The sequence below is a fragment of the Dehalobacter sp. DCM genome, assembly GCF_024972775.1.
GTDB lineage: Bacteria > Bacillota > Desulfitobacteriia > Desulfitobacteriales > Syntrophobotulaceae > Dehalobacter.
The window spans coordinates 3,335,148-3,450,490 of record NZ_CP092282.1; the positions used below are offsets into that span (position 1 = coordinate 3,335,148).

At 44.5% G+C, this 115,343-nt stretch carries 102 protein-coding genes, 2 tRNA genes, 1 pseudogene and 1 riboswitch (2 of these 106 cut by a window edge); of the genes and pseudogenes, 24 read left to right on the forward strand and 81 right to left on the reverse strand.

Translation table 11 applies throughout. From position 1 onward, the window contains the following. The 4 genes from LPY66_RS15500 to LPY66_RS15515 form a co-directional block, all read right to left on the reverse strand. Nucleotides 1-201 carry the start of a SufB/SufD family protein gene (locus LPY66_RS15500; RefSeq protein ID WP_337985157.1) on the reverse strand. Its footprint begins 717 nt before the window's first position, so only the first 201 of its 918 coding nucleotides appear in the window; its start codon is at nucleotides 199-201; its stop codon lies beyond the left edge, outside the window. Beyond that, nucleotides 182-937, reverse strand: a complete 756-nt coding sequence (locus LPY66_RS15505) for an ABC transporter ATP-binding protein (RefSeq protein ID WP_337985158.1) — start codon at nucleotides 935-937, stop codon at nucleotides 182-184. The genes LPY66_RS15500 and LPY66_RS15505 overlap by 20 nt, the downstream gene beginning before the upstream one ends. Nucleotides 938-1,124: 187 nt before the next feature. Continuing rightward, nucleotides 1,125-1,658 (reverse strand): DUF2284 domain-containing protein, encoded by a 534-nt coding sequence (locus tag LPY66_RS15510; protein ID WP_337985159.1) that lies wholly within the window; start codon nucleotides 1,656-1,658, stop codon nucleotides 1,125-1,127. A 43-nt stretch (nucleotides 1,659-1,701) separates the two neighbouring features. Continuing rightward, a complete protein-coding gene (locus LPY66_RS15515) occupies nucleotides 1,702-3,732 on the reverse strand; it encodes a heterodisulfide reductase-related iron-sulfur binding cluster (RefSeq protein ID WP_337985160.1) in 2,031 nt (676 codons plus the stop codon). Nucleotides 3,733-3,849: 117 nt separating this feature from the next. On the opposite strand from LPY66_RS15515, the gene LPY66_RS15520 reads away from it, so the two are divergent. The 4 genes from LPY66_RS15520 (at nucleotide 3,850) to LPY66_RS15535 (ending at nucleotide 7,842) form a co-directional block, all read left to right on the forward strand. Then, nucleotides 3,850-4,095: an MGMT family protein gene (locus LPY66_RS15520; protein WP_337985161.1), complete on the forward strand. Its 246-nt coding sequence runs from the start codon at nucleotides 3,850-3,852 to the stop codon at nucleotides 4,093-4,095. Between the two features lie 29 nt (nucleotides 4,096-4,124). Further along, complete coding sequence (locus tag LPY66_RS15525) at nucleotides 4,125-4,661, forward strand: ferritin-like domain-containing protein (RefSeq protein ID WP_337985162.1); 537 nt, start codon at nucleotides 4,125-4,127, stop codon at nucleotides 4,659-4,661. Nucleotides 4,662-4,969: 308 nt separating this feature from the next. Continuing rightward, nucleotides 4,970-6,124: an iron-containing alcohol dehydrogenase gene (locus tag LPY66_RS15530; RefSeq protein WP_337985163.1), complete on the forward strand. Its 1,155-nt coding sequence runs from the start codon at nucleotides 4,970-4,972 to the stop codon at nucleotides 6,122-6,124. Nucleotides 6,125-6,600: 476 nt separating this feature from the next. Then, nucleotides 6,601-7,842, forward strand: coding sequence for an MFS transporter (locus LPY66_RS15535; RefSeq protein WP_337985164.1), 1,242 nt, complete (start codon nucleotides 6,601-6,603; stop codon nucleotides 7,840-7,842). 148 nt (nucleotides 7,843-7,990) lie between these two features. Here the strand turns inward: LPY66_RS15535 and LPY66_RS15540 are convergent. The 3 genes from LPY66_RS15540 to LPY66_RS15550 form a co-directional block, all read right to left on the reverse strand. Next, nucleotides 7,991-8,067, reverse strand: a tRNA-Val gene (locus LPY66_RS15540). 56 nt (nucleotides 8,068-8,123) lie between these two features. Further along, nucleotides 8,124-8,951, reverse strand: coding sequence for a DegV family protein (locus LPY66_RS15545; RefSeq protein WP_337985165.1), 828 nt, complete (start codon nucleotides 8,949-8,951; stop codon nucleotides 8,124-8,126). 14 nt (nucleotides 8,952-8,965) lie between these two features. Then, nucleotides 8,966-9,595, reverse strand: a complete 630-nt coding sequence (locus LPY66_RS15550; protein WP_337985166.1) for a site-2 protease family protein — start codon at nucleotides 9,593-9,595, stop codon at nucleotides 8,966-8,968. Nucleotides 9,596-9,815: 220 nt separating this feature from the next. Between LPY66_RS15550 and LPY66_RS15555 the strand changes: the two genes are divergently transcribed. Next, nucleotides 9,816-10,157 (forward strand): cupin domain-containing protein, encoded by a 342-nt coding sequence (locus LPY66_RS15555; protein WP_337985167.1) that lies wholly within the window; start codon nucleotides 9,816-9,818, stop codon nucleotides 10,155-10,157. 180 nt (nucleotides 10,158-10,337) lie between these two features. Here the strand turns inward: LPY66_RS15555 and LPY66_RS15560 are convergent, their stop codons facing one another. The 8 genes from LPY66_RS15560 to LPY66_RS15595 all read right to left on the reverse strand — a co-directional run bounded on the left by LPY66_RS15560 (nucleotide 10,338) and on the right by LPY66_RS15595 (nucleotide 19,121). Next, a complete protein-coding gene (locus LPY66_RS15560; RefSeq protein WP_337985168.1) occupies nucleotides 10,338-12,215 on the reverse strand; it encodes a carbohydrate-binding domain-containing protein in 1,878 nt (625 codons plus the stop codon). Nucleotides 12,216-12,445: 230 nt separating this feature from the next. Next, complete coding sequence (locus tag LPY66_RS15565) at nucleotides 12,446-13,369, reverse strand: cation diffusion facilitator family transporter (RefSeq protein WP_337985169.1); 924 nt, start codon at nucleotides 13,367-13,369, stop codon at nucleotides 12,446-12,448. Nucleotides 13,370-13,522: 153 nt separating this feature from the next. Beyond that, a riboswitch (NiCo riboswitch) is annotated at nucleotides 13,523-13,615 on the reverse strand. A 116-nt stretch (nucleotides 13,616-13,731) separates the two neighbouring features. Beyond that, nucleotides 13,732-14,151 carry a hypothetical protein gene (locus tag LPY66_RS15570; protein ID WP_337985170.1) on the reverse strand — a complete coding sequence of 140 codons (420 nt, stop codon included), beginning with the start codon at nucleotides 14,149-14,151 and terminating at the stop codon, nucleotides 13,732-13,734. After that, nucleotides 14,132-15,100: a phosphodiester glycosidase family protein gene (locus tag LPY66_RS15575; RefSeq protein ID WP_337985171.1), complete on the reverse strand. Its 969-nt coding sequence runs from the start codon at nucleotides 15,098-15,100 to the stop codon at nucleotides 14,132-14,134. The genes LPY66_RS15570 and LPY66_RS15575 overlap by 20 nt, the downstream gene beginning before the upstream one ends. Nucleotides 15,101-15,568: 468 nt before the next feature. Next, a complete protein-coding gene (gene nrfD / locus LPY66_RS15580) occupies nucleotides 15,569-16,864 on the reverse strand; it encodes an NrfD/PsrC family molybdoenzyme membrane anchor subunit (protein ID WP_337985172.1) in 1,296 nt (431 codons plus the stop codon). A 19-nt stretch (nucleotides 16,865-16,883) separates the two neighbouring features. Next, nucleotides 16,884-17,543 carry a 4Fe-4S dicluster domain-containing protein gene (locus LPY66_RS15585; RefSeq protein ID WP_337985173.1) on the reverse strand — a complete coding sequence of 220 codons (660 nt, stop codon included), beginning with the start codon at nucleotides 17,541-17,543 and terminating at the stop codon, nucleotides 16,884-16,886. Nucleotides 17,544-17,675: 132 nt separating this feature from the next. Continuing rightward, on the reverse strand, nucleotides 17,676-18,065 hold the full coding sequence (locus tag LPY66_RS15590) for an FMN-binding protein (RefSeq protein WP_337985174.1): 390 nt from the start codon (nucleotides 18,063-18,065) through the stop codon (nucleotides 17,676-17,678). 243 nt (nucleotides 18,066-18,308) lie between these two features. After that, on the reverse strand, nucleotides 18,309-19,121 hold the full coding sequence (locus tag LPY66_RS15595) for a MerR family transcriptional regulator (RefSeq protein ID WP_337985175.1): 813 nt from the start codon (nucleotides 19,119-19,121) through the stop codon (nucleotides 18,309-18,311). 210 nt (nucleotides 19,122-19,331) lie between these two features. Between LPY66_RS15595 and LPY66_RS15600 the strand changes: the two genes are divergently transcribed. Continuing rightward, the gene (locus LPY66_RS15600) at nucleotides 19,332-20,936 is read left to right on the forward strand and encodes an FAD-dependent oxidoreductase (RefSeq protein ID WP_337985176.1); all 1,605 of its coding nucleotides are present in this window, start codon (nucleotides 19,332-19,334) and stop codon (nucleotides 20,934-20,936) included. Nucleotides 20,937-21,111: 175 nt separating this feature from the next. Here LPY66_RS15600 and LPY66_RS15605 read toward each other — a convergent pair whose 3' ends face one another. After that, on the reverse strand, nucleotides 21,112-22,662 hold the full coding sequence (locus LPY66_RS15605; protein ID WP_337985177.1) for a PucR family transcriptional regulator: 1,551 nt from the start codon (nucleotides 22,660-22,662) through the stop codon (nucleotides 21,112-21,114). A gap of 442 nt (nucleotides 22,663-23,104) precedes the next feature. On the opposite strand from LPY66_RS15605, the gene LPY66_RS15610 reads away from it, so the two are divergent. Then, complete coding sequence (locus LPY66_RS15610) at nucleotides 23,105-24,097, forward strand: uroporphyrinogen decarboxylase family protein (protein ID WP_337985178.1); 993 nt, start codon at nucleotides 23,105-23,107, stop codon at nucleotides 24,095-24,097. Between the two features lie 159 nt (nucleotides 24,098-24,256). Here the strand turns inward: LPY66_RS15610 and LPY66_RS15615 are convergent, their stop codons facing one another. The 3 genes from LPY66_RS15615 to LPY66_RS15625 all read right to left on the reverse strand — a co-directional run bounded on the left by LPY66_RS15615 (nucleotide 24,257) and on the right by LPY66_RS15625 (nucleotide 25,876). Further along, nucleotides 24,257-24,559 carry a DUF5661 family protein gene (locus LPY66_RS15615; protein ID WP_337985179.1) on the reverse strand — a complete coding sequence of 101 codons (303 nt, stop codon included), beginning with the start codon at nucleotides 24,557-24,559 and terminating at the stop codon, nucleotides 24,257-24,259. Between the two features lie 163 nt (nucleotides 24,560-24,722). Beyond that, nucleotides 24,723-25,319, reverse strand: coding sequence for a lactate utilization protein (locus LPY66_RS15620; RefSeq protein ID WP_337985180.1), 597 nt, complete (start codon nucleotides 25,317-25,319; stop codon nucleotides 24,723-24,725). Between the two features lie 41 nt (nucleotides 25,320-25,360). Beyond that, nucleotides 25,361-25,876, reverse strand: coding sequence for a DUF3795 domain-containing protein (locus LPY66_RS15625; RefSeq protein WP_337985181.1), 516 nt, complete (start codon nucleotides 25,874-25,876; stop codon nucleotides 25,361-25,363). A gap of 579 nt (nucleotides 25,877-26,455) precedes the next feature. Between LPY66_RS15625 and LPY66_RS15630 the strand changes: the two genes are divergently transcribed. Further along, on the forward strand, nucleotides 26,456-27,901 hold the full coding sequence (locus LPY66_RS15630; protein WP_337985182.1) for an MFS transporter: 1,446 nt from the start codon (nucleotides 26,456-26,458) through the stop codon (nucleotides 27,899-27,901). Between the two features lie 8 nt (nucleotides 27,902-27,909). On the opposite strand, the gene LPY66_RS15635 is transcribed toward LPY66_RS15630, so the two are convergent. Together LPY66_RS15635 and LPY66_RS15640 are read right to left on the reverse strand one after the other, a co-directional pair. Next, nucleotides 27,910-28,542 (reverse strand): flavodoxin family protein, encoded by a 633-nt coding sequence (locus LPY66_RS15635; RefSeq protein WP_337985183.1) that lies wholly within the window; start codon nucleotides 28,540-28,542, stop codon nucleotides 27,910-27,912. A 383-nt stretch (nucleotides 28,543-28,925) separates the two neighbouring features. Further along, complete coding sequence (locus tag LPY66_RS15640; RefSeq protein ID WP_337985184.1) at nucleotides 28,926-30,380, reverse strand: aldehyde dehydrogenase family protein; 1,455 nt, start codon at nucleotides 30,378-30,380, stop codon at nucleotides 28,926-28,928. Nucleotides 30,381-30,701: 321 nt separating this feature from the next. Between LPY66_RS15640 and LPY66_RS15645 the strand changes: the two genes are divergently transcribed. Together LPY66_RS15645 and LPY66_RS15650 are read left to right on the forward strand one after the other, a co-directional pair. Then, a complete protein-coding gene (locus LPY66_RS15645) occupies nucleotides 30,702-31,580 on the forward strand; it encodes a DUF3102 domain-containing protein (RefSeq protein WP_337985185.1) in 879 nt (292 codons plus the stop codon). A 124-nt stretch (nucleotides 31,581-31,704) separates the two neighbouring features. Then, nucleotides 31,705-31,917 (forward strand): hypothetical protein, encoded by a 213-nt coding sequence (locus tag LPY66_RS15650; RefSeq protein ID WP_337985186.1) that lies wholly within the window; start codon nucleotides 31,705-31,707, stop codon nucleotides 31,915-31,917. Nucleotides 31,918-31,953: 36 nt separating this feature from the next. Here LPY66_RS15650 and LPY66_RS15655 read toward each other — a convergent pair whose 3' ends face one another. The 7 genes from LPY66_RS15655 to LPY66_RS15685 form a co-directional block, all read right to left on the reverse strand. Beyond that, a complete protein-coding gene (locus LPY66_RS15655; RefSeq protein ID WP_337988113.1) occupies nucleotides 31,954-34,092 on the reverse strand; it encodes a transglycosylase domain-containing protein in 2,139 nt (712 codons plus the stop codon). Next, entirely contained in the window at nucleotides 34,064-34,429 is a 366-nt protein-coding gene (locus tag LPY66_RS15660) for a YopX family protein (RefSeq protein WP_337985187.1), read from the reverse strand. Before LPY66_RS15660 ends, LPY66_RS15655 begins: the two co-directional genes overlap by 29 nt. Nucleotides 34,430-34,751: 322 nt before the next feature. Continuing rightward, entirely contained in the window at nucleotides 34,752-36,323 is a 1,572-nt protein-coding gene (locus tag LPY66_RS15665) for a sensor histidine kinase (protein WP_337985188.1), read from the reverse strand. After that, entirely contained in the window at nucleotides 36,316-37,029 is a 714-nt protein-coding gene (locus LPY66_RS15670) for a response regulator transcription factor (protein ID WP_337985189.1), read from the reverse strand. The genes LPY66_RS15665 and LPY66_RS15670 overlap by 8 nt, the downstream gene beginning before the upstream one ends. Nucleotides 37,030-37,257: 228 nt before the next feature. Next, complete coding sequence (locus LPY66_RS15675) at nucleotides 37,258-37,530, reverse strand: hypothetical protein (RefSeq protein WP_337985190.1); 273 nt, start codon at nucleotides 37,528-37,530, stop codon at nucleotides 37,258-37,260. 168 nt (nucleotides 37,531-37,698) lie between these two features. Continuing rightward, nucleotides 37,699-39,039, reverse strand: a complete 1,341-nt coding sequence (locus LPY66_RS15680; protein ID WP_337985191.1) for a hypothetical protein — start codon at nucleotides 39,037-39,039, stop codon at nucleotides 37,699-37,701. 49 nt (nucleotides 39,040-39,088) lie between these two features. Next, complete coding sequence (locus tag LPY66_RS15685) at nucleotides 39,089-39,727, reverse strand: cobalamin B12-binding domain-containing protein (RefSeq protein WP_337985192.1); 639 nt, start codon at nucleotides 39,725-39,727, stop codon at nucleotides 39,089-39,091. Between the two features lie 256 nt (nucleotides 39,728-39,983). Between LPY66_RS15685 and LPY66_RS15690 the strand changes: the two genes are divergently transcribed. Further along, complete coding sequence (locus tag LPY66_RS15690) at nucleotides 39,984-40,640, forward strand: TetR/AcrR family transcriptional regulator (protein WP_337985193.1); 657 nt, start codon at nucleotides 39,984-39,986, stop codon at nucleotides 40,638-40,640. Between the two features lie 113 nt (nucleotides 40,641-40,753). On the opposite strand, the gene hypB is transcribed toward LPY66_RS15690, so the two are convergent. From hypB to LPY66_RS15705, 3 genes are all read right to left on the reverse strand, one after another. Beyond that, nucleotides 40,754-41,422 (reverse strand): hydrogenase nickel incorporation protein HypB, encoded by a 669-nt coding sequence (hypB, locus tag LPY66_RS15695; RefSeq protein WP_337985194.1) that lies wholly within the window; start codon nucleotides 41,420-41,422, stop codon nucleotides 40,754-40,756. A 159-nt stretch (nucleotides 41,423-41,581) separates the two neighbouring features. Continuing rightward, on the reverse strand, nucleotides 41,582-41,932 hold the full coding sequence (locus tag LPY66_RS15700; RefSeq protein WP_337985195.1) for a hydrogenase maturation nickel metallochaperone HypA: 351 nt from the start codon (nucleotides 41,930-41,932) through the stop codon (nucleotides 41,582-41,584). A 24-nt stretch (nucleotides 41,933-41,956) separates the two neighbouring features. Continuing rightward, the gene (locus LPY66_RS15705) at nucleotides 41,957-43,072 is read right to left on the reverse strand and encodes a 4Fe-4S binding protein (RefSeq protein ID WP_337985196.1); all 1,116 of its coding nucleotides are present in this window, start codon (nucleotides 43,070-43,072) and stop codon (nucleotides 41,957-41,959) included. A 249-nt stretch (nucleotides 43,073-43,321) separates the two neighbouring features. Between LPY66_RS15705 and LPY66_RS15710 the strand changes: the two genes are divergently transcribed. Beyond that, nucleotides 43,322-43,888, forward strand: coding sequence for a TetR/AcrR family transcriptional regulator C-terminal domain-containing protein (locus LPY66_RS15710; RefSeq protein ID WP_337985197.1), 567 nt, complete (start codon nucleotides 43,322-43,324; stop codon nucleotides 43,886-43,888). A gap of 73 nt (nucleotides 43,889-43,961) precedes the next feature. Here LPY66_RS15710 and LPY66_RS15715 read toward each other — a convergent pair whose 3' ends face one another. The 5 genes from LPY66_RS15715 to LPY66_RS15735 form a co-directional block, all read right to left on the reverse strand. After that, nucleotides 43,962-45,866: a diguanylate cyclase domain-containing protein gene (locus LPY66_RS15715; RefSeq protein ID WP_337985198.1), complete on the reverse strand. Its 1,905-nt coding sequence runs from the start codon at nucleotides 45,864-45,866 to the stop codon at nucleotides 43,962-43,964. Between the two features lie 119 nt (nucleotides 45,867-45,985). Next, on the reverse strand, nucleotides 45,986-47,587 hold the full coding sequence (locus LPY66_RS15720; RefSeq protein WP_337985199.1) for an extracellular solute-binding protein: 1,602 nt from the start codon (nucleotides 47,585-47,587) through the stop codon (nucleotides 45,986-45,988). Nucleotides 47,588-47,867: 280 nt separating this feature from the next. Beyond that, a complete protein-coding gene (locus LPY66_RS15725; protein ID WP_337985200.1) occupies nucleotides 47,868-48,845 on the reverse strand; it encodes a uroporphyrinogen decarboxylase family protein in 978 nt (325 codons plus the stop codon). Nucleotides 48,846-48,952: 107 nt separating this feature from the next. Next, the gene (locus tag LPY66_RS15730) at nucleotides 48,953-49,585 is read right to left on the reverse strand and encodes a corrinoid protein (protein WP_337985201.1); all 633 of its coding nucleotides are present in this window, start codon (nucleotides 49,583-49,585) and stop codon (nucleotides 48,953-48,955) included. Between the two features lie 64 nt (nucleotides 49,586-49,649). Then, a complete protein-coding gene (locus tag LPY66_RS15735; RefSeq protein WP_337985202.1) occupies nucleotides 49,650-50,453 on the reverse strand; it encodes a methyltetrahydrofolate cobalamin methyltransferase in 804 nt (267 codons plus the stop codon). A 231-nt stretch (nucleotides 50,454-50,684) separates the two neighbouring features. Between LPY66_RS15735 and LPY66_RS15740 the strand changes: the two genes are divergently transcribed. Beyond that, nucleotides 50,685-51,617: a LysR family transcriptional regulator gene (locus tag LPY66_RS15740; RefSeq protein ID WP_337985203.1), complete on the forward strand. Its 933-nt coding sequence runs from the start codon at nucleotides 50,685-50,687 to the stop codon at nucleotides 51,615-51,617. 426 nt (nucleotides 51,618-52,043) lie between these two features. Beyond that, the gene (locus LPY66_RS15745) at nucleotides 52,044-52,616 is read left to right on the forward strand and encodes a DUF2284 domain-containing protein (protein WP_337985204.1); all 573 of its coding nucleotides are present in this window, start codon (nucleotides 52,044-52,046) and stop codon (nucleotides 52,614-52,616) included. A 239-nt stretch (nucleotides 52,617-52,855) separates the two neighbouring features. Here LPY66_RS15745 and LPY66_RS15750 read toward each other — a convergent pair. Next, nucleotides 52,856-52,931 (reverse strand) — tRNA-Ala (locus tag LPY66_RS15750). Between the two features lie 203 nt (nucleotides 52,932-53,134). Between LPY66_RS15750 and LPY66_RS15755 the strand changes: the two genes are divergently transcribed. From LPY66_RS15755 to LPY66_RS15765, 3 genes are all read left to right on the forward strand, one after another. Beyond that, nucleotides 53,135-54,367, forward strand: coding sequence for an MFS transporter (locus LPY66_RS15755; protein ID WP_337985205.1), 1,233 nt, complete (start codon nucleotides 53,135-53,137; stop codon nucleotides 54,365-54,367). A gap of 196 nt (nucleotides 54,368-54,563) precedes the next feature. Beyond that, a complete protein-coding gene (glf, locus tag LPY66_RS15760) occupies nucleotides 54,564-55,736 on the forward strand; it encodes a UDP-galactopyranose mutase (protein ID WP_337985206.1) in 1,173 nt (390 codons plus the stop codon). Continuing rightward, nucleotides 55,733-56,767, forward strand: coding sequence for a glycosyltransferase family 2 protein (locus LPY66_RS15765; RefSeq protein WP_337985207.1), 1,035 nt, complete (start codon nucleotides 55,733-55,735; stop codon nucleotides 56,765-56,767). The genes glf and LPY66_RS15765 overlap by 4 nt, the downstream gene beginning before the upstream one ends. 109 nt (nucleotides 56,768-56,876) lie before the next feature. On the opposite strand, the gene LPY66_RS15770 is transcribed toward LPY66_RS15765, so the two are convergent. The 3 genes from LPY66_RS15770 to LPY66_RS15780 all read right to left on the reverse strand — a co-directional run bounded on the left by LPY66_RS15770 (nucleotide 56,877) and on the right by LPY66_RS15780 (nucleotide 61,459). Then, nucleotides 56,877-57,743, reverse strand: coding sequence for an aminotransferase class IV (locus LPY66_RS15770; protein ID WP_337985208.1), 867 nt, complete (start codon nucleotides 57,741-57,743; stop codon nucleotides 56,877-56,879). After that, nucleotides 57,744-60,020 carry an aminodeoxychorismate synthase component I gene (gene pabB, locus LPY66_RS15775; RefSeq protein ID WP_337985209.1) on the reverse strand — a complete coding sequence of 759 codons (2,277 nt, stop codon included), beginning with the start codon at nucleotides 60,018-60,020 and terminating at the stop codon, nucleotides 57,744-57,746. Between the two features lie 230 nt (nucleotides 60,021-60,250). Then, the gene (locus LPY66_RS15780; RefSeq protein WP_337985210.1) at nucleotides 60,251-61,459 is read right to left on the reverse strand and encodes an MFS transporter; all 1,209 of its coding nucleotides are present in this window, start codon (nucleotides 61,457-61,459) and stop codon (nucleotides 60,251-60,253) included. A gap of 214 nt (nucleotides 61,460-61,673) precedes the next feature. On the opposite strand from LPY66_RS15780, the gene LPY66_RS15785 reads away from it, so the two are divergent. Then, nucleotides 61,674-61,895: a hypothetical protein gene (locus LPY66_RS15785; protein WP_337985211.1), complete on the forward strand. Its 222-nt coding sequence runs from the start codon at nucleotides 61,674-61,676 to the stop codon at nucleotides 61,893-61,895. Here the strand turns inward: LPY66_RS15785 and tnpA are convergent. From tnpA to LPY66_RS15890, 21 genes and pseudogenes are all read right to left on the reverse strand, one after another. Further along, nucleotides 61,888-62,151: pseudogene (gene tnpA / locus LPY66_RS15790) on the reverse strand (IS200/IS605 family transposase); the annotation flags it as partial. The gene LPY66_RS15785 and the pseudogene tnpA overlap by 8 nt on opposite strands. Nucleotides 62,152-62,336: 185 nt before the next feature. Next, the gene (locus LPY66_RS15795; RefSeq protein WP_337988114.1) at nucleotides 62,337-63,767 is read right to left on the reverse strand and encodes an NADH-quinone oxidoreductase subunit N; all 1,431 of its coding nucleotides are present in this window, start codon (nucleotides 63,765-63,767) and stop codon (nucleotides 62,337-62,339) included. Between the two features lie 11 nt (nucleotides 63,768-63,778). Further along, complete coding sequence (locus tag LPY66_RS15800) at nucleotides 63,779-65,317, reverse strand: complex I subunit 4 family protein (protein ID WP_337985213.1); 1,539 nt, start codon at nucleotides 65,315-65,317, stop codon at nucleotides 63,779-63,781. Next, nucleotides 65,317-67,290 (reverse strand): NADH-quinone oxidoreductase subunit L, encoded by a 1,974-nt coding sequence (nuoL, locus tag LPY66_RS15805; RefSeq protein ID WP_337985214.1) that lies wholly within the window; start codon nucleotides 67,288-67,290, stop codon nucleotides 65,317-65,319. Before nuoL ends, LPY66_RS15800 begins: the two co-directional genes overlap by 1 nt. Nucleotides 67,291-67,326: 36 nt before the next feature. After that, nucleotides 67,327-67,662 (reverse strand): NADH-quinone oxidoreductase subunit NuoK, encoded by a 336-nt coding sequence (gene nuoK / locus LPY66_RS15810; protein ID WP_337985215.1) that lies wholly within the window; start codon nucleotides 67,660-67,662, stop codon nucleotides 67,327-67,329. After that, nucleotides 67,659-68,159: an NADH-quinone oxidoreductase subunit J family protein gene (locus LPY66_RS15815; RefSeq protein WP_337985216.1), complete on the reverse strand. Its 501-nt coding sequence runs from the start codon at nucleotides 68,157-68,159 to the stop codon at nucleotides 67,659-67,661. The genes nuoK and LPY66_RS15815 overlap by 4 nt, the downstream gene beginning before the upstream one ends. Continuing rightward, nucleotides 68,159-68,572, reverse strand: a complete 414-nt coding sequence (locus tag LPY66_RS15820) for a NuoI/complex I 23 kDa subunit family protein (RefSeq protein ID WP_337985217.1) — start codon at nucleotides 68,570-68,572, stop codon at nucleotides 68,159-68,161. The genes LPY66_RS15815 and LPY66_RS15820 overlap by 1 nt, the downstream gene beginning before the upstream one ends. 12 nt (nucleotides 68,573-68,584) lie before the next feature. Then, complete coding sequence (nuoH, locus tag LPY66_RS15825; RefSeq protein WP_337985218.1) at nucleotides 68,585-69,628, reverse strand: NADH-quinone oxidoreductase subunit NuoH; 1,044 nt, start codon at nucleotides 69,626-69,628, stop codon at nucleotides 68,585-68,587. A 40-nt stretch (nucleotides 69,629-69,668) separates the two neighbouring features. Then, the gene (locus tag LPY66_RS15830) at nucleotides 69,669-70,817 is read right to left on the reverse strand and encodes an NADH-quinone oxidoreductase subunit D (protein ID WP_337985219.1); all 1,149 of its coding nucleotides are present in this window, start codon (nucleotides 70,815-70,817) and stop codon (nucleotides 69,669-69,671) included. Between the two features lies 1 nt (nucleotide 70,818). Further along, nucleotides 70,819-71,271, reverse strand: coding sequence for an NADH-quinone oxidoreductase subunit C (locus LPY66_RS15835; RefSeq protein WP_337985220.1), 453 nt, complete (start codon nucleotides 71,269-71,271; stop codon nucleotides 70,819-70,821). 28 nt (nucleotides 71,272-71,299) lie between these two features. Further along, nucleotides 71,300-71,848 carry an NADH-quinone oxidoreductase subunit B gene (locus LPY66_RS15840; protein WP_337985221.1) on the reverse strand — a complete coding sequence of 183 codons (549 nt, stop codon included), beginning with the start codon at nucleotides 71,846-71,848 and terminating at the stop codon, nucleotides 71,300-71,302. Continuing rightward, the gene (locus tag LPY66_RS15845; RefSeq protein ID WP_337985222.1) at nucleotides 71,839-72,195 is read right to left on the reverse strand and encodes an NADH-quinone oxidoreductase subunit A; all 357 of its coding nucleotides are present in this window, start codon (nucleotides 72,193-72,195) and stop codon (nucleotides 71,839-71,841) included. Before LPY66_RS15845 ends, LPY66_RS15840 begins: the two co-directional genes overlap by 10 nt. Nucleotides 72,196-72,594: 399 nt before the next feature. Then, nucleotides 72,595-72,807, reverse strand: coding sequence for a MoaD/ThiS family protein (locus LPY66_RS15850; protein ID WP_337985223.1), 213 nt, complete (start codon nucleotides 72,805-72,807; stop codon nucleotides 72,595-72,597). A 360-nt stretch (nucleotides 72,808-73,167) separates the two neighbouring features. After that, entirely contained in the window at nucleotides 73,168-75,012 is a 1,845-nt protein-coding gene (locus LPY66_RS15855; RefSeq protein ID WP_337985224.1) for an aldehyde ferredoxin oxidoreductase family protein, read from the reverse strand. 534 nt (nucleotides 75,013-75,546) lie between these two features. Then, nucleotides 75,547-76,767, reverse strand: a complete 1,221-nt coding sequence (locus tag LPY66_RS15860; protein ID WP_337985225.1) for an MFS transporter — start codon at nucleotides 76,765-76,767, stop codon at nucleotides 75,547-75,549. Nucleotides 76,768-77,045: 278 nt separating this feature from the next. Next, on the reverse strand, nucleotides 77,046-78,992 hold the full coding sequence (locus tag LPY66_RS15865) for a sigma-54 interaction domain-containing protein (protein WP_337985226.1): 1,947 nt from the start codon (nucleotides 78,990-78,992) through the stop codon (nucleotides 77,046-77,048). 42 nt (nucleotides 78,993-79,034) lie between these two features. Further along, complete coding sequence (locus tag LPY66_RS15870; RefSeq protein WP_337985227.1) at nucleotides 79,035-81,092, reverse strand: sigma-54 interaction domain-containing protein; 2,058 nt, start codon at nucleotides 81,090-81,092, stop codon at nucleotides 79,035-79,037. A gap of 230 nt (nucleotides 81,093-81,322) precedes the next feature. After that, entirely contained in the window at nucleotides 81,323-81,703 is a 381-nt protein-coding gene (locus LPY66_RS15875) for a desulfoferrodoxin (RefSeq protein ID WP_337985228.1), read from the reverse strand. Continuing rightward, the gene (locus tag LPY66_RS15880) at nucleotides 81,700-82,863 is read right to left on the reverse strand and encodes an FprA family A-type flavoprotein (protein ID WP_443112437.1); all 1,164 of its coding nucleotides are present in this window, start codon (nucleotides 82,861-82,863) and stop codon (nucleotides 81,700-81,702) included. Before LPY66_RS15880 ends, LPY66_RS15875 begins: the two co-directional genes overlap by 4 nt. Nucleotides 82,864-82,920: 57 nt before the next feature. Beyond that, nucleotides 82,921-83,457, reverse strand: coding sequence for a rubrerythrin (gene rbr / locus LPY66_RS15885; RefSeq protein WP_337985230.1), 537 nt, complete (start codon nucleotides 83,455-83,457; stop codon nucleotides 82,921-82,923). Between the two features lie 166 nt (nucleotides 83,458-83,623). Further along, nucleotides 83,624-84,385, reverse strand: a complete 762-nt coding sequence (locus tag LPY66_RS15890) for a fumarylacetoacetate hydrolase family protein (protein ID WP_337985231.1) — start codon at nucleotides 84,383-84,385, stop codon at nucleotides 83,624-83,626. 183 nt (nucleotides 84,386-84,568) lie between these two features. Between LPY66_RS15890 and LPY66_RS15895 the strand changes: the two genes are divergently transcribed. Next, complete coding sequence (locus LPY66_RS15895; RefSeq protein ID WP_337985232.1) at nucleotides 84,569-85,519, forward strand: hypothetical protein; 951 nt, start codon at nucleotides 84,569-84,571, stop codon at nucleotides 85,517-85,519. Nucleotides 85,520-86,020: 501 nt separating this feature from the next. Here the strand turns inward: LPY66_RS15895 and LPY66_RS15900 are convergent. Genes LPY66_RS15900 through LPY66_RS15910 form a run of 3 tightly spaced genes read right to left on the reverse strand, consistent with a single transcriptional unit; the run spans nucleotide 86,021 to nucleotide 86,813 of the window. After that, the gene (locus LPY66_RS15900; RefSeq protein ID WP_337985233.1) at nucleotides 86,021-86,341 is read right to left on the reverse strand and encodes a spore coat protein; all 321 of its coding nucleotides are present in this window, start codon (nucleotides 86,339-86,341) and stop codon (nucleotides 86,021-86,023) included. Between the two features lie 60 nt (nucleotides 86,342-86,401). Further along, on the reverse strand, nucleotides 86,402-86,614 hold the full coding sequence (locus LPY66_RS15905) for a hypothetical protein (RefSeq protein ID WP_337985234.1): 213 nt from the start codon (nucleotides 86,612-86,614) through the stop codon (nucleotides 86,402-86,404). Between the two features lie 16 nt (nucleotides 86,615-86,630). Continuing rightward, entirely contained in the window at nucleotides 86,631-86,813 is a 183-nt protein-coding gene (locus LPY66_RS15910; RefSeq protein WP_337985235.1) for a small, acid-soluble spore protein, alpha/beta type, read from the reverse strand. 355 nt (nucleotides 86,814-87,168) lie between these two features. On the opposite strand from LPY66_RS15910, the gene LPY66_RS15915 reads away from it, so the two are divergent. Further along, entirely contained in the window at nucleotides 87,169-90,603 is a 3,435-nt protein-coding gene (locus LPY66_RS15915; protein ID WP_337985236.1) for a pyruvate carboxylase, read from the forward strand. Nucleotides 90,604-90,630: 27 nt separating this feature from the next. On the opposite strand, the gene LPY66_RS15920 is transcribed toward LPY66_RS15915, so the two are convergent. The 5 genes from LPY66_RS15920 to LPY66_RS15940 form a co-directional block, all read right to left on the reverse strand. Then, nucleotides 90,631-92,196: a PucR family transcriptional regulator gene (locus LPY66_RS15920; RefSeq protein WP_337985237.1), complete on the reverse strand. Its 1,566-nt coding sequence runs from the start codon at nucleotides 92,194-92,196 to the stop codon at nucleotides 90,631-90,633. Nucleotides 92,197-92,393: 197 nt separating this feature from the next. Next, nucleotides 92,394-94,397, reverse strand: a complete 2,004-nt coding sequence (locus LPY66_RS15925) for an oxidoreductase (protein ID WP_337985238.1) — start codon at nucleotides 94,395-94,397, stop codon at nucleotides 92,394-92,396. Between the two features lie 114 nt (nucleotides 94,398-94,511). Next, entirely contained in the window at nucleotides 94,512-95,288 is a 777-nt protein-coding gene (locus tag LPY66_RS15930; RefSeq protein ID WP_337985239.1) for an N-acyl homoserine lactonase family protein, read from the reverse strand. Nucleotides 95,289-95,859: 571 nt separating this feature from the next. Beyond that, nucleotides 95,860-96,246: a PPC domain-containing DNA-binding protein gene (locus tag LPY66_RS15935; protein WP_337985240.1), complete on the reverse strand. Its 387-nt coding sequence runs from the start codon at nucleotides 96,244-96,246 to the stop codon at nucleotides 95,860-95,862. 78 nt (nucleotides 96,247-96,324) lie between these two features. After that, a complete protein-coding gene (locus LPY66_RS15940) occupies nucleotides 96,325-97,146 on the reverse strand; it encodes a methyl-accepting chemotaxis protein (protein ID WP_337985241.1) in 822 nt (273 codons plus the stop codon). Between the two features lie 407 nt (nucleotides 97,147-97,553). Here LPY66_RS15940 and vanR point away from each other — a divergent pair, with 407 nt between their 5' ends. The 3 genes from vanR (at nucleotide 97,554) to LPY66_RS15955 (ending at nucleotide 101,080) form a co-directional block, all read left to right on the forward strand. Then, nucleotides 97,554-98,255 carry a VanR-ABDEGLN family response regulator transcription factor gene (gene vanR, locus LPY66_RS15945; RefSeq protein WP_337985242.1) on the forward strand — a complete coding sequence of 234 codons (702 nt, stop codon included), beginning with the start codon at nucleotides 97,554-97,556 and terminating at the stop codon, nucleotides 98,253-98,255. After that, complete coding sequence (locus tag LPY66_RS15950) at nucleotides 98,233-99,363, forward strand: sensor histidine kinase (protein WP_443112438.1); 1,131 nt, start codon at nucleotides 98,233-98,235, stop codon at nucleotides 99,361-99,363. Before vanR ends, LPY66_RS15950 begins: the two co-directional genes overlap by 23 nt. Nucleotides 99,364-99,496: 133 nt before the next feature. Further along, nucleotides 99,497-101,080, forward strand: a complete 1,584-nt coding sequence (locus tag LPY66_RS15955) for a VanZ family protein (protein ID WP_337985244.1) — start codon at nucleotides 99,497-99,499, stop codon at nucleotides 101,078-101,080. A 3-nt stretch (nucleotides 101,081-101,083) separates the two neighbouring features. Here the strand turns inward: LPY66_RS15955 and LPY66_RS15960 are convergent, their stop codons facing one another. The 5 genes from LPY66_RS15960 to LPY66_RS15980 form a co-directional block, all read right to left on the reverse strand. Further along, nucleotides 101,084-101,788 carry a M23 family metallopeptidase gene (locus LPY66_RS15960; protein ID WP_337985245.1) on the reverse strand — a complete coding sequence of 235 codons (705 nt, stop codon included), beginning with the start codon at nucleotides 101,786-101,788 and terminating at the stop codon, nucleotides 101,084-101,086. A gap of 212 nt (nucleotides 101,789-102,000) precedes the next feature. After that, nucleotides 102,001-103,095 carry a LiaI-LiaF-like domain-containing protein gene (locus tag LPY66_RS15965; RefSeq protein ID WP_337988115.1) on the reverse strand — a complete coding sequence of 365 codons (1,095 nt, stop codon included), beginning with the start codon at nucleotides 103,093-103,095 and terminating at the stop codon, nucleotides 102,001-102,003. Next, on the reverse strand, nucleotides 103,095-103,961 hold the full coding sequence (locus LPY66_RS15970; protein WP_337985246.1) for a hypothetical protein: 867 nt from the start codon (nucleotides 103,959-103,961) through the stop codon (nucleotides 103,095-103,097). Before LPY66_RS15970 ends, LPY66_RS15965 begins: the two co-directional genes overlap by 1 nt. A 6-nt stretch (nucleotides 103,962-103,967) precedes the next feature. Continuing rightward, entirely contained in the window at nucleotides 103,968-104,468 is a 501-nt protein-coding gene (locus LPY66_RS15975) for an anti-sigma factor family protein (RefSeq protein ID WP_337985247.1), read from the reverse strand. Next, nucleotides 104,465-105,061: an RNA polymerase sigma factor gene (locus tag LPY66_RS15980; protein WP_337988116.1), complete on the reverse strand. Its 597-nt coding sequence runs from the start codon at nucleotides 105,059-105,061 to the stop codon at nucleotides 104,465-104,467. The genes LPY66_RS15975 and LPY66_RS15980 overlap by 4 nt, the downstream gene beginning before the upstream one ends. A gap of 238 nt (nucleotides 105,062-105,299) precedes the next feature. On the opposite strand from LPY66_RS15980, the gene LPY66_RS15985 reads away from it, so the two are divergent. Beyond that, complete coding sequence (locus LPY66_RS15985) at nucleotides 105,300-105,614, forward strand: DUF6951 family protein (protein WP_337985248.1); 315 nt, start codon at nucleotides 105,300-105,302, stop codon at nucleotides 105,612-105,614. A 167-nt stretch (nucleotides 105,615-105,781) separates the two neighbouring features. Here LPY66_RS15985 and LPY66_RS15990 read toward each other — a convergent pair whose 3' ends face one another. The 7 genes from LPY66_RS15990 to LPY66_RS16020 form a co-directional block, all read right to left on the reverse strand. Then, nucleotides 105,782-106,171, reverse strand: coding sequence for a CoA-binding protein (locus LPY66_RS15990; RefSeq protein ID WP_337985249.1), 390 nt, complete (start codon nucleotides 106,169-106,171; stop codon nucleotides 105,782-105,784). Nucleotides 106,172-106,373: 202 nt separating this feature from the next. Then, entirely contained in the window at nucleotides 106,374-107,480 is a 1,107-nt protein-coding gene (locus LPY66_RS15995) for a saccharopine dehydrogenase NADP-binding domain-containing protein (RefSeq protein ID WP_337985250.1), read from the reverse strand. Nucleotides 107,481-107,888: 408 nt separating this feature from the next. Continuing rightward, complete coding sequence (locus LPY66_RS16000) at nucleotides 107,889-109,022, reverse strand: AI-2E family transporter (RefSeq protein WP_337985251.1); 1,134 nt, start codon at nucleotides 109,020-109,022, stop codon at nucleotides 107,889-107,891. A gap of 297 nt (nucleotides 109,023-109,319) precedes the next feature. After that, a complete protein-coding gene (locus LPY66_RS16005) occupies nucleotides 109,320-110,126 on the reverse strand; it encodes a hypothetical protein (protein WP_337985252.1) in 807 nt (268 codons plus the stop codon). Nucleotides 110,127-110,223: 97 nt separating this feature from the next. Further along, nucleotides 110,224-113,583 carry a BREX-1 system adenine-specific DNA-methyltransferase PglX gene (pglX, locus tag LPY66_RS16010; RefSeq protein ID WP_337985253.1) on the reverse strand — a complete coding sequence of 1,120 codons (3,360 nt, stop codon included), beginning with the start codon at nucleotides 113,581-113,583 and terminating at the stop codon, nucleotides 110,224-110,226. Between the two features lie 98 nt (nucleotides 113,584-113,681). Further along, on the reverse strand, nucleotides 113,682-114,362 hold the full coding sequence (locus LPY66_RS16015) for a PspA/IM30 family protein (RefSeq protein ID WP_337985254.1): 681 nt from the start codon (nucleotides 114,360-114,362) through the stop codon (nucleotides 113,682-113,684). 69 nt (nucleotides 114,363-114,431) lie between these two features. Continuing rightward, nucleotides 114,432-115,343: the 3' portion of a hypothetical protein gene (locus LPY66_RS16020; RefSeq protein WP_337985255.1), read on the reverse strand. The gene runs 243 nt beyond the window's last position; 912 of the gene's 1,155 nt are visible here — the last part of the coding sequence; the start codon falls outside the window, past its right edge; it ends in the stop codon at nucleotides 114,432-114,434.

Consider the following 115,343-nt stretch of genomic DNA (forward strand, 5'->3'; position numbering starts at 1 on the left):
AATATGCACACTTTCATTTTTGGTACCGGGCTTGATAATGACATCAATACCCGGCTTGTCCGTTTTAGTGACAATATCAATATTGGCTGTGGTATTCCGGGCAGCCTTCTCACCATTTTTTCGAATATTATAGGCGCCGTGAGGAATTTCATGTAAATCGGCGACTTCTGCTAACAGTGTTTTATCGATTGCAGTAAGCATCAACATTTCCTCCTACAATTGAACAGTTATTTCTGCATTCACAACCGGAATCAAGCATTTCTATTTCTCCAAGGATCTTCGCCTTGGTGGTTATCTCGCTGATCTTACCGTCGGATACCAGGACCACCTGATCCGCCAGACGGAGAATTCTCTCCTGGTGCGAAATGATGACGATGGTCATGTCATATTTCTTATTCAGGGTCTGGAACGTTTCCGTCAGCTTTTGGAAACTCCACAGGTCGATCCCCGCTTCGGGCTCATCAAAAACGGCTACCTTAAGATTCCTTGCTAAAATACTGGCAATTTCCACGCGCTTTAATTCACCGCCGGAAAAACTGGCATTGATTTCCCTCTCCAAGTAATCCTGAGCACACAGACCCACGTCATATAACAAATCGCATGGATTAATCTTCCGATCTCCTGAGGCCAGCTTCAACATATCTTTGACTTTCATCCCCTTGAATCGGGGCGGTGATTGAAAGGCATAGCCGATACCCAAACGGGCTCTTTCCGTAATCCCCATATCAGTGATATCCACACCATCCAAAAGAAGTTTTCCCGCTGACGCCCGGTAAATACCCATGATGACTTTAGCGATGGAGGATTTACCGCCGCCGTTCGGTCCAGTCATGACGTATATCTTTTTCTTTTCCAGAGCGAGACTGATATCTTTTAATATGTCGACTTCGCCCTGGTCTCCTTCTAAATTAAGAGCTACGTTTTTTAATTCCAGCATAACTCCTGCCCCCTTCTGGTCTCTTGATAGGATTTAGCCTAATAAATTTCTATAATTAAGAATTTCTACGTTATTATATCATTTCCTTATTACTAAGGGAAACCATAAGTGTTTTAATTTAATGCGATATGACGTAAAAGATTATCTTATGCCAAAGGAAAATCACTCTAAACCGTTCTCGAAAGATCTAGATGCTTGATAGAGCACCAAGGCGAAGAATCCGACTCTGCCATTTCCGGCATTGGTAAGTCATATTTAACTCTTTGGACATCGTCACCACGTCGATGCCGCTGCCTTCCATCGAATACTGGGTTTTTTCAGGAAAACGACAAGGTTCATCGGTTAATGCCGTGCATTTTTCACACACCAAACACGGGCCCGCACCCATGATCAAAACCTCATCCCGGGCAAATTCATCCCGCAGCTCTTTCGTGATTCGAGCCAGGATCATCTGCGAATCGTTCATTTCTTGCCGCGTTCTAATCGAAATAATTTTCGAAATAACGAACGCACTGTTGTACTTCAGTACACGGTTCTTTCTTTCCTCTTCCGTTCCGGCCTTCGGCGGGCAGCCGTGGTTTTTCCCAAACATGCCGCAGGTATTGCGCGCGCATTGATCAAAAACATATTGGGAAAAGATAATATCCTTTGGCAGTATCTCGCGGTACTCATCAAAACCCAAGCGCGTAAACGCCGCAATCAGTTTTTCCTTAAGCATCATTGATGATTTTATCCTCCATTCCCATTATGAATGAAACAGTTCTTTACAGACAGTTCTGAGCTAAAATCTCTGCGATATCCTTTACAACCACGTCTTCACCCTGTTGATGGATTCGTTCCGAAAAAATCGTCCGGCAGTAAGGACATGCCGTCACCGCCACGTCAGCCTCAGTGGCCAGAATATTCTTGACGCGGTTGGCTGAAATCGGATTATCCTTATCCCCGCGGGTCCAGAAGCGACCGCCGCCGGCACCGCAGCAAAACGATTCGGAATGATGATGTGTCATTTCGGTTAAGCTGACACCGGGAATGGCGCGAAGTATCTCTCGTGGTTCCTCAAATTGTGCGTTATAGCGGCCAAGATAACACGGATCATGATACGTGACATGGCTATGCAGCGGTTTCGTGATCACCAGTTTGCCCCGGGTGATGAGCTCTGCCAACAAAGCCACATGGGATACGACGTCATAATCTCCGCCAAATTCGGGGTATTCATTTTTGAGGGTATTGTAACAGTGAGGACACAAGGTAATGATTTTTTTGATGCCATACGCTGCCCAGTCGGCAATATTTTTGCGAACGGTCCGTTGGTAGAGCAACTCGTTACCCATTCGGCGGACAGTCTCACCGCAGCACCATTCCTTTTCACCCAAAATAGCCACATTCTCACCGGCATGCTGTAAAACTTTCGCTAAAGCAGCCGCTGTCTGATGCGTGGATTCATCCAGGCTCCCCTGGCAGCCAACAAAGAACACAAATTCCGCATCCGGTTTTTGATCCAACGTGGGTATCCCCAATTCCGCCGCCCATGGATAATCCTGAGCCATCTTCCGCGGTCTTCCGAACGGATTGCCCGTCTGCGCAAGGTGATCCATCACCGTTTTCATCGCCCCAGGAATATCCTTTTGTTCGGATACAATACTGCGCCGCATATCGATGATTTTTGATATGTGATCAATACTGACGGGGCAAGCATCATTACACCCGCCGCACGTCGTACAGCTCCAGATAAAATCGTAGCGAAAAAGCTCCCCCGCCACACGCAGCGGCGGTTTGGCTGCCGTTATCCCTTGTCGTCGCTTGAGGAGAGAAGCACCTTCCTCCTCCAGATACGAACGGATAAAGCCATTAAGTCGTTTGGGCTTCAAGGTTTCTTTACTGCGTTCAGCCGGACAATGTCGGTGACACCGTCCGCACAGTACACAACTGTACGTATCTAACAGTTGTTTTGAGGTAAAATCCTCAACAGTATGCGCTCCACAATTCTGGACTCCGCTGTCTGGACTCCCGAACTCCAGAGGTGTTTGCGCTTGCGTTGTCTGAGCCTGCAGTGTCTGCACTTGCGGTGACACGGTCACGAGGGCACCCTTTGTCCTCAGGGAACGCCGGTAAATGTTCAAAGGTGCAAAAATCAAATGCAGATGCTTCGAGTTCGGAATGACAAAAAAGAAGGAAAAGACCGACACATAATGAAGCCACCAGCAGATATCATCGAGAAGCTGCAAGACGACGGGACTGAATCCGGAAAAGACACCGACAAAGACCGCCACCAGCCAAGCCCCGGGCAGCACAATTCCCGTAAGGGCCGCCTGCGTCGTCAAATACACCAGCTCAGTCAGGACAATAAGAAAAATCAGCGCCAGAATGCTATAGGACTTTAACGAACTGTGCATCCAATCCTGTTTGGTCCTCTTAAGGTACAGACGCCGAACAGCAAACCCAACCACCCCGAGGACAACCAATAGGATAAAAAGGTCGCGCAGGAATAAGAACCAGGCTGTCTGTAGTATGAAGATGTCCATGAAAAAAAGACCCTTCACAGCCATATTGATACTGCTGATAATTAAAATGACAAATCCCCACATGATAAAAGCATGAAAAATCCCCGAAAGCGGATACTTCGCAATCGGTTTCTGTAAAAGGATCGTCTGCCAAAAGTATTTACGGCGCTCTCCGCGCTGATCCGACCGATCCTCCGTCCGGCCTAAACGGAGATAGGATATCCGCCGGTAGATTTGGTACAGGAAATAACAAAGTGAAATCAGAAGTAATGTGAAAAACAGGATAATGTTCATAATAACCTCGGTTGTATGCGATATGAAGCCAAAAAAAATGTTATTCTATAAGGAATAGTATACAAACTCTGAGCGTATTGCAAGTGCAAATCCTGGCGCGGACTGGAGCAATCCGATATGGGGATCGATTATAAAAAAATACAGCAGCTTGTGGCAGCGATTCCTCCCGGCAAAGTGGCGACGTACGGGCAAATCGCCCTTTGGGCAGGCTGCCCGCGTAATGCCCGTGTGGTAGTTTGGGCTATGCGGGCTGCTTCACCGCAAATTAAACTGCCTTGTCATCGCGTCGTCAATCGGACAGGCCGGTTAGCTAAAAATCTTTCTTTCCTATCATTTCTCTGCCCCCTGCGCAATAAAGTTTAGGTAAATAGACTTTGCAGGGGGTATTTATTGTGAGCGAAAACAATTTTAAGAAGCATAGAAGAGAGGGATATGCCGATCCTTCGCCTTATCCGGCAATCGCCGTTCAGCAGTCCAATATCTATTATGCCGAACTGCTTATTGATGATTATGCCGGCATGGTCAGTGAATTCACCGCCATCAGCCAATATCTTTATCATCATTATTTCTTCAGAGAAGTTGATGAAGCACTCGGAGAACTTCTCGATAACATCGCGATCACCGAGATGCTCCATATGGAGATCCTGGCCGAACTGATTCGAAAGCTCGGGGGAAATCCGGTAATTCGAGGCGGCAGCAGCACTGCCGGTACATTTTGGTCCGGCAGTTTTGTTTGCTATGGTCATCAACTGTGTGATCAGCTCCAAGCGGATATCCAATCCGAGCAAAAAGCCATTGCCGCGTACCGGGAACATATACGGATCATTGCAGATCCTAACATCAAAGCAATCCTTCAGCGCATCATCCTCGATGAAGAAGTGCATATCCGTCTTTTCAACAAGGCTCTGGCAAAATACTGTAAAGCCTAGTACACCGTTCCCTAAATAACTTGATATTCAATCCCCCATAGCTCGGTCTGCGTGCCACAGTTCCGGCAGCAAGCGGAGTAGGATTGCGGAGCGCGGCTCAGATTTGTATAACAAAACCGTAAAAAGCACTTTCCGCAAATGAAAAAGAATAAGATATTCGCAAAATTTTAACCAAACCTACGTAAGCCCTGCAGTCGTCAGATCCGCTGAAAAAAGGAGAATCTTCCGCTCTTTTGACCGGCTGGCATATTTGATGCATTACTGAATTGACGTAAAATTCAATAAATAGATAAAGGGAGGAATTTCACATGTCTTTCGAAATCAGTCATCTGACACCCGTGTTATTTGGAGAGGGGGTCTATCAGCAAACAGGAGAAAAATTAAAACAACTCGATATTGCCAAAGTGTTATGTGTCTATGATAAAGGCATTAAAGCCGCCGGTGTTGCCGACAAAGTCATTGCTACGATCAAAGCTGCTGGTATTGAGGTATTTGAATATGATGGTGTTGTTGCTGATCCCCCCGACACCACCGTGGACGAAGCGGCAGCCATTGGCAGAAAAGAAAATGTTGATGCCATCGTCGGTCTGGGCGGTGGAAGCTCTTTGGATACAGCAAAAGCCGTCAACGTTCTCATGGGCAATCCCGGTTCCCTAGCGGATTATTTTAACCCAATGGTTCCACAAAAACCCGGGAAACTCCTTATTCTGATTCCGACAACTGCAGGCACAGGCGCAGAAGTTACCAAGGTCGCTGTTATTTCCAACAGCAAAGCAGGTACGAAATCAGGTACGATGTCCAAAGCCACAACCGCCGATTTAGCCATTGTTGACCCCACGCTCACGCTGGGACTCCCTGCCGGTATCACCGCGCCAACCGGTATGGATACATTTTCTCATGCAGTCGAATCCTATACATCCGCAAACCAAAATGATATGTCCGATATTTTATCCATCGATGCCATGACCCTCGTTGTCAAATATTTGCCCATCGCTGTCGCCACGGGTTCCAATGTGGAAGCCCGGACTAAAATGAGCTTCGCGTGCGTTTGCGCCGGATATGCCTTCGGTGATACCGGTGTTCACTTCGGACACGCTCTGGCGCATACCATTGGCGCTAAGTACCATATTGCCCATGGCACGCTGTGCGCCGTGGCGCTCCCTATTGTTATGGAATACGTTTGTGATGTCAAACCGGATAGAGTTAGAAAAATCGGAGAAATTCTCGGCGTAGAGCTTGCTGCTGATTTGTCCAGTCAGGAAATTGGCGCTGCCGTAGCCGAAGCGATTCGTCAATTGAATAAACAAGTCGGTATCAAAACATTAAAGGAACTCGGCATACCGGAAAGCGGTTTGGTAGATATTTCCAACGATACCCTTAATGACGTCTGTGCTTTCTTTATGCCGAAAAAGCTGACGCCGGCTGACGTTTTGGTATACCTCCAAAAAGAGTATAACCGCTGATAATATTCGTGTTGATAGAGAGAAATCTTTTCAGAGAAAGCAATCCGCGTAGGTCAGTATCTTCACGGCTATAGCCGAGGGCTGATACTAAGGTATGGGCAGCGCAAGCGCTGCCCATATCCGTGTGTCCAAACCATGACACAATGGCAAAAGAGCAACACGAATTGCGAAATCGCAAAATATTTTTATCAAAAACGTGAATTCTCAAAATAGTGATAAACTGAATGTGTATTGAGATAGTATTTTATACGGTTTTAAACTCTTTGTATGTTGGCCCGTTTCTTGCATTAAGTATTACCGAATGAATTTCTTATATTTACTTTGAATTTAGGGGAAAGAAGGTGAATCATTTATCCGAATGCAGTCATTCTAACAGAAACGAAATTAAATTCTTCTGGTCCTTATCGATTTAATACCTGTTTCTGAAAAGAATGACGGACCCAAGAACGTATAAATAATAGGAGGATGGATTGTTTATGGAAACTACAGCAACAGGAGAAAAAAAGTATGGCTTCTGGCCAAAATTTGCAGTTATCAGTTTGATTTGTATTCAATTCACACAAGCATTTGCTGCTCCGGCACTCGCCAGCATTCAGGCCTCATTTCCCAATGTCGACCCCACCATCGTTCAGCAGATCATCGCTCTGCCAACCATGCTCATGGTCGTTTCCTCGATCTTTTGCGGTCGCTTGTGTGCAGCGATCGGATATCGTAAATCAGCGTATATTGCTATCGTTTTGGCTCTGCTCGGCGGTGTTATGCCTGCCATCATGCACAGCAGCATTGGTATCATTCTGTTCTGGCGTGCAGTCTTCGGCCTTGGCTATGGCTTAGTCTTCGCCCTGTGTATTTCTTCGATTAACGTCTTATGGTCGGGCAAAGAACAGAAAATGATGATTGGCTTAGAGACCTTTATCGGTGCAGCATGTGCCATGGGGTATTCCTATCTCAGCGGCGTTTTAGCCGGAATCAACTGGGTATATGTATTCTGGTCTTACTTAATCGTCGTTCCATTCGCTATTGTCATTATTGCCTTCTTACCTGAACCTCCGAAAGAAAAACTCGCCGTTCCTCTCGTCAAAGAGGATAAAGTCAAAGGCGGTTTCGGCAACTTCTACTGGATGTTCATCATTCTCGCTGCGATCAGTGTCATTTTCACTGCAGCCTTTATGAATAACGTCGCAATGGTTATTATGGGCAACGGTATCGGTCAACCCCATGACATCGGTTTTGCCATGACCTTCTTCTCCTTGTTGTTCTCCATCGGCGGTTTATTGTATGTTCCGTTGAGAAAGGTTATTGGCAGATTCATGATCCCAGTTTTACTTGTTATCTTCGGAATTGACACGATCATGATGACACGGACTCTCAATCTGAGCACCTTTGTTGCTCTAACCGCAATCTATGGTGCCTTATTCTCCTTGCTCAACTGTGAATACAACGTTTTATCCGGAACAACCGTAAAGAGCCGGGCGCGCATCGGGGACGGCGTTTCGCTCTATATTGCCGGACAGGGTGTCGGCCAGTTCGTTGGCCCATTCGTTTGCGCTGGTTTAGCCGGTCTCTTGGGCTTCACAGGCCCGAACTATCAGCTGCTTGTTTCCGGTCCGGTTATGCTCGCTGCCGGTATCGTTCTGTGCATTATCGTCGCCATCAAGAAGGGTGACCCCACAGTAGCAAAATATGTTGAAGATCAAAAATCAGCCGCTGCGAAATAAACAGCAAAAATAAAACGGCTTGGGTCCGGTATACACCTGGACTCAAGCCGTTTTTCATTTCTGCTTGTTAGGACCGCTTTCAAAAGCCATAACCTATTAAGGTAGTAAAAAGTCGAACTATTACGTTCGCCTGATAATTTCACTATATTGGTGGGCTTGATAGGGCTCGAACCTACGACCCCCGCGATGTGAACACGGTGCTCTAACCAACTGAGCTACAAGCCCGAAAACGATACATTAATTATACAGCGCCCGCCTGAAAATACCAAATGAAAAATTAATTAAAATGCAACAATAATACCGTCTTTTCCGGCATAGGTGGCAATGGTTGCACCCGTCTCGTTAATGATAATTTCTCGCGGCCGGTAGCGCTTCTCCAGTTCTGAAGCAACGGTTCGGGCATCGTTTAAATTATTAACGTGCGTGACACCGATGATTTTATCCGAAAAGTCCGTACATCTATCCCCGACAAGTTCAATAATTCGTTTCATGGATCGGCTTCTTCCCCGGATTCGTTCCAATATTTCTACTCTTCCTTCGATGACATGCAGGATCGCCTTAATATCCAGCACCTTCGCCAATGTCCCTTGAAAACGGCTGAGACGTCCTCCTTTCACGACATTTTCAAGTGTATCCAAGAGGATAAGGAACTTCATTTCCTCCCGCATCGTATTTAGTCGTGATAAGATCATATGGAAAGGCTGTTCTTGCTCAAATAATTCGACGGCTTTTAGTACCTGCAGACCATGTCCCAATGATCCTGCCAGTGTATCAAATACCGTTACATCGGGATTGCCGGACAGTTCTTTGCCCATGACAGCCGCGTTGAACGACCCGCTGAGTTTGGAGGAAATGGTAAAGCACAGAACCTTGCCTTTTCCCGTCAGTTCCTGAAACACCTTAGCAAACTGGGCCGGCGATGGTTGTGATGTTTTCGGGAGTTCGGGTGAAAGCGCCATTTCCTGATAGAACTCCTGGGGTGTAATATCCACCCCTTCCGCAAAATCTTTGCCGTTGACGTGAATCGATAACGGGATACTGTGAATCGTATGTTTTTCCAACAAATGACGCGGAATATCTGCCGAACTATCCGTGACAAAATGAATCATAGACTTGTCCCCTCTCAATAAAAAATACTCGAGAGCACGGAATAAATAAACATGATCGGCGGTCCAATAATAAAACTGATAATACCGGTAAAGATCAATACCAACAGAATAATCCAGCTCATTTGCTGGAGACGGTAATATATTTCGCGGTATCGCCAGCCAAGCAACCCGAATAAGATACTTGAGCCGTCGAGCGGCGGCACGGGAACAAGATTAAAAACCGCGAGAACTACGTTCATATAAGCCCCGTAGTCCAGAATGTCGGCAAGAATAGTGGCCGTGCCAGCCTCCAGGATAGTGCCGGGTATCAAGCCGACAACGCGAACCAGGATAAAAAAACAAATGGCGACAAGGATATTCATGACCGGGCCTGCCAACGATACCAGAATATCGTCCCGGGTTTTATTCTTAAAATTATTGGGGTTGACCTCGACCGGTTTAGCCCAGCCAAATCGGGCAAAGATAATCAGGATTAAACCGATAATGTCAATATGGACCCGGGGATTCAGCGACAATCTTCCTTGCAGCCGTGGGGTGTCGTCACCAAGCCATACGGCTACTTGGGCATGGGCAAATTCATGAAACGTAAAGCCGATGATGATTCCCGGCAAAATATACAGTGTTTGAATAAGATCAAAATTCATGCGTTACATTCTCTCCTAAACGTAGTTTTGTTTCTCCTGGCGGGCTATCACAGATTACATCCCTAGACCTCGTCGTCAATATTACTAACGTAATCCACATTTACATATCATCTGGCAGATGTGCTACTCCTATCATACATAATAATTGCCCATTTGACAAAATAATACTTCACAGACACTATAATAATAAAGATATTTTTTATAAAGGAGGTGAACTGCTTTGGAAAATCATTTTTTAAAAAATATTGATTTTGAAAAAGTCCTTGATATGGCTGCTCTGGTCGATTACCAACCCGGGCAGGTCGTCAGTCGGACGCTGGCGCAGAACAAAGCGCTAAGTCTGACTTTGTTTGCTTTTGACCAGGGTGAAGAGATCAGTTCTCACTCTTCGGGTGGCGACGCAATGGTTTATTTATTGGATGGATCCGCCCAAATAACCATCGGATCAGAAAATTATACTCTACAAAAGGGACAAACGATTGTTATGCCGGCAGGAATCCCGCATGCCGTTGCCGCCGCGGAGAAATTCAAAATGCTGCTGATCGTCGTCTTTGCGATTTAGCGTTATGCGTATTTACAGAAAAGTGGTGTCCACGTCATAAGGTCACCATTAATTCAAAAAAGTAACCTCCCAGGTGTGTGAAGTGGGAGGTTACTTTTTGCATCGGCTTCGTTTTTTTTACGTTCATTCTTTATAATTCTTTTTGCTCGCAAATCCGGTTAACACCGTTACTTGTTCTTTCTATCGCCTCATGCCTCCTTTCGGCCCTCTGTCCCCGCCCGCAGCAGGGCCCATCCTTGCGGACGATCCCACCCGGGTGATTACTTCAGAAATCGTTAAATCGGTATATTGATTACCCGCCGTATACGTACCGCCGCTGTATAGACCATCCTGCGACGTACCTGTCGAACTGCCGCCTACATAGACCGTATAGGTCTCGCCTTGCTTCAGTTTTGAAGAGCTCAGCACAATGTTCTGGTAGTTCTTGGTCGGGACAAAGGTCAATATATCCTCTCCCTGAGTATTGACAATGTGCACCATCGAACCAGCTTGTTGAATTTCGGAAAATGTCATGCTCAATGCGTACTGTTCCGACGATGTACTCGGCGCTTCGGCCATTCCCGCGCTGCCGGCTGCACAGAGGAACCCACCGGACAGAGTGAAGGTTCCGTTATAGTCGATCGATCCGTTACCGTTGTTGGTTGGGCCATTAACAAGCACCGTTCCGGCTGTCATAGTGATAGACCCATTGGAATCCAGTCCGTCGCCTCCCGAATCGACAGTAAGATAGCCCCCGTTAATGTTCAGGAAATTGACGCCGGTATCAGCAAATTGATTTTGCCCGGGCCTTCCGCTGACCGAGGACGCGTCATTCCCGCCTGCCACATTGATGCCATCGTCACTGGCGGTAACGTCAATTGTCCCATCATTGAGCGTGACGACCGTACTTTCGATCCCTTCATAGGATTTGCTTATGGTTATTTTGCCTTGATTAACCGTGATTGCCTCATCCGCATGGATGCCGTCGTCGCCGGATGTAATTTTTACAGTTCCGTTGTTTATCGTCACACTGCCATTGGAATGAATGGCATCGTCTGCTGAATCAATGGTGATCGTACCGCCGCTGACTTCTATGCCTGACGCAGCCTTAATTCCTTTCATACTGGTCTCAGTGCTGTCAGCTGTGGCGCTATTTTTAGATTTATTAATGCCGTTGGCGCTGCCGCCGCCGGATGTTACTGTCAACGTACCCTCTTTAACCAATATTTTGGTTTCAGCCTGAATTCCATCTTCTCCGGCTGCAAGTTTGAGCGTGCCTCCTTCGACCAAGATAAACCCTTTCGAGCTATCCTCATCATTTGTTGCTTTTATCGCGTCCCCCACCGCCTGAACATTAATCAATCCACCTTTAACCGCCAGGTAATCGCGTCCGATGATCCCGTTATTGACAGAATCGACAACGATAGTCCCGCTGATGATCTTCAGGGCATCCTTACTGGTGATGGCATTTTTGTAATTGGCATCGACACGGAGCAACCCGCTGCCGTTGATCGTCAGATCACTTTTACTGAAAATAGCCGCATTCGGTTCCTCTTCAGCTGAATCAGTAAGAGTATAATTATCGTTATCTGCGATCGTGTTCTCAGTACCTTCAGCCAGGGTAATGATTACCTTCTCCGCATTAAGCACATCGATCGGTGCACTGGTTGAACTGGATATGTCTACCCCATTCAAAATTAACCTCACCGGAATCTTTGTATCCGTATAAACACGAATTTGACCATCGGTGAGTGTTCCGCTCAACACATACGTGCCTGAGGACTGGATCATCACTTTATTCCCATCAACAACCGCTCCCGACCCAACGACGTTGATTTTATTGCTTTCGAAATTAATATGTGTCGCCGTGGCGTCATCCCACGAAGAAGTTAAATCGTCTGAGTCATAATCCACATGGTTATCACTGCTTGTCGTATCCGCTGCCTGACTGGAATTGCCAGTTTGTTCCGTGTTCTGTTTGGAACACGCGGTTGTCAGTACAATACAGAGTATCCCGGTGAGGAAGACTATCCCTACTTTTTTTATTTTGCTATGCCATTTGCCTGTCATCAGTTGCATCCTTTCTCAATTATCGCCCCGCATGCCATCGGTTTCTCCTCAAAAAGTCCATTAACTTTTCATCATGGTTGAATTGGGGAAATTATAACCCGCTTGTATGTCTATGCTGTGTTTTTAATGTGACAAATTGGTGAAAACGGTGGTGTTATATATTGGAAAATAAATTGACCGTTGTCCGTACATTTTTGAACACACGGACAACGGCCCCACATTTCTATTTATTTCCGTTTCTATTCAATTTCGTCATGTTTCTCGTCAATGATATCGATTATTTCCACACGCTCATCTTTTTCAAAGGGATCAATATGAATGATAACCCGCGTATTTTTTATTTGATCACTCATCGCTTTTTTTAGACTGCCGACTAGATCATGGGCTTCTTTCACTGTGATCTCACTATCCAGCGTAATATGAAAATCGATATGTTTGCAATTGCCCGATTTTCTTGTCTTTAATTTATGGTAATCCCTGAATTGATCACTGAATTGATTGATAATCCTTTCAATTTCAGCCTCTTCGACATCCGAAAGTTTGGAATCCAAAAGAAAATCAAATGCCTTTTTACATAAATGATATGCCTCTTTGATAATGAGCACCGCGACCATAATTGCTACGAGGGAATCGAGGATGACAAAATCGGTCAAGAGGATCAACAGGATACCAACCCCGACGCCCAGTGAGGTAAGGACATCCGTTTTTAGATGAAGTGCATCGGCTTCCAGGGCCATGGATTCTTCTTCCTTCGATACGCGCATCAATGTCCTGGAAACTGACAAATTGATCACGGCCGATATAACCATGACGGCAATCGCAATCGGTGCCTGTTCAATTTCACCCGGATCAACTATTTTTTCCACAGCTTCTTTAATAATTACTGCAGCGGCGACAAAAATTAACAGCCCTTCAGCCAATCCGGATATATTTTCAATTTTTCCATGACCGAACGGGTGCTCTTTATCCGCAGGTTTAGACGATTGTCTGACCGAAAAAAAAGTTATAATAGATGCTGCCAGATCCATACCGGAATGAATGGCTTCGGATATAATACTTACGGAACCGCTCAGGATGCCGGCGATGATTTTGAATAGAATCAGCATACTATTGGAGACAACGGATAATAACGCATATTTAACTTTTCTGTCTATATTCTGCATTTTTCCTCCCCTAATCGTCCTTCTTTTCTATCTGATTCGTGGGTTCATGATATTTATCTATGTTCATTAACAATGAACGATTCATAATATATGCATATTACTTGAAACAGAGAATGTGCCTAAATATAAAACCTGTAGAACTATGTTTTTCACAATAGTCCCACAGGTACTTATCCCTGCTGCCGGTGAGTCCGGCCCAGCCCCACACACTTGATAAAAGTGTATCGCCTGCTCTATTTGCGGTACCTAAACTATATTTTATAATAGTATATTTTGCGTAGCCCCATTTTGTCAAGATTATCCTTTACTTCCTGCAAGGTTGATTTTCGTAAATTTTCGTCTGGATTTTTGCTGCTTTTCGATTAGCTTTTTGGTCTGAACACAGTGGCAGCATAAAACAGAAATCCCAGCGCGGTACATCCCCATCCGATGACACTGTAAACAGTGAGATACCCGGACTCCGTTCCGGCAATTTCAAGTATGCCTTGCAGTAAGCTTCCCACCGTTAAAATAGCCAACCCGGAATTATACAGGTTGAAAAACAGGCGAAAACGCTGTGCTCGATATATCCCCGGCGTAAATGTATTTAACAGGAAATAGACCAGACTTCCTCCGATCAGAGGGTATAAGAACATCAGCGACATGTCTGCGGATCGTACGCCATGACCAAACAGAGCGTATATATTATCGATAACAATACAAAGACCAGCTAATACCAGGCAGACGATGGCCGTTTTTTTCAGTTGGTTATTCTTTGGCAGATTAGTATCCGATGTAAACAATGTCGCTAACCTCTCTTTCTTGCATACTACGCCCGTTGGTGGGGTTATTAACGACTTCACCGTTAAAAACCATGGTCGATGAACCGCCGCCGTCTAAATTATAAGCAACCGTACAGTCTCTTTCGGCAAATTCCTGGGCCATCTCCAGCAAGGAAAGACCTTCGCTTTCACTGGTACGGCCATCGGAAACAATGATGATATAATGCAGTCCGGATACCTGACCGATAGCAGTCCTCGGATTACTGCTCTTGGATTGCGATACCTCACTGCTCGCGGTGACGGCAATATTACCATCTTCGATTAGCGCTGGGCCGAAGGAAAATATCTGCCAGACCCCCTCGCTCAGGCTTTGCGCACTGACCTCATTTTCATTGACAATGGAAAAATCCCCGTCATCATCAATGACAAGATCCTCATTATCTGTACTGCCATCCGTTGTCTCCCGATAAAGCACCCCATTACGCAATACATAGCCGGTATTCCTGAAGCCGTAATAGTCGCCGTTAATCGCCAGGATCGCATTATGATCCGCTGCCATTTCAGATGTCGTTTCTTTGATATTCCTGCCGAAGGTATTTTCAGCCAATGCCGTCTTTAAGTATTCCGGATCTGTAACCTGAATATCAGCAACGTAGAATGTCGTATCGTATTCGCGTACGGTATCGATGGTTATCGTGATATTGTCATCGTGATATGTTGAATCGGTAATGATCGGATCGGATTGACCGGAAGCCTCATCCGGTGTCTGACCGGATGATTGATTCGAGGACTGATTCGCTGTTTGATCCCCAGCGGATGAATTTTTTCCTCCGGTTGAGCCTTCGGTTTGGATTTGGGTAACATCCTTCGGAATCACAAAGGTATCCAGCAGGACATAGACAGAAAAAACGGTTAATATCATCGATAGGACAATGGCCCAGCGATACGGTTTAGAGAAGAACACTTTCATTGGGAATGATACACTCCTGTCGCGCTTATATTTTGATATTACGGAATAGTGGTTATTATGTTTTAGCGTAACCTGATTATGTGACAGTTCGATGAACGCTGGATGAGCATTTGCTGAAAAAAGAAGGCGGCTGAACCTCTCTGCTCGTCTCTCTTTTTCTCAGGACACCGCTGCTCTGCAGTATATCCATAAATTCTTGTCCGGTGATGGTTTCCTTCTCGATGAGATATTTCGCCAGTTCATGTAGTTTGGGTTCATTTGACTCTGAGATTTCTATGGCTTTCTGATGACAGCGCTTGATGATATTAAGTAGGCAGAGTCATATTATTTGGGACAGGTATATCGGTCTTATAAATCTAAGATCCGTGAAATAGCGTCGTAAAAAAAGGCTGCTGCCAGCGAAGTTGAATCCCTCGTCAGACAACAGCCTTTTGGTTTGAAATGATTTACCTCGCGCCAGTACTTTTTTTATCGCAGTAGTCCGTTCCAAATCGGATATGCCGCAAAAACAACAAGGCAGCGCAGGGTTAGTCCGCCAATCAATACGGCACCGTCACATAAGAGGTCCATCACCTTACCTGCTGCCGATGATCCCGCACGGGGTTTTTTAATCAATTTTATGGTATAGATAATCCCAGGCAACACCAAACCGATGCCCACAAATAAAAGCCAGAAGTACAATGCCAGTGAACCGGAAACGATTTCATTGGCTGATAAGGACGCGGCTACCCCTTTTGTGCCGTTAAATGCAGGCATGATGAATGCTAAGAATAGAACAGCCTCTAAAACAACCAAGACAAGGTGGGTGATAGTCATTTTTTTCGGTTGAGGTTGTGTTTGTGGTTTTGTTTGTGGTTTTGTTTGTGGTTCCGGTTCCTGAAGCGTTCCTTCTGCCAGTATTGCAGCCTCAGCTACTAGTGCCGTTGCCGATTCCGTTACTGTCGCTGCCACCGGCATTGCATTTTTTACCGATTTTGATTTCGGTTTTGCTCTGCCCTTCCGCTTTTCCAGGATATGCGAAAGCAGCAGCGCTGCAGATAAACCCGTGGATAGCGCAGAGACAACAAACAGAATGGGCAGCAGCGGATTCACCCAGAACGGGATCGCTTTTGCTGCGTACAGTAAAAGCCCTGTATACGCCATGGTGCATACAGCCAATATCGCACCCAGCCAGGAAATAACTGAAGGCGATTTGATTTTACGCCAGGCCAGAAACGCCTTCATCAGACCGATGACAATGAATAATGACAGGATATAGATACCCCAAGTCATGACTGAACTCAGGTTAAGGAACATTCGCAGAATCAGCCATGGTTTGTGCAGCCCCTGTCCAAGATCAAATACTAAAAGCAACGCACCAATGGCTACAGCCGGTGCTCCAATATAGTAGCCGGCTTTCACCAGGGCACCGTTTTTTGCAAAAATACCTTTTTCGGCAAGAAAAGAAACCAGATAGGCCCCTGCTCCCATCCCGCCTAAAAATAGATAGATGCCAATGAGCCATCCCCACTTATCAGGTTTGATCGGCGTCTGATTAGCGGCAACAAGTGCCGGATCCGGTTCTGTGGATATCTCTTCCCCATTCTTATCAATGATCGTATTGGGAAATCCGGATTCAGTTTGAATTTGTTGGTTTATGCTATCTGTTGCTGCTGAGGTACTCTCTGCCAAGCAGGGGGATGCCGTAATAAGCATCAGGAGCAGCGTGATCACCATAACTGCCACGCGTATTTTTCTTAAATCATAAGTAACTAATGTTTTCATCTATCTACCTCCGTTGCCGCTATTCTTTTATGGGGAGAATGACAAACGACGGATTTGTCAGTTCCGGCGAAGGCATACCGGCTATTTGAGATACTAACCCCGGCTGCTTCTTTAATTCTGCAAGGTTCCCGTAAGCCAAGGCGCCTGTTGGACATACAGAAACACACGCCGGTTGTTCCCCTGCATCTTGTTTCGAAGCGCAAAAGCTGCACTTGGATACATACCCTTTCGTTTCGCTGTATTGTGGGACATTATATGGGCAGGCATACATACAATAGCCGCACCCCACACACCGATCCTCGTGGTGGACAACGATCCCATCTTTCTCCCGTTTGGTGTATGCCTTGACCGGGCAAACCGTCATACACGCCGGGTTTTCGCAATGATTACAGCTCATGGAAAGCCTCGTTTTGATATCATTCTTATTGAATATTACTTTGCGCCATTTTGCACCCTTTGGCCACCGCCAAGTGAGATTACACTTTGTGGCGCAGGTACCGCAGCCAATGCATTTCCCCTGATCATAAAAGAATCCGATCTGACTTGTTTCATTGGCGGTGCCCACCGTATCTGCAAGAACTTTTTTTGTCACGGGTAATCCGACAGTAAGTGCTGCTCCAGTTAAAATCCCTGCTTTCAGTACGGACCGTCTGCTTAGCTTTCGGTTTGAGTTAGCCATTCAGCATCACTTCCTTCCTCTTTTCCTAGATATTATTTAGGCATAGATAACGATACACCGCATCCGCAGTAAGGATAAAAAGGCGAATCCATTAAACGCCTTAATGAATTCGCCGATACACAGAGCACTGATTTATTTCTCCGATTTGAGAAGCTCCGGATCGCCGCCGGCTTGTTTTACACAGTCCTCAACTGCAGCGAGCACAGCGTTACTGGAGTACGTAGCACCCGTTACCGCATCAACTGCAAGGGATTGATTCGCTTTGATATCTTCCACAATCAACGGAAGTGCATCTGCGCCAAGCGACGGTGTTTCAGAATGCTCGAGAATTTCAATGGCCGTGATTTCCTTTTCACTAAAGGTAACTTGGACTTTGACCGGACCGTTCTTACCCTGGCCGGAAGCCGTATAGGAGCCCGGTTTATAGGTATTTGTCTTGGAACCGCAACCTGCTATAGCGAAAATCAACACAAAGCACATTGAGAAGATAACTATTTTCTTTATAATATTTCCTCTTTTCATTTTAAAACCTCCTTCATATTTATCACATAAGCTGCATAGGAAATAGATGGCCGAAGTCCTCATAGGATTAATCATATACATTGGTGTAAGACCAAGGTCAATAACCTTTCGCATTTTTATTCTAAAAAAATAAACAGAACCATCGTATGAAACCGAGTATGCTATTGGTGTTTAAGCAATCACATACGGAGGTTTCATCTATGGTTCTTAACAAAAAGACATTTCAAGGAAAAAAACTAATGTTTAACCTATCGGTACATAAGCCTCAATATAGGACAAGGTATGCTGATAGCTTTTTTGTGTCAACATTAATTTACCCATTATATCACCGATAACCGTATAATGATTATCCTTAATATAGGAAATAATAAACTCAGCTGCGTTTTTCATAAAATATTCCCCATTGGGTATTACGGGCAGGATAGAGCTTAGATACGTCTGAGGTTGAATGTATTCGATGTCCGATGTGATTTTCAAATCAAGATATGGCATCTCATCTTCAAAAATAGCAAGACCCCAGTTATACTCAACGTTATCGTCATTGGCGAAAAAGAATTCTTTATTGATCCTGAAACTTCGAAAACAGAAAGGTAAAACGTTCATCCAAGCGCTCACCGTTTCTTTATGCGATTGATATTTTAACAATTTATCTTTGTCTGTTTGTCTGATGCGATAGATTCCAGGAAGCTTCTTTTCTTGAAATCGATTCAGCATGTTAGGGATTTCCGCTGCTTCCTTTTTAATTTCAATCATTTTGTTTAAGAGCAGGGTGCTTTTCTTGATTTGATCTTCTAACTTTATTCTGGATTCGTCAATCTTTTCGATGATGTCCTCCAACTGGCCGTTATTGATCAATTCCGCAACATCTTCCAATGGAATCTGCAAACTCCGGTATAACCTGCTGGCAAGTAACACCCTGGAGTCTAAATCATCAAAATATCGGTAATTATTTTTGTCGTCTTTGATGGGATTAATGATGCCGCGTTTTTCATACAATCTCAGCGTATCCACGGTCACTCCGAGCATATCGGAAAACTCTCCTATGGTGTACTTCATTTATCTTCCCCCAGAATACAGCTCTTTGTACCTTGTTAACTCTAAAATTATAATATCCTTCATTGAATGAGTTAAACTCTATACTTAATTGTACTATAATCCAAATTATTTTTCATCTAATGATATTCTTATTATACTGCTTGACCTTGGTGTAACACCAATGTTTATTATTTTCTTATGGTTTATAAAATAAAAAGAATAGGGGGTAAAATGATGAAGAAGAAGTCCCGTATATCAAGAATACTCATGGTATCACTCGCTGCAATACTCATGCTGACGATGTCTTTTGGGTGTTCCAAGCAAGACGCTGGCTCCGCCAAAACGGAAAAATTGACAACCGATGTTGTTGTCGTTGGAGCAGGTGCGTCCGGTATATCAGCCGCTGTTGCAGCTGCTGACCAAGGAGCAAAGGTCATTATTATCGAAAAGACTGCCATGCTTGGCGGCGCCAGCAACCTTTCATGGGCAGGCAAATTTATCAATTCCAGTACTGCTTTGAAAAATGGTGTGAAAGTTGATGAAGAAAAAATCATCAACGATTGGATTGTTTTAAACCACTGGAGAGTCAATGCTGCTCAGCTCAGACAATATATCACCACTTCCGGTGATACCTACGACTGGCTGGCTAACCACGGCTACCCGACAACCTTCCTCAATTTCTTCGGTGAGCAAATGCATATGCTTCCGGACTATGCCATCCGTCAGGATCTGTTTAAAAAGATGCTGGCTAATTCCGTAGAAAAGAATGGCGGTCAGGTACTGACCGAGACAACCGGGAAAAGCCTGTTGACGAACGATAAAGGCGAAGTCGTCGGCGTTTCCTCCACCAAGAAAGACGGAACCACACTGGAAATCACCGCTAAAGCTGTCATCATCGCCACTGGCGGTTATGCCGGCAATGATGCCATGGTGAAAGAAGCTTCCGGATTTGATAATATCCAGGGCGGCCTTTCGCAGAACATCGGTGAAGGCTTAGAGATGGCTTGGGCTGTCGGCGCTGAAAAACCGGTCAACTTCGGCATTCAAATGTTCCACCAGACTTTAACCCCGGGAACGGCTACACTGAAAACCCAATACAGCAACGATAAAGCCAGCTATCCTCTCATGCTGACCTATCTTCCGACTTTCATGAACGTCAGCCAGTCCGGTGACAGATTCAGAGATGAAACTTCCGTATATACACCGGATGCTGCTGCCAATACCAGTATTTATCAAGGTCCCGTTCATTATGTTATCGTCTCCCAATCACAGATCGATGCCATGACCAAAGAAGGAATGCAGGGCGTCAAAGTAGATCGCTTACCGGCGATGCCGCCTGAATTCTATCTTGACTGGGCAGATAAGTTCAAATTGGATAATCCGTGGGTCGATCTCCAAAAAGTTCTTGATTCCTTGGTTGAGAACAAAAACGGCTTCAAAGGCGCTACGCTCGATGAATTAGCCACCAACGCAGGCTTTGATGCAGCGACCTTGAAAGCAACCTTTGCCAGTTATGACAATGCAAGCAAAACCGGCGTTGATGCTGACTTTGGCAAAGCCGCAAAATATCTTGTTGCTTATGGTGAAGGACCGTATTATGCGATTCCGGCTCAAATCAATAACTTAGCTTCCTGCGGCGGATTAAACGTTAACAAGAGCTTCCAGGTTTTAAGCACCAAGAAGATCCCCATCAAGGGCCTCTATGCTGTCGGACTTGAAGCTGAAGGTGTACTGTTCAGTGATGCTTACGTCGGCAACGGCGACGGCATCGGCTATGCCTTCACCTCCGGACGCCTTGGCGGTGATTATGCAGCGAAGGATGTCTTAGGAAAATAATACGTCATCGTAATCGTTGAAACTAGTGTATAATAAACGTAAAGACGGTATTGACAGCGACGACACGTCGGCGGTCAATACCGTCTTTCTTTACCCCTATGTCTAAGCACGTCAGCTCACTGTGAGCACGACAGTCCCTCCCAACACGCCTTTGTCTCCGTTCCGGTGTGGATTGTTACATATTCTCCAGTAAATGAAACGAAAGCAACAGGTAAAACACTTCCTCATCGGAGTCAAGATCGATTCCCGTTAGCTCAATAATGCGGTCCATCCTGCTCAAAAAAGAACTTCGGTGAATATAGAGCGTCTTTGCTGCTGCCATCGCGTTCATCCTGCACTTAAAATACGCGCGTAATGTTTCATAATACGCTGTTCTCTTCTCCGTATCATGACGTTTCAAGGCCAATAATTTTCCGCTGCAGAGTTGCTCTCCGCTAAATTCGCCGGTACATTGATTCAACATATAGTTCAGTACATAATCATCAAATTTATAGTACCATAAGGTCGGTTCTTTCTTTAGTCCGAAGTCAAGTGCGGTCTCGGTTTGGTTATAGGCAAAACGAAGCTGATTCCTATCGGTGAATATACGGCTGAGTCCCGCAATAAGCAAACTCTCTCGTAAGAAATAGGCAAAGGCTTGATAAAAACCCTTTTCTGATCGGGGTTCGGCGTCCTGATTTACCAGCATCAGCAGCCTGTCATCATATTCAAAACAAGCGCACCCCGGCCATTTTCGCTCAATTTCCGCACTTAAGAATTCCGCATAGATGTTTTTGGTATAATGCCGTTTTTGCCGGAATTGGATTAACTGCAGCCTGTCAGTAGTTGTCCAGCCGTTTTCTTCAAGGGCTTTTTGCCATTGTTCCTTCGAAACTTCCCTATTGTTTAAGCTATCCAGAAGCAAACTGCGCAGACTGCTGAGTACAATTTCTTTCATATCGAATGACCGGTATGTCTGATAAAGCTTGTTGATGTAGAAATAAAGATGCTGCAAAATCGCCGTCGTGTACCTTTTAGCATCATCACCGGGGTCTTCCAGCCCCACAATCAACCTGCCGGCATACGCATTATCCTGAAATATATTTTTGCAGATCATGTGCACAGCACCGAAGGTTGGATCATCCGCTGAATAATCAAAAACCCCCTGCATCTCATACAATACCTGAAATTCAGAATCAGCTATAAAATCATTCACTGCATCTAGTGTCATATTGTCGTTTTCGTCCATGTAGGTGTTCAATCCGTTTCGGCGAGACTTCTCTTTGGAATAAGCAACATAGTGAAACATTTTATCCACCAGGAATACGGAGCCCGTAACGAGAGGATCCGTGCAATCGATCAGATCGCCAAAACTGCCGCCTTCATAAAGTGCTGTTCTCAAGGTCTCATCCCACTGGTCGAATCGATCATAGATTTCCTGAATCGCGTTGAATAGCGCAGCCGGAGCAACTTCGGTCTCAAGGGTGATAACAGAACCGGAGACGGACTTGACGGACTTCAGCGGCTTACCCAGACATATATATAATGCGTTTGACTCGGAATTCGGCCTATCTGCCAGCGTTTTCATCTCTTCCGCCAGGATGATTATCGTACGATCAGCACAATCTTCGCCCTCGTTATAGATCATAGGACGTTTTAGGATCATCTCTGTATCACTTCTTTTAAGAAACTGCACCGGATATTTTCGGGATAGACTGTAGTAAATAATATCTTGGGTAAGATTCATACTCTGTCTCCTCACTGTGGTCTTAGTCGATCCATATAAGGAACAATTGTCTTGATCGGGGACTCAATACGCGTTTTGCACCATTTAACAATAACAGCATGGTTTCATACACATCGTAGGAAGTAAATCGCAGGAACTAAATCTTATGAAATGACAACACAACGTTCAACAATAATATCATATCAGTATGATGTATTGGATTAATTATATTAACCTGCCGAATAAATAACAAGCTCTTTTCGATCGGCCAATTATAAGCCTCAAAGTTCCAATACATCCTCCCTACACTATGTCGTGTTTAATGACTAAATTTCCGCTGTTTTACTGTATTCATTAACGATGGTTCTGCCGTTATAATGAAAGTACATCCGATTGGATAAGAGCTCAAAGACGATATCAAAATTGCGTGAGGCCATACAATATGTAAATAGGAGGGACTATCATGCTGACACCAAAAGAAAATTTCCTTCTGGCAGCGGTAGAACACAGGATTCCGGAATGGATTCCCAATGAAATGACCGATATCATTCTGGTCGGCGGAGCATTTGAGACCTACGAAAACGGGCCGTTTGGCGGCGGGCTTGACGGGTTTGGCGTTCAGTGGCATGCGACACAGTCTGCCAGCGGACAGCCGGTCCCGGGTGGTAAACCCGTGCTTGCCGATATTACCCAGTGGGAAGATATCGTTAAATTCCCGGATCTCGACGCCTTTGACTGGGAAGGCAGCGCCGGGATGCAGTTTGCCGCTCCGGGTGCGAACCGTAACCTCAAACTCGTCGAATACGGAGCCTGGAATGCGCAATTCCTCCGCTTAACTCATCTCATGGGCTTTGAAAATGCCCTCTGCGCCATGATTGAAGAACCAGAGGCCTGCGACGCTTTATTCGCAGCAATCACCGATTATAAAATTGGCATCGTTGAAAGAGCAGCAAAATACTTTAAACCGGATATTTTCACCAATTTTGATGATGTCGCTACCGAACGCGGACTGTTTATGTCACCGGCAACCTACCGCTCATTAATTAAGCCTCATCACAAACGGCTGAACGATGCCATCAAGGCGCACGGGATGATCCCATTTATGCATACCTGCGGTAAATGTGAATCGATCATTGCCGACTTTATCGATGAAGGTGCCCTCGCGTGGAGTTCAGCACAGCCCATGAACGATATTGTCGCCATCCAGGAAAAGTACGGCGACACGATATCGGTCATCGGCGGCTACGACACCAACGGCCGCGCAGGCTTGGAAAGTGCTACAAATGAAGAAATCGAAGCCGAAGTCAAACGTTGCATCACGACTTACGGCCCCCGGGGCAGTTACGTCTTCATGGGCTTCCGCCTCATGAACTCACCGGATCCGATGTCCTTTTTCGAAGGTATCGCTCCGATCAACGCCGCCTGGGAAAAATACAAAAACTTCTACAACAAGTAGGGAGACAAAAGGGACGTAGGACTTTGTCCCCTTTTAAGGGGACAAAGTCCTACGTCCCTTTTGTCTCCCGTGGCCCCTTTTGTCTCCGTCCCTTTTGTCTCCGTCCCTTTTGTCTCCCGTCACCGTCTCCTGGTTCTGGTTTTATACGATTTAAACGATTTAAACGATTTGTATTTTCTTCCCTTTATAATCGCCGTTTAATGCTTCCATCGCATGTTCCCAGGCTTCAATGCCGATGTCATCATTGTAATATCCTGGGATCTCATTGAGGTGAGCCAAAGCAATCTTACCTGTTACTAATGGATCATCATTCGTGACATTGGTATGGGGATCTACTGTTCCATGCTCCAGTTCGATATTCATCCCTTCGAGGTACTCTTCCGGTGTAAACCCCACAGTGTTAAAATCAATGCCCAAGGCTTCTGCTATGTTCAGAGCTTCTTCCAGAGTGAACTTTTTCATGACGATACCCCCTTGAAAATTGTATTTATTCATCTAGTATAACCCTTTTTTAGTTAAGCTACTTTTTTACCTGAATCCGTCGCACGCCATAGTCAACGTGCTAAATCCTCCTAAAGTGTTTTTTGCAACGTGTTCCTTCACAGAAAGTAGGGATTCTCACTGTTTAAAATCCGAGTTCTTCGCCGATGATAACGACCTCAACCTTTTCCATGCCCATCATTTTCCCCCAAAGAACGACCAATCCTTTGCAGATACGTTCCGGGCTATTGCAGTCATGACATTTCAAATCTCCTTTTGTACACGGGGTATTCGTGTTGAAGCGCCGCGCGTTCAGCGGTGCTGCGATATTCCTTGCCCGCCATAGCGCCTTATCGTAATCCTCGGCAATCTTATTGCTGCCGATGATAAAGTAAACCTTTTTCTTGCCAAACAACGTACCGGCTACCCGATTGCCGGCACCGTCAATGTTGATAATTTCGCCGGTTTCCGCTACCGCATTGGCACTGGTAATGTAGACATCCGCAGCCGTCGCTTTGCTTCTTACCTCCATCCCCTGCTTCCAGTGCCAAAAGACCGTATTTGCTTCGGCAAGGCGTTCGAACACGTCCAGTGCTTCTACCGTTTTGCTGCCGCCAAATCCGACCGTTTCACCATGAAGCTGCGACACAATGTAATCGGCAGCTTCTTTCGCGCTTGCAAAGTAAGTGGCATCAAACCCCCGGGAATTGAGATTCTTCATTGTTGTTTCCATATTTATCATAACGCTGTCTCCTCCTTATCAATAACCTCATCGCGAAAGCACTACTCCTCACCCCAGCGGTAGCTTCTATTTTGCCGCAAAATATCCAAAGAGCAACTCAGGCAAAGCCCGTTATGGCAGCAAATCCTATCACCACATTCGGCGCAGCGCCACTTTGCCTCTTCCTTATCAAGAAATTCAGCCATTCCCTTCTCCTGAATACACTTAAGATTATCGATCATACTGAGATGGTATTTTGTACGGTAGCGTTTATCCAGGGCTTTTAGTCGTTTGCATGGAAAACTGTCGCATTCATAACAAAACCGCACATGCCCATTTCCCAGTAAATCACACTGTTTCTTCATAAAAGCACAATTCTTTCCCCGGGGCAGGCAACCGGCACAATACGACTTACTGAATCCTTTTTTCTTTAAATCATGCTTCATGGCGAGATAACTGACACATAAACCGCAGTTCATACCGCAGGGGGCGATGAGGTTTTCTTCCATACTATTTTCGCCGCCTTCAACTCTTTTTACCGTTTTCTTGGCGAATATTATACCCGGCCGAATTCCCATAAAAAAGCAATAATTTTTTATCTCAATTATACCATCCAACTTCCATATAAAAAAAGTAGTCTCCAACTCAGAAGAAAATTTTAACTCCCCTGTACGAAAATAACGTGCAACAAGTAACTATTACATCATTCTTGAATTTTCTTTACACCTCAAAACAGATCCAAAACAGCATCTGTTTTTTTCATGGATATACTAATGCCGCGAGGTCACGTCTCACCCTTAGGTGCAATGGCTGCCTTATTCCCAAAGCATCAAAAGTACAGGAGATAGGCGCTGCAATGCAGGGCCAGCGCAAGCTGAATTTCCAATAAATGTCTTGCTAAATTATGTGGTATCTTTACAATGAAATAGGAAGACTCGCATCACCGCACGCAATATGGTAAAGACTAAACACGCACCAGTGTACTGTGTCGCTGGTAATTAGGTTTACTGCTTGCCTAAATTTCCATCTGCGTTGTTGTCGTCAGTCGCCGTAGCTACGGCTATGCCTCCCTCCTCCGCCTAGCAGGCTGAAAATTTATTCGGCGCAGTAATTCCAAATATCAACGAGAAAGTACACTTGGCGTGTCCCTAATAATAATGCCAAAGATAACGCATTCAGACAGGAGAGAATCCGACGTGGAAGAGACCGTGCCAAGATCAGAGGAGAATATAGATCTCTTAAGAATTACACTTGTCATCGTATTAACGACATCATTCCTGACCGCATTTACAGCCGGCTCGATCAATCTGGCAATCCCTTCGATGGGACTGGAATTCAGAGCGAGCCAATTTTGGCTGAATTGGGTCGTGACATCTTATTTGTTGACCATAGCAGCTTTCTTATTACCTTTCGGACAATTGGCGGATTTAATTGGCAGAAAGAAAGTATTTTCAGCTGGAATGAGTCTTTTTACAGTAACCTCGCTTTTATGTACCTTTGCGCATTCCATTGAACTTCTCGTCATTTTCAGAGTACTTCAAGGTATTGCCTCTTCAATGATCTTCGGTACTTCTAACGCGATTTTAATTTCCGTTGCTCCACCACAATCCAGGGGTAAAGTATTGGGACTAAGCGCAGCCGCTGTATATTTCGGCTTATCTTCCGGACCTGTCTTTGGCGGCGTTATTTGCCAGTTATTTAATTGGCGGGGTATTTTCTATATCTGTGTTCTTTTAAGTATCCCCGTATTAACACTAACGCTATGGAAATTAAAAGGTGAATGGAAAGGTCATAAAGAAAGATTTGACATTTTGGGAAGTGTCCTCTGTATCCTGGGTCAAATTTTACTGCTCATCGGATTAGGAGATTTAGCAAAAGGATCGCTGTACATCGGAATTTTCATTACCGGCATCGCCATACTCATTGTCTTTATCGTCTATGAGTTAAACATATCAAATCCTTTGCTGCCGCTGCGTATCGCCATTAACAACCGCGTCTTTGTTTTTTCCAATGTGGCTGCCCTGATCAGCTACACAACCACGTTTGGTTTAACCTATTTAATCTCATTATATCTTCAAAAAGTATTGCTATTAAGTACAGCAACGGCCGGCCTGGTATTGCTGGCTCAACCCCTTGTGATGGCCATACTCTCCCCTTTCACCGGCTCTTTATCCGACCGGATCGAACCCCGTCTGATTGGTACTATTGGTATTGGGATTTCCGCAGTGGGTCTTTTTATATGTATTTTCTTCAGCAAAGGAACGCCGATCGTCCTAGTGATACTCAATCTGTTATTTATTGGCATCGGCTTGGCTCTATTTTTAAGCCCGAATACAAACGCTATCATGGGCGCAGTCTATCGCCAATTCTATGGCGCTGCTTCGTCAACAGTCGCCAATGCACGCTTATTAGGACAAGCCTTGAGCATGTCTATCATTGCCTTAGTCACGGCGCATTTTATGAGAAATATGACCATAACCTCTCCGGATTATGCCGTTAAGTTTATGGCCAGCTTTAAAATTTCGATGATCATCTTTACGATTCTTTGTATTTTTGGCGTTTTAGCATCCCTGGTAAGAGGCAAAGCTGTTCGCGCCAAGTAAAATGGGTATTACCGGATAAAGTTCGTGAATACCTTTTGTTCAGACTGTGGAAACGGTATCCCCGCTTTAATGCCGGCCTCCTTGCATTTTAAAAACCAGGCCATATTCCTGGCCAGCACGCGCATGGTCTGGAGACCTTCCTCATCCTTTTTCACATCTTCCGGTGTCGCACCGTGAACCATATTCCAATAGCGGGAAGAAATGATTGGCATTTCCGATATAGCGAAGTATTTATTAAGTTGATCAAATGCGGCTGTTGTCCCGGCCCTTCTGGCTGAAACAATCGCTGCGGCCGGTTTCAAGTAAAAAGAGCGTCGCCCTGCCAGGGAGTCGGCAAAAAATGCACGATCCATAAATGATGTGATTGCACCGCTGGCAGCCGCATAATGCACGGGAGAACCGAAAATAAACCCGTCAGCATCTTTGGCGAGATCAAGAAAGTCGTTCACTGGATCTGAAAAAACACACTGCCCTTTTTTACTGCACGTGCGACAGGCAATACATCCAGCCAGCGGTTCAATCCCAACCTGGAAGATCTCTGCTTCGATTCCCTCGGTATTCAGGGTTTCAGCAATTCCCTCCAGCGCGGTATACGTGCAGCCTTTGGCATGGGGGCTTCCGTTAACTAATAGGACCTTCATAAATTCTTTATATCCTCCGTTTCGTTCAAACTACAATCGAATTTGAAAAAACGATTATTACTCAATAATAATCGTTTTCTAATACATATCATATCCGAAATGGATAAATTATCAACTGGTACATCGTACATACGTTAGTTATTATACGTATTTGGGGCTCGGATGCCTGCACAATACCACTTTCGGCTCTTGTGCCCTCCATAAATTTGCATTAGGAAGTTAAAATTCTTTTGCTCTCCTTGGCGAATTTTAACTTAGGTCCATCCATGGACCGTTGCGCTCCGCAATCCGTGCTCCGCTTGACGCTGGCATTGTGCAGGCATCCTTACTATGGAATAATTTGATCATTAAATGTCTATCTTCGATAGTCGCATTTAGGCTAATTATTTTAATAATCTTAGGGCATGCGTATCCGTATACGCTGACAGTGTTAATAACGGACTGCCTTCTCTGCCTATACCACTGTTTTTAATACCGCCAAAAGGCATACCGAAGACCGTGGATCCTAAGCCATGCGTATTGATAAACGTTAAACCGGCTTCCATTTCCCGGGCGATTGTCTTTGCCTTTTCACTGTCTGTGGACCAAATCGAGGCGGCTAATCCATAATCACTGTCGTTGGCTAAAGCGATGGCTTGGTCAACTGTAGTGAATGGGATGATCGGGATCACCGGTCCGAATTGTTCACACTGCACCAGATCAGTACAATGTTCTTTATCAATAACGACATGGGGAAGGATATAATACCCGTTCTCCCAATTTTTCGGGTCGAGCTTTATGCCTAATTCCCGGACTTCAGCTCCGCTTTGCCTTGCCTGTTCAATCAATGATTGCACAAACGTATATTGCCTTTCATTATTGACAGGTCCTATATTCGAGCGTTCATCCAAGCCATATCCCACGATATACTGATTAACCCGAGCACAGAAGTCATCGATAAAGGCATCAAACAGCGTATCCTGGACGTAGATCCTTTTGATGGCATAACAAACTTGCCCCGAACGGGTAAAAACCGCCCGTAAAATTTTAGGCATCATATCTTCTAAATTAGCATCCTCCAGGATAATCGCGGGATCATTTCCGCCTAATTCCAGAGTAACTGCTTTTAAGGACTGAGCCGAACGGATATTGACTTCTTTGCCGGTGGCACAACCACCTGTAAAGGCTACTTTTCTTACTAAAGGGTGACTGGTAAGCGCTTTCCCAACATCATCGCCGCCATGGACAACATTGATAAGCCCTGGGGGCAGTATAGCTGCCATCCTCTTCAGAAGGAGAGTCAAGGCCAGCGGGGCATTAGGCGAAGGCTTGACGACAATCGCATTCCCGGTCATCAGTGCGGGCACTAATTTCATCATGGTCAGAACAACGGGCATATTCCAAGGAACAATCGCCGCAACTACCCCTTTGGGGTTTTTTTCGATGGAGATCCAGCTCTCGACATCTTCTTTTTGCTCCGGTTTCAAGAATGCCGGAACAACTTGGGCGTAGTTAATGAAGTTGGAATAGCCCGCCATGAAGTCCATCTTTACTTCCCGCATAAGACCGCCATGCTCTCTCGCCATTAAATAGGTCAAATCCGTAACGGATTGTTTTAACAATTCTCCTGCTTCTAAGAGCCTTTCTATTCTCTCTTCGACACGGACTGTTCGCCAGGAAAAAAACGCGCGATGCGCAGCCTGAACCGCCAGGTCAACGTCTTCCTTATTACCCAAAGCCACAAACCCGACAATGTCACTTCGTTTGCCGGGATCGCGTATTTCGGTATATTCCTTGGCCGGAATTTCTTGATTATCTATGATTGCGTTGATTTTTATTTGATCCGACAGATTCATCATCTTTTTCTCCTCCTAAGCTGCAATAACTATGCTGTGTCGTACTCAGGATATAAACTAGTTCTTAATTCCATATGCAAGAACCGAGCCAAATGAAAGAATGGGCTGAGTGCCCATTCTTTCGTTGAAGCACATCATGTGCTTCAGTGATTATTTTTATTTTGGCATTTAAATTCTTAATATAAGATTTCCTATTCTATTTAACACAGGATTTTTCCTGGAATACCAGCAACTTAACGCACATCTTTAAATAAAGTACTTCTCTTGTCACGCTTATCAGGCTTATCCCATATTATATCAAAAAACCGGAAAGAGCGGATAAACATGAGCGATTTACCAACAGAACGCACCCCGCCTGTTATCGCGGCCGAAATCAATACAATTAAACATCAAACCAATAAAATTCTGCTGACCGGCGCCGTCGAAGTAGGAAAACGCCTGAAGGAAGCCAAAGCGCTGCTGGCGCATGGAGAATGGGGCAAATGGCTGGAGGAGTCGGTCAGCTACTCCCAGAGCACAGCCAATAAGATGATGCAGCTCTACGAAGAATATGGACAAAAACTGCTTGACTCTTCCGCTAAGGACGGCAGACAAAATTCGGAGCCGGTTCCGAATTTGAATTACACCCAGGCTATCCTCCTCTTAGGCCTGCCGGAAGAGGAGCGGGAGCAATTTATAGCGGACAATAACGTCGCGGACATGAGTAAACGGGAACTGCGGCAGGCCGTAAATGCGAGAAATCAGAAACTTGCCGAAAAAAAGGACCAGCAGAAAGTCCTTGCCGAGCAAAATGATAAAATCTCCAAATTAGCGGGTGAACGCGATCAGGCTAAAAAAGAAGCCGCCGCTAACCTGCAAGCCTTATGGGCCGAGCAGGGAAATGTTTTGAAACTGCAGCGGAAGCTTGACGTAATGGAAAATGAAAATGAAGCCGCCAAGCACATTGCTGAGGTAGAACAGGAAAACAAGCTCTTCAAACTCAACCTCTCCATGTCCCAGGCGGACGCCCGCTTTGAACTGATAGAGAAAGGATTCGATGATTTCTTTATTTCCATCAAAGAAATGGCTGAATCGGACCAGACTGCTTGCAAATTATATCTAACCCATGCCAATCAGTTACTATCTAAAATAATGAACAAGTTAAAGCGCTTTGAGAAAGCTTCCCTGGCAGCTCCGAAAACACCGGAAAATCAAGGAGAATAATGAAGATACCGGTGGATGAGCGGAATTGAGAAGTATCGGATGTAATTGAACACACCAAAGAGTGAGATTATTACTATTCCTGAACTTCAGCCCAAGATGAGAATTCTGATTAATAAACCATTGATTGGAGTTTTGGAGAATTGCGGGAATCGTAAAGGTCATCCGTTGTTGTGTGATAACCTTTATATCCCTTATCCATGTAAAGGAACCGTATGTCGTGAGCAATGCACTATTGGCAATCAACGTGTTCATCACATTCTACGCTTCAGTCAGCAGCATATCCGGCAGCGGTTGTGGAGCGGTTAGAGAAATCATCAAACTGTTACTAAAAATATGAAAGCAGGAGTTCATCCTGCTTGAAGCGACAAACCCGCTAGTCCTGCGGGTATATTGTTTCCTTCTTTCCCGACCCTTTTGTTGGCAAGCCTTCGAAGTAAATTCCCCAGTCCTCGAAGAAATCATCCTCTTTGTCGGGATGCTCGCTATTTTTCCCCTCGTCTTCGTCTTTGTCTTTATGTTCGTCTTTTTCTTTTTCTTTTTCGAATATAAATTGGTATCCCGCAGGAATTGCAAAGGGAATCACGGGATCATTCCGCAACGCCCTGGAGAGCACTTCCCGAAAAACAACAGCCGGCCCTGAGCCGCCGGAGATCGTCAGATAGTGGTCCTTGTCGGTTTTATCGTAGCCCATCCAGACAGCCGCTGTTAGCTCCGGGGTATATCCGACAAACCAAACGTCTTTAACCCCTTTCGTAATCCTGGCAAATTCCCCGGTATGCGGAAGCTCAACCGAACCGGTTTTGCCGGCAGTGGGACGGCCCGAATAAGCATTTTTCCCCGTCCCGTTGTCTACTGCGTTTTTCAACAGAAGGGTTAGGGTGTAGGCGGTGCCCGGATCGGTGACACGAACCGTTTCCGGTTCAGCCTGAGCGAGAAGTGTCCCATCGCCCGAGGTAATCTTTGTCACTGCAAACGCCTTATGCATGACGCCTGAATTGGCAAAACTGCTGTAGGCTTGGGCCATTTGCAGGGGCGATACCCCCTCGGTAAGCCCCCCCAAGGCCAGACTGAGGTAACGGTCTTCTTCCGTCAGGGGAATCCCCGCCCGCTGAGCAAAAGCAAAACCTAAGTCCAGGCCGATTTCATTCAGGAGCCATACAGCAGGGATATTCCATGAATTCTGGATAGCCTCTTGCATGGTCACATAGCCCCGGCTTTGATAGTCCCAGTCGACAGGTTGATAGCCATTCAAATCAAGGGGGCCGTCATAAAGAATGGAATAGGGGGTATAGCCCATTTCTAGAGCCGGGCCATAGACGGCCAGCGGTTTAAAGGAGGAACCCGGCTGGCGCTTCAACTGGGAAGCATGGTTGAATTGCCGGTAGGTGCTTTCACCCCGGTAGCCGACGAGTCCCCGGATGCCGCCCGAGTACTGATCGATGACCACGATCCCGCTTTGCACCGGCTGATCCGATTTACCGTCAGGAAAAAACCCATCGTCCTGATAGACTTCTTCCGCCGCCTGTTGAACGGTAGGGTCCATTTCGGTGTATATCTGCAGACCGCCCCCCAGGATTTGATCTTCGGTAAACCCATAGCGGGAAATAGCTTCTTCAATCACATAATCCACATAGGGCGAATACTTACCGCCAAGTTCCCCGTCCCGATCTCTTTGGATACGTATGGGTTGGGCCTTGGCTGTCATGAATTGGGACTCCGAAATATAGTTTTGCTCTTTCATTAAAGAAAGAACGATATCACGCCGTTCCAATGCCTTTTCCTTGTCTTGTAAAGGAGAATAAACGCTGGGGGCTTTGATCAGGCCTGCAAGCAGGGCTGCCTCTCCCAATCGGAGGTTCTGAACATCTTTCCCAAAGTATAAATGGGCAGCCTTCTGAATTCCCCAACACCCTTCACCAAAATAAATATGATTCAGATACGCGGTTAAGATTTGGTCTTTGCTTAAGGTTAATTCAATTTTCAGGGCAAACGCGGCTTCCTTTAATTTGCGTGCCAGTGTTTTATCGGAAGGCAAGAAGATGTTTTTTGCTAATTGCTGGGTGATGGTACTTCCCCCTTCAGAAAAATCCCCGGATTTAAGGTCATGCAGCAACGCCCTGAACAGGGATCGGATATCCACACCCCGATGCTGGTAAAACCGCCTGTCTTCGACAGCAATAATTGCTTCCCGCATGGCGGGAGGAATATCCGCCAGCGTAACCGGCAGGATTCTTGAGGAGGACAGCTGCGACACCGCATTGCCGTTTTTATCATAGATAACCGTTGGCTGAGCCAGGGGGCTCTCCAATGGGCTGATGTCCAGGGATTGAATCCATAAAGTGGTTCCGCCGGCAGTAAACAGAAGAACGATAAGAACAGCGAGTGCCAAACTTCGCCAAAACTTTGGTTTCCGCCAAAACCTTGATGTCTTAAGATTAGCATACCCTTTCTTCAGCCATTGACGCCCATAGTGTACGACTAATTTAACCTTGTCTGTCATGTGGCGTTTCATACTCATTTCCGATTACTTCTCCGAGTTCCACATCCGCAATTCGTTGGCTTAATAAGCTTTGGACATCGACTAGTTCAAACCCGGCCATGGTTTTGTTCCATATAATAATATAATGGGCTTCGGCAATTTTGATGACATCGCCTTCATAGACAGCGGTCCCATTTTTATCATAGAAGCCGGTCCATAAAAGTAATTCAAATTTCTCTGCCCTTTCCCAAGAGCGTCCCAGTATACTTACGGCAAACAAGTCTAAACTCTGGGTATGAAAGGTTAGCGCGTGGGGTTTTTCCATCTTGCGCTTGACCTTGTCCCAAACCCTGAACTTAAATTCTTTCAATTATTCCCGCCTCCTTATGTTTTACTGTTCCTATTTTATTTCACGAGTGTTAACCGGTCTTTGCTGAAATTGGAAAATTCGTTGCCAAACTATTACTAAATGTTACGGATGAAGTAATCCGCGTAAAAGATATAATAAAAAAGCACCGCCGGCTTCGGCGCCCCTAATCGCGCGTCAGCTTTTGGTACTTTTATTTTGATGTGTGGGATGTCCACGCCATTAGGTCATCCGTGACCGTGACCGCCACTGCCATGCTCCGCTTCTCCGCCGGAACTGTGGCACGCAGACCTGACTTTGGGAGTAAGAATGAAAGAATAACATCCTATTTTGGATTAAATAACGGAAACGTCATGCTGAAGGCCGTTCCCTTCCCCAGTTGGCTGGTTACGTCTATTTTACCGCCTTGCAGCTGGACCAGTTTTTTGACAATCACCAGTCCCAAACCGCTCCCTTTCTCTTGGCGGTCTTGACCATGCTGGTTCTTCACCCGGTAGAACCTGTCCCAAATGTGCGGCAGATCCTCGGGGGCAATCCCAATCCCATTATCCTCAATCGTTAATACCACTTCGCCCTCCGAGACCGCCACACTCACTCGGATCAAGCCATTTTCTGTCGCGACGACGGCATTCTTCAGCAAGTTTCGGATAATCTGTTCTAAACGATCAACGTCGCCGATGACGATGGCTTTTTCTGTTTTCTTCTCCACTCGGATCATCGTATTTCTGCTAGCGGCCATCGCCTCCATGGAAATAACCACCCCTTGGGCCAAGGCGACCAAATCCACCGGCAGTTTTTCCACCGTGATATTCCCGCTTTCCAGGCGGCTTAATACCAGAATATCATCCACCAGCCGGGTGATATGAATTGTTTGCGTATAGATCGTATCCATATACCGCAGCCGTAACGCTTCGTCTTGGACCATTCCGTCACGGATCGCTTCAACAAACCCCTGCACCGCCGTCAGCGGCGTCCGTATTTCGTGGGATATTTCAGCGAAAAGCCGGGCCCTGTCTTCATCCATCTTGACGCTTTCGGTCTGGACCTTCTGCAGTCTTTCCGTCAGCTTATTCAGCTGGCCGGCAAGGGCATTGATTTCGTCCAGGGGCTGGTCGTCGGTGTTCAAAACATAACTCCCTCTGCTGATTTCCGCCACATGAGTAGCCAAACGGGATATCGGTCTGGAAATGAACATGGCCAGATAAACGGAAACGATGATGATGAAAAACAGGATGCCCATTCCCCCGATAACCAGAAAAAATTGCATTTTGTTTATAGCAAGGTCCTGATTAGAGGGCTGCGTTTCCAGTAAAATACCGTATTCGATGGTGTTTTTATTGTTCCCCATGGGGACAACGACACGGAAGGCAAGCCGTCCCGTTTCGCGATCCATTGTCCGCGTCACGGCGGTTTCCCCGTTGGTGAATCTGGCGACATGGTTAGCCTCTACCTTACTGCCGGGTAAGACTTCCTGCTCTGCTGACGTATCCCAAATAGTGCCTGCCCGGTCAAAGATGGTAATCTTGGCATCAAAGAGATCCGACAGATAGATCAGATAATCCTGTTTACGTTTGGCCTGATCAGCGGTTTCCGCAGCCGGCGGCTTACCCCATACGGTGTTTGTTTGCTCGAGTAAGGCATAATTCACCCGTTTGGCCTTACGGAACAAATCCTGTTCTACCTGGTCATAGGTCAGCTGTTTCACGATAAAGCTGGAAAACAGGATCAGCATAATCAGGCCAATGGCAAACGTCGCCACATTGGTAAAAAGTATCCGCGTATATATATTCTTATTAAACTGTTCCCATAGCATCCGTTGGAAGTTGCGGCAAAACCCGCGTACGGAGCCGATTACCCACTGTATTTTTCCCCTGACCTGCTGGTGAAAATCATTCACAACGCGTCTCTCCTCCTTTGATCGGAGGTGTAAACTGGTATCCCACACCCCACACCGTCGTCAGGTATTCATGGGACAAGGGAGCCAGTTTTGACCTTAATCTCCGGATATGCACATCCACCGTCCGCTGATCACCGAAGTAGTCATATCCCCACACCGCCGCCAACAGTTCCTCTCGGGTGAAAACCCGCCGGGGATTCTGGGCCAAGTGATAGAGCAGGTCGAATTCCCTAGGCGTCACTACCGTCTGGACGGCATCGACCAAGACTCTTCGGATATCCGCCCGGATTTCCAGCCCCGGGTATTTTAATTGCCAATTGACCTCTGTGTCCATGGGCAGGGTTCGTCTCAAAACGGCTTTGATTCTGGCAACCAATTCTCTGGGGCTGAAAGGTTTGGAAACGTAGTCATCCGCGCCCATTTCCAGTCCCAGAACACGGTCTGCTTCCTCTCCTTTAGCTGTCAGCATGATAATCGGAATCATGCGAATCGACCGTAAATTACGGCACAGGTCAAGCCCATCCTTACCGGGAAGCATGATGTCCAGGATGACAACATCGGGATTCTCCCGATCAAAGGCAGCCAATACCGCATTGCCGTCACTGACACCGATGACCTCGAAGCCCTCCCGTTCACCGTAGAGCTTGACCAGTTCTAAGACATTCTGGTCGTCATCGACAACCAGGACTTTTCCCAAAAACGGCATATTTCCTCCTTAGTACAACCTTTATCCTATCATACCATAAGTGATAAATGACGGAGAAATCCAATAATCTCCATGCGGATTGTCCTTGCCTCCATTGCCGTCGCATAGTGCACCACGATCAAAAAGAGATGAGAAACAGATTCCCATCTCTTTTTTTCTTACTCTCTATCACTTATAAAAAAGTATGCTCAGTACCTTGCCGCGGTCACACGGATGGTGAAGAAGCGGTTAAACCTTTCGTTCACCAACAAGGGTATTAAGCCATTGAATATCGTCTCTATTCGTCAGTTCCCGTTCGATTTGTTCCAACTTGGCTTGGGCTTGTTCTAAACCTGTAATTTTCCTGGCTTTCTTCAGAAATTTTACAAATCCGCGCATATCGTTTTGCCACACATCGCGATACTCACTCACCAGCTTCGTATACTGAAAAAACACGTTATCAAAATGCTCTCTTGCCCCAATATACGCCACTTGCTTTTCGTTCAGTTCTGACTTGACCATATTCGAATCCTCCTTATAAATAAACTACAGCATTGAGGATCGTTTGACTTTCCATTCTGCAGTTATTATATAGGAAAGATTTTTCCGGTATTTTGCCGGAAGTTAAATATTTGTTTCGAAAATATTAATAATTGTTACACGTAAGGAAACTTCAAATTCATAAAAAGTTTAATAGATTAAATTGGTAATGAACTGATAGATACTGTTGTTTAACGCTTCATATTCGGATTTGGCCGCCTCGGAAATGTTTGGGTACATGGTTTTATAGTGATCCCATGTCGGCAAGTATTTATTTTCCAGCGCCCGATATTCTGGAATACTGTAATCCGACTTATCAAACGGCATTCCTGACTTTTCCCCTGCATTTGGATAGACTGCATAGTCTCTCACAAATTCAGTCAATGCATTCAGTTTGTCCATTGCGATATCACTGGCAGAAACAGGGATTTTATCGAAACCGAATATATACTTTCCACCTGGTGCCAGGATATCGATATATTCTTTAGCAAGATCGATGCATTCCTGTTTGCTTTTTGATTTCAAAGCGGTAAGCGGATATAAACCGGTCAAAATGAATTTATCCCCTAATTTATCCTTGATCAATTTGGGATCACCATATTCGAACCATATAACAGTATTTGTCGGAAGTTCCTGCAAATAATCAAGGTATCTGCTCCAGTCCTGCTCACAGAAAATACGGCTGTGTATTCCTTGGGCAGCATAATGGTTAACCAATTTTTTGAATGTAGGCCACCAAAGATCTGCGAAATCCTGTTCTCTCATAAAAGGCGGCATATGCAGCGGGAAAAATACATGTCCATAATCAGATACATTCCCCGGCAAGCCTCTTCGATAAGCGATATCGTATAATGCTTCACAAGCCGCTGGGATTTGATTCCGCCGCCGTCTGACATCCTTGCTGATCCCAGAAAAACTTCTCAACTGATCGGCGAGATAATCAAAAGGCGCTTCAGTGGCTCTTGAGGAATTAGGAGGAGCCGAAAAATATCCATATTTTTTAATATATTGCCCCAGAACATTTATCGAGGCTCCCATATCTTTTTCATATTTCTTTATTCCTTGGGCAAAAGCAATAGCGGTCATCATGGGATTGTCATTTCCCAGGGCTTTAAATTGTCTTGGAATGATTTTTTCAATAATGCATGCATAGGGATCAGCAATCAATTCATCGTATTCATCATCCATCATCCCCACGACCTCCGGATGCTGCATAAAACCTTCCTTTGACATGATATATGATTGCGAATTTAAGAACTGATACATTCCCGGAAGCCGGATGGATGGGGAAACGGGACAGACATCGCTATACACGTTCTGGCAAATCATCTCAACGGAATCTGAGATTTTTTCCGGATTCCACTGAACTTCCTGCATATTCATGCCACCGATTTCAGCTACAATTTCAAAGCCAAGACTCACATTGACGGGTACACGATTGGGAATTTTTCCATCATAAATATCTTGAAATACTTTTACTCTGTCATCCATTGTGTATCTCCTTCTTTCTCACGACATGTTTCACCTCAAGATCCATACCTCACTTAACAAACATCTTACATATTTTTACACCTTCAGCCGCATTCGTTGTAAAGGCATCCGCTCCGATTTGTTCGCAACTCTCTTTCGTTACAGGATTTCCTCCAATGACAATCTTCACACGATCACGAAGACCTGCTTCTTTTAACCCGTCGACAGTTTCTTTCATCGCTTCCAATGCGAGAGTCAGCACGCCGCTCATACCAACGATATCTGGGTTAACTTCTTTAACCTTCTGGACGAAGGCATCCACTGACTGATCAATCCCTATGTCACAAACTTCAAATCCTGCTGCTTCCGCCATGCTTCGGAAGATATTTTTTCCGATATCATGGAGGTCTCCATGAACTGTGCCCAACACAATTTTACCTATTTTCTCGCTGTTTGTAGAACCGATTACCGGCTTGAGTATATTGATGGACTCAGATAACAATTCTCCTGCAAAAATTAGATCACCAACGAAATAGTCTCCTTTTTCGAACAGATCTCCGACCAAAGACATCCCTTCCTGACATGCGGTAACAACATCATGTGCTTCTTGCCCTGTTGGATTACTCTGAACAAATCTCTCCAACATTTCCATTACTTTTTCTTCCTCTAGATTCCCTACTGCTTGAGTCAAGGTGTTAATATCCAACATATAAACTCCTCCTATTTTTTATATGCTTCAACCAAGGTTAGAGAAATAGTAATAATTTGTAATTTAAAATATGTAATTTATAATTTTTTATAATAAATTATATATTCATATTACTATGCTCCACCAGGGCTCGTCAATTCATTTTATATTTTTTTTATTTTTATTATATTTTACAAGGATAATCGTATATACTTTTTCTAGAAGAAATAATTTAACCATTTCTTCTTTATGTTATAATCTCCATGAGGTGAATGATATGCCCAAGTATACCAAGGGATACGAAATGAAGCATAAAATTATTAATGCTGCCAAGCAATTATTCTACGAAAAAGGACTATCCTCTACGAAAATAATTGATATCTGCAGGCTTGCGGGATTAAAAGATAGTAACTTCAAATATTACTATGAAAGCAAATTTGATCTTGCAAATGAAATTTCAGCCAGCTTGTTGATTAAGACATACCGTTTTATCGACTCAAACATGGACCGATCCGTAATATTGGACAGTTACCAGAAAAATTTAACGTCTGGAATGATGTATTATTCCATCATTTTAAGCGATGAAAAAAATATTTCCTATTATCATGAGATTTTAAAACAGAAATCTGTTTATAGTATTATGCATAAAAATGTTCGAAGGATATATAAACGTTTTGCTGTTGACTTGAATTTGGATATCAGTATTGATGATTTGAAATACATTTCCGCTGCGGATCTTGGCATCCGAAGAGAGCTGCTGCTTGAATACATCGATAAAGAATATGACATTACGCCATACGAATTGACTTCGAAAATCTATACCTTAACTGGACGGTTATTCAAAATCGACGAGAACCTAACTGCCGAATACATTAATAACGCCCTCAAATTCGTACACGCACATAATTTCTCGCATATAAAATTGCTTATTTAGTTTTTATTCAATTACATAAAACAAAAGGCGGTGCCGCAGAACTATTTAATAGTTTTGCGGCACCGCCTTTGTCATGATTCGCTGTTATGGTCTTCACCTACAGGAACTTAACCTCATTGGTTCCACTCAGCCACATTTCGCCGCAGCCAATCCGCCCATACATCAAATCCTTCCCCGGTGATGGCCGATACTTCAAAGATATCAATCGCCGGGTTTAATTTCTTAGCCCTTTGATAAACGGCTTCCAGATTGAAGTTAAAGTAAGGAAGAACATCCATTTTATTGATAATCAGGACATCGGCCACCTCAAACATTAACGGATACTTTAATGGTTTATCATCGCCCTCCGGTACGCTTAAAATCATCGCATTCTTGGAAGCACCGGTATCAAATTCCGCCGGGCAGACTAAATTACCGACATTTTCCAGGACCACCAAGTCAAGGTCTTCCGTGCCTAATTCATCGATTCCCTGTGCGGTCATACCGGCATCCAGATGACACATGCCGCCGGTATGGAGCTGAATACATCTGACTCCCGTAGTGGCAATGGTTTCTGCATCCACAGCCGAATCGATATCCGCTTCCATGATGCCGATACGCATCTCATCTTTTAGTCTTTCAATGGTACGCATGAGTGTCGTGGTTTTTCCGGCTCCGGGTGAAGACATCAGGTTTAAGAGAAATGTTCTTTCCCCACGCAGACGCTCTCTCAGACGGTTCGCTTCTTGATCGTTGTTCTCAAAGATACTTTGTTTAATTTCGATTATCTTAACTTCGTCCATGATTATTTCCTTTCCCAATAAAATATGCACCATAATTCACTTTCTTGTGGTCAGAAATAAGCATCATTCCGCCTAACTACTTTCATACAAACGTCAGCTTTGTAAATTGCGAACACGCAATCTTTGGGGTAAAAAGAGAGCACGCTCAGCGTGCGATTTCTAAAGAATCTTAATATCTTCGATGAAAAATTCGTTTCCGCTTACCAGTTCAAGCTCGTGAGAACCGCAATGATGACACGTCATATTGGCATAATTGCTGATATATTCCCGATTCGCCTGTCCACACGCAGTGCAACGAACAACAAGAGGAACCTTTATGATTTCCAATTGAGCCTCATCGGCAATCGTCCCCCTGGCAATGTATCGGAAACACTTTTCCATCATATCGTGGATGATATCTCGGATTTCCCCGATTTTCAGTCTGACCTGCACGACTTTTTTGGCCCCGGCCACGTCGGCGTGCTTCAGCACAATCTCCACAACACTTTCAGTTATTGCCATTTCATGCATACGGCGGCACCTCACAGACACGTTTTATTTTTTGGAAAGGTTACCTTCGGACTTACGATATTCCTGCATTGAAATGTAGGTATCAAAAATCGAATCCGGTATTATTTCGACTGATTCTTTCTTGACCAGCACTTTGGCCTGCACCGGACAGACAGAAACGCATTGACCGCAACTGACACAGCTTGAGTCAGTGACAGGTTTGTTTTCAGCATCCATCGTTATGGCGTGCATCGGACACCGAACCACACACTTGCCGCAGCTTATGCAAGCGTCTCGATTCTGCTCCAGGGTGTAGTTGCTGATTTTTTTGGTAGCACTGCCGCCGAAAACTTTGGCTGCCTGAAGAATACCGCAGCCGTCAACATGACAGGAGCAAATTATCTCGCTGTTCTTGGAATAGACACACTGTATAACCATGCCTTTTTCAGTACTTCGCTTCAGAATAGCCAACACGTCGTCTACGGTAATTTCCCGTGCGATACCATTTTCGAGATAAAACTCCGCCATTTCACCACAGGTGATGCAGGTCTCCATATCAAATCCCATATCCGGCGCACCAACCGTCTTATTGAGATGGCGGCAGGTACAGTTAGAGACACCAAAAACGCTATACTGTTTGACTTGCTTCACAATATCATCGTAAGGATAGACCTCGCTGCCCTTGACCACGTCCATATTGATCGGAACGGAACGGTAGAACGGAATGTTGACATCGTATACCTGCTGAAGCATCCCCTGTCCAAAATGACCGGCAAGCCCCATCGTCCATTCTTTCTCGTCCAGGTGGTTAAGATTGAACTCATAGACACCGTGAGCTACCGGAACAACATAGTACTCCGCTCTTCCGCCTCGGCGCACTCTATAGAGCAGTCCCCGATGGGACATATCTTCCAGAACTGAAGACGCCTTCTCAAGAGGTAAACCGGTTATTTCTGCGTACCGCTGAGCGGTGAAGTACGTATCCGTCTCCATCTCCAGCCAGTAGGCAACGTCCTCCGGGGTGAAAAAGCGTTTAAGCAAAACAAATTCAATACCGGATTCCGTCGGACAATAGCCGAAGCTTAATGCGTTCATCCTGTCGCGCAGGGTCACATAGTTCTCTTCAATTTCCGTTGGCGTGAGGTTTTCAACTTTCAGCATGTCAATCTCTCCTTTAATGGTTTTAATAATGGTTTTAATAAAATGTGTTAAGAATAGACTATGAGGACACTTTCAATATAGTGTTGTTGCTGAAACAGGTCAACAGACACCCCAATTCCAAAGTCTATCTTGTTGACTTTTTACTGAAAGATTCTATTTTCTTTTTTAATGGTAATTGCTAAAATAAACTTGGGCAGTATTGACACTTTTCTATCTGGGATCATCGATAGTACCAGTGGAGGTAACTGTATGTCTGTGGGTAAAGCGACCAAAGACTTGTATAAAAACACATTGCTCTCTTTGGCAAAAGCACGTCCTCTCAGTAAAATTACGCTAAAAGACATACTTGACTGCTCGCAAACAGCAAAGCAGACGTTTTACAACCATTTTGCCGACAAGTACGCTCTGATCAACTATGTTATGTATGATTTTGTCGAGGCAATCGAAGCAACTCATGCGATGCGTTGCTATCAGGGTATTCTCTCCGTTCTCAGTTTCACCAAGGAAAATAGTTATTTTTTTACGGCAATAGTTAAAAATGACCACCCATCAAATTTTCCGGAATTTTTCTATCGTTGGTGCATCAATTATTATGTAGCCGCTTTGCATAAGGAGTATGGACTCAAGGTTATCTCTCCGGACATAAAAATCGCCATCGACTTTTACTGTCACGGCGCTGTCGGCATTTATATTGATTGGATACAAAGCGGTATGGGGGAAGCAAAGGAGTTAATCGCCAAGGCTATCGTAACCTGCCGTCCCAAAGCCCTGGATTTTTACTTTCCTATTGAAAACTCACGCGGCGGTTCTTGCTGACAATGGGTATCGCGTTCATTGTATTTTTATAAAATTAAAAAGCCCGGAAAACCGGACTTTTAGTGTTATTATTTTATAATTTAGCAGCCATCATCTCGATAAATTCATTTACAAGTTTAGGATCAAATTGAATGCCTTTATTCTTTCGTATTTCAGTCATTGCGGCTTCTTTAGAGAACGCCTTTCGATAAGGACGATCGCTTGTCATCGCATCAAATGCGTCCACAATAGAGAGTATTCTGCATTGAATGGGTATTTCTTCCCCCTTCAAATTAAGCGGATATCCGTTGCCGTTCCACCACTCATGATGCTTCAATATCCAATCCGAAATATGAATAAGGTCGGCAGAAGCGACAGTAATCCGATAGCCTATTTCAGTATGTCCTTTCATAACATTCATTTCTTCCGTGGTAAGTTGATCAGGCTTAAATAAGATTCTGTCAGGGATACCGATTTTGCCGATATCATGAAAATGAGCAAAAAGCCTCATATCTTTACTTTCGGCTTCTGAAATGCCTATTTTTCCTGCCAATTCACAACATAATTCCTTCATCCTCTCGCCATGCCCCTCAGTAATAAAATCTCTTTCTTCTAGCATCTTCGTGAGGATGTTTAGATTTTTACTCTTTTCACTTTGCTTGTGATGAAGTTTTTCATGATACATCATATTATCAGCAGTCCTGAATAGCTCTTTTATTTCTGTTTGTCCGCTCTGCCCCAGTGCGTACCCGCATGACATACTCATAGGGACAACCCGCTCATCCTGATTTGTTTTCTCCAATTTCTCTGCAATCTTCTGAATTTTGGATGCTATATCTTCTTTTGTCGCATTTTGTATTATAACCGCAAACTCATCGCCACCAATGCGTGCAATGATATCCTCTTCAGAAAAGCATTGTCTTAGGATCATCGCACATTCTTTTAGGTAGTCATCACCAGCTGAATGCCCGAGCATATCGTTTATTAACTTTAACCCATCAATATCGCATACGACAATCCCCACATCCCTATTTTCTTCGTTCTGGATTCTCGTTAATTCACTTTCAAAAAAGTTCCTGTTATACATCCCGGTAGGCATGTCAACGATGCTCATGCGATAGATGTTCTTTTCGCTTTCCTTATATTTTTCAAGCGTCTCCGACAATTCTCCAGTTTTTATTTTTACTGCTCTTTTCAGCAACACATTCCACACGATCAACAATAAAAGAACAACTGCCACTGCGGAGAACAACATGAAGAACTTAAAGAAAACATCTGAACTGACCGGAGTCTTTCCTAACCATTTTTTATCGATGGCATTATATTCATTTTTAGAGATGCTTAAAAAACCACTGTCTATTGTGTTTAACAATTCGTGATTCCCTTTTAATACAGCCCTGTGTAATTCACCATAATATAATGAAGGTGCTTCTTTAAACCTATCCTGCATATCATTTTTATAAAGGAAAAACATAGCAGAGGGTCTATCCATCACGAAGGTAGTTATCTTCTGTGCTTTTGCAGCCTCAATGATGTCACGGTAATTTGTATATTCGATTAGTGTGTCTACACCTTTATCTACGAGAAAATCAACCGCATTATCTCCGGCCTTCACCCCAACATTAAATCCTTTTAACGATTCAGCATCGACTATTCCTGATATATTATTTTGGAAGAATATTGAGACCTCAATTTTAGTATATTGTTTGGTAAACGCAAAATATTTTGTTCGTTCTTTATTATAAAAAATGGTGTCGATGACATCGAACTCACCCTTTTTCATCTTCCTGAGTGCGCTTTCCCAATCCATACCATACAATTCAACGTGAATTCCGGTTTTTTTCTGCCAAAGCATCCACTGATCCACCAGGATCCCTTGCAGCTTTCCATTACTATCCTTATAGGAATAAGGAGGATAATCATCGTCCATAATGACCTTAATTATATCTTGAGAATCACCGTCAGTAGCATATGCCGGTGTATTTAGATACATGGCCATAATGATTATAATAAGACAACAACACAGCCATATCCGATGTACATAGGCTTTTTTCATATATCAACCGCCATTCTGCTGCTAAGATAGAAATTAATTATTATTAAATAAGATGTATTAACTTACCGCGATTTTTTGTAGGCAGCTTTCTTCTGATCAATAATTTCTTGTCCGCCTTTTCTCAAATAATCATTCAGCAATTCATCATAAGTATAATCAAAATCTTCTGATTGACAAATAATAAGCTTTGCAAGTCCATACAAGTACAGCTGGTCAAGGGACTCACGATATTTACCGGCTGCCTCTATGATTATATCAAATGCCGGATTCGAGTTGTAATCCCTAAACCCGTCTTGAACAGCTATTTTCATTTCTGTGACATTCCGCTCGCCATATTTTGGGTCTGCCGCTTCAATCTGCTTGTATATCAAATTGCCATTGATGTTATAAAAGCCATTCCACATGAGGCAGTAATCCGGACTATTATAACGGTCAATATCATTTGCGGCTTTTTGTTCAATGTTTACCGTCGGTATCCCATCCTTAAGCGTGTAATGCCTTCCAGGTTCTCCCCATTTCAGCAATTTAAGCCCTTCATTTGAAGACTGCCAATCCAAGAAGTCAATAGCTGCTTGAACTTGTTCGGGAGAGGACGTCTTGGGGATCATGACAAACCACCCTTGATGCGTATAAATCGATTTTAAATACTCACCATCTGCATTCATGAAACACTCCACCGGTTCCAGATCAGCGCCGGGAACTTTATCCTGCAGAGTGGCTAATGCATTGCCATAATTTGGGCTGTATAATGCTTGCGTATCAATGGTAAAAAAGCCTACGTTGCCATTTTTAATATCCTCGTAGAAATTCTCCTCATTGGTATAGGATGTTAATTTCTGGTCAATTAACCCTTCATGATACAATTTATTCAAATACCTTACCCCATCCTTAAACCCTGGTAAGGCAAGATAGGGAAGAGTTTGAATTTCTTCGTCAGATGCTTTGACAAACGACCAAAGTAAATGTTGTGCGCCAAAATGATTGTCCACATAATTTGTCATTCTCAAGCCAAAAGGGATTGTATTATTTCCTGGACCTCCCAGGTTGTTGTCTTTGAATGCCTTCATCACAGCATGCCATTGATCGATAGTTGTTGGCTTTTGCATTCCTACCTTTTTCAACCAGTCTGTTCGGATATACGATATATGTCTGTCAACGAGCGGACGATATGCGCCCGTGGCAAAATACTTTCCATTAATTAATAGGTCATCTTTATTTTTTTCCGTTAATTTTTTTAAATGTTTCGCATTATTCAAATAGTCCGTGATGTCGGTAAGATGTCCTTCACTTGCAAACTTCAAGTAAATATCCTTCGAATAAACAAATACAATATTCGGTGCTGTCCCTGATGCCATCATTTCAATCAGCTTATCCTCTTCCTCGGCTCGCGGAACAGCGACATAGTTGATAGTGACATTATTCGGTGTGCCCCATTCTTCTTGTATCAGGTTCGTCATATAATTGTTATCTGCTGTAACTGAGCTATTCGGGGCATTGTCCCGATCAAACACTTCTATTTTCAGAGTTACAGGCGCCTTTCTTTGTACCTGTGCTTGCATTATCTGTTTATTTTCATTTTTAGATAATAATAGGGAACCGATGACAATGGTAATAATAATTGCTGCTAATAAAAAAACGATTAATGAACGCCATCTTTTTCTCATTTTGTCTCCATAATCCCACCACAATCTTGGATATTACTTACAGCTCCCGCCAATTCCGCAAATAACTAAACAACTGCTTCCAATTACATGTCTCCATTAAAATATCGTATATAATCTCTTTTCGCTTTAGCATATCCTATCAGGTAATTTGTGTAAATTTTTTTGCTAGTCTACACATACTATTCATCAACATAAAAAATCAGGGAACAGACGTTTTAGTCTGTCCCCTTTAATCGGCTTGCGGAAAGTAAACCTTATGATGATCTCCAAAATCAACGTGTTAGAATATTTCTTTGCTGATTTTGTCTACCTCTTTACTAACAGCATCATATACTCCCGGGAAAGAACTAAAATTCAAGCCCTGGGTTAAATTAGGAATAAAGTATAATTTGCCACATTCCTTGCAAACCTTCTCAACTTCTCTTGCAACCAGTTCAGGTGTCCAACCCGGGAAATCAATGGGACCACTGTCCAGTTGTCCCATAAAGGAAATCCTGCCGCCGTATTGTTTGATCAACTCCGGGGTATTGTTGGTGGTCATAACGCCCTGCCAAATATCGATACCCATATCGATCATAAACGGAACAAGGCTCGCCGCATAAGAGTCGCTGTGATGGACAATCAATTCAACGCCATTTGCTTTATAGTAGCCATAGATCTTCTTGTAAGCAGGCAGGAGGAACTCTTCGAACATCTCTGGGGATATAAAAGTACTCTTTTGGCTGCCCCAGTCGTCATGATGGAAAAGACAATCCGGATGGATTTTTTCGATCATGACTTTTGCCCACTCCAGCTCATATTGGGTAAGTGCGTCAATAAACTCCCGCATCGCTTCCGGTTCCTCATACAAAGCCATTAAGGCATTTTCCACACCCATCAGGTGATGCGTCATTTCAAATATGCCGGGTATCTTTAACCCCGTTACATATTCTTCTCTACGGTCAACTGAATTCGCATGGGCAATTGCCGGGCCCCAGGCCTCATCGGAAGTCGGGACCACAGGAATTGTAAGGTATTTCTTCCATTCAGTGATATCCTTTATGACCGTATGTTCCGCATCATGCACAGGGAACATCCCAAGCTGGCCTTCCGGCCAGTTCCAGGTAATGCCCCATTGATCCTTCCATATCTTACCATAGTTGAATTCAACACCCATGGGAACTTCCATGATTAAATTCATAAACTCATATTGATTGACAAACCGGTCAGGATTTCCGCCTCGAATAGTTTCCAATAAATTTTGTCTCTTAGTGAGCATAGACTCGTCCCCCCTAATTTCTTTAATCAAGATTAAAACATAGATATCAATTATATTTGAAAATTTCTTTCATTCGTAATGGTTTCTCGATCATCATGAATGACGTTTTAGTTTTTAACTAATTCAACCGCTTTAACAGCAGCACTTCCGGCATCTGGAGCAAATCCGTCCGCACCGATTTCTGTGGCGAATTCCTGGGTCACCGGCGCTCCGCCCACGATGACTTTGAATCCGGGAAGTCCGCTGCCTTTAATGGTCTGTACAGCTTCCTTCAACGCAGGCATGGTGGTGGTCAGAAGACCGGAGCAAGCGACTAAGGTGACGTTTTGATTTTCTTTGATGGCTTCGATCCATCTGTCTGCCGGGACATCAACTCCGAGGTCAACCATGGTGAAGCCGGCGCTTTCGATCATCATGGAAACGAGGTTTTTACCGATATCGTGCAGGTCGCCTGCGACAGTGCCGATAATGCAGGTGCCTAAAGAGTTGGAGCTGTCTCCAGCCATTAACGGTTTTAAGACGTCAACGCCTTTAGCCATGGCTTTAGCAGCCATCAGCATTTCCGGAACAAAGATTTCGCCGGTGGAGAATTTGTCGCCGACAACGCTCATGGAATCAACCATGCCCTGAAGAATGTCTTTGGCTGCACTGCCTTCGTCTAATGCTTCCTGTACCAGACCCGGTACCAGTTTCGTTTTCCCTGCTTCTACCATTGCTTTGACTTCATCGATTTTTGCCATTTTTAAAAGTCCCCCTTAAATATATTTATTTATTTTGAGTTGGAATGCCCATTTTCATACAACATTATTTCTTCTGCCCGAATTTGGATTCTCTGAAGGCACCGATGTATTCCATGCAGTATTCGTCCTGACCCATCAGCGCTTCTGTGGCAAAGATCATCCCTAAGAGGTCCTGATTGGTCGGGTCGATGATACCGCTGTCCATACCGGCATTCATGGCCAGTACGAGGAAAGCCTGATTGACGAGCTTCCGTGCGGGCAGATTGAAGGAGACGTTGCTGCAGCCGCCGGTAATATGAATGGCCGGGTATTGTCGTTTGATTTCTTTCATGACGTCGACGATCATATTGATGCCGTCTTCGGATGTGCAAAGCATTTCAACCAGCGGGTCGATGTGGAGACGCGAAGGGGCAATGCCGAATTCTTTCGCCCGTTTCATGATGTTGGTGAAGACTTCGAGACGTTTTTCCGCCGTCTTGGAGATGCCGCTGTCATCATTGAGCAGCGCGACGCATTCCCATTTGGTATCCGCGATGATCGGGAAAATAACGTCGATCTTGTTGCCTTCGCCGGATACGGAGTTAATCAGCCCCGGGCGTTTGCAGAACGGAATGGCAGCAACGATGGCCTGTTCATTGGGGCTATCGATGCAAATTGGGGTATCGGTCACTTCCTGAACCAGGTCGATGAGCCATTTCAGGGTCTCAACTTCGAGGCTGACATCGGTGGATGCGCAGACGTCGATGAAATTAGCTCCGGCATCGGTCTGGATTTTGGCCAGGTTGCGGATGAAATCTGCATTCTTTTCCGCGATGGCTTTGGCGACGGATGGAATCGCGCCGTTGATTTTTTCGCCAATGATGATCATGTACAAACTCCTTACTTTTTTTTATTTTACATATAGCACTCAAATTAAATAATATTCTTGAGCGATTATATTTTAAGCTTTCTATTTTCAATTATCTATTATCTTTGTTAATCGAATCATCAACCACAAGGTTGATAATTCATACTACAAACAAGATTGTAGGGTTTACTAATTGATAATTTAAACAATAGAAACTAAAATAATAAGATAACATATAATCGGAGGCATAATATGAATATTTTACAAATGAAGCAATTTAAAGTGATTGCTGAATATGAGAACATCACAAAAGCTGCTGAAATACTATTTATTTCTGCCTCTGCGCTTCATAAAGTTTTGCACTCCATTGAAGAAGAACTTGGCTGTGAACTGTTTGATAGAATAGGTAGAAATATTAAACTCAATGGTCATGGAAGGAAACTTTTATATTTTATCAATAATATTATTGATAATTACGAGCAAATTTATCAGTATTTTGATACATTTGAAAAGCCTCCCAAAACTTTAAAATGCATTATCAGCGCTACCTTTTTGAATATACTCATGTTTCGTTACTACCAGAAGTACCCGAATGCCCCTATTGCGGCAGAGATTTTATCATTTAAAAAAGCGCTTGAATTATTGCTTAATGCCAAAGCGGATATCATTTTTACCGATAATTTCAGTCTTGAAGAGGCAAACAGTAGTTTATTAAAAGAGGAAAACCAAAATATTTCGAAATTCTATTTACTAAAGAATGACCTGTATCTAATTGCGCCACCTGACAGTAAATATAAATATCTAAGTGAGATAAATCTTCAAGATTTAGAAAACGATAGATTTATTAGGGTTAATCCCTCTGATCTCAATGCGATTAATTTCAACCAATATATTGACTATATCTGCGCGCGAGAGAATGTGAGGCTAAACTATGTACATCAGTATGATTACGATCACTTTTCAAGAATTGTCAATAACACATCGTTTTTGTTCTTATCCGAATCGTTTCATGCCGCATACTACACAGAAACTCGGCTGGCCAGAAAAATCGTTAAGATTATAACAAAAAGCCAGCCGCAGGAAATATACTTGTGTTATAGAAATGACGATCCGCGTATTTTGCACTTTGTAGAATTTTTAAAGAAAGAATTTTTTTTACTATTTTACCATGCAACAAAAAAATAGTATCGACAGCGTGATGGCAGCAGGGACCCGAATAAAACTAACTCATAGAGCAGATATATGGGTCGGGCCTTGGTGACAAATGGCGTCGATTTCTATATAAGCGGGGAAATTTTTGTTTGCCCACGCATGAAATTCTTTATCTTCCGTCCATGGATAGGTAAAATGGTAATAGACTTGCGGTTAACCGTTTTCTGTATGATCATCATATAGGTATATAATCCAAGTTTTCTGATGTCAAAGGTTGTCCGGCCACAAACAAGGCATCATATACAGCGACAGCATCCTGTGCGCTTCCCGCAACTTCATAAGACAGAGACCCCCCCGCTTTTAAGGGCGGTATTGTCTGTTTGTCCAGAAGAAATATCAAAGCCCGGCTCTTTATCTCGCTTCTGCGTTAGCACAATATAACATATGGGAGAGAAAACTATGTTAGAAAAGTTATTGGAACGGGTTAAAGAAACCCGTATATTTCAATTCGGATTGACAAAACCATCCGAAATATCTTACCTGCAGGAAATAAGGGATATATGCCAGGGAAATTCATGCAGGCAATACGAGACAACATGGGCATGTCCTCCGGCCGTTGGAACGATAGAAGAGTGCAGGAATCGATGTATGCAGTATAATACCATGCTTGTATTTACGGGTAAATTCATGCTAAAAAATTCTTTTGATTATAAAGGTATGATACGTGGCATGATGGATTTCAAACAGATTGCCCGAGAATTGGAATCAGCAGTGAAGCCCTTCCTGAAAGACTATCTCATATTGTCAAATGAAGGCTGCGGCATATGTAAAACCTGTACCTACCCCCACGCATCTTGCCGTTTCCCGGAACAGTTGCATCACTCCATTGAAGGCTATGGGATTATCGTCAGTGACTTGGCAAAACAAACAGGCATTAACTACAACAACGGAGAAAACTCAGTCACCTATTTTGGTGCTCTTTTATTCAATGACACAGACATATTGGTCTGTGATGAAAATTTTCCGCTATGAAATGTGTAACTAAAAAAATGAAGACTAGTGCTCTTTCTTTACATTTATCAACTTTCAGAGCAAATTCATCAACTGTAAAATATTGAAAACCATAATCCTCCAATAATCAAGAATAATTGAAACGACACTGTTGCCTACAATTCAAATTAATTTTCTATATAAAAAGGAAGCAATTACTTTCCAATCGGAAATTAATTGCTTCCAGCCACCCGCATGAATAACGGGTTTCAGACGAATTATGGTGGAGATGAAGAGGATCGAACTCTCGACCTTACGGATGCGAACCGTACGCTCTCCCAGCTGAGCTACATCCCCACGGATAAAAATGATAAGCATTCTCATGCCACATCATTGATCTACACAACTATTATTATACTGAATTATTGTCTTTTGTGCTACAGTTAAATGATTAAATTTCCGGATTATTTACATGAAGCTAATCCACTATGTACAATAATAACAGAACGTGAACTCTAAATCACGATTCACGGATGCTATACAGAATGAAGTGATGATGCTTGCTTAAAAAGCTAAAAAAAGTCTACCCCGCCTTAACCCAGCGCAATTATCGGCTGTACTGGATAGGGCAATGCCTGTCTTTGATTGGAACCTGGATGCAGGTGACTGCCCAACAATGGCTGGTCTATACTTTAACCAAATCCGCCTTGCTGTTAGGACTGCTTGGCATTGCGCAATTTGGGCCAATTATGTGTTTTTCTTTATTTGCAGGGGTCATTATTGATCGGTATCCTAAGAAAAATCTGCTTATTTTTACGCAAATAGGGTTTATGCTCCAGTCCTTACTGCTTGCGCTCATTGTTTGGTCAGGCCATGCCTCCTATTGGCCTATTTTTATCCTTGCTCTTATATCAGGCTTTCTTAATACATTGGATCATCCCACGCGCCAATCGTTTGTCCCCGAATTAGTTGAATCTAATGATCTCCGCAGTGCCATTGGCTTAAATTCAGCAGTCTTTAATCTGGCTAGAATGATTGGTCCGGCTTTAGCCACGTTGTTCATGGTCCGTTATGGTGCCGGACTTGTGTTTTTCCTGAATGCCCTTAGTTTTATTCCAGTCATTGGCTGTCTCTATTTTATCCGGGTACAGCGACGTGACATAATACAAGCTTCGAATAAGATCCACCAAGAAGTCATCGAAGGGTTAAAGTACATCAAACAGTCACCGGTTATCTTTAGTTCGATATTATGCCTATTGGTTGTTGGGACGTTTATCATGAATTTTAATGTGACGATCCCCATCTACGCTGCGGAGGTTCTCAAGCAAGATGTCAGCGGCTATGGCTTACTGCTTACAGCCTTTGGTGGCGGTTCATTGGTTAGCGCCCTCGTTGTGGCATCCATAGCCAAGAGCAAACCGAAACAACGGCTTCTATTCGCCAGTGCGTTGATCGTCTCTCTATTTTTAATGCTTCTTCAGCCTCTGCAATTCTTTTCCTTAGCCGTCATCGTCATGGCCCTTCTTGGTTTTTTCACCATATTGTTTATGACAACGGTCAACACGACAGTTCAGCTCAATACGACGGATGCCTTACGGGGAAGAGTCGCCAGTGTTTATTCGTTTGCTTTTCTGGGTACCTCACCGATTGGGAATTTATTTGCTGGCAGTATCATGGAAAAACTCGGAGCCGGCATGGGAATATTCGTCTGCGGAGCCATATCGGCGTGCTTGATCTTACTTATTTTTATACGTATCGCGATCAAAAAGCACCAAAACACCGGCAATGGATAATACCATCCTGAGTGAATTTAAGCTATATGAGCGATACATTCTCTATGTTATAATAAATTTTTTTGAGTTATAATAAATTGGATTTGCCAAATCGGTACGCAATGATAAAATAGTAATGTTAAACGATTCATTAAACAAATTCATCGCTATGGATAAAATCATTTATTGAGAATAATAAAAATTGGAGCTAAAGAAAATGTTTGATAGTCTGATTGTCGGTTGTGGTATGGCCGGCGCTGTTGTTGCCCGAGAATTAGCAGAAAGAGCCAATAAAAAAGTCCTCGTCCTTGAAATGCGCAATCATATCGCCGGGAATGCCTTTGACCTCCTGGATAAAGACGGTATTTTCATTCATCAATATGGCCCGCACATTTTTCATACGAATCATCAGCGTGTTTTTGATTACCTTACCCGCTTTACCGCCTGGCGAGATTATCAACATGAGGTGGTCGCTGCTATTTATGGATCGCTGATGCCTGTTCCGTTTAATCTGAATTCACTTTATTTAGCCTACGATGGGGACAAGGCCGCTCGGGTCGAGCAAAAGCTGATTGCCGCCTTTGGCATGGGAACGAAGATTCCGATCTTGGAGCTTCGCCGCCAGACAGATCCTGAGCTTGAAGAACTGGCCGACTATATTTATCGCAATATCTTCTTATATTATACCCAGAAGCAGTGGGGACTCGCGCCGGAAGAGATCGACCCCTCGGTGACGGAACGTGTACCTGTCTTTATTTCGTATGATAACCGTTACTTTCAGGATACGCATCAGGGTATTCCAGCCGAAGGGTATACTGCCCTCTTCAGGAATATGCTCGATCACCCCAACATTGAATTACGCTTAGATACGGATGCACGTCAGGTGCTTCGTCTCGAATCAGGACAAGTCTTTTTCGAAGGAAGACCTTTTCAAGGTACGATCGTTTATTCAGGATCCATCGATGAACTCTATGACTGCCGCTTTGGACGGCTGCCTTACCGGACATTGGATTTCGTCTTTGAGACCCCTGCTTTAACCTGGTTCCAGCCGAAGGGCACCGTGAATTATACAGTTGACCAGGACTTCACCCGGATTACGGAGTTCAAGCATTTGACCGGCCAGGAAAAGGAAGGGATAACAACCATCGTCAAGGAATATCCCCGGTCCTATACAGGCACTGAATCGGAAACGCCTTACTACCCCATTGAAAACCCCGAAAATCGCGCGCTGTATAACCGCTACAAGTCATTGACGGAAGAAATTCCGCAATTATACTTATTGGGCCGACTTGCTGAATATCAGTATTACAACATGGACGTCATTGCTAAAAAAGCCCTTGAACTTGCTGATACGCTGGTAAGTCATGCGCAGAACGGGAGTCAAGAATGATGAAGCAACAGAAAAAACTAATCACCTTTGCTATCCCCTGTTACAATTCCGCTGCCTATATGGACCGCTGTATTGATGGCCTTGTTACACTCGGGAACGATGTCGAGGTCATTATCGTCAATGACGGCTCGTCTGACGATACCGCGAAAATTGCTGATCGCTATGCGGCGCAGTATCCGGATATCGTCCGGGCTGTCCATCAGGAAAACGGCGGTCACGGCGAATCCGTCAACAGCGGCCTAAAAAATGCAACTGGTACCTATTTTAAAGTGGTGGATTCCGATGATTGGATCGATAGCCAAGCCATTATTGATGTTCTGGATACGTTAAAAGATCTCATCAGTCAAAATGTTGCTCTGGATTTGATGATATGCAATTATATTTATGAAAAAGTTCATGAGGGCACACGTAATGTCATCAATTACAATAATATTTTCCCAAGCAATGAGATTTTCGGCTGGGACAATATGAAACGTTTTCCGCCATGGAAATTTTTACTCATGCACTCCCTGATATACCGTACGGAACTGTTGCGCGAGTGCGGTCTACAGCTGCCGAAACATACCTTTTATGTGGACAATATCTTCGCCTACCAGCCGCTGCCTTACGTACAGACGATCTATTATCTGGATGTGGATCTCTATCACTACTACATTGGCCGCCAGGATCAATCTGTCAATGAAAGCGTTATGATTAAACGGATTGACCAGCAACTCCGGGTTACGCGCATCATGTTGGAATGCCACACGCTGCCGGGCACGATTCCCAGCAGGAAACTTGCCAGCTATATGTACAGTTATTTAGCGATCATGCTGACGATCTGCACGGTATTCTTGCGGTTGTCAGGCACTAAAGAAGATTTAGCCAAAGAAAAAGCACTTTTTAAATACGTGTCAAACTGTAATAATAACCTATTCCGCCATCCATCGACGCGTTTCTTCCGACTCGTGGGAGCCCTTCCGCGTAGGTCCAGTAACAGAATAACAGTGAGCCTCTATAAAATCGCACGCAGAGTGTATAAATTCAACTAAGGTCAAAGGGGACCCGGGGAGACAAAAGGGACGTAGACTTTGTCCCCTGAAGGAGACAAAGTCTACGTCCCTTTTGTCTCCCCCCTCGTCACTCTGTCCCCTTGTGGACTTAGTCTACTGAGTTTACTGACCCGATGCGTTTACTGATGTATTCTTTCAATTGCGATACGATCTCGTTGTCGACACCAAAAGGGATATCTTCGATCAGGCGGACGGGCATGATCCCCATCAGGGCGTTTGTCAGAAATACCGCTCGAACCTGATAAATATCCTGCGGAGATATCTGATCTTCGATGAAGGGAATATGACGTACCATCGCCGCTTCTTTAATGAGCTGCCGCCGTGTACCAGCCAGACAGCCGCTTGCCAGAGTTGGTGTATATACGCCTCTGTCGCCGATAAAAAAGATATTACTGCGGGTTCCCTCCATAATATGGCCTTGACTGTTAAGCCAAATCCCTTCAAATGCCCCATTCTCCTGAACCTTTCTTAGTGCCGTTTCCGTGTCCAGGTAATCTCGTGACTTAATATCATTAAGTAATACCGGATCGGATCTTCTTTCAGAAATGTACACGACGTTGACACCCAGAGCGTAGTGTTCTTCGGTATACGGAATAGGCCGGGTACGCATGCTCCATATTACCGAATTTTTATTAACAACCCTGGCTTCAACCCGTAACGCAAAAGGTACTTCCTCCGGAACATCGGTTTCCTGAAGATATTTTTTTATTGTAGTGAGCCAGGCGGGGAAAGGAGGCATTTCTATGCCCAGAATATCTCCGCCCTTTTTCATTCGGATCCAGTGCAGATGCGGAACTTCTATCCCATTTTCACTTACCTTCATTGTCTCAAATACTCCGACACCCGCTGCTTGCTCTGTCACCGTATTTGGCTGCTGTTTATCTTTATTCAGTATGTCTGTTTTGCTTTCTTCGGTCAGTTCCGTCTCACGTGTATCATTAATGGTATCTAACATTTATCTTACTTCTTCCTCATCAAGCTTTACTCCCAAGACCTCCAACAACCGACCTGCTTTATGGATGGTCTCTTCATATTCCTTCACCGGCTTGGAATCCGCAACGATACCCCCGCCTGCGTGAATGGCTGCTGTCTGATCCTTAAGCAGCACTGTTCGAATTACGATATTCAGGTCCCACGCCCCATCAAATCCGATATAGCCGATGCTGCCGGTATAGACTCCGCGATGATAGGGTTCAAGTTCAGCAATGATCTCCATCGCGCGAATTTTTGGCGCGCCGGTAATCGATCCACCGGGGAATATTGCTTTTAACAGCTCTCCCGGCGTAAGCCTTTTTTTCAGTTTACCTTCTACTGTGGCGACTAAGTGCCAGACGGTAGGGTACTTCTCCAAAGCAAACAGCTCCGTTGTGATCACGGATCCAAACTCACAGATTCTTCCCAGGTCATTGCGTTCCAAGTCGATGATCATGGTTAGTTCTGCCCTGTCTTTATCACTATTGAAAAGTTTTGCCGCTAATCTTTCATCTTCTTCCGGTGTTTTGCCCCTCGGACGAGTTCCTTTGATCGGGCGCGTTTCGATGCGGCCATCCGGCGTTACCTGAATAAAACGTTCCGGTGAACAGGATAGGATCTGAAAATCCTTATACGGAAGAAATGCCGCAAAGGGCGCCGAATTATGATGATGGAGCAGCGTATACAGTTCCCAGGGATCACCCGCATACGGGACGTTAAATTGCTGCGTCAGATTGGCTTGATAAATATCCCCTGCATAGATGTAATCGATGACACCCTGGAGATCCTCATAATACTGCTCTCGGGTCACCGCTTTCTTCACGCCAGAAAAAGAAATTGTAGGAATTAAATCATTTGAGGCAGTTTCTGCTGAAGTAACTTCATGTACGGTTTTTTCAAACAAACCTTTCTCTTTGGATACACGCGTTTGGGGAATTTCCTCCCTTGCGATTCCATCGACATAGGCTCTGAGTTTTTCCTCCAGCTGATCCAGTCTTTTCTGGGCCAATGTCGGATCACATTCGCCGTCTGCATCAATACCGCAGGCAGTGAGATAATACCGGCCGGCGGCATGATCGAAGACAACGATGCCGTCATACCAGGCCAAACGCCATAGCGGTATCCCCGGGTCCTCTCGCTCGATTTTAGGAAGATTTTCAATCTCATCTTTTAAATCATAGCTAAAATAACCAACAGCACCGCCCGCAAAAGGAAATGGCGCAGGTGCCGCCAATTTGTATTTTAAAATGTAATCATCCAGTATGGAAAAGCAATCTTTTCCGGCAGGATAGGTCACGGTTGCTTCCATATTTCCGTCTATCGTCCGTTGATAGAAATCACCGTATGCACTGATTTTTAAAAATGGCGCTGCCCCAAAGAAAGAGTATTTCCCCAGCTCCATATACCCTTCGCCGCTGTCCAGAAAAAACGTATCCCGATCAGTTCTGAACGCCTGCAGAAGGTTAATCGGCGCTAGGCCTGTCTTACCAAAGACTGAATCGATACACTCAAAACTCCGAACTTTCCAGATATCTTCAGCCGATGCCTGTACGGTTCTCGGTATATCTTCAGTACTTTCTCCGAATCTTGCGACGGTATCGTTTCCGGAAAAATTTACAGACTGCATTTGGGAGCTGCTGTGATTTTCCTTATGCCTGCCCGCATATTCGGGACGGTTTACGCTCAGCCATTGACGGGCTGCATCAACTGCATTTTTCAGGAGCTGTAAGCCCCCTTCTGTCAGTATAGCCTCCGGATGAAACTGGACCCCTTCGATGGGCAGCTGTTTATGCCGAATACCCATCACCTGTCCGTCGCTGGTTTCAGCCGTAATCATCATGTCCGAGGGTATGCTGCTTTTCCTCAATGCAAGGGAATGGTATCGCGTCACCTTTAACGGATTAGGCAAACCCTGAAAAACCCCCTGACCATCATGGTCAATAGCGGATATCTTTCCATGAAGCGGTGTCTTGGCACGAACAACTTCCGCTCCAAAAACCTGGCCGATAGCCTGATGCCCCAAACAAATTCCCAAAATCGGAAGTTTTCCTTGAAAATAAGCGATCACTTCCAGAGACAGCGCTGCTTCATTCGGTGAGCAGGGTCCGGGCGAAATAACAATCAGCTCAGGCTGAAGTGCTTCGATCTGGTCAAGACTGCAGGCATCCGGACGCCGAACAATCACATCCTCCCCCAGTTCGCCAAAGTATTGATACAGATTATAGGTGAAGGAATCATAATTATCTAAAATAAATATCATAGCAAAATCTTACTGCTCTCCTTAGGGCATACAGCCAAAAATTCATTCCAATGACTATTTGCATAAAATTTTAATATATTTTCGTAGTAACATTAAACTATTATACAAAAATAACGCTGTTAGTAAAGATAATATAACATAGAATATGGTCGTATACAAAAGTATTTATAATAAGCAAGTGACGTACAGACCTACCCCATGAAATGTCTTTTCACTTAAAGAGCGTTATACTAGAGCCCAGAGTTTTTTTGCGGCTGCTTTATCATACGACCGTTTTGAAGAAGCTTTACTCTCTTATTTTTATACAGATATCCGATATACAGGACAATAAGCACGATGATAAACAAGGAAGAAAACAGGTACATGTTGAAGAAGCCATAATGGGAGGAAAAGATGCCGAGCATCGGCGCCCCGACAGCATACCCCAAATCCATTGACGATAGAAACGTTCCGTTTGCGCTTCCTTTACGAGACGGGTCCGGCGTTGAGACTGCCCAGGCCTGAAGCGAAGGATGAATGGCCCCATATCCAAATCCATAGAGAATCGAGGACACAACCAATGGCAGCGTCGTTCTGGCAAAAGCGAGATTGATGAACGCTGCGATCATACAGGCAGCACCCACCAAAATAATTTCTCTATGGCCTCTCTTATCATAGATCTTGCCCAGAAATGGGCGGGTAATCATACTGATCAGACTGAACCCGATAAAATAAATCCAGATATGCTCGTAATGAATCACCCGTGCATACAAGGCCATCATCGATACCATGCCGGCGGCTGGCAAAATCATCAAGAATTCGAGAAAGGATGGAAAAACGGCACTTCGTTCAATGATATGCGCTAATTTCAGCGTCCGATCATCGGAGCGTTGGGTTAAAGTTATTGCCGCCATAGGAAGTATAATCATCCCGCTGGCTGTCACCAGCGAAACCGACGTCATGATGACGGCTGAAAAGCCGTATATTTCCATCAATACCAGTGCAACAATCGGGCTGAAGGCGATAGAAATAATGGTTGTCAGCGAAAAATAGCCCATTCCGCGTCCAATATAGTTTTTTGGGATAATTTTGGACACAGCCGTTGTAATTGCTGCTGATGCCAGTCCCCAACCAATACCCTGCAGCATACGAAAGAGGATGATCCCCTTAGGAGGTAAAAACATAAAAAGGAATGTTGTCACAAACATCACCAAAAGTCCGGTAACGGCGATCGGTTTTTCTCCTAAAACATCACTGATGTTCCCCCCGAACATCCTAAAGATCAGTGACGTTACAGAAAAACACCCAATGGTCAGGCTAGCTTCCAAGCTGCTGCCACCAATTAACGTGGTATGGAGTTGAATAACGGGCGACAATAGATAGAATCCAAAATACAAAAATAAATTGGCCAGTAATAAGAGTATGTAACCTTTGGTCCATAATCTGTTTGATTCCGTCATTATCTGATATGCCTCCAATAGTTGCTCTCAGATCTATTATACTACAGCTGATCAGACCGCTCGTAAATAATTGCACGATGTTTACAACAAATATTGAATATATACATAATTTTACTTTTAATTGACATTCCGCTGCTCTCGTCCAATAATTAAATTGTACTACTGTCAAACGCTGTGAATTTCTGCAAGTAAATCGGACAGAAGGAGAAGCACCATGGATTGTGTTCAATTAGGGAAATGCCCGTTTTATAATGACAAAATACCAATGGACAATGGGATCGGAGCAGTATTCAAAAAGAAATATTGCAAGGGGAATCAAGGCCTTTGTGCGAGATATCAGGTATTGACTGCCGTCGGTCAGTCTTATGTTCCGGATAGCTTTTACCCTAATATGGTGGATATAGCCAAGAAAATCATTGAGGACGTTCGATCATAACTACTTTCTTTGCCAGGAGGAGTCCATGGATGTTTTTATTGCCAGACAGCCTAGGAATCGATACCAGCATGTGTATGTGGTCTGGACATGCATTTGCTTCGATTATTTCTACCTTCTTAAATTCACATAGCTTCCTGATGATCTTTCCTATGTCCGCTTTGATTTTCCCATAAATCAACTGTCGTCTGTACTTTGGTGCGAACACGATATGATATTTACAATTCCACTGCGTGTGTGATAAACTTTCCGTATCCATATGGATTACTACCTCCTATTTTTGTGCGGCTGCCAAACCTGCACTAACATATCAAAATTGGAGGTAGTCTTTCAACGCATAACTAAAGCTTTTTGGAACCACCTGCATAGCAGGTGGTTTTCGTTAGACAAAAACGGAGGTGCAGTATGATGTAACTGCACCTCCGCGTTATTTTTAGGATTAGCTTAGAACATGAACAGCGCCTGACCTGCCATATTGGCCAGGATCGACAACGGCTCGGCGTAAACACCAAGGACCACAGTCAGAATCAGGACCAACAGGAGGGCCACATTCGTTCCAAAGGGAACCTTGATTGGTGTATGGCACACAGGGTCATGCATATACATGGCCTTGACAACCAACAAATAGTAGTATGCAGAAACCATGCTCATGACCAGACCGATGATGACCAGCCAGAGAAACCCTTGGGTGACGATGGAAGAGAACAGATAGAATTTGCCCACAAAACCGGCAAGCGGCGGAATTCCTGCCATTGACAGCAGGCATATGGTGAGTACCGCGGCCATGAACGGCGAGCGTTGGGCTAAGCCGGCATAATCTTTAATTTCATCGCTATCCGTATTCTGAGAGAACGTGATAACGACAGCAAACGCACCTATGGTCGCAAACACATAGACCATGGAATAGAACGCAACCGCTTTAACACCGGCAGAACTGACCGCAATGATCCCGGTAATGATATACCCGGCTTGGGCGATACTGGAGTACGCCAGCATGCGTTTGATATTTTTCTGCGGTATCGCAGCGATGTTCCCGATGACCATGGTGACCGCTGCCAAGATAGCTAAGATAAATGTCCACTGCGCACTGTAGGCAGGTAGTGCTTCAATCAGAATACGCGCGACCACTGCGAAGGAAGCCGCCTTGGAACCGGTAGCCAGAAAAGCAGTGACCGGTGTCGGCGCACCTTCATAGACATCCGGCGCCCACATGTGAAATGGTACCAGGGAGATTTTAAAGCTGAGTCCGGATAAGAGGAAGATGATCCCCACAAGAATCGCCGGCGATAAACCATCCATCAGCATAATGTTTGCCGCAATGTCCCGGATGACAAAGGTTCCGGTCATGCCAAATACCAAGCTGATACCATAGAGCAGGATACCCGAAGAAACGGCTCCGAGCACCAGGTATTTGATTCCGGCTTCGGATGATTTCAGATCGGTTTTATATCCGGCCAGAATATAGAAGGAAATCGTCATGGTTTCCAGAGCGACATACAACGTCAGAAGATCACCGGCCGAAGCCATGACCATCATACCCAGAGCTGCGAAAAGGGTGATGATATAAAATTCATAGTTGCCGCACATTTTCCGGACATAGACAGTGGAAGTCAGGATAACCAGAATAGCGGCGATGAGGAACAGCTGTTTAAAGAATACCGCAAAGTCGTCGACAATAAACATGCCTTCGAGCAAGCTCGCGTTTATTCCGTAGGAGAAGAAGCTGTAAACCAGGATGCCGATCAGTCCCAGAGCGATAACATAACCAAGGACATGACGTTTGTCTTTTGCTATGAATAAACCAAGCGCCAAAACGATTAGCCCCAGGAGAGCGGTAGCAATTTCAATGGTAAATAAGGAGTAATCAATATTCATGACAGTATTCATTACAGGTTACCTCCTATCATGGAGCTAGCCTCGGCCAGTCTGTCCGCAATCGGTTGGATCCCCGAGTTGACCATATCCATCAATAACGATGGGAACAAACCAAAGAGGACCGCAGCGGCAACCAGGACGACCACAGGGATCATATAAGTCCCTTTAATATCCGACTTTCCGTCCCATACAGCCTTACGGGGTCCAAACAAGACATTGGCTGCCATGCGAAGAACGTAGACGGCACCGAGGATAATTCCCGTCAGCGCAAGGATCGCAGGAATCAGAATGGTGGGGTTGTTAAAGGCACCGATAAATACAGTAAATTCAGGAATAAAGGTGATCAAACCCGGAAGTCCGGCTGATGCCATGGTAGCCACCAGGAAGATACCGGCCAGGCGGGGCATCTGATGCGCAATACCGCCAAGATCCGGAATGTAGCGAGTCTTGGTCTCCCCGTAGATGTATCCGACGATGGAGAAGAAGAGGGCCGCCATGACACCATGCGCAAACATATTGGCAACCGCGCCGTTTAGACCGATCACGTTCAACGAGGCGATACCGATCAGCACAAAGCCCATATGGCTGACGCTGGAGTATCCGACAACATATTTCATATCTTTCTGCGCCAAGCTGATAAATGCGGCATAAAGTACGTTGCATACCGCAAGTACAGCGATCACCGGCGCCCAGAACTTAGCTCCCATCGGGAAAAGAAAGATACCGATCCGGACAAGACCGTAACCGCCGATTTTTTTCAGGACACCGGCATGGATCATAGAAACTGCAGTCGGCGCGCCGGCATAGCCGTCCGGCGACCAGGAGTGAAACGGAAACATCGATATCAACGATGTGAAACCAATGGCCATGAGACCAAACAAAGCAATTTGCAAATTGGGCGGGAAATTCAGCGTCGCCAGCTTCTCGATATCGAAGGTGTACGCGCCGAGCATATTGCCGGCCAGCATATACATCCAAATAAGTCCCGCAAGCAGGAATGCACTTCCGATCAGAAGATAGATCGTCAGTTTCATACCGGCATATTCTTTGGTGACGTTCTTGTCCTTACTGCCGCTTCCCCAAATAATCACCATGATGTAAATGGGGATGACCACGACTTCATAGAACAAGAAGAAAATAAACAAGTCTCTGGCAACAAAGGTTCCCATTACACCGGCGATCAGAATAAGCAGCAGAATATAGAATTCCTTTGCTCTCTTTTCCTCGCTCCAGGAACGGGAGAACACTGCCGAAAAACCAATCATATTGGTTAAAAGCATGAGCGGCAGGCTCAAACCGTCGACTCCGAGTGAGTAGACGACACCGAGATCGGTAATAAAAGGAATGTCTTCCTTGAAGGCAAACCCGCCAACAGCTAAGTTTTGCGTGTAGTAAACATAATACACGAAGACGGACAAAGCCAGGGAGATAAATGTCGTAATACCGGCAATGGCTTTGATTGTGCCCGACTTTTCCTTCGGGATAAAGACGCTGATCAGCGCACCAATGATCGGTGCCAGTAAAATCGTTGTCAAGATTGGAAAGTTCATTACTTGACACCTCCCAACAGTCCAATATTGAGTTGACTGAAATCAGTCGTTGTTAAGATCATGATCAAGACGATGACACCGACAAAGAAAACCATCGCATAGTGCTGCAGGTTTCCTGTGTTCAGGCGGCGGGCGGCGTCACCGGCACCCCGGGTCAGGCTAGCCAAACCATCAACAATGCCATCGACAATATACATATCAATCCACCAAAGAATTCGACCGAAGGCATCGATGATATGGCGGATGACCCACAGGTAGAATTCATCGATAAAATATTTGTTGTAGGAAAGCTTATAAAGGAACGGGATCTTTTTAGCCACAGTTTCAGCTGAAAATGCCTTTTTATGATAAAACATATAGGCTGTCCCCATACCGATCAGCGCCAGTACCGTCGAAAGAATGATCAGGAACCAATTCGCTTCGACCTCATGGAAGTGGCCCAGACGGACAAAATATCCGAACGCCTGCCCTTCGCCAAGTCCCGGCCAGCCAACCCAGCCGCCGATAAACGAAAGCACGGCAAGGATCAGAAGCGGGATGGTCATGGTCTTGGGCGCTTCATGGGGATGGGCGTCATGACTTCTCAGTTCGCCATGGAAGCAGATAAAGAACATCCTGAACATGTAGAAGGCGGTAAGCAGTGCCGTGAGGGCGGCGAAGATAAACAAGACGGCATAGACCGCTTGATAAGGTCCATGCGCATGTCCGGAAAAGCTGGATGCCGCATACGTTACCTCTAAGATCAGGTCCTTACTGAAGAACCCGGCAAATGGGAAAATCCCGGAAATCGCCAGGCAGCCAACGAGTGTTGTCCAATAAGTCACCGGCATGTACTTCTTCAAGCCGCCGTATTTGGCAATGTTGGCTTCATTGTGCATGGCATGCAAGACACAGCCGGCACACAGGAAGAGGAGCGCTTTAAAGAAGGCATGGGTAAACAGATGGAACATACTTGCGGTAAGACTTCCCGCTCCCAAAGCCAGCATCATATAACCCAGCTGGGAAACGGTGGAGTAAGCCAATATTTTCTTCATTTCGATCTGGGTCAGGGCGATGGACGCTGCAAAGATCGCGGTGAATCCACCGATAATCGCCACGAAGACCATTGCGGACGGCAGTGTGATAAACAACGTCAGCACGCGGCCTACCAGATAGACCCCGGCGACAACCATCGTCGCGGCATGGATCAATGCACTGACTGGCGTCGGACCTTCCATGGCATCCGGAAGCCACACATGGAACGGAAATTGGCCCGACTTCGCCATAGGACCCAGGAACAAAACGATCGCAATCGCGGTCAGTGCGCCGGCAGAAAGCGTGGTATACTGAGCAAAATTTGGAATCATTTCTGCGAGTTTGACGAGATCAACGGTTCCAAAATTAACTTGGAGCAGGATGATCCCCAGCAGTAAGCCAAAGTCCCCTACCCGGCAGGTAATAAAAGCCTTCTTCGCAGCCTGTCGGGCAGAATCTCTTTCATACCAGAAGCCGATCAAGAGATAGGAACACAAACCCACGAGTTCCCAGAACACAAACATTTGCAGGAGATTGGGAGATATGACCAACCCCAACATGGAAGCAGCAAAAAGGGAAAGATACGAATAGAATCGGGCAAATCCGGGATCGCCGTGCATATAGCCCAGCGAGTATATTTGGACCAATGACGTTACCAGCGTAACGACAAGCAGCATCATGGCAGATGTCGGATCGATCTGAGTACCGACATCAATCGATAATCCATGCATACTAAACCAGGTAACAACAACTCTTAAGGGATTTTCTATCCATGTTTCGCCCTGTTGAAGTACGCCTACTGCAATGGCAACGGACAAGACAAATGATGCCAGGATGCCAAAGAGTGAGACGAAAGCGCTTACTTTTTGCGATCGCTTCGTGACAAAGACGATCAGTGCAAAGGCCAACGCAGGTAAAAGCGGAATCAACCAGGCGTTATTCAAAGCAAAATCAATCATTATCGTTTTTTACACCTGCCTTTATACTAAATTTGATTACCATTTCATTTTATCGATTTCATCGGCTTCAACGGTTTTATGTTTGCGGTATACGGAAATAATCAGCGCTAAGCCAACCGAAACTTCCGCGGCCGCTAACGCAATAACGAAAAGTGCGAAAACATGACCGTTAAGCATCGGTGCAGCCGTATATTTGCTGAAGGCGATCAGGTTAATATTCACTGAGCTCAGCATGATTTCCATTCCCATTAAAATGGCAATCACATTCTTTTTGGCCAGGACGTTAAAAAGCCCGATAAAGAATAACGTTCCGCTGAGGATCAAAAAATGAGGCAGACCAACGTTCAGAAAGAAATGAATGAGTGTTGTCATGAGGGTTTTTTCACCTCTTTCACAATGACGATCGCACCAAGCATCGCGGCCAGTAATAAGACAGCAGTCACTTCAAAAGCCACAACATACTTGGTCAGCATCAGATTGGCAACTTCTCTGGCTGTTTCTTCCGGCGGTGTACCCGAGCTGAGCGGCCATTTGGTGGTCAGTGCCATCACCGCGTTAACTGCAATCAGGACCAACGAGAGCAGGGCGCCGGGAACCACATTTTTAGAGAAAAGATTTGTTTTTTTCATATCACCTTTGATGGTAAACATGATGGCAAAAACGATAAAAATCGTAATCGCTCCGGCATAGACCAAGATTTGAGTTACTCCCAGGAAGTCGGCATTCAGCAGGATGAAGACACCTGCAATTCCAAGAAATGCCACCATCATGAGCAGTGCACTGTGAAAGATATTCCTGCTGATCACCATCAGCAAGGCCGATCCAATGGTAACGGCAGCAACAATGTAAAACATGATCGTAAAGCCCATTATTCTTCACTCCCTCCAGCCTGAACCGCAGGCGGCTCGATTTGATAAAGGATTCGGTCCAGATCCTGTCGGAAAAAACATGCTTTTTCGAAATCCTGTGTATTGTACAGCGCGTCCTGAGGACAGGCTTCAACACAGAAACCGCAATAGATGCAGCTCTCCATCAGCATCCGGTACTTACTGAGCTTTCGCTTATTATTTTCATCCTTATAGCTTTCAATGGAAATGATTCTGTTCGGGCATGCATTCACACATAACCCGCACGCGGTGCATTTTTCCGGAGTGAGTTCAAACCAGCCCCGAAACCGTTTCGGGAGCACCGGTTTTTCCTCTGGGTACATCTGCGTCACTTTCTTACTGAAAAAGTGCTTGATCGATATGCTTAAACCTTTTAGCAGCCCTTGTCCGTACACGATTTCACCCCCCTATATCATCCGGAAGACGTAAATGCCCACGCCGGTTATAATAATGTTGAACAATGTTAAAGGAATCAGGAATTTCCACCCGATGTGCATCAGGTGTTCCACTTTGACTCGGACGAATGTCCAACGGACCCACATAAACAGGAAAATCATAAAGTAGATCTTGATGATCATCCAGACAATGCCGGGGATGAAAGTAAGACCAAACGGTGCGTTCCATCCTCCCAGGAAAACAATGGCGGAAATAGACGATACTGCAACAAGATGCGCATATTCCGCAACCATATACAGGGCATAACGGATACCGGAGTATTCAATAAAGTACCCGGCAACGAGTTCCTGCTCCCCTTCCGACAAGTCTAAGGGACCGCGGTTCGTTTCGGCGATCGACGACATAAAATAAGCCAGAAAAGCTAGGATCTGCGGAATAATAAACCATACTTTCTGCTGGGCGTTGACGATTTCCTGCAGATTCAGCGTTCCGGTGATCATCACAACACCCACCAGCGAAAACGCCAGCGGGATCTCATAGCTGATCATCTGTGCCGCTGTCCTCATTCCACCGAGCAGCGCGTATTTATTGTTGGATCCAAATCCAGCCATGATGAAGGCGATCGTTCCGGTCGAGCCGATCGCAATGAAATAGAACAAACCAATATTCAAATTTTCCAAAGCCATATCTTTTCCCAGCGGAATCACAGCCCAAGCAAGAATCGCACTTAAAAATGCGGTGATTGCGGCTGCCTTGTAGACAAATTTGTCAACTGCGCCAGGAATAATATCTTCTTTTCCCAGCATTTTGACTATGTCCACTGGGAACTGTAAAAATCCGCCAGGACCGATCCGATTAGGACCAACGCGATCGGCATAAAAAGCAGCAAATTTACGTTCCAGCCAAACGAGGACAATCAAATTGCAGAGTACAAAGACGATAACAACCAAAACCAGGACGGCCTTAATGAACAGTTCCACCGGCAATGCAGGCAAACCGAGGCCTACAGTACACCAGTTCCTGAACATATCGACCCAAATAAGAAATATATCCATAGTTTCCTCCCTCATCACAATGAGTTTTGTCAGCGTTAACTTATCGATCAATTTCCCCTAAAACGATATCCAGTGAAGCAAAGGCGACAACCGCATCCTGCAGATGGAGGCCGACGGCCATTTCTTCGAAAACCGCCACATTGACAAAACTAGGGGAATAGATGTGGGTGCGGTAGGGTTTGGGTGAACCATCACTCACAAGATAGAAGCCAAGGTGTCCTTTGGAATGCTCGATCCGGGAATAGGTCTCTCCGACCGGTGGTTTGATCAGCTTCGGTACTTTTGCTATGATCGGGCCTTCGGGAATATCCTTCATGGCTTGTTCAATTATTTTAACGCTCTCAACGATTTCTTCCATGCGGACGATATATCGGTCAAAGCTATCACCCGTTTGCCGGGTGGGTACATTAAATTTAAAACGGTCATAAATTCCATAGGGCTCATCTCTGCGCAGATCAAAATCAACGCCGCTGGCACGGGCATTTGGCCCGGTCAAGCCATAGTCCAGCACCTTCTCTGCGGAGAGCGGTGCCACCCGCTTCGTACGCGCCTGGAATATTTCATTGCCTGTTAATATCCCATGGTATTCATCGATACACTTCGGCATAATATCTAGCAGCTTGCGCAGCGCAGGCATAAATTCGTCGGGAAGATCTGCCGCAACACCGCCGATCCGCATATAGTTCGGCATCATTCGGTTGCCGGCTGTCATTTCGATGAGATCCAATATAGTGTCTCTTTCCCGAAATCCATAGGTCCACGGGGTAAACCCGGCCATATCCAACGCGATGGAGGCATAAAATACCAGATGACTCGCGATACGCTGGAGCTCACTCATAATTACCCGGATATATTCCGCACGTTCCGGGATTTGGTCCGTGATACCCATCAGTTTCTCAACGGCGCGTACATAAGATTCTTCACATAACATACCAGCCAGATAATCCAGCCGTCCATTATACGGTATAAATTGGGTATAAGTCCGGGACTCTGCCAGTTTTTCCATACCACGGTGCAGATACCCCAAATGATTGACGCACTTGGTGATATACTCTCCCTCTAAGGTCAATACCGCCCGGTAAACGCCGTGGGTACTCGGATGCTGCGGCCCGTAGTTAATATTCATTTCCTGCGTTCGGATGGTTCCTTTTTCTTCACATGTTTCCAGTACATTACACATATCCTGCATGTCATACACCTCCATCTTGGCTGGTGTTCTTATCCGGCTGCAATACAAAATCCTTACGCAGAGGGTGCCCAACAAAATCGTCCGCGAGCAGTATCCTGCGCAAATCAGGATGATCGTTAAAGATGATCCCCATGAGATCAAAGACTTCTCTTTCCAGAACTTGAGCTGCTTTCCACACAGCGGTCACGGAAGGGACCCAGCAGGGATTTTCTTTACTGATTTCGACCTTCACTGTCAGCTGATGTCGGTGTTGCATTGACATTAAGTGGTAAATGACCGTCAAGTTTTCCGGATAATCCACAGAAGTCAGATCCACGAGAAAATCCATCTTGTAATCGGGATGATTCCTGAGTTCCATCATGACATCGACGAGTCTAAGACGCGGCACCTTGATGGACAGTTCGGTATTATCTGCAAAGACTTCCGTTTGTGCACCAATTTTCACATTTAGCATGTCAACCAGTGCCTGCCGATCGATCTTTTTATTCATTCCGCATGATCCTCTCCTTGTTGATTTCCATGATCTTCTCTTTGTTTTCTTCAGCAAACTTTCTGGGACTGACGACTTTCTTGCGCAAAGTGAGAAGACCGTTAAAAAGTGCTTCCGGTCTGGGCGGACAACCCGGCACATAGACATCAACAGGTAAAAATGTATCCGCACCGGGAACAACGTTATACGAATCTTTAAACGGTCCGCCGCTGATCGCGCAGCTGCCCATCGCCAATACATATTTCGGTTCAGCCATTTGTTCATACAGACGGATAACCAGCGGTTCCATCTTCTTGGTCACAGTTCCGGCAACAATGAGTAAATCACATTGTCTTGGCGACGGTCGGAACACTTCGGAGCCAAAACGCGAGATATCATACCGGGCATCACCGGAGGCCATCATTTCAATAGCGCAGCAGGCTAAACCAAACGTAAGCGGCCAGAAAGAACGGCCCCGGCACCAGTTCAGCGCATCTTCAATCTTACAAAGAATGATATTGTTTGGGACTTCGATATTGGTGTCCGTTTTAATTACATCCATTCCAGTGCACCCTCCTTCCAGGCATAGGCAAACCCGAGAATGAGGATCGCCATAAAGATGACCATTTCCACGATACCGAATACGCCCATGTTTTTAAACTGCATGGCCCATGGGTATAGGAAAATCGTTTCAACATCAAAAATGACAAATATCAGGGCATACATAAAATAACTCAGTTTGAAACGAATCCATGTATCTCCTTGGGTATCCAGACCGCATTCGTAGGTCAGCAGTTTTGCCGGTGTGGGATTATTGGGGCTGAGCAATTTCTGCGCCCACAATAAAATGATCGGGAAAATGATTCCCCACAACAGCACGATGAAGACCCCTGTGTAATTGAGTAACATTGTCTACCTCCTCCTTCTATCTAATTTTGACTATATTAAAAATAAGAACACCAAAGAAACTTAAAATGCAAGATACGTGCCAATTGCCCTATTTTACCAAACCAATAAAAAAAGCCTGATCTGACGGCAATTCTCTTGTTTAATAAAGAACCAAAATGATACTTGGTTTATCGCGATTTGCCCTAAAAAACGCTCATCCTTTTCACAATGCGAAAGACTGAATATTCTGGCCAAATCACGCGTATCATCGGGTTTTGGACACGTTGTACCGTATATTATGATATCGGATTATATCGGATTTGACAATCAAAATCGCAAAGTGCTTTCATTTGTGAAAAAATCCACAATACACTTTATTTGACATCCTTGGAATATATTCCTGGAAGACTTGATTAAAATTTATCCTCCGGACAACACCGTAAATAGAGTGACATCGTCGCCTTCCTGAAAAACATAGTCGTGGGGCACGAAATAACCGTTGACCACTGCGTTTAGATTTTCTGAATTGAGCTTGTGCAGTAAATCACCCAAAGACCAGCCTTCCGGCACCTCATATCCCTGTTCTTTGGGCGGCAGCGTATCATCAAAATGGCTGTCTAAATATATTTTCATGACCTTCATACACCTCAAAAAGGAATTCCTTAAATACTTATTACTTATTACTTATTACTTATTACTTATTAGTTATTAGTTATTAGTTATTAGTTGATATTAATACTTTTAATTGTCTTTTTGTTTGTTATTTAGTTTTTTTGTTTAATATTTTTTTGTTAATGTCCAAATTCTTTTACAATATTATATATTACTATTAAAACATTAAATAATGTAAAACGCTATGGCCAAATATGACTAAAATGTGTAATTTTTAGACACTTTGGCTAGAAAAGACCACATGGATAGTCCACGTGGTCTTTTTAATCCATTTCTATCCGCGCGTTAGACTGTTTATACCCGTTCTGATGGTGACCGCCTTTACTCTTCGATCAGGAATTCTAAATCCAAAGCTTTCAGTGTTTCCGGAAGCGGCACTCCGGTATGGGGATCCCATCCCATCAGGGTAAAATAACGCTCACGCATTTGCATGAACACATCGCCGATACAAGCGACCGAAGCCGGGCCATCACCCGGACGATCCTGATACTTTTTGGACGGCTTTTCCAGATCTGCGGTGATGCCGGATTTGATATTATAGACCCGCATCAGGTTCATCGCTTTCCTGCCGATTTTGACAACCTCTTCCACGGTATAACTGTCACCGGTTGCACTATTGAGTGCTGCTACGCTATAGTTAATATCCTCACACATAAACCGGCAGACACCGAGACTGTCTTCAAATACACGGCGGCCGCTGACGCCGGCATTATACCTGGCAATCTGCTCCCAGTCAAACGGATTGGTTATCGGCGGCAGGCCATGCTGTGCGGCATTGATAAATCCCCCGACGACTTCAATCGTCCCGGTACTCGATACGCAGGTATCTAAGAGCTCTGTCCACATTGCCCGATGGTCGTGGCCGCGAATTGAGTTGCCTTTATACGTAAAGTTAGCGCAATCCATCGCTTCCCCGCCGGTTTTTGTAGCTACCCGCATGAGACCCTCAGCCAAGAAATCACCCACACCTTGACGGTAAGCGATTTTTTCAATCATCGCTTTGACACTCCGGAAATTATCCCAGGTCATTTCCAGCTCATCGGTGTCTTTTCCCGTAAAAAAGCCCCTTTCGTAGCATTCGATAACCCAGGCCAATGTCCAGCTTGTTTCATTTACATCAATACCCATACGATCCACATAATCACATATGACCATCGTCTCGGTCAGATTCGTGATACCTAAATTCGAACCCATTCCGCCCAGGGCTTCAAATTCCGGTTCCTCCGTTGTAAAGCCTTTAAACGGACCTTCTTTGACGGTAAGATCTCCGACATGATTCCAATTGCAGCCCCAACAGGGTCTTTTCTTATAGTCATTGCTTGTTCTGAGGACTTCCGGTACAAACCCGGCGATTTCCGGAAAACTATGGGTAGTTATATTTTTGATTGGCAACACGCCGCCTTTCTCGGCCCCGGCGATCGCCACGTTGGTTCCGTGGACGAATGTCCCTTTGCCAGCTATTCCTTCTTTCGAGCAGCGATTCATCTCCTGCGCATTTTCCTTTAACGCTTCGGCGTCAAAAACAGCCGGTTTATTCTTGCCTCGTTTAACTGCAATTGCCTTGATTTTTTTGGAGCCCAGCACCGCACCGACACCGTTATGGGCTGCAACATGACCAAAGTCGCTGACAATGCACGCATACCGTACCAGATTTTCACCGCCTGGCCCAATACAAGCCACGCTTAACTGGGTACGGGTCAAACCGTACTCTTCCAATAATCTGACTTGTGTCTCATACGTATCCAGCCCCACCAGATGAGCAGCGGATTTGATCTCAACCTTTTCATCATCAATATAGATGTAAACCCAGTCCTCCGATGCTCCCTGAAGGACAATGGCATCATATCCGCAGAACTTCAGAAATGCGGAGAAAAAGCCGTTAGCCTGGGACGTTGCAAAGCCATTGGTCATTGCCCCTTTGGTCACTACTCCAAAAGCCCCGGATCCAACACCGCCTGTCCCGGTCAATCCCCCTGTCGCCATGACCAGCCTGTTAGCCGAATCATTCCAATTGACCGAGATTGGAACTTCATCATAGACGATTTTTGCACCCATACATGTCCCGCCAACCCAGTTATGAACAAAATCATGAGAAAGTTCTTCCTTCAATACCGTATTGTCGGTGACATCAATACGAAGCAACGCACCTGCATACCCATTGGACACTTTAAACACCTCATCTCAAAAACGTTATGCTTTATTTTTTTACTCTTCTCATGATATTTGCATGAACTATGCCAGCAGATAAAATACTTGTAAAATCTGCTTTTGCCGTAGATGATCTTGCAAATATTTGTCTCATTTTTTTATTTTAGAACTACCCTGCCGGCATTGTGCAGGCAACCTTACTCTGGGTAACTAATTTGAGAATGATCTACTAGTAGACCATTCTCAAATTAGTTACTCAAATTACTCCAGAGTAAGGACGCGTGCACAATACCGGCGACAAGCGGAGCACGGATTGCGAAGCGCAACGGTCCATGGATGACGGACCATGGATGGTCCTAAGTTCAAATTCACCACGGATGGTAATAGAATTTGAACTTCCTGTTAACGATTGCAATTCGCCAAGGAGGGCATAAAAATTTTAACTTCCTCAATGTAAATTCTGGAGGGCACCAGAGCCGAAAGTGTTATTGTGCACGCGGCCCAGCCCCATATACGAATATTTGCTAGCGTATTTAAAGAACGGTCTACTAGTTACCGGCCGGTAATTTCGGGCTCAGTCTTTTGCTCAACGCGTGTTCCTAGTTGCTTCTTCTTTTCCATGTTCATTGAAATAAGAACACATACGGTTGCAACGACAATACAAACGCCGATGTTTCCGACCATGAACTGGAAGGTCCCCCTTAATGATCCCCCGACAATGTGATCGATAGCCTGTGCATAAAAAGCAGCCAGGAATTGTCCGGTGTACCCCGCGGTATACATCGCCGACAATGCGAATGTTTTTGCCCCAGGCGGAGCAATCGCCGAAACCCGTGTGTTCAAATAGGGGAAGATTAATCCGAGAGAAAAACCCATGCATACAGACGCAGCCAATATTAATGTAAAGCTGTACGCAATGCTTAACAAGTAAAAACAAATACCCAGAAAAGCCAAACTGATTACCGGGGTAAAGCGTTTGGCATATTTGAGGAACATGGTAAAGAACAAACTGATCAGGAATGCGCAAAAAGTCACAGCGGAAGAAGCAAGACCGGCGTTAGCCGCATTCCCCAAATTCTCCACACTGATGAAGATCGATATTTTCAGTATGTAAACCATACTGACCATCAAATAGATGAACATAGCAAAGATGTCCAGATACACAGACAGTGTTAATCTGGGTCGTTCACCGGTTTTCATCAGAGCAGGATCTATTCTTTCCGGGGGGACTTTAGGCAGTACGCGGATCTGCGCAATCAGAAGAATGATCCACAGCAAATCGAGGAAAAAGGGATAGCGCCAATTCTGGACAGCTAAAAAGCCTGATGCCACGGACATTGCCATCGCTAAAATGCTTCCTGCCGCACTGGCCCAACCCATCATTTTTGCTCTCTGGTCTCCTTCCCAGAATTGAGCAATCAACGCAGGTATTAACGGATAAACAATACCGCACCCGATACCGACTATCCCGCGCATGATGACAATGAAAGTAAGATTGGGGACAAGACAGGCACCAAAACCACCGATGATATAACATGCCGTTCCGATATTTAAAAGGGTCTTTTTACTGAAGTATTGACTCAGCTTTCCGCTCAGAAAAATGGTTGGTATCATGACTAGGGACGGCAGAGAGATCAGCATACTGATCTGCGTACCGGAATCGGGGAACATCACTGCGAGCATACCCATTAATGGGATAATTAATGCACTGGACGCGTTCGTATCACAACTGGAAACCAAAAGGACAGCTTTTACCGATTTAGCCTTATCCACGACGTCATCTCCTTGCAATTTTGCGTTTTATCCGTTGCTTATAATTGCATTAAATATGCCAAGAACGCAGTCAACACAAGCATCATAGGGCAACGTCTCAGCAGGCAAAAAAATGGATGCCTGAGAAAATCGGCATTCCGCCTGATTGATTATCTGAAATTTGCATGCAAATTCATCGCGCATTTTTTGCGTTAACATGAATAACATGACATAAAGAAACTGCGAGTCCTCTATCGCAGTTTCAAATTGGCATTAATATTTCTATTATAGAAATAGCCCTAATACATTTTATCGAGTGTTCCCGCACGAATAGACACCGGCAAATCATCGAGTTCGATGAATTGCTTTGCACTGATATTGACAGCATAGGTCATCGCATTCTTAAGTTCACGAATATTGCCGGGCCAGCTATACTCCACCAGAAGCCGGGATGCAGCAGGTGCCAAAGAAACGATCTCCCTGCCCCTCTTTTGGCAAGCTTCTGTAATAAAGTGCTCACATAAGAGCAATATATCATTTTTCCGCTTACGCAAAGGGGGTAATTGTATCGGCAGAACCGAAAGCCGATAGTAAAGATCCTCTCGGAAAAGCTTCTCCCTGACCAGTTGCTTCAGATCACGGTTGGTTGCTGCAATCAGTCTGAAGTCGACTTTCTTAGTTTTTAATCCTCCAACACGCATGACCTGCTTGTCTTCAAGCGTACGCAGAAGAACAGCCTGCAATTTGAGCGGCATATCCCCGATTTCATCCAAAAAGAGTGTTCCGCCATTGGCCAATTCTATTTTTCCCTGCCTGCCGATGCGATCTGCACCGGTAAAGCTTCCGCCTTCATAGCCGAAAAGTTCGCTCTCAATAAGTTCTCTGGGCATGGCCGCACAGTTAATGGCAACAAAAGGGCCTGCGGAAGCATAGATCGCGTGAATCGCCTGAGCGAATAATTCCTTCCCGGTCCCGCTCTCCCCGACTAAAAGCACGTTTTCATTACAATCAGCGAAAAGACGGGCCATCTTAATAGCCCCCTTAATCTCTTTGCTTTTTCCGATAACCGCGTTAAAATCCTTGACAGCTGGTATTGGTGAATGTTCAACAATCCGCAGTTTGTCCGCGGCCATGGATCTGAACCGCAAAACCGCGCTATTCAATAAGCCGGTGTACTCATCCATTACCGGACGGATACTAACGAGATAAGAATGGGTCTTGTTGCCGATGTGAAGCGCTTCTCGCATTTCTGCCGAGCGTCCTTTACCGGCTAAATTCATTACGGTATTATCATTCATAAATTGACTCAGATCCGTCATCGCCAGCGGTTTGTCGCTCAGTTTAAACGTATGCATCGCCTTATGATTAATGTCAATGAAGCGGCCTTTTTCATCAATAATCACCACCGCATCGTCGGCGACATCCAATGCCGCCATCAGCGCTTCTGCTTTGACCTGCAGCCTGTTTTTGTATGCGTTCAATTCATTGCGGCTATATTCCAAACTCAGAAGGGCTTGAATCCTATGGGCCATAGTGACAACCAGGTCTTTGGAGTAATTCGTCAAACCAATAAAATCGTTTTCCCAGCGGGATCCGTTTACTAAAGGGGTTATCAGAGTTAAAACGGCAATAACCGCTCCGTCTTCATCGGTGATCGGAACTGCTGACGCTATCGTATCGCTGTAAGCGATACTGTAATGCTCATGCCCCAACAGCTGAATCGGCCGTTTCTGATTCACTGAGAGGCTATGGGCATGGGTTCCCGCATTTTCCTCATCCATGTATTTGCCAACCATGGATTGCCGGACTTCTTTCTTATCAAACGGGGATGATTTCAGCCATGCATCTTCCTGGATCAAGACCAGCCCCTGTGGATCAAATAGTATCACGCCATAATCCGCGAAGAGCATCATGCCCTTGTATTCATCAATAACGTTTCGCGTGATTTCCAGCAGCGACCGTTGTTTCGCCAGAAAGCACTGAAATAAAGACCTCTCCATTTGTTTTTTGATCATCCGACCGACTATAAACGGGCTCACCCCGTAATCGCGGGATCGTATCCATGATGCAGCTAATTCAGGATCGATGGTGGAACAATTTCGCGGATCTTTTATTTTGTTCTGAAGAAAATCTGTTTTTAATTTCATAATTTTGCTCCATCGATCAGGAACATTTATTGTTCCTTGAGCAGAAATAAGCTTGCCGGAAGTACTAAAAGCAGATGGTTCTAAATCCACAACTGCCACTAATAACGACCTCCCCCTTATATACAGAACCCAACACGTTTTTTATTCAACGGCTATTTTGTATTCAATAAGCTTACGATATAAGGTTGCTTTGCTGATACCCAGGAGATCTGCTGCCAGAGTCACCCGGTTATTGGCCCGGTTCATCGCCCGTTCGATCGTCAATTTTTCAAGGTTTTTTAACGTTAAGTCATCACCGGTAGACGTTATTTCATCCTCGTTCTTTTTATTTAATAAAATTGATATGGGGAGGTTGTTGATCTCAATCGTTCCCGTACGGGCTGTTTTCATAGCGTAAATCATGGCATTTCTTAACTCGCGTAAATTACCCGGCCAATCATACTCATTGAGTTTTTTAGCCGCAACGGAGCTGATCGGCATCGGTTTCATTCCATTTTTTTGGCAGTAGATTTCCATATGGTATTGGATCAATAGCGGGATGTCATTCTTTCTGTCCCGAAGGGGAGGGATATGCACCGGGAGCACCGAGAGGCGGAAATAAAGGTCCTCACGGAAAAGTTTTTCTTTGACCATCTGGTTCAAGTCCTTATTGGTAGCCGCGATCAGGCGAAAATCAACTTTTTTGTAACGGCGCCCGCCGATTCGCATGATTTGCTTGTCCTCAAGCGTTCTCAGCAGCACTGCCTGTAATTCTAACGGCATATCACCGATCTCATCCAAAAATAATGTCCCGCCGTTAGCCATTTCAATTTTTCCAGGCCTGCCGCTGCGGTCTGCACCTGTAAAACTGCCGCCCTCATACCCAAACAATTCGCTTTCGATGAGTTCTCGCGGCATGGCTGCGCAATTGACGGCCATAAATGGGCCCTGTGGACAAGAAGCATTATGGATCGCCTGAGCAAAAACCTCTTTACCAGTCCCGCTTTCCCCGATGAGAAGAATATTTTCATCAGAGGTCGCGAACAGTTGGGCACGCGCAATAGCTTCCTTGATTTCTCTGCTCTCGCCTAAGATATCATCAAAACTATACGTCGTCGTGCTCCCTTTTTTATTAGCAGATACTGTCGAATGCCTATTGGTTTTGAAACGGAGTACCACTGTTTCCAGCTGTCGTGTATCCTTTCCCAATGTCGGCCGAATGCTGATACGGTAAACCTTTTCGTCATCTTCGGTATAGATAGTCTCATTGATATCAACTTTTTCGCCCTTCCCTGCAAAACCCATCAACGGCGATTCCACACGAAGAAAATCTCGTATGTTGGCATCACCGATATCATGTGGATCCAGATTTAAGATTTTTGCACCTTCCTGATTGATATGGATGATTTTCCCTGTATTACTGACTGTGACAATCCCCTCGCCCTGATTGTTTTGCGCGCCGTCCATTGGATTATTGGCTGATATGATCGTCGCGTATTTCTTTTCGAGACGAAGCCGCACTTCGACGGCTTGGGATATTGTAATGAGCATATCCATAATGTAGGCATTAAGTCCATTCGTATGTTCATCACCGAGTGATTGCGGTTTGGCCATCGTAATAAGCCCAAGCACGGCAATTAAATCATTACTGTCATCGGTGATCGGTACGGCGAATCCGATAATATCTTCTTTTAGTTGTACGCAATAATGCTCCGGTCCAAGAAGCTGAACTGGTTGTTTTATATTGAAGCACATGCTATGGGCATTTGTCCCGACGGACTTTTCATCCATAACCATCCCCACCACCGGATCCGGCGCAGCAAAAGGCGGCGTAGTCGTCCATTCATTTTTATGCAGGAGAACCACACCATCTTTATCGGTTAACAGTATACTGTAGCCGGCAACCAGCATCAAACCATCAAACGTTGCGATCAGGGCTGAGGTAACATCGATCAGCGTTGCATAGGTATCCAAAAGCTCCTGAAATGTCTCGTTGTTGAGACGCTTACTCAATGTTTGACCAATAACATACGGGTCAACGCCATAATTCCGGGATCTTAACCATGACGCAGCAATCTCGGGATGCAGATAGGGGCAGCTTGAGGGATCATTGACTTTACCGAGTATAAAATCATTTCTAAATGCAATGAGCTCTTCAAGATGTCCAATCGCCAAACTGCTTTGATTGAAGGTATTTTCGAAACCCTTTTCTGCATTCAAATTGAATGACCCCCCATTGTATTAGTTATCTCAAAATAAGACAGTGATACTATTCGAACTCATAACGGATTATTTCATAATAAAAAAAGATGGCATGAATTCAATTGAAATAAGGATATCAATTAAATTATACCATCCCTTTGAAAATATCTCATTATTAATTTGTAAGAATTTTTAACTTTTTCTACCTTTTATCAACTCATTTTGATACAGCAACACGTTTTCATCTATTATTTTGTCTTCCACAAACCGTGCAGGTTGCAATATTCTCTCACACTAACTACGGCATCTATATTCACCTGGAAAACTGCCTCCGGCTTCTGACCGGGTTTCAATTCCGCGCGGCACACTTTATCTGCTGTCAATACTTCGATTAATTGGATATAATGCTCCTCCAGCATGGGATGTTCGACGCTGCCGACGCGGACTTTGATCCCTGATTCAACCGCTTCTACCACTGGAAGGTGTTTTTCTATACCGGTATCCTCCGTTTTACCTTCCAGCTTTTCCATAGGCTGCCCGCAACAAACCAGAGATGACGCCCCTGCATGAATGACCTCAATCACATTGCCGCATACATTACATTTGTAAACTTCTCTCAGCTCTGTCATAGAATACTTCCCTCCAATTTCTTTATAGATTCTTCCAGCTGATCCTCATCTGGAATGTATTGAATCCGAATGTTTTCCAAAGTCTCAAATCCGCAGTCCTTCAAGGCTTGCTCAATAATACCGACGCTTTGCCCACTCCATCCGTAGGAACCAAAAGCCAGCCCCATCCTGTTTTTGGGGGCGAGTCCTTTCATATAGGTAAGGAAACTGGCGACAGTCGGCATAATATTATTATTTAAGGTGGGCGAGCCAACGCAGATATACTTCGCCGTCGTCACCTCCGTCATGATATCAGAGATATGATTATTTCGAAGATTCATCAGTTTGACTTGGTACCCTTTGTTCTCAAAGGCTTCGACGATACCATCGGCAATGATTTCCGTTGAGTTCCACATCGTGTCATAAACCACAACCGCCTTATTTTCCGTGGTATTGGACGACCACTTCTGATATTCACGGAGAATGTCCGGAATATGCGAACGCCAAATGATGCCGTGGCTGGTTGCGATTGTATTAATCTCCAGTCCGCTTACCGCTTCCAACGCTTTTTGAACCTGGGAACCGTAAGGCAAGACGATATTAGCGTAATATTTTTGTGCCTCTTCCAGAAGAATTCCCAGCGGCAGCTCGTCGTCAAATCGCTCGCTTGAGGCAATATGCTGACCAAACGCGTCATTGGAAAAGAGAATCTTATCTTCAGGCAAATACGTGACCATATTATCCGGCCAATGGACCATCGGTGTCTGGACAAAAGCGAGTGTCCGTTTCCCAATGTTTAATGTATCACCGGATTTAACAATCCGGTAATTCCACTGATCTTTAAAATGAGCCTTCAGGCCCTTTTCGCCATTCGGTGAAGTCACCAATGTGGCTTTGGTGGCAATGGCCATGATTTCGGGCAGACTGCCGGAGTGATCCATCTCCACATGATTGGAGATAACATAATCAATGTCGGCTGGATCGACAATATCGGAGATCCGGGCAATCATTTCATCGCAAAGATAATGTTTCACCGTATCGATGAGCGTAATCTTCTCATCTATGACCAGATAGGCATTATAGCTGCTTCCCCTTTGCGTCATATAGCCATGGAAATTTCGGATATGCCAGTCAATACCCCCAACCCAATAGATATTCTCCGCAACTTTCACTGCTTTCACTAAGTTCACCTCGCTCTGGTTTTCTGATAATTTTTATGGATGATACGAACCCATTCATTAATAATTTTCGGCAATGACTTCAAAATAGGCTTGAGGATGATCGCAAACTGGGCACAGGTCCGGGGCGTCCGCACCCGTATGCTGGTGTCCGCAATTACGGCATTTCCACGTCTTGACCTCATTTTTGGCAAACACTTCTTTATTTTGGATGTTGGCCAACAGGTCATTATATCTTTCTTCATGTTCTTTCTCGATCTTGCCGACGCCTTCAAAAAGTGCGGCAATTTCGTTGAAGCCTTCTTCTTTGGCTTCGGCCGCCATCCGGGCATACATGTCGGTCCATTCCGCTCTCTCTCCGGCCGCGGCAGCCATCAGGCATTCTACCGTATTGCCGATGCCGTGAAATTGCTTGAACCATATCTTAGCATGTTCTTTTTCATTCTCAGCGGTTTCTAAAAAGAGAGCAGCAATTTGCTCATAGCCTTCTTTCTTAGCAACAGAAGCAAAGTAAGTATACTTGTTTCTGGCCTGTGATTCCCCCGCGAATGCTTCCATCAAGTTTTTCTCTGTCTTCGAACCTTTTAATTCTTTCATTCTAACAACTCCCTCTACTTTCGTTAAAATCTCTTAATTCACTTAATGTTTCGCAAGAACATTAAATGAAATACAAATCAAATTCTTTTTAAATTCTAATCGATACAGAAGAGAAAATCAAGTTTATTTATAATTATTCTAAATAAATTTTTTTTATAAAATATTTCTATTTTATCACATAGTTGGTCAGAGCCCCGATATTCTCTATCTCGGCCTTGACCACATCACCCGCTTCCATAGGCCCGACGCCCGCCGGTGTACCGGTAAGGATCACGTCTCCCGGCAACAACGTCATAATACCCGATAGATATTCAACAAGCTGAAAGCAATCAAATACAAGGTTATTTGTATTGGAATCCTGCCGCGTCAATCCGTTCAGCGTCAGCTTGACTGTAAGGTTTCCAGGATCATCAATATCGGTTTCAATCCAGGGACCAAGCGGGCAGAACGTATCAAAACCTTTCGCTCTTGTCCATTGGCCGTCCTTATGTTGTAGATCACGAGCTGTAATATCATTGGCAACAGTATAACCGAATATGTATTCAGCAGCTTGCCTACGCTCTACATTCTTAGCTTCTTTCCCAATCACAATAGCAAGTTCAGCCTCATAGTGAAGATTGGCCGTCTGTGGGGGATAGATGATATTTTCTTCGGGACCAATAACACTCGAAGGCGGTTTGATGAAAAGAAGCGGCTCTTCCGGCAGCGGCTTCCCAAATTCCTTGGCGTGATCAATATAGTTCAGTCCGATACATAATACTTTTGATGGGATTACAGGTGCCAGTAGCCTTACGGATTCTATTAGATACGATTTGTCGGTGACCATAAATTCCCCAAAGATGTCTCCGTTGATAGCAAAGATCAAACTATCTTTGACAACACCATATCGAATGACGTTGTGATTATCACTGAATCGAAGATATTTCATGTTTCCTCCGCATTATTGAAGAGTTGAATTCAGCTAATTATTTATCCTATTCCAATTTTACCAAATACTATCTCAGTGTGATATATTAATCTGCCATTTTCGCGAATTCATTACATTAATTTGTACATAATAACAACAGCGTAATAACAATAGCGTGATCTTGATCCTACAGGAGTATAAAAAATGAAAATACGTCCAAAACGCTACCCAATCCTTATTTCAATTATACTCGCGCTCTGCTTGGTGTTGACCTCAGGATGCAGTATGATCAACAAAATAACCGGAAAAGATCAGAAACAGCAGTCTCAGGAACAACCCGAAAAAGTCCCCAAGCAATTAGAGGGTATTGAAACCGCTATCGAAACGATTTTTTCTAAGCTTAAAGGCCCCACTGTCAGCCAACAGCAAGACGGGCAGGACGAACAGAGTGGGCAGGACGAACAAAGTGGGCAAGACAAACAGCAAGCCACAGAGGAAAAGGATCAGCAGAGCAGTAACGGCGGCAAAGGAAATCAGGAAAGCAAACAAAGCCAAGGCAGCAGCAGCGGATCCGACCAAAGTGGTGCCGGCGAACAACAGCAGCAACCATCTGACCCCTTCCAGATGGTGAGCGAGGAAGTCAGTAAACTTCATTTTCTATGGAATGAATTTATGCCCGAGGCCAATAAAAAAGGAGCTAAAAAAGAGCTCATTGAGAGGTTTAGCGATAACCTGAATAACCTGACAGAATCCCTTAAGTCCAAGGACCGCATGAAAACGATGCTGGCCACTAACAGTGTGCATGCATCTATCCCGGATTTCTACGCACTCTATGACACCAAGATATCGCCGGAGATTAAACAAATACTCTTTCGAACAAGAAGCTGTATCCTCTATGCACAGGATAAGGACTGGTCTAAGGCACAATCAAATATGGAAGAATTAAAATCCTCCTGGGCTATGCTGAAGAATACCCTAGAAAAAGATCAGCAGGAAGACGCAGCAAAGCTGGATCTTTCTATCATTGAACTGGAAAGAGTCATTAAGGAAAAAAATCCGGAACTGGTCACGATCAAAGGGAAAATCACATTAACCAATATAGAGACACTTAGCAAAGCGCTTGAAGAAGCTGCTAAAAACAATGAAAAGAAATAAGCTATGAGGACACATGCGCATGTCACTCATAGCCGTACAGTTAATTATTTACACCGTAACTACCCTGAGAATTCACTATATTTTCATTATTTGTTGGTACTTCATCGCGGCATGGGAGTCTACTCAAAAGAATATCTACTCTAAAGAATATTACAAATATATACTTCAAATTAGGTCTGCGTGCCACAGTTCCAGCGACAAGCGGAGCATGGATTGCGGAGCGCGGCTGTTAGCGCCATGGATGGCGCTATCTGCCGAAAGCGGAATGTGGCATGCAGACCTACCCGAGAATAATGCTTAATTTTTTTGGGGCGGGGCCGCCTGCACAATGCCACTTTCGGCTCTTGTGCCCTCCATGGCACAAAGAGCCGCGCTTCGCAATCCGTGCTCCGCTTGTCGTTGGCATTGTGCAGGCTGCCTTACTTAGGAGTAATTTGAGTAACTCATTGGAGAAAGGTCTACGAAAACACACCATTCATAAACTCTGTGCTCAAATCCATTTCATGATCGTAATATCGGCGTATCCGTTTGCTTTCCTGATAATTCTTCATCCGGTTCCATTTTCCATGTTTCCAAATCCAAAGCGGTATACGCCTGTTTCAAATCCTCTTTCAATTCCCGTGAGGGATCAAACGGATGATAATACGCTTTTTCTATAGCATAATCCATGATCCGCGCATGGCTGTCCAACACGTCTTGAAGCTGCTTTCGCAGCATATCCCTTACTTTCGGCGTCGTCGATTCACTGATGACAGTCGAAAATTTGTTAATTTCATTTTTTGATCCCATCAGTAGTTCCGTAACGATATCTCTTTCTGTCATATAAGTTGCACCTGCCACATCTTGCGAAATATTGACCATATATTTCTACCCTCTTGTTCGCTAATTTATACCGAACTCATACTGCCGGACACAATCTCTTAAGGTTTCGATTTGTTTCTGGGAATTTTCCAAATCGGTTTCCAGGATGGATCTTAGCTTAGGGTCAGCAATCTGCCCGGTTAATCCGGCTATTTTCAGGGTCCAGATATTTTTCAGCTGCAATAATTCATGCATCGCAAATACTTCATGGGGAGCTATCTTCATCTCCTCCAAAGCATGTCACTCCTTCCTAGATGTGTCCATTATTCTTCAGATGGTTTTCTGCGTATTGGACCATGCGTTTAACCATATTACCGGCTTCGCGGGATGTCATCTCACCGCCGTCTTCATCAACCGGCTCAATTCCCATCGTTTGGGCTGTACTCCCTGCCGTCGTGCTGCTTTCGGGACTTAAAGGTTTGAATCGCGCCATGACCATCACCTCGTTCTCTTTGGCTTTTTATTTTCCGTTTATTTGTGTTTTTGTGCTTTCTGTTAATCTTAACGCTTTTAGAAAATAAATACTGGCAATTTATTGAAGCGGCTAATAATCAAAAATTGGCGGTTGAAAACTAAAAAATAATACAGTATTAATTCTGTACAATTTGCGTTTTGTCCGTTATTATTTTCTAAATAAATACTTCTCTCTAAAACCCGAGATGGGTTATAATAATATTTATATCCTAAAAATAAACGATCTGTTCAAGGTAATGTTGAAGCCTGAATAAATCTGCATAAAGAACACATCGAAATAATACTTCTGAAACTAATTGAAAAGGAGAATCAATATGAAAATAAAGAAATTTAATAAAGTGCTTGTTGCTAACCGCGGAGAGATTGCCATCCGGGTTTTCCGTGCGTGTAAAGAACTCGGGATCCGGACTGTCGCCATCTACTCCGAAGAAGATAAATATGCCTTATTCCGGACGAAAGCCGACGAGGCCTATCTGATCGGGGAAAAAAAGAAACCGATTGAGGTCTACCTCAGCATGAAGGAGATTATCGACTTAGCTTTAAAAAAAGGTGTCGATGCCATCCATCCCGGTTATGGATTCTTGTCCGAGAATGCTGAATTTGCTCAAATGTGTCAGGATGCCGGTGTGGAGTTTATCGGGCCGTCCGTACACACACTGGAAAACCTCGGGGATAAAATCAAATCAAAACTACTGGCTCAGAGTGTCGGCGTGCCGGTGATACCCGGTGTAGACAAACCGATGACATCCGTCGATGAAGCCGTTGCTTTCGCCAATCAATACGGTTATCCGATAATCTTAAAAGCAGCAGCCGGCGGCGGCGGCAGGGGAATGCGCGTTGTCTACAATGAAAAGGATCTGGAGCGCGAATTTAACAGTGCCCGAACAGAGTCAAAGAAAGCCTTTGGCATCGAAGATATCTTTATTGAAAAGTATCTGGAACGACCGAAACATATTGAAGTCCAGGTGCTGGCGGACAAATACGGCAATATTGTTCATCTGCACGAACGGGATTGTTCTGTTCAGCGCCGCCATCAAAAGATTTTGGAATTCACCCCCGCTTTCTCGATTCCGCAGGAACTACGGGATAAATTATATGCAGACGCACTCAATTTATCCAAGGCTGTCAATTATGTCAATGCCGGGACTGCAGAATTCCTCGTGGATAAACACGGCAATTACTATTTCATTGAAATGAACCCACGCATCCAAGTCGAGCATACGATTACGGAAATGACGACTGGTATCGATATTGTCCAAAACCAGATCCTAATCGCCCAGGGTTATTCCCTTTCCTCCAAGGAGATTGGGATTCCCTCCCAAGATGCGGTTGCTCCTCGCGGCTATGCCATTCAATGTCGGATCACCACGGAAGATCCGTTAAACAATTTTATGCCGGATACCGGAAAAATCGATGTCTACCGAACGAGTTCCGGCTTTGGGATCCGACTTGACGGCGGCAATGGCTATACCGGTTCGGTGATATCTCCCTATTACGACAGTCTGCTCGTTAAGATCATTGCTTCAGACAGGACCTTCGAAGGAACTGTGAATAAAGCCACGCGTTCGATCAGGGAAATGAATATTAAAGGCGTCAAAACAAATGAAGCTTTCCTCATAAACGTTTTAAATCACGAGATATTTATGTGCGGTGAATGCGATACGCATTTCATTGACGATACACCGGAGCTTTTCGATATCAAACCTCGCAAGGATTATGAAACAAAAATCCTGAAGTTCATCGGCGAAAAAATCGTCAATGAAGTCAAGCATACGAAAAAGGACTATAATATTGCGCCTATACCCAAGATCCAGATTCCTGAAAACCGTGAAGGGGTCCGACAGATTCTCCGGGAAAAAGGCGCTGACGGTTTTGTATCCTGGATTAAAGACCAGAAAAAGTTGCTCTTCACCGATACCACCTACCGCGATGCCCATCAGTCTTTGCTGGCTACTAGGGTAAGAACCCGCGACCTTGTTACTATTGCCGAAGCGACGTCCGTGTTGGCCAAAGACTTCTTCTCCATGGAGATGTGGGGTGGCGCAACGTTTGATACGGCTTATCGCTTTCTACGGGAATCACCCTGGCGGCGCCTTCAGGGCCTCCGGCAGCTTATTCCCAATATCCCGTTCCAAATGCTCCTAAGAGGTTCAAACGCTGTCGGTTATACGAATTATCCCGATAATCTGATCCGAGCCTTTATTCAGGAAGCTTCCCTGCAAGGAATCGATATCTTCCGTATTTTTGACAGTCTGAACTGGCTCAAAGGGATGGAAGTGGCTATTGATGAAGTCTTAAAGACCGGTAAGGTTGCGGAAGTTTGCCTGTGCTATACCGGGGATATCCTCGATGAGACCCGGGACAAATACACACTGAAATACTACATTCAGAAGGCCAAAGAAATAGAAAATATGGGGGCCCATATTCTGGCCATCAAAGATATGTCCGGTCTTCTTAAACCGTATGCTTCACGAAAACTGATTTACGAATTGAAACAAGAGATTGGTATCCCCATTCATCTGCATACACACGATACCAGCGGGAATGCTGTGGCGACGGTGCTGGCAGCCGCCGAGTCCGGTGTTGATATTGTCGATGCCGCTCTCAGTCCCATGTCCGGTCTCACCAGCCAGCCTTCTATGAATTCGATCATTGCTGCTTTAAGCCATACCACAATGGATCCCAATATCAATTTGGATGATATCCAGAAGCTCTGCGATTACTGGAGTGAAGCCCGAACCTACTATGAACAGTTCGAATCCGGCCTCAAGTCCGGTACGGCTGAAATTTACAAGTACGAAATTCCCGGCGGTCAGTACTCCAACCTTAAACCGCAGGTTGAAAGCTGTGGTCTTGGTGACAAATTCAATGACGTCAAGGACATGTACAAGGAAGTCAATCATCTCTTTGGTGATATCGTCAAAGTAACGCCGACCTCCAAGGTGGTTGGGGATATGGCCATATTCATGGTTCAGAATGGCTTAACTGCAGATAATCTGCTGGAAAAAGGCAAAGCCCTCACTTTCCCGGATTCCGTCATGGATTACTTTAAAGGCATGATGGGACAGCCGGAGGGTGGATTCCCCGAAGAACTTCAGAAGGTTGTTCTTAAAGGGCAGGAACCGATTACCTGTCGACCCGGTGAAATCCTGGAGCCCATTGATTTTGATGCCATTAAAAAGAAACTTAAAGAAGAGTTCAATGTCGATGCGAATATGCGCAACGCATTAAGTTACGCGCTTTATCCCAAGGTCTACAGTGATTACCTCAAATCGCTTGCGGAATACGGCCACCTCTATAATCTGGACAGCCATGTTTATTTCTACGGTCTGAAGGAAGGCGAAACCAGCGAAATCGATCTGGATGAAGGCAAGATTATGATTGTCAAACTGGTGGAGGTCCGTGACATCGACGAAGAAGGCTATCGCACGCTGCTCTTCGAAATCAACGGCAACCGCCGCGAAATGCGCATCCTGGACAAGAATTTTGGTGAAAAAGAAAAGGTCGATGTGACCCTCATGGCTGATCCGAATAATCCGAAGGAAATAGCTTCCTCCATAACCGGGCTTATATCCAAGATATTTGTCAAGGAAGGCGAGAAGATTACCAGCAAACAAAGCATGCTGATTATTGAAGCCATGAAAATGGAGACTAATGTCCTTGCGCCGTCGGATGGCGATATTGAAAGCATCCTGATCAAAGAAGGTCAACAGGTCAAATCGGGACAGCTGATTATCAAGCTGAAGTAACCATAACAATCACTAGAAAATCATAATTCAGTTAGAATCACTAGGTTCTATTTTGCCGATATATTCCATGATAAAGTACGATAACCTTACATGAAGATCTGTAACGATATTATCCAAATCATTACCCATTAACTCGTTAATTTTTTTTAACCTGTATTGCAATGTATTCCTGTGGAGATTTAACTCCCTCGCACTTTGATGCTGATTACAATTATTTTTCAAATAGATATTCAGTGTTTGTGCAAATTCTGTATGATGAAGTGAATCATATTCCATGATCTGATTAACTACTGGGTGGTAGATTTCTCTGATATTCACCTGTTGACTACAAATTTCTATCCAATCGTATAGGCTGTAATTAGAGTAATAAAATACGTCCTGATCAGGATGCAGTTTAAACCCAATATTTAAAGCACTCTTTGCCTGTCTATATTGCGCTTGAATATTCAAGATGTTATCGGATATGTTGCTTATGCCGCAAATGAGGGATTTTTTATTTAATTCATTTGCCAGCCAATTCGGTTTGCTCCTATTCACCACAGATTCTTTGCAGCTATGAAGGGCAATAATTGCATCATCATATACAACGAATTGTCCAAATATAATGAGCTGGTTAAAATAATCGCAGACCGATTTTAGTTGTTTTTCTGTCAGATAAAATTTTCTTGGTTTTAGAACCAACAGACAATACTTATCTTTCAGGATCATATTTTCATACCAGGCTCGTCTTTTGATTTCACTTTCCGTTCGAATTCGACCTTCCAGTAAGTCGATAATAATCTGTTCAGTCGGAACTCTAATTGATTGACTGGTATATTTGGAACGCTGCAATTCAACTGAAAGCAAATTCCCTATATAGGTCAGCAGCTCTATATCCCCTTCATTTGTCGTTTTATTTAAATTGGGGATAAGCAGCATGCCAATTCTCAAATCTTTCTGCATAAGAGGAATACATAAAAATGGCTTTTTATGCACCGGTGAATGAAAGATAAACGGACCATTCTTATTATTAAGCGTATTTATATAGCGTTTTAACTCCGTAGAAGCTAGCTCATCTCCCACAACAACATAGCCTGATTTTGCTGAATGAAGCCAAATTTCATCGTCTAAATAAAAAACGGATGAGGTTGCAATAATATTTAAGGAAGTATCTTGAATACGCACCGGGTTGCCAATAAAGCTACTTATACAATCTACGATGGCCTGGATATCCGCGTTGGCAAAGAGCATTTCAAGCAGCTTGTCGAAAAAATCATGATGTTTATGAATAACTTCTTTAACAATATCGAATAATTGAAAGCTATCTATATTATCCTCAACCAGAATAATATTGCTTTCAGGAAATTCTGGAAAATGGGAAGGGCTTTTTTCATCCATAATGCAGAGGATATTCGTATATAAAGCGGATAATTTTTTCTTTTGAAGCTGTGAATATTTCAAAATATATAGAAAATCGTTTCTTGGATAAACAAAGTTTTCTTCACGAAAGACTTCGACATCCAAAATTTTGTTATTGCTAGCCAATGTCCCTTCTATATAGTGACATTTTATATCCCGAAGTCCGGAAACGATTATTCTAGGCGTTATATTCATTATTGACATCCTCACTATTCACTAACGGAACTTATTTTGTAAATAAAATGATATTACTTTGCTGGCTTTTGTCAACCGAAAGACGTTAATATAATAGAAAGCCGCTGTGCACATAATTGCGATGCACAGCCGCCTTATTGATTAAGTATAAATGATTTTTAGCCTAGAAGATGAAGTCAAAATGTACCAACTTATAATTAATACTTACCGATGTCGCGCGAAGCAGTAAAAGCAGCCTGCGTTGCGCTTTGGATATTTTTTGGTGTCAGGCAATCCCCGATTTGATGGAATTCAGGAGCACAGAAACGGAGCGCATTGGCCTCATCAAATAGCGGACTCTGTCCGACCGCGTAAATTACCGTATCCGCCTCATAAAGCTTCGTCCCCTCTGCGTTTTGACCGATAACACCTTTACGGTTGATTTCTTCGGCTTTCGTTGTGAGAGCAAGTTTAATACCCCGCTCGGCAATTTTTATCCCTAAGGCGTTGGCATGAACCATATTACCGCCGTCGTTGAGTACGGGCATCATTTCAATGATGGTAACTTCACGACCGTTCTCAGCTAGATGAATGCCGAGCTCGACTCCTACGAGGCCGCCTCCGAGGATTGCAACCTTCTGGCCTACTTTCACCAAGTTATAATAGGCCTCTTCAGCACCAATCACATTTTCTCCGTTAATGCCTGGGATCTTTGGTATCAGGGGGCGCGAACCCATGGCCGCTATGATGACATCGGGAGCAATGCTATTGGCCAGTTCGGGAGTGACTATGGTATTCAGCCTGACTTCTATCGGCGAGCGGGATATCAATAATGCCTGCCGCTTAAGGTACTCATCAAGATGTTTCTTAAACGAAACGTCCTTTTCACATTTCAGAACGCCACCAAGCGAGTCTCCTTTTTCGCAAAGTATTACGTTATGACCTCGCCGGGAAGCAGTAAGTGCTGCCTGCATGCCGCCTACGCCTCCCCCAGCAATAAGGACAGTCTTCTTGTGTGCAGGCGGTATATCAAATTTAGTTTCAATTTCATGACCGATTTCCGGGTTTGTGGAGCAACAACGTTGACGGAATGATACGCCGCTGGCGTAACACAGACAACACCGCAAACAGGTGTTGATTTCATCTACTTTTCCTATTCGTGCTTTGAACGGGAAGTCAGGATCTGCTAAGGTCTGTCGTCCCAATTGAATCACATCCGCCTTGCCGGAAGCGATGATCTCCTCCATCATGGCCGGGTCGCTAAGGGCTCCGACTGTTGAAATCGGGGTATTTTTAACATACTTCTTGATTTCAGCAGCATATTTGACATTGCAGCCGTCCTCGAGGAACATGCTGGGGTGAGTATAGATGTTCGACTCAATAAATTCATGGTTACCAACAGAAGTATTAATAAGATCCACTTTGCCGTCCAGTATCATGGCAATTTTGATGCCATCATCCAATCCGTACCCAGTCGGAGTCAGCTCGTCGGCACTTATACGGACCTCAATCGGGAAACCAGGGCCTACCGCCTTGCGGACACTCTCGATAACGGCGAGCGGCAAACGCATACGATTCTCTAAGCTGCCACCCCACCTGTCTTTCCTGGTATTAAAATGTGGAGACATAAACTGGGAAAGAGCCCAACCGTGGCCGGCGTGGATCATGACCATGCCAACACCGCACCGTTTGACAAAAGCAGCCGCCTTACCGAAGGACGCCGCTAAAGCCAATATTTGTTCTTCTGTCATCTCGTAGATGTGCCGCATGCCATCTTCTGATGCTTTGGTTTCATGCCCATCGTTATTGACTTTATGCACATCCGGAAGAAACGTTTCCGATGGACCGAGGAGAGGCAATCCCTTTTCATATACGTAATGAGAGAACATACCGCAGTGCATGAGTTCTATCGAAGGGATTGCGCCATGCTTCGTCATTGCGATGGCGTAAGCCGCGATATGAGGTAACGCGAGTTCGTTATCGAGAACCATTTGATAGGCATGTGCTTGGCCCGTTTTCGTATCCACGATGGCTTCACCAACGGTCACAGCAGCGACACCCCCCCGGGCCTTACGTTCAAAAAAAGCAATGGACTCGGCTGAGGGAAAACGTTCGGGTGTAAGGTGGTGAAATCCATTAGGGGCAGCGAATATACGGTTACGGAATACCGTGTTTCCCAACTTAATGGGTGAAAATAAATATGGAAAAGCGGTTTTGTACATTTCTTCTATTCTATTCGCGTAAAGCAATTTGTCTTTCTACGCTATCCTTTCTCTAAATATAAACAGTCTATAAAACATCTTAATCGTCAGATGAGACATAGGCTTAAACTAAAATCATTCATAATATCCTTTACTTGGATGGATTATCTCTAGATACTGAGCCTGATCATGACTAAACCAGATCTGAGCATGATATTTCTTAGCCAGTTCATGAATTCTGTCGACAGTGTGAATATAACCTTCTTTATCAAAGACCAGCCCGGGCAATCGCACAGGCGGACCTGCATTTTCCCGACAATAGATGGCATCCGAGGTTAGAATAATATTTCCGGCCTTCGGAAGCTCAATGAGTAATCCGAGCATACCAAAGGCATGTCCACTGCCAAAACTTAACATGGAGATCCCATCCAACAGTTTAACAGGTTCCTCTGTCTCTTTAACCAGATTCCATTTTAATCCAATTCGCACCCATTCATCGAGATCCGCTTTGATATAACCACCCGGTATTTTTTTCATGAAGTAATATTTAGCAACTTGGGTCAATTCGGCTTCGCTGACCATTATTTCCGAGTTTTTGAAATAATCCAGATTGCCTGCATGATCAAGATGCAAGTGCGAACAGACAACATATTTTATGTCATCAGGAGTAACTCCTATTTTGGCTAGACTATTCACCATTTTTTCATCTTCGGGAACTTCCCAGGATTGCGGGAAGCGCTCCGGCCGAGTCCAACCTGTGTCATAAAGAACCTTACCGTCCGGATGATCAATTAAGTATGTCGTTGTCGGAATTGGTATAACATCTTTCGGGTCTAAAATACCCGTTTCAGCAAGAATCGCCTCTCTAGGCATATCAGGCGCAGTTCCACTCTTTAATAAATATAATTTCACAAATAACACTCCTTTCCGAGCCCGTAATTTGTTTTATTAATTACCGTTTATACCATTAGCCGTAAATAATGTCATCGTACAATTCGAACCAAATAAAACACATGCATTATGCAAATTGAACAACAGTCTTTTCTAACAAAGATTTCAATTTTATTTCTAAAATTTAAAATTACTTAATACTTAATCCCCTTTCATTACGCGCAAATATTTATTTTCACGTAAAAGTTTGACCCCCCTACGTAAATATTCCCGTGAAACTCTCGTCCACGGGAACATACAACACACTGCAATATTTTCTTAAAATCTTCGGAAGTGCTTGATTTCAGGCTATTTCCGTTCTATCAACACGACCGTCTCTACGTATCATGATGACCAAGTTATTGGTTTATGCGTATACGGACAGGGTCTTTTCATGCCGCAGATAGCACCACCTTTATGCGGATGAAGGAAGACCATATTATTTTAACTTTCTACCACAAGGGGAGTATAGCACATAAAGTTTCGTTACGCCCCCATACTTAGAGACGCCCCTGCTTGCAGATGATCTTCAAAGCAGGGGCGTCTTTTATGTTTAAAATGTCAGTGTATTTAATCCCACATCACTATTCTTTTCTCGGCTAACCTTCCCATCAATGATGTCGATGATAATTTCAAAGGTAGGACCGACCCACGCCTCATTCAAATGTCCGCCGAAAGCGTTGTAATTGGAATCGCTTAACGTTGCATGCAGATGCAAATACACATCATTATTCATTTCAGTAATATTCCCCTGCAAGCTGGTGACTTCAATATCGCCAACGAATTCCCGGGCATGATACACCTTGGCATCCTGCTCAAAATACCCTATCGTTACCTTCTTCACTGCCCCGATGCCGGTAACAGTCCCGAGAGAAATATGTCTTTCCCGACAGACGTGTTGAACAGACTGAATGACTTCATCCCCTTTATCCAGTCTCATTACAATTTTTGAGTGCCATACTTTGTATTCCATCGCGGAGTACCTAACTTTCTTATTTTTGAATTCAACTCAACTCAATCAGAGCTTAGCCGCTGTATTTTTTACCGCAACGGCCAATTGGCGCAGCTGTTCGATGGTTGCAGCGTTTTCCTCCGTCGATGCGGCTTGCTGTTGGGCAATAGCCGCTGATTCTGTCGCGGCATTTGTCATCTCGCCGACGACAGCAGATATGGAATCAATAATTTCCCGAACTCTTTCCGCCGCTTCTTTGCTGTTGTCGGCCAGTTTACGAATCTCCTCGGCAACAACGCCAAACCCCCGGCCATGTTCCCCCGCCCTTGCTGATTCTATGGCTGCGTTCAGACCGAGCAAATTGGTCTGTCCGGATATTTCTTTAATGGTGTTGATGATAACCCCTGTTTCTTTGATTTTTTGATTGGACTCAACTGCTTTATCTGACAGACTTTGGCCGACTTGGGCCAATCTGCCTGCACCCCGGGCTATTTCCTCGATAGCTAAGGCAATTTGGTCGGCAAAATCAGACAATTGATTGGCAACCTCATTGACATCCTGCTGTTTCTGTCTGCCGGATGCACAAATTACAGTTCCAACAGGCCTGCCATTTTCATCTGGGATGGGAACATTCACGCCGCGGAACTGCAGGCCAGTGCGGACATTAAAGACTGTCTTTCGATTTTCCGTCATGCATTTCTCGGTTGCTTTCCCCATAACTTCACTGCCGGCAGTAATTCCAAGTTTCAATTCCGAGCCTTCAGCCACCTCCAAATACTTCTTTCCATCCGTGACATAAAGACTCATATCGTCCGGCAGCGCCTCTAGCACATAGGGCAATACACCCATCAAAGCGTCAATAGCAGAATCACCTTTTAGAATTTTCATTTTATCCCCCTTCAACAAGTCATTATTCACAGTATAGTTATCGAGCAGTGAAACTTAAATCCTTAGTATTTTTTGGATTCTTTTACTATATTTTTAAATATTGTATCAAATATTAAGATTATTTGTCATCACTTTGTTTTATTACTATTTTGATTGACTATTTTAATTTGAATACTAATTGATTATTTTTTACCTTGAATGAAGTCAATACCTATTATTCTTGGTTTACTACGCCTGCTAATTATAATAGACTTAAGGTGCAACGGATTACGGAATAGGAGGAAAGTCTATTAAATAAGCGTTCTTATGAAAACCTTAATAATTAATCAAGTAATAAATCATATCTTTGTATGGTTTTATGATAATATGTTATATTACAAAACCGATCCGAAAGGAGTTTGGCAGCGGTGAGCAATAACGTCATGATTGTTGACGATGAACGGGAAATTGCCGATCTGGTTGAACTTTACCTGCAAAATGAAAATTACACGGTGTATAAGTATTACTCAGCGAAAGAAGCGCTGACTTGTATTTCAGAAATCCATCTCGATTTGGCTATTCTGGATGTCATGCTCCCTGACGGCAACGGTTTTGCGCTTTGTCAGAAAATACGGGAGAAGTATACTTATCCGGTCATCATGCTGACAGCAAAAGAAGAAGAAACTGACAAAATCACCGGCCTGACTCTGGGTGCTGATGATTATCTAACCAAACCCTTCCGCCCCCTGGAATTGGTCGCAAGAGTCAAGGCTCAGCTGCGGCGTTACAAGAAATACAATACTGTCCCGTCCCACGTACCAGAGGATAAGGTCATCATCCACTCCGGTCTGATCATCGATGTCAATACACACGAGTGCCTGCTCAACGAGAAACCGCTCGCGCTCACCCCTACAGAATTTGAGATACTGCGCATCCTATGTGAGCAAAAAGGAAATGTCGTCAGCTCTGAACAGCTGTTCCATGAAATATGGGGCGATGAGTACTTCAGCAAAAGTAATAATACCATCACTGTCCATATTCGGCATCTGCGGGAAAAAATGAACGATTCGGTTGATAATCCAAAGTATATCAAAACAATATGGGGGGTTGGCTACAAAATTGACAAATAGCCTATTGCAGAAAAGACCCTATAACCAGCTGATTCGAAAAATGTTCTTGCAGACGCTGAGCATTTTGATCATCGCCATTATCATCGTTTTGGTACTGCGTTCCGCCGGCAGAGGCTATATCGGCAACCTCATTACCTTAGTGATAGGGAAAATCTTCAATCTGGGTTGGAATGATGCCGTTGACTACTATTATTTTTATGTGCGGCGCAATCTTGACACCATTATGGCCATCACAATCATCGTCTTTTTTATTGTTCTTTTCCGATTTTCCCTGACCTTGTTTACACGATATTTTGATCAGATTGTTGTCGGCGTCGATCATTTGGCCGAGGAATCACCGAATAAAATCATCATGAGTCCGGAGCTTGGATTTATGGAAGAAAAACTGAATCAAGTCAAAGACACCTTAGCCAAAAGGGCCAAGGATGCCCAAGAAGCTGAGCAGCGTAAAAACGACCTTGTCATTTATCTGGCTCATGATATAAAAACGCCCCTAACCTCCGTTATCGGGTATTTAAGCCTCTTGGACGAAGCTCCTGATCTTCCAATAGAACAAAAAGCGAAATATGTCCATATCACCCTGGAGAAAGCCTGCCGGTTGGAGAACTTGATTAATGAGTTTTTTGAAATCACACGCTATAATCTTCAGACTGTTCCGCTGAAAAAAGAGTCCATCGATCTGTATTATATGCTTATTCAAATGACGGACGAGGCTTACCCCATTATTACGGCCAGTGGTAAGCAGGTGGCCATTCATGTTCCTGAGGATATGATGATCTGCGGCGATTCCGACAAGCTGGCCAGGGTCTTTAATAACATTTTGAAAAATGCGATTACCTATAGCGAGGAAAAAAGCACGATTACCATCACGGCAAAGATACATGATCAGCATACCGTGATTACCTTCGAAAATAAGGGAACGATTCCGCAGGAAAAGCTCGGATCAATTTTTGAGAAGTTTTATCGGCTGGATGATGCCCGTTCCACTGCTACGGGCGGTTCCGGGTTAGGATTGGCAATCGCCAAAGATATTGTGACCCTGCACGGGGGAACCGTCACGGCGCAAAGCGATCAAGGCCGTACGGTCTTTACAATCACACTGCCGTAACATATTCCTAAACTCTCAAGAAATTCTCTATTTTTTCTTAATAATTTAACAACCGCATATTAAACTTTCTACGGTCTCTTTTCGTTAAAATGGCAATATCGAAAAGAGGCCGTATTTTTTGGGGAGGTTGTTTATGTATTTCTTATACCTTGCTGGAGACGTCATGGGTTACCTTATTCCCGGTATCGCGGCTAGCTTATGCTATATCGCGGTGTCCGAGGCCGGTCGTCGGATAAGAAACGAACGGGCTAATCATTTTCATAAAACCATCAGTCTGATTTTCGGGCTTTATTTAACCGTCATTTTTGCCATAACGATATCACCGGTCTATGGCTTTACTTCGCCAGCTGACCACCTGGGACGAAATATCAATGTGAACCCGTTACAAATGATTACAGCCCTTTCCGAGAATCCATTTGAGTTTTTGGGGAACATCCTGCTGTTTATCCCTCTCGGCGGTTTGCTTGTACTCTTGTTTAATCAGTGTCAAAAACTTCATATCACCCTGTTTGTGGGGGCTGGTCTCTCGTTGATGATCGAGCTGCTGCAGCTTTTCGGCTATCGAAGTTCGGATATTGACGATGTTATTTTAAATACAATCGGTACCATCTGCGGTTATTTCCTGGCCATACTCTTTCTTTCGCGCCAACCTTCCTTTTATCAAAAAGTCGGTGTCATGCGTCGCCTGGATGGCCGTTATTACCGGAAGCATCGCGATGCCAGCGGTCTACTGGTTCTCATTCTATTTGATTTCGCTGCCGTGTTTATTACCGGGTTTTCCAAAATCAATGCGCTGCAGGTTCCCACTAATTTATCCCTTAACCTTCCCAGTGTTTCCGCAACAATTGCTGAAGTCAACGGCATATTCCCTGCAAATCATTCTATCGAAGCAAGTAACCCAATAGCACAAGATCTCGGGATACAGGTTAGCTCCCAAATCAGCGCGAAAAGTGTTTATCTATGGGATGTTAGTTCCAATAAGGTACTCTACACAAAGGAAGGTCAGTCAAAAATAGCTCCTGCAAGTACAGTTAAAATGCTAACTGCTCTGACGGTGCTGGCCTACTGCGACCTGAATGAAGAAGTGAGAGTCGGGAAGGAAATCGAGCGGATTGCGGAGGATGCTTCACGGTCCTGGCTGTATCCCGGGTATAGACTAACCGTCCGGCAATTACTTAACGCATTATTAGTGCCCTCAGGAAACGACGCCGCCTATGCACTTGCCGTTTATACCGGGAGAAAAATATGTCAGGACGATACCGTCGGCATAAACAAAGCCCTATCGGTCTTTATGAAAGCGATGAATCAGAAAGCAATGGAAACAGGCGCTAATCACTCCAACTTTACTGCACCCGATGGCTACGATGCACAAGGACAATACACGACGGCACAAGACCTTGCCTTTATCGCCAAAGCGTTTTATCAATCGCATGTATTGCGTGAGATCGCCGCCAGCCCAAGTATATCCGACGTCTGGCTGAGTGGTCAAAATGCCGATTTTAATAATACTAATGCCCTTATTGATCCATCCAGTATTTATTATTACCGACACGCCGTTGGGTTAAAGTCGGGAACAAGCAAAGAAGCCGGCTGCTGCCTGGCTTCCGCTGCGATGATTAATAATAACCTCTATATCTGTATCATTATGGGAAGTACGGAAGAAGGACGTTGGACAGACAGTCTGGCTTTATACCATGCTATCGAGGACATAGTTTGAAAATCATTTCCCCTGAATAAGGTCTATCACTTGGCGGCAGGTATCGTACCGATTCTTTCCCACGATATGGGTTGCTTTCGTTGATGTGATCTCCGTACTGCCGATAACATATATTTTTTCTACACAATCGATCACCGTATTGGTCACATTTCTGATACTGCAAACCGGTACTTGCAGATAATCTGCCAAATAACCCGCAGCTCTTTCATCCGGTCCCGGATGGCATACTACAATCGCCTTAAGCATCAAGGCATCCTCTCCATTCGTATTGATGATCCGGACTGGACCTACTGCATTCTTGATTCCCAAAAAAACAGTAGGATTGATATCATTTTGATTGGTCCACGGGACGTTCCTTATCTCAAAATGAAGATGGGGAGCGGTCGTATTTCCTGTATTCCCCATGGTACCGAGATTGAATCCTTCGTTGACAAACGCACCGGCAGTCCCTTTGACCTCAGCTAGATGGGCAAATATCATGTCATACTGAGCATCTATGGTTCGCAGAATGATGTAATTGCCCCACCCATCCGGATCGGCACCATCATTCGGTGCATAAGCTGAACGGATAATGGTACCCGATGTCACCGCATACACTGTTTTCATCGTGGATACGATATCAACTCCGGTGTGATATCCTTTATTATAACGCGCATTCTTCACCCCGTACGGATAGGATACAACAGCTTCTCTAAGAGGTAATATCATCGAAGTCCTCCTCATTTTTATATTATTGCGCTGTAACTCGTCCTAATAGAATTGTATGCATAAATCTTACCTTTAGTGAATCCAATGTCCCTGTTTATCCGAACCCAGCCAGCAATAATAAAAAAATAAACAAAACCAATCAAATCGCTATAGGAAGCGCAATTCGATTGGTTCTTTATGGTTTTCATTTTAAAGCGTTGAAGAGTGCCCTTTTAGCTATTTTGCAGATAAATGCTTCCTTGATTGGTATGCAAGGTAATGATCGGTGTCTTACTTCCGATACTGCCCTCGAGCGTGCTGTTATTGCCTGGCTCCTCCGAGATCAATTTTAATGCCGATGCAAAGCCTCCGGGATCGATGGAACCCATATCCGCTTCTGCTTTAATCAACCCCTGCTGGTCTGATGGAAGCTGAAGTGTTATCGATCCGAAGTCTGCTCGCAGGGTAATATCATTATTTGCTGCGTTATTGGAACGACAGACAACTTCTCCGTTGTTATTTTGGATGTCCAGGCGACCGCTGACATCACTAACGATGGTTTCCCCAAAAGAATTACGAATCGTGACATCACCGTCTATCCTTGATACTTCGACTGCTCCGAAATCGCCCTGTATATCTACATCACCGGTCAAATCATTCAGCGTTATCTTGCCGTACGAATTCTTAACCACAAATCGCATTTGCTTTGGCACTTTTACGACGTAATTGACACTCACTTGGTAACGTTTATTCCCTTGCAAAGCCCCGATGACGCGCGTATTGACCTTTAAGGTATTGCCCTCCGTGATCTCAATCAGATCTTTGGCAAGATCACTATCCGTTTCATCGTTACTTTTAATTGTCATTGCGGCATCAATTTGGATTTTATCCCCTGTTGTTTTTTCTACCAGGATATCTCCCTGGGTATTGGTGATTTCCAGAGTGTCAATATCGACTGCACGATAATCGTAGGAAATGCTGCTGACACTTTCATTGGCATAGAGCCCGTATTCATTTAACAAGACATTGGAAAAATTACTGCCTAAAAAACTATTCGCCGCGTAAACCCCAGAACTGACCAGGATGATCACTATCGTGAGGAAAATACTGAGCCCGTCAAATTTCAACTTAGGCTGTTCTTCTCCGTTAGATTTCGATAATGCCAGATAGGCGAGAACTTCAATGCCGAGGAAGATGAGGATCACCGGCCACCAGCGCATAATGATCCTGGCGCCATTAATACCATTCAATTCACTGAGCAGGAGCAGCAGACCGGTAGCGATCAGCAAGATCCCCATGGATATAGTTCCGACTCGCCATCGTCTCATCACCGGTCACCCCCCTCTGTCATCCTATCGCTCTGCGGGAGACTTTCGCCATAGGCGTTTTCCACAGAACCACCATCAACAATTTCTTTTTTTCTGCTTCCCATCATCAGCCTGACACCTCCGGCTATAAACAGGATCGCGATAATACCCGTCTTGATGAACTCGATGACGCGGCTGTCCAGATAGATTTCGATTTGCGGCATGACGATCTTATTCAGAACCATGAGACAGCCGATGATAATCAGGGCGATACCAAGATATTTGCCGGCTTTCCCTGATAGTTGATTCTCACGAAAAATACTGCCCAGGTAAGTGATACTTTGTTCTTTTTCCGGCTGATTGACTTTATGCATGATATCAAAAATACTATAAAACCAAAGCAGCGGCGCTGCCATCAGCAAAAGGGAAAAACTAAGAAAGTCGCTGAGGTACAAAGTTAGAAAGAAACCTGCCATGAGCTGAAGACCTTTTTCCATTTGGCCGATGTACATATGGCCCGCGCCAGGAACAATAGATAGAGCAAGTGCCAGGATCTTACCGTTCTGGCCTTTCATTTCCGTCTCGATACGCTCTAATATCTGCGTACTGTCTTCGCCCGAGGAGTATCCTTGCACCAGCTTTTGGTTGATTCTGTCGTTCAAGACCAAACTGTCCACCACAGCGGCAAACCAGACAAAAATCAGGATGATAAAGGGTATTCCTTCAAAGAAAATGTGCAGGACAACACTCGTGAAAATACCGCTTAAGAAAATAAATCCCGCCGCAACCAAAAACATCAGTCCCCGCTGGATAAGACCTAAATAGATATGTCCCAGTCCTGGAATAGTGGACAGGATAAACGTTAACAGCTTACTCTTCCTTTTCATAAACTTCTACTCCTTCTTTTCCAGAAAATGTTGAATGAGGGAAGGACGTTTTTCAAGATTCGTATTCTTCGTCCACCCGTTATTGATCAGACTAACATCACTTTTGATCACGCTTTCATTTAATGTCTTTGACAAACCATGAATATAGCCGCCCGTCCAGAGGAAAAAAACGATACTGGCTGCAGCACAATAGGATACGAACAGCGTCATCCGATTTCCGCTCTTCTCTCTATCTTTGGAAACATGCTGTTTCTGAACCTGCGCCCACGGTTTTGGCGATGCTTCTTTGCGCTGGACCTGGTTCATAATCCGTTCGGTGAAATCAGATCCGAGCGTGTATTCCTCACTTTTCTGCGCTTCGAGTTTACTGAGATAAACGCACAGACAGCCGTCACAGTTTAAAAGATGCTCTTCCATCACCTGACGTACTTCTTCCGGCAAATCACCCGTTGCATATGCTTGCCATTCACTTTCGCTATAACATGGAATGCTATCATAGTGACTCATGGGCTATTCATCTCCTCAAAGCACTCTCGCAAAATCTTCTTGCCCCGATAAAGCCGTGTTTCTACTGTTCTTATACTGATATTCTCTTCCAGTGCTATTTGCCGTGAGCTTTTATTATCCTGATACGTTTTCCGAATCACCGTCTCATAGTGCTTCGGTATTTTCTTCAGGCATTGGTCCAGCAGCACTTTTTCTTCTTCTTTAATGATGATTTCCTGAACAGGCGCCCGCTCATCGGCGAGATTCTCGATTTCTGCCAGACCCAGACGTTCCCTGCCCTTAGTTTTAGCGAGTTTCCTTTTATAATCGATGGCTTTGTTCAACGCAATCCTGCTCAACCACGTCTTAAACCCCCGGTATTCATATGTAGGAAGGGATTTATAGACCTGCAGAAACGTATCCTGGGTAAGATTTTCGGCTTCGAAAGGATCGTGAACGACATTGAGGCAAATCATATAGATCACATTCTTATATTCGTCAATAAGAGAACGGAAGGCCTCTTGGTCACCATGGACTGCCCTTTGGACAATTGTCTCTTGATCGATCTTTTCCCCCTCCTTTCCCAGTATATAGACGTTTATTAAATCCGGTATACGTCAAACGAAATGACACATCGATAAAATTAAATTTCAAGAGAAGAATAAGTTTCTTTTTCAGGACTTGTTAAACAGCCTAGAATCACTTATAATACTTATAATAATTTATAATAATTATAAATAACAGCATCTTTATTGCGTTGAGTGTATTCTTCATCTCATTTGCACAAAGTCAGATTGTAAAGTGATTGATTGACGGATGTCTTGATAAATTAATAACAAAGGAAGTGTTACGATGGCGAAAGTTACAGTAAACGGCGGTGCTTGCGGGTTTATGACACAGATTGAGGCAAAGGCCGAACGCCGGAACACAACGGTCACGATCGAAACGGAATGCCCTGCCCTAAAACCAATGGCTGAGGAATTGACTACCGTAAACGGTTTTGAAGAATGCATGGGTAAAATAGGCGATACACAGGTTTTCCAGATTGCCAGAAAATACTGTAAGCATGCTGCCTGTCCGGTTCCTACGGCTATCATTAAGGGCATAGAAGTTGCTAACGGCTTGGCTTTGCCCAGAACAATCGAGATGAAAATTACAAAGGAATAATCGTAGGCAAAACGAATACAGCCGCAATATACAAAAATAAGAATGCAGCCATGCGCCCGAATCGCCGACAGTGCCAATTCGGGCGTGTGGCTACTTTACTTTCAACCAAGTCGATGTCGTTATTTCTGAAGTGTTTGTATTTACGTTTTTATTTCATATGCAAAAGATTATCCGAGGGAAATAAGAACACACCCAAGGACATAATCTATCTCCAGCTTGTTGCACAGCGCTATTAATTCGTCGTCATAGGTACCGGGTTGAAACCAGATATTCTTAACACCCAGTTTCGCTGCTTCCTCTAGGATTTCACTACCCTTTTTGGGGGAAATAACCATATTGATAACCTCCGGCACTTGCGGCAAGGAAGATAGCTTCGGAAAACAGACATCCCCATCAATATCCGGATAAACCGGATTGACCGGATAAACCGTATAACCTCTGTTCTTCAGTTTTCTGTATAGTTTATAACCGTATTTCTGCGGGTTTTGGGTGGCACCAACCACCGCCCACACTTTTTTTGCCAGCATGCTTTCCTCGCTTACACTATCTTCGTACATCGTCACCCTCCGATCTTCATGCGCAATCCGTTAACTTAGAATCTAGTATCGTAATTACAATTAAGCCTCCAGGATACGGACGATACCCCGTGTTCCGTCCACGTGAATACGCGACACGGATATACAATTAATCGATGTAACAGGAGTCATCTTTATATATAATATAAATTAATCACTGAAATAAACCAGATGAGAGGGTTTGTTAAGACCGATGTGTTGTTATCGTGACGCCCATCTTGGCCATATCCGTCATGAGGCGATCTGGTTCAGCCCAGTGTCCCATCATCCATAACCCGGGTTCACAGGCTGACCCGTCAAGGTACTGCAACAATGCGGCGACAACAGGAATTGCAGTTAATTCGTATCCATCCGGATGAGAAATACTGAGCGTGGTGTTAATCGGCTGTCCATCCTTTTTTCCTGCAGCCTGAACCTGAAGTTCCACGCGATAAGGCGGCTTGTGAAAAGTGCCCATACTCCACCATAAAAACTTGCCAATAGGCCGCACAGCTCGGGGCATAATCTTTAACCACATCCATACAAGCGGCATGATCACCCAGTCCGTCATCCAATGGGATTCCGATATATAGAAACCAACCTCCCTCAACGAGGGGTACATCTCCGGCAGTGACCGCAGTTCCTCAAAAAACATGGAGTAACAGCGTTTCAACCCAATGTCGCTGCCAAAGTCGATCTTACGAATGTCATAGGCACCGGGTTTCGTCCATTGACCGTTCCGGTAGACCTGTGCCTGATAGTCCTTAAAACATTCCACCAATTCGTCGACGGCTTCGGTATACGGGAGACCTTTTCCCATATTTAAATAACCCACAGTGACGGCGCTTTCAATGACGTCCATATGCGCCGCCGCATAACGAACCAGGGCGGAGGGAAGACCCGGATGAAAGCCGGCCTCGGTGATAAACGTTCTCCCCGAGCGTTGAATATCTTCTGCAATCGATTGCAAATATCCCCATTTTTGAGCTCCGAGCTGGACATCAAGATAGTCTATTCCTGCCTGCAGCGCAGTCTGGGCCACTGTCTGTGTATATGCGGTTGTTGGCGCTGTTACGATGACCATCGCATGATCTTTAAACGCCGCTTGCAAGGATTCCGCATCCGCCACATTCGTATATACAGCAGATACCCGAAGACCGGTATACTCGTTATTCAGTTTATCGACCAGGACTTGGGCCTTGTCAATAAATCGCGTACCGATGCTGACGTCTACTTCAGAATGCTCCAATAGATGGCGCGCTATCAATCTGCCGGTTTGACCCGTACCACCAAGAATAAGGATTTTAGACATAACGTTCTCGATCCTCCTTCTGATTCATCGGCAATCATCGCCGCTCCTAGTCATCCTTGACTCCGTGGCATAAATTCATCCGTGAATAAATACAGTCACTACAGAATACATGACTATAGTGACTTGGTAAAGCTGAACACCTGTGTTAAGTTGACATATTTTACTATTATATCAAAAGCATAGGGGATTATTCTTCCGGTGTCAAGATAAAATCCTTACTCCTAAATTCATCCATAACTAAAAAACTGTCAAGAGCACGAATGTCTTTGACAGTTATTAACTCAAATACATGCGGGTTAACCTTGCCCCTCTGCGTATTCGGCTAATACACGGAATGCCGAATCACAGGCGCACACACCTTCCATTCTTGTCCGGATTCATAGGTTGAAATCGCTAAAACGTGCTCGGTTATTCTATCTTTATTGTCGGCGGGTTATTGACTGCTTGGGAAAGCAGTTTATAGATCGTCGCCGCTACCGGTACGCCCAGCAGGACACCGGCGATACCCATAAGCCCGCCGCCGATAGTAATGGCCGCAAACACCCAAAGTCCCGGAAGTCCGATACTATCACCGACAACTTTGGGATAAATCAAATTGCCCTCGATCTGCTGCAGGATGAGGATGAAAATAATAAACAGTAACGCCTGGAACGGGTCTACCATGACAATGAGCAAAACACCTACTAACGCTCCGATGTAACCGCCCAACAATGGTATCAGCGCAGTCAGTCCAATGAACGGCCCGATGACGGTAGCATAGGGAAAGCCAAATATCAACATACCGATGGTACATAAGACACCTAAGATAACCGCCTCTTTGACCTGTCCGACAATATAATTTGTAAATGTCACATTGGCTGTATGCAGCGCAGCATACAGCTTTTCCCGCCGTTCAGTCCGCATGGTGCGGCGAAGCAGCTTCCTAAACTGTCTTCCCAATGCATCTTTACCGAATAATACATAAATTGCAAAAATAAACGCCAGGATAAAGTTCAGAACCTTTCCGAACACGGTTCCAACAATCGAAACGGTTCCCCAAGCCCAGTTTCCGATCAGGGACATGGCTTTTTTCAGCACGGTTGCCCCATCCATATTCAGCTCCTGCAGTTTCTCCTGCAGGATTGGAAGCTGATTCTGGTGTTCATTAGCCCAGACAAGCAAATTATTGTACATCTGAGGGAATCCTGCAGTTAGCAGATGAACGGTCAGATTGATTTGAGGAATAAGGATATACAGAAAAAAAGCCAGAATAAGGATAATCGTCACAATAGCGAATAGGATGCAGATACCCCTTCGGCTTTGATTAATCACTTTCGCCTTGCTCTTGGGAAACACAATTCTCTCATACGCACAAACCAGGATGTTGATGACATACGCCATCGCCGCACCCAGCAAAAGCGGGAAGATAACCCCGTAAATGTTACTGATGATACCGGCAAATTCCGTGAAATAGATGACCAGTAAAAGAATCACACCGGATAGGATAATTAGTCTCACAGGGGTTTTATATTTTATTATGTTTTTATTTGTATCATTGGTCATGCCTATTAAACCTGCTTTTTACTACAATTACTATTCCTATATTATAGGCAATTGTCTTTTTCGGCAAGCAATTTCTGACACACATAGAAAAACATCTGTTATTGAAACAGATGTTTTCTTATAAACCATTTAATTATGCCAGTGGATCCATAATGTCATTTTTTAGTCTCCAAACATAGAAACACCCCTTGCACTCATCAACAAAAATTATACATTTCCTATTATGGACAAGCAATTATTCGTTTATACTTCTTTTTGTTTTATCCTATTCCGCTCACGCAAATTTGACATAAAAAATCAAACAAACTGCCAACATATTTGATAAAAATATAATAAACTTGCATTTTCTATTTTCCATTCAAAGACATCATTATTGCCAATTGTACGCGGAAATATTTTGACGGGCTGTGTTAAGTTAATCGTGGCAGACGTGTCCGCATAGACACATTTATTAACACTGCTAACCATTCCTTGAGGTACGCATAATCTCAAATTGATTTTTTCAGTCGGATTTCTTACTAAATGACCTAAAAAAGGCATCATTTTTCTCTGCTCATCACCCAAAGTGTATTTGAGAGTAAATGATGTTTCCTCATTCCTTTTCAGTGGCACCTCAAATAGGATATCCACCGTTTTTTTCGATTCACGCTCGTCTTTATGCGGCATGACCTTATGATTAAAGGGAGAGATAATAGCCGGTAATTCACTAATTGTTGAACTTGTCCAAAAATAGGAACGCTGCATCCCACTTATATCTTTCAATGCCTGAATCGTATAATTTGCACTGTAAGTTATCTCTTCCCGTGATTGGAAATATAATTCCACTTCAATTTCCTTATAAATATAATCCATTGATAGCGACGGGAATTTTGGCTTAAACTTGTTCAAACGGTCTCTATAGGCCATAACAGATGCAATAATTGTTGCCCCCACCGATAATCCGGCTACAAAATATTGCCATGCCTGGATATACCCGCTTGTGATCAGAGAAACGATATTGGCTGCAATGAGTGACCAAAAACTGAGTAATACTGCCCAGATCACACTTGCTGATAAACTGGTGATAACTCCGATTTTCAATTCTTCTCCAAGTTTTTTTGCCATATTAATTACCCATTATTGTTATATATTACCATATGATCATAGCAAAATATGCTCCCCTTTACAACGGCTAAATTATCGCGATCAAAGTAGAATCCCGTCAAATTAATTGCTTTAAGATAGGAAGTATCCTGCCATCCCCTATGGTCTGGATCTTCGTGTAATTACATTTTACTCCGTCATCTAAATCGATAGGGGTACACGCTGCCGCCAGCTGGGAGATTTTTGCGTTATACGCTGCGACTTCGATCAACTTTTGACGCAGTTTTTTTTGCCGGTGGACCGCCGCAGTGACAAGCTTCGAACACTCCACCCCAGCTTCTGCGGTAGATCCACCGTTTTTATCGATGACTTCCTGCAATCGATCAATTTCAGTTTCATAAATCCGCCGCACACGATTAAGGCCGTTTACGCGCAGATCCTCGATCGTACCTGTATGATAACTCTGCATATAGACAAGCGCTTTAAAGCCGTGGGCTCTGCCGCTGTCAAAAAGCCAGTAAATTGGACGCTTATGGTAGGTCTGGCAGTGATCACGGAAGAACTCGTTAAGAAAATATTTTCGGATTACGTCACGTGAGTTTCTGACGCGTGCGCTTCGGCCAGCCCGGTTTGCTGCCCTTCCCGATTTTCCGCCAAGGGCGTCCGCAATAAAATTTAAGTTCTCCTCCAGATAGCCCCTACCAAATACCTGTTGAAGAAAATTGCATACTAAGCCAACGATATCATCCCTGATATAGACTGTATCAGGGATTAGTAAAATACGCTCTTTCCTTTCTCCTCCCGTTGTAATCAACCCGTCTGTATTTGGACTGTAACGCCCAAACAGGCACCCGACAACATAAGAAAGAAACGAACGCACATCCCTTCCGTGATTCGCCCGGCCGATGGTCACATCTCTATCCGGGATATCCGGCAACATTTCTTCCTGTAATCCATAAACACGAATAAAGATCCGGTTAATCTCTTCCTGGAGTGACTTCAGCTCTTTAAATTGTTTATGGGTAAAGGCTGACCAAGCTGCGTAAGCATCCTCTAAACGGGTACTCCCTTCAGGCATTCGGTAAGTCAGGAACGGATGCCGCAGGAAGTCCCAGGAGTTTTCATAGGAATTCCAATTGCTGCGCGCAAGAGCGATACACTTCGCTGCCAGGGTTTCCACAGACGCCTTGGCATCCGAATCGATGATCAGCGGGAGCGATTTGACATCACTGATCTGGTAATTCAGTGTGGGGTTGATTATCTGTAAAAGCATATAGGCGACTTTTGAAGATAGAAACGCCAGAATATAGGCGGCATCGGCACCGGCAAATAAAGAAGAACCGGCCACATCAAAAATGAATCCCTGCGGAGAATATCGGACACCAAAATATGACGAACTGATAAATGACCACGTAATTGATTCCTTAAAGTAATACTCTCTGCTTTTGAGCCGGACCCAGGTTCCTTGATTTAAATGGGAGGTATACTCCTTGATTTCAGCTCCGTCATTTTCCCAATTGACAACATAGACGTTGTTTCCGTACCAAAGACGGTATTCGCCGCCTTTGTTATAGGGGAACCATTTTTTCTTCGAATTCTTGGCTTCATCCAACCCGGACATATTGAACCCGATCTTTGCGTAGTCGACCTCGTGCCACAGTCGCAGAAACTTTTCGTTGTTACCGGTGGCCATGCCTTGTTTGACAGTATATCTTTCACCCAGCCTTGCCTGACCGGCAAATACCTCTCTGACCCGGTCACTGACCCAGTATGCTATCGGCTTTCCTGGTATCAATTTAAAATTCCGGGCATCCGCCAGATAGACGTAGCCACAGTCATTATTCCGGATGGCATCCAGTACTTTGTTTTTTTGAACCTCCATGCCGCCCTTGAATCCCGTCAGTTTGATATAGCAGCCTTCCGCTATCGCCTGGTCATTTTTCAGGACCAAAGTACAGATCGGGACAGTCGCATCGTCATACGCGGAGTATTCCATTTGGATCAAGGAGATAATTGCCTTGTTGTCAATGATAAACTCACGCAATGCCTCGTAGCTCTGAATAAACATCCAGACAAACGGGGTCATCAATGCGCTGTATCCTCCCGGCAGGCAATAATCAAAATTACGAACCATATAGACGGAGAAAAGATCCCCACTATATGCCTTATAATTCGTTCGTACGTAGTCTTTTAAATGACCCTGAAATTTATTCATATACGGCGGATTCGTACAGACCGCGGCATATTTTTTGGTCATAATCTCCGCCTGCCGGGTTAATTTAGGCAGGAGGTCATCAGCTTTAAGCAAATTGTCAAGCTTATCATTGTCAAGCTTGAGGATTGAACCAATTTCGTTGGCATGAGCAAAAGCGACGTGAAGGTAATTATGATTACCGGCGATCGCCTCACTATCTTCTATGCCATAGACATTCAGGGTGAAATCCCGTTCGAACAAATCAGGGCAGTATTTTCTTGCTTGCATCAACAGGGCAAAATAGGTAAGCCGGTATGCCATATCATCGATATCCAAACCATACAGGTTATGCTTGAGAATACTGACGGCCGCGTCCTGGTCTGAGTAGCCGCATTCGCGGTATACCACCATCAGGACATCAAACGCGTAGACCAAAATATGCCCGCTGCCCATGCAGGGATCAAACAAGGTCAATTCTCGGGGATCTATTCTTTCCCCCACATCCCGAATGGGTTGATTTTCAGGTTCAATTAAGAAAGTCAGTTTCTCACGCAGTCTGCTTTGCGGATTTCGTTCGAGCCAATAACGTCCCAGCGAATTATCGACCATATAGCGGACAATCCAACCCGGTGTAAATAGCTGAGTCGCCGCCGGAATATCCTCTTTGCTAACACATCCTTTATAGATATTGATGACGGCGTTCTTGCGCTCGTCATTGTAAAATTGATAAAGCCAACCGATAATCTCGATGTTTTCTTGAAAGTCTTCCTCAGCAATATCATGAATCAGATGATAAACAATGCCCTCCCTGTCAGTATAGGATAGTTCCAGGGACAAGAGCAGCTCGTACAGCATTGGCTGAATCCCGTTGATGTCCATCTCAAAACACGCCGGCATGATATCATGCAGTTCCCGGAATTGTTTGAACAACAGCAGCCGAAACAGCTCGTCCAACTGCTGTGTATTCTTTAACTCTGATATCCGTTCTTTTTCCTCCGGCGTATAATTGAGATTAGCTAAAAAAGGAGCTGCCACGATATCCGGCTCTAAAGAAGCACGATTTATCGATGACAGCACCCTAACCCCGCAAGGCAAACAATGATTTACTTCCATGAATCGCACAGTAACCAGACGGTTGAACCAAATGGTAGCCGCGTCTTCAACCATGTGATCATAAGATGCGTTATTTTCCGCCAATCCAAGCCTGCCGGCCTTCTCTCGCAACTCAGCGATCAGCTTGCTTCGTGACCAGACGGCAAAGCTTTTTATAGCCGCTTTGTTCATAAAACGCCCTCCTCAGAATCAAAGTACAACTTAGATCCAAGTAATCAGGCTATGAGCAAATCAACGTATAAGACTATCGTATTGGCATCAACATGATGTTACTTGATTCCCATTTCCTCTTTTAACTTATTTAACTCTTCATCGACCGAGGCTGTCCCTTTCGTGGCATACTTTTCTTCCAGTGCTTTTGCCTCGTCAATGGGAGCGGTGTTCAATTCGGCCATAGCATTGGCCTCATCCAGCATTTTGTTGGCTTTGTCTTCCATCCGGGCAAAGGCATCCAAAGCACCTTGGGCTTTATCTGCCGCGCTGCTGAATTCATTTAATGTGGCCTGTGTTTTGGCAATTGTAACTTTTGCTTGGATCATTTCACGACGTGCTTTTAACGTTTCGATATCCGACGTCAATTTATCATGCATTTGGCGCATTTTAACTGCATTTTCGTGAGCAGCGGCAAACGCTGTCATCAAGCCGGCGCCTAAATTCTCCAACTCCTGTTTCTTGGCTATAAACACCCTCGCATCGCCATCGTTGGCAGCCTGCAAGGCTTTTTTTGCATAATCCGCATATTTAGCAACTTCCGCTTGATTTTCATCCACCAGACGTTTTGTCCGTGTTTCCTCAGCCATGACTCCTGCCGTACTGCGTTTGACTTCTGCGAGATCCTCCATTGCTTCATTCAGATACTGGTCGATCATCTTGGCCGGATCTTCCATTTTATCCAGTAGAACATTGATGTTTGCTTTAATGATGTCACTGAATCTTTCCAGAATCGCCATTAGAATCTCCTCCTCATAATATGATTACACTGTCCGTCTCTCGGGCAGAATGCATCCTTTGGTCTATCCCTATATTTTCTCGTTCTCGTCAGTATTATCCACCGATTTGAACGCATCATACCGGGTCACGAGATCTTCAGCTTGAGTGGCATCGTTCTGGTCATACTTCTTGGCCAATTCTTCAGCTTCAGTATCACCGAATTTCTCAAGGGGTGTATGCAGCATTTCCTCAGTCCTTCGTGCTTCAATATCCTTCTGTCGCTTGGCAAGCCGCCACCAGCTAAACAGAATGATAACTAATACCAGGATCCCAATCACAAACAGAACGGGAATCCAAGGCGACCGTGTCACGGTCATGATCCGGTCCGCCGCATCACGAAATGATGTGCTGAAATACTCTTCATCGGTCAAGCTTTTGTCATAGTAGTTCCGGTCGAGATAATCGAGAAGAATATTGCCGGCTTCGGTATCGATAACTGTTTTCGCTTGGGTGCCGCTAATATAATAATCCATATAGGAATTATTGTATTCGAAAAAGACCAGCAGGACATGCGCTTCATCCGTAAACAGCTGATCATAAAGATCGCCTGCATAGGCTTCCATTTCGTCCATTGTCGGCGTATGTGACCCGTTGATCGTGTCGGTAATATAAAGATGGGGCTGCACACCGGTTTTATCATAAAAATATTTTAACCCCGGCAGAAGCTTTGTCTCATTGGTGATCCAGCCCAGTTCGTCAGTATAATAATCCGTTTCGTTGACAGCCCCTGCCGGCAACGGTTCCCGTGCTACGGAAGATGGTGTTATATCCGAGCTGCCGGATGACCCGGGGATCGAACCTATCGAGAAAAGGATAAACACGATAATGAAAAGGATAAGCAGGATCACAATCAGTGTCCCGCAGCCGCATCCCATTCTCCCCGGCCCAACCGGTCCGCCGCCAAAGCCCCCGCCGCCAGGCCTAATCGGTGGTCGATCAGG

Excerpts from the sequence above, each read along its gene's own strand:
- LPY66_RS15505 (WP_337985158.1), bottom strand. The coding sequence starts at position 937 with ATGCTGGAATTAAAAAACGTAGCTCTTAATTTAGAAGGAGACCAGGGC.
- LPY66_RS15510 (WP_337985159.1), bottom strand. The coding sequence starts at position 1,658 with ATGATGCTTAAGGAAAAACTGATTGCGGCGTTTACGCGCTTGGGTTTT.
- LPY66_RS15515 (WP_337985160.1), bottom strand. The coding sequence starts at position 3,732 with ATGAACATTATCCTGTTTTTCACATTACTTCTGATTTCACTTTGTTAT.
- LPY66_RS15520 (WP_337985161.1), top strand. The coding sequence starts at position 3,850 with ATGGGGATCGATTATAAAAAAATACAGCAGCTTGTGGCAGCGATTCCT.
- LPY66_RS15530 (WP_337985163.1), top strand. The coding sequence starts at position 4,970 with ATGTCTTTCGAAATCAGTCATCTGACACCCGTGTTATTTGGAGAGGGG.
- LPY66_RS15535 (WP_337985164.1), top strand. The coding sequence starts at position 6,601 with ATGGAAACTACAGCAACAGGAGAAAAAAAGTATGGCTTCTGGCCAAAA.
- LPY66_RS15545 (WP_337985165.1), bottom strand. The coding sequence starts at position 8,951 with ATGATTCATTTTGTCACGGATAGTTCGGCAGATATTCCGCGTCATTTG.
- LPY66_RS15550 (WP_337985166.1), bottom strand. The coding sequence starts at position 9,595 with ATGAATTTTGATCTTATTCAAACACTGTATATTTTGCCGGGAATCATC.
- LPY66_RS15560 (WP_337985168.1), bottom strand. The coding sequence starts at position 12,215 with ATGCAACTGATGACAGGCAAATGGCATAGCAAAATAAAAAAAGTAGGG.
- LPY66_RS15565 (WP_337985169.1), bottom strand. The coding sequence starts at position 13,369 with ATGCAGAATATAGACAGAAAAGTTAAATATGCGTTATTATCCGTTGTC.
- LPY66_RS15575 (WP_337985171.1), bottom strand. The coding sequence starts at position 15,100 with ATGAAAGTGTTCTTCTCTAAACCGTATCGCTGGGCCATTGTCCTATCG.
- nrfD (WP_337985172.1), bottom strand. The coding sequence starts at position 16,864 with ATGAAAACATTAGTTACTTATGATTTAAGAAAAATACGCGTGGCAGTT.
- LPY66_RS15585 (WP_337985173.1), bottom strand. The coding sequence starts at position 17,543 with ATGGCTAACTCAAACCGAAAGCTAAGCAGACGGTCCGTACTGAAAGCA.
- LPY66_RS15590 (WP_337985174.1), bottom strand. The coding sequence starts at position 18,065 with ATGAAAAGAGGAAATATTATAAAGAAAATAGTTATCTTCTCAATGTGC.
- LPY66_RS15595 (WP_337985175.1), bottom strand. The coding sequence starts at position 19,121 with ATGAAGTACACCATAGGAGAGTTTTCCGATATGCTCGGAGTGACCGTG.
- LPY66_RS15600 (WP_337985176.1), top strand. The coding sequence starts at position 19,332 with ATGATGAAGAAGAAGTCCCGTATATCAAGAATACTCATGGTATCACTC.
- LPY66_RS15605 (WP_337985177.1), bottom strand. The coding sequence starts at position 22,662 with ATGAATCTTACCCAAGATATTATTTACTACAGTCTATCCCGAAAATAT.
- LPY66_RS15610 (WP_337985178.1), top strand. The coding sequence starts at position 23,105 with ATGCTGACACCAAAAGAAAATTTCCTTCTGGCAGCGGTAGAACACAGG.
- LPY66_RS15615 (WP_337985179.1), bottom strand. The coding sequence starts at position 24,559 with ATGAAAAAGTTCACTCTGGAAGAAGCTCTGAACATAGCAGAAGCCTTG.
- LPY66_RS15620 (WP_337985180.1), bottom strand. The coding sequence starts at position 25,319 with ATGATAAATATGGAAACAACAATGAAGAATCTCAATTCCCGGGGGTTT.
- LPY66_RS15625 (WP_337985181.1), bottom strand. The coding sequence starts at position 25,876 with ATGGGAATTCGGCCGGGTATAATATTCGCCAAGAAAACGGTAAAAAGA.
- LPY66_RS15630 (WP_337985182.1), top strand. The coding sequence starts at position 26,456 with ATGCCAAAGATAACGCATTCAGACAGGAGAGAATCCGACGTGGAAGAG.
- LPY66_RS15635 (WP_337985183.1), bottom strand. The coding sequence starts at position 28,542 with ATGAAGGTCCTATTAGTTAACGGAAGCCCCCATGCCAAAGGCTGCACG.
- LPY66_RS15640 (WP_337985184.1), bottom strand. The coding sequence starts at position 30,380 with ATGATGAATCTGTCGGATCAAATAAAAATCAACGCAATCATAGATAAT.
- LPY66_RS15645 (WP_337985185.1), top strand. The coding sequence starts at position 30,702 with ATGAGCGATTTACCAACAGAACGCACCCCGCCTGTTATCGCGGCCGAA.
- LPY66_RS15655 (WP_337988113.1), bottom strand. The coding sequence starts at position 34,092 with ATGAAACGCCACATGACAGACAAGGTTAAATTAGTCGTACACTATGGG.
- LPY66_RS15670 (WP_337985189.1), bottom strand. The coding sequence starts at position 37,029 with ATGCCGTTTTTGGGAAAAGTCCTGGTTGTCGATGACGACCAGAATGTC.
- LPY66_RS15675 (WP_337985190.1), bottom strand. The coding sequence starts at position 37,530 with ATGGTCAAGTCAGAACTGAACGAAAAGCAAGTGGCGTATATTGGGGCA.
- LPY66_RS15680 (WP_337985191.1), bottom strand. The coding sequence starts at position 39,039 with ATGGATGACAGAGTAAAAGTATTTCAAGATATTTATGATGGAAAAATT.
- LPY66_RS15685 (WP_337985192.1), bottom strand. The coding sequence starts at position 39,727 with ATGTTGGATATTAACACCTTGACTCAAGCAGTAGGGAATCTAGAGGAA.
- LPY66_RS15690 (WP_337985193.1), top strand. The coding sequence starts at position 39,984 with ATGCCCAAGTATACCAAGGGATACGAAATGAAGCATAAAATTATTAAT.
- hypB (WP_337985194.1), bottom strand. The coding sequence starts at position 41,422 with ATGGACGAAGTTAAGATAATCGAAATTAAACAAAGTATCTTTGAGAAC.
- LPY66_RS15700 (WP_337985195.1), bottom strand. The coding sequence starts at position 41,932 with ATGCATGAAATGGCAATAACTGAAAGTGTTGTGGAGATTGTGCTGAAG.
- LPY66_RS15705 (WP_337985196.1), bottom strand. The coding sequence starts at position 43,072 with ATGCTGAAAGTTGAAAACCTCACGCCAACGGAAATTGAAGAGAACTAT.
- LPY66_RS15710 (WP_337985197.1), top strand. The coding sequence starts at position 43,322 with ATGTCTGTGGGTAAAGCGACCAAAGACTTGTATAAAAACACATTGCTC.
- LPY66_RS15715 (WP_337985198.1), bottom strand. The coding sequence starts at position 45,866 with ATGGCCATGTATCTAAATACACCGGCATATGCTACTGACGGTGATTCT.
- LPY66_RS15720 (WP_337985199.1), bottom strand. The coding sequence starts at position 47,587 with ATGAGAAAAAGATGGCGTTCATTAATCGTTTTTTTATTAGCAGCAATT.
- LPY66_RS15725 (WP_337985200.1), bottom strand. The coding sequence starts at position 48,845 with ATGCTCACTAAGAGACAAAATTTATTGGAAACTATTCGAGGCGGAAAT.
- LPY66_RS15730 (WP_337985201.1), bottom strand. The coding sequence starts at position 49,585 with ATGGCAAAAATCGATGAAGTCAAAGCAATGGTAGAAGCAGGGAAAACG.
- LPY66_RS15735 (WP_337985202.1), bottom strand. The coding sequence starts at position 50,453 with ATGATCATCATTGGCGAAAAAATCAACGGCGCGATTCCATCCGTCGCC.
- LPY66_RS15740 (WP_337985203.1), top strand. The coding sequence starts at position 50,685 with ATGAATATTTTACAAATGAAGCAATTTAAAGTGATTGCTGAATATGAG.
- LPY66_RS15745 (WP_337985204.1), top strand. The coding sequence starts at position 52,044 with ATGTTAGAAAAGTTATTGGAACGGGTTAAAGAAACCCGTATATTTCAA.
- glf (WP_337985206.1), top strand. The coding sequence starts at position 54,564 with ATGTTTGATAGTCTGATTGTCGGTTGTGGTATGGCCGGCGCTGTTGTT.
- LPY66_RS15765 (WP_337985207.1), top strand. The coding sequence starts at position 55,733 with ATGATGAAGCAACAGAAAAAACTAATCACCTTTGCTATCCCCTGTTAC.
- LPY66_RS15770 (WP_337985208.1), bottom strand. The coding sequence starts at position 57,743 with ATGTTAGATACCATTAATGATACACGTGAGACGGAACTGACCGAAGAA.
- pabB (WP_337985209.1), bottom strand. The coding sequence starts at position 60,020 with ATGATATTTATTTTAGATAATTATGATTCCTTCACCTATAATCTGTAT.
- LPY66_RS15780 (WP_337985210.1), bottom strand. The coding sequence starts at position 61,459 with ATGACGGAATCAAACAGATTATGGACCAAAGGTTACATACTCTTATTA.
- LPY66_RS15785 (WP_337985211.1), top strand. The coding sequence starts at position 61,674 with ATGGATTGTGTTCAATTAGGGAAATGCCCGTTTTATAATGACAAAATA.
- LPY66_RS15795 (WP_337988114.1), bottom strand. The coding sequence starts at position 63,767 with ATGAATATTGATTACTCCTTATTTACCATTGAAATTGCTACCGCTCTC.
- LPY66_RS15800 (WP_337985213.1), bottom strand. The coding sequence starts at position 65,317 with ATGAACTTTCCAATCTTGACAACGATTTTACTGGCACCGATCATTGGT.
- nuoL (WP_337985214.1), bottom strand. The coding sequence starts at position 67,290 with ATGATTGATTTTGCTTTGAATAACGCCTGGTTGATTCCGCTTTTACCT.
- nuoK (WP_337985215.1), bottom strand. The coding sequence starts at position 67,662 with ATGACAACACTCATTCATTTCTTTCTGAACGTTGGTCTGCCTCATTTT.
- LPY66_RS15815 (WP_337985216.1), bottom strand. The coding sequence starts at position 68,159 with ATGGGCTTTACGATCATGTTTTACATTGTTGCTGCCGTTACCATTGGA.
- nuoH (WP_337985218.1), bottom strand. The coding sequence starts at position 69,628 with ATGGATATATTTCTTATTTGGGTCGATATGTTCAGGAACTGGTGTACT.
- LPY66_RS15830 (WP_337985219.1), bottom strand. The coding sequence starts at position 70,817 with ATGCAGGATATGTGTAATGTACTGGAAACATGTGAAGAAAAAGGAACC.
- LPY66_RS15835 (WP_337985220.1), bottom strand. The coding sequence starts at position 71,271 with ATGCTAAATGTGAAAATTGGTGCACAAACGGAAGTCTTTGCAGATAAT.
- LPY66_RS15840 (WP_337985221.1), bottom strand. The coding sequence starts at position 71,848 with ATGGATGTAATTAAAACGGACACCAATATCGAAGTCCCAAACAATATC.
- LPY66_RS15845 (WP_337985222.1), bottom strand. The coding sequence starts at position 72,195 with ATGTTACTCAATTACACAGGGGTCTTCATCGTGCTGTTGTGGGGAATC.
- LPY66_RS15850 (WP_337985223.1), bottom strand. The coding sequence starts at position 72,807 with ATGAAAATATATTTAGACAGCCATTTTGATGATACGCTGCCGCCCAAA.
- LPY66_RS15875 (WP_337985228.1), bottom strand. The coding sequence starts at position 81,703 with ATGACAGAGCTGAGAGAAGTTTACAAATGTAATGTATGCGGCAATGTG.
- rbr (WP_337985230.1), bottom strand. The coding sequence starts at position 83,457 with ATGAAAGAATTAAAAGGTTCGAAGACAGAGAAAAACTTGATGGAAGCA.
- LPY66_RS15890 (WP_337985231.1), bottom strand. The coding sequence starts at position 84,385 with ATGAAATATCTTCGATTCAGTGATAATCACAACGTCATTCGATATGGT.
- LPY66_RS15895 (WP_337985232.1), top strand. The coding sequence starts at position 84,569 with ATGAAAATACGTCCAAAACGCTACCCAATCCTTATTTCAATTATACTC.
- LPY66_RS15900 (WP_337985233.1), bottom strand. The coding sequence starts at position 86,341 with ATGACAGAAAGAGATATCGTTACGGAACTACTGATGGGATCAAAAAAT.
- LPY66_RS15910 (WP_337985235.1), bottom strand. The coding sequence starts at position 86,813 with ATGGCGCGATTCAAACCTTTAAGTCCCGAAAGCAGCACGACGGCAGGG.
- LPY66_RS15915 (WP_337985236.1), top strand. The coding sequence starts at position 87,169 with ATGAAAATAAAGAAATTTAATAAAGTGCTTGTTGCTAACCGCGGAGAG.
- LPY66_RS15920 (WP_337985237.1), bottom strand. The coding sequence starts at position 92,196 with ATGAATATAACGCCTAGAATAATCGTTTCCGGACTTCGGGATATAAAA.
- LPY66_RS15925 (WP_337985238.1), bottom strand. The coding sequence starts at position 94,397 with ATGTACAAAACCGCTTTTCCATATTTATTTTCACCCATTAAGTTGGGA.
- LPY66_RS15935 (WP_337985240.1), bottom strand. The coding sequence starts at position 96,246 with ATGAGACTGGATAAAGGGGATGAAGTCATTCAGTCTGTTCAACACGTC.
- LPY66_RS15940 (WP_337985241.1), bottom strand. The coding sequence starts at position 97,146 with ATGAAAATTCTAAAAGGTGATTCTGCTATTGACGCTTTGATGGGTGTA.
- LPY66_RS15955 (WP_337985244.1), top strand. The coding sequence starts at position 99,497 with ATGTATTTCTTATACCTTGCTGGAGACGTCATGGGTTACCTTATTCCC.
- LPY66_RS15960 (WP_337985245.1), bottom strand. The coding sequence starts at position 101,788 with ATGATATTACCTCTTAGAGAAGCTGTTGTATCCTATCCGTACGGGGTG.
- LPY66_RS15965 (WP_337988115.1), bottom strand. The coding sequence starts at position 103,095 with ATGAGACGATGGCGAGTCGGAACTATATCCATGGGGATCTTGCTGATC.
- LPY66_RS15970 (WP_337985246.1), bottom strand. The coding sequence starts at position 103,961 with ATGAAAAGGAAGAGTAAGCTGTTAACGTTTATCCTGTCCACTATTCCA.
- LPY66_RS15975 (WP_337985247.1), bottom strand. The coding sequence starts at position 104,468 with ATGAGTCACTATGATAGCATTCCATGTTATAGCGAAAGTGAATGGCAA.
- LPY66_RS15985 (WP_337985248.1), top strand. The coding sequence starts at position 105,300 with ATGGCGAAAGTTACAGTAAACGGCGGTGCTTGCGGGTTTATGACACAG.
- LPY66_RS15990 (WP_337985249.1), bottom strand. The coding sequence starts at position 106,171 with ATGTACGAAGATAGTGTAAGCGAGGAAAGCATGCTGGCAAAAAAAGTG.
- LPY66_RS15995 (WP_337985250.1), bottom strand. The coding sequence starts at position 107,480 with ATGTCTAAAATCCTTATTCTTGGTGGTACGGGTCAAACCGGCAGATTG.
- LPY66_RS16000 (WP_337985251.1), bottom strand. The coding sequence starts at position 109,022 with ATGACCAATGATACAAATAAAAACATAATAAAATATAAAACCCCTGTG.
- LPY66_RS16005 (WP_337985252.1), bottom strand. The coding sequence starts at position 110,126 with ATGGCAAAAAAACTTGGAGAAGAATTGAAAATCGGAGTTATCACCAGT.
- pglX (WP_337985253.1), bottom strand. The coding sequence starts at position 113,583 with ATGAACAAAGCGGCTATAAAAAGCTTTGCCGTCTGGTCACGAAGCAAG.
- LPY66_RS16015 (WP_337985254.1), bottom strand. The coding sequence starts at position 114,362 with ATGGCGATTCTGGAAAGATTCAGTGACATCATTAAAGCAAACATCAAT.